At 66.5% G+C, this 112,594-nt stretch carries 108 protein-coding genes, 1 tRNA gene and 1 riboswitch (2 of these 110 only partly in view); of the genes, 54 read left to right on the top strand and 55 right to left on the bottom strand.

Annotated elements, in window-relative coordinates; translation table 11 throughout:
• The 5 genes from OXS31_RS12520 to OXS31_RS12500 form a co-directional block, all read right to left on the bottom strand.
• Window positions 1–481 carry the 5' end (the start) of an EAL domain-containing protein gene (locus tag OXS31_RS12520; RefSeq protein WP_027598890.1) on the bottom strand. The gene continues 1,253 nt to the left of window position 1, outside the view, so only the first 481 of its 1,734 coding nucleotides appear in the window; its start codon is at window positions 479–481; its stop codon lies beyond the left edge, outside the window.
• 169 nt (window positions 482–650) lie between these two features.
• Entirely contained in the window at window positions 651–1,361 is a 711-nt protein-coding gene (gene trmB / locus OXS31_RS12515) for a tRNA (guanosine(46)-N7)-methyltransferase TrmB (protein WP_027598891.1), read from the bottom strand.
• 68 nt (window positions 1,362–1,429) lie between these two features.
• A complete protein-coding gene (locus tag OXS31_RS12510) occupies window positions 1,430–2,212 on the bottom strand; it encodes a thiazole synthase (protein WP_007161654.1) in 783 nt (260 codons plus the stop codon).
• A 19-nt stretch (window positions 2,213–2,231) separates the two neighbouring features.
• The gene (gene thiS, locus OXS31_RS12505; protein WP_108582373.1) at window positions 2,232–2,432 is read right to left on the bottom strand and encodes a sulfur carrier protein ThiS; all 201 of its coding nucleotides are present in this window, start codon (window positions 2,430–2,432) and stop codon (window positions 2,232–2,234) included.
• 93 nt (window positions 2,433–2,525) lie between these two features.
• A complete protein-coding gene (locus OXS31_RS12500; protein WP_058791484.1) occupies window positions 2,526–2,903 on the bottom strand; it encodes a DUF423 domain-containing protein in 378 nt (125 codons plus the stop codon).
• A gap of 68 nt (window positions 2,904–2,971) precedes the next feature.
• Here OXS31_RS12500 and mtgA point away from each other — a divergent pair, with 68 nt between their 5' ends.
• Together mtgA and OXS31_RS12490 are read left to right on the top strand one after the other, a co-directional pair.
• Window positions 2,972–3,673 (top strand): monofunctional biosynthetic peptidoglycan transglycosylase, encoded by a 702-nt coding sequence (gene mtgA, locus OXS31_RS12495; RefSeq protein ID WP_007161651.1) that lies wholly within the window; start codon window positions 2,972–2,974, stop codon window positions 3,671–3,673.
• Window positions 3,670–4,119: a GNAT family N-acetyltransferase gene (locus tag OXS31_RS12490; protein WP_267399266.1), complete on the top strand. Its 450-nt coding sequence runs from the start codon at window positions 3,670–3,672 to the stop codon at window positions 4,117–4,119. Before mtgA ends, OXS31_RS12490 begins: the two co-directional genes overlap by 4 nt.
• Before the next feature lie 174 nt (window positions 4,120–4,293).
• Here OXS31_RS12490 and rpoH read toward each other — a convergent pair whose 3' ends face one another.
• The 4 genes from rpoH to ftsY all read right to left on the bottom strand — a co-directional run bounded on the left by rpoH (window position 4,294) and on the right by ftsY (window position 8,442).
• Window positions 4,294–5,148: an RNA polymerase sigma factor RpoH gene (gene rpoH / locus OXS31_RS12485; RefSeq protein WP_007161649.1), complete on the bottom strand. Its 855-nt coding sequence runs from the start codon at window positions 5,146–5,148 to the stop codon at window positions 4,294–4,296.
• 161 nt (window positions 5,149–5,309) lie between these two features.
• On the bottom strand, window positions 5,310–6,320 hold the full coding sequence (ftsX, locus tag OXS31_RS12480) for a permease-like cell division protein FtsX (RefSeq protein ID WP_007161648.1): 1,011 nt from the start codon (window positions 6,318–6,320) through the stop codon (window positions 5,310–5,312).
• A complete protein-coding gene (gene ftsE / locus OXS31_RS12475) occupies window positions 6,317–6,991 on the bottom strand; it encodes a cell division ATP-binding protein FtsE (protein ID WP_007161647.1) in 675 nt (224 codons plus the stop codon). Before ftsE ends, ftsX begins: the two co-directional genes overlap by 4 nt.
• Window positions 6,988–8,442, bottom strand: coding sequence for a signal recognition particle-docking protein FtsY (gene ftsY, locus OXS31_RS12470; RefSeq protein WP_144947551.1), 1,455 nt, complete (start codon window positions 8,440–8,442; stop codon window positions 6,988–6,990). Before ftsY ends, ftsE begins: the two co-directional genes overlap by 4 nt.
• A 202-nt stretch (window positions 8,443–8,644) precedes the next feature.
• Between ftsY and OXS31_RS12465 the strand changes: the two genes are divergently transcribed.
• From OXS31_RS12465 to OXS31_RS12440, 6 genes are all read left to right on the top strand, one after another.
• Window positions 8,645–10,012 carry a pitrilysin family protein gene (locus OXS31_RS12465; protein ID WP_027602918.1) on the top strand — a complete coding sequence of 456 codons (1,368 nt, stop codon included), beginning with the start codon at window positions 8,645–8,647 and terminating at the stop codon, window positions 10,010–10,012.
• Complete coding sequence (locus OXS31_RS12460) at window positions 10,009–11,448, top strand: pitrilysin family protein (protein ID WP_267399263.1); 1,440 nt, start codon at window positions 10,009–10,011, stop codon at window positions 11,446–11,448. Before OXS31_RS12465 ends, OXS31_RS12460 begins: the two co-directional genes overlap by 4 nt.
• A 1-nt stretch (window position 11,449) precedes the next feature.
• On the top strand, window positions 11,450–12,019 hold the full coding sequence (gene rsmD, locus OXS31_RS12455) for a 16S rRNA (guanine(966)-N(2))-methyltransferase RsmD (protein WP_027602916.1): 570 nt from the start codon (window positions 11,450–11,452) through the stop codon (window positions 12,017–12,019).
• Complete coding sequence (locus tag OXS31_RS12450) at window positions 12,016–13,020, top strand: hydrolase (RefSeq protein ID WP_267399262.1); 1,005 nt, start codon at window positions 12,016–12,018, stop codon at window positions 13,018–13,020. Before rsmD ends, OXS31_RS12450 begins: the two co-directional genes overlap by 4 nt.
• Window positions 13,021–13,119: 99 nt before the next feature.
• Window positions 13,120–13,605, top strand: coding sequence for a pantetheine-phosphate adenylyltransferase (coaD, locus tag OXS31_RS12445; protein WP_007161641.1), 486 nt, complete (start codon window positions 13,120–13,122; stop codon window positions 13,603–13,605).
• 99 nt (window positions 13,606–13,704) lie between these two features.
• Entirely contained in the window at window positions 13,705–13,956 is a 252-nt protein-coding gene (locus OXS31_RS12440; RefSeq protein WP_007161640.1) for a YfhL family 4Fe-4S dicluster ferredoxin, read from the top strand.
• Window positions 13,957–13,979: 23 nt separating this feature from the next.
• Here the strand turns inward: OXS31_RS12440 and OXS31_RS12435 are convergent, their stop codons facing one another.
• The 19 genes from OXS31_RS12435 to OXS31_RS12345 form a co-directional block, all read right to left on the bottom strand.
• Window positions 13,980–14,336, bottom strand: a complete 357-nt coding sequence (locus tag OXS31_RS12435) for a hypothetical protein (RefSeq protein ID WP_027598899.1) — start codon at window positions 14,334–14,336, stop codon at window positions 13,980–13,982.
• Window positions 14,337–14,421: 85 nt separating this feature from the next.
• A complete protein-coding gene (lgt, locus tag OXS31_RS12430; protein WP_017641011.1) occupies window positions 14,422–15,234 on the bottom strand; it encodes a prolipoprotein diacylglyceryl transferase in 813 nt (270 codons plus the stop codon).
• 19 nt (window positions 15,235–15,253) lie between these two features.
• A complete protein-coding gene (locus OXS31_RS12425; RefSeq protein WP_267399555.1) occupies window positions 15,254–16,036 on the bottom strand; it encodes a sulfite exporter TauE/SafE family protein in 783 nt (260 codons plus the stop codon).
• 76 nt (window positions 16,037–16,112) lie between these two features.
• The gene (gene ptsP, locus OXS31_RS12420) at window positions 16,113–18,392 is read right to left on the bottom strand and encodes a phosphoenolpyruvate--protein phosphotransferase (RefSeq protein ID WP_007161636.1); all 2,280 of its coding nucleotides are present in this window, start codon (window positions 18,390–18,392) and stop codon (window positions 16,113–16,115) included.
• A 111-nt stretch (window positions 18,393–18,503) separates the two neighbouring features.
• Entirely contained in the window at window positions 18,504–18,977 is a 474-nt protein-coding gene (locus tag OXS31_RS12415) for an RNA pyrophosphohydrolase (RefSeq protein WP_007161635.1), read from the bottom strand.
• Between the two features lie 191 nt (window positions 18,978–19,168).
• Complete coding sequence (locus tag OXS31_RS12410) at window positions 19,169–20,692, bottom strand: MFS transporter (protein ID WP_145250411.1); 1,524 nt, start codon at window positions 20,690–20,692, stop codon at window positions 19,169–19,171.
• Between the two features lie 110 nt (window positions 20,693–20,802).
• On the bottom strand, window positions 20,803–21,816 hold the full coding sequence (locus OXS31_RS12405; protein WP_074584075.1) for an Ldh family oxidoreductase: 1,014 nt from the start codon (window positions 21,814–21,816) through the stop codon (window positions 20,803–20,805).
• A 92-nt stretch (window positions 21,817–21,908) separates the two neighbouring features.
• Window positions 21,909–22,976: a uroporphyrinogen decarboxylase gene (hemE, locus tag OXS31_RS12400; protein ID WP_027598904.1), complete on the bottom strand. Its 1,068-nt coding sequence runs from the start codon at window positions 22,974–22,976 to the stop codon at window positions 21,909–21,911.
• A 96-nt stretch (window positions 22,977–23,072) separates the two neighbouring features.
• On the bottom strand, window positions 23,073–23,513 hold the full coding sequence (cynS, locus tag OXS31_RS12395) for a cyanase (RefSeq protein WP_267399240.1): 441 nt from the start codon (window positions 23,511–23,513) through the stop codon (window positions 23,073–23,075).
• Window positions 23,514–23,702: 189 nt separating this feature from the next.
• Window positions 23,703–25,121: an FAD-dependent oxidoreductase gene (locus tag OXS31_RS12390; protein ID WP_027598906.1), complete on the bottom strand. Its 1,419-nt coding sequence runs from the start codon at window positions 25,119–25,121 to the stop codon at window positions 23,703–23,705.
• Window positions 25,122–25,212: 91 nt separating this feature from the next.
• Window positions 25,213–29,661, bottom strand: a complete 4,449-nt coding sequence (gene gltB / locus OXS31_RS12385) for a glutamate synthase large subunit (protein WP_267399238.1) — start codon at window positions 29,659–29,661, stop codon at window positions 25,213–25,215.
• Window positions 29,662–29,877: 216 nt separating this feature from the next.
• The gene (locus OXS31_RS12380) at window positions 29,878–31,476 is read right to left on the bottom strand and encodes an AAA family ATPase (protein ID WP_267399236.1); all 1,599 of its coding nucleotides are present in this window, start codon (window positions 31,474–31,476) and stop codon (window positions 29,878–29,880) included.
• An 18-nt stretch (window positions 31,477–31,494) separates the two neighbouring features.
• A complete protein-coding gene (gene aroB / locus OXS31_RS12375) occupies window positions 31,495–32,589 on the bottom strand; it encodes a 3-dehydroquinate synthase (RefSeq protein ID WP_007161628.1) in 1,095 nt (364 codons plus the stop codon).
• 52 nt (window positions 32,590–32,641) lie between these two features.
• Window positions 32,642–33,160, bottom strand: a complete 519-nt coding sequence (gene aroK / locus OXS31_RS12370) for a shikimate kinase AroK (RefSeq protein ID WP_144956244.1) — start codon at window positions 33,158–33,160, stop codon at window positions 32,642–32,644.
• 5 nt (window positions 33,161–33,165) lie between these two features.
• Window positions 33,166–35,415 (bottom strand): type IV pilus secretin PilQ, encoded by a 2,250-nt coding sequence (gene pilQ, locus OXS31_RS12365; RefSeq protein WP_144956247.1) that lies wholly within the window; start codon window positions 35,413–35,415, stop codon window positions 33,166–33,168.
• Entirely contained in the window at window positions 35,416–35,934 is a 519-nt protein-coding gene (locus OXS31_RS12360; protein WP_027602907.1) for a pilus assembly protein PilP, read from the bottom strand.
• Window positions 35,931–36,584, bottom strand: a complete 654-nt coding sequence (pilO, locus tag OXS31_RS12355) for a type 4a pilus biogenesis protein PilO (RefSeq protein ID WP_027602906.1) — start codon at window positions 36,582–36,584, stop codon at window positions 35,931–35,933. The genes OXS31_RS12360 and pilO overlap by 4 nt, the downstream gene beginning before the upstream one ends.
• Window positions 36,581–37,171 carry a PilN domain-containing protein gene (locus OXS31_RS12350; protein WP_108582365.1) on the bottom strand — a complete coding sequence of 197 codons (591 nt, stop codon included), beginning with the start codon at window positions 37,169–37,171 and terminating at the stop codon, window positions 36,581–36,583. The genes pilO and OXS31_RS12350 overlap by 4 nt, the downstream gene beginning before the upstream one ends.
• Window positions 37,172–38,236 (bottom strand): pilus assembly protein PilM, encoded by a 1,065-nt coding sequence (locus tag OXS31_RS12345; RefSeq protein WP_027598915.1) that lies wholly within the window; start codon window positions 38,234–38,236, stop codon window positions 37,172–37,174.
• Between the two features lie 167 nt (window positions 38,237–38,403).
• Here OXS31_RS12345 and OXS31_RS12340 point away from each other — a divergent pair, with 167 nt between their 5' ends.
• Window positions 38,404–40,824: a penicillin-binding protein 1A gene (locus OXS31_RS12340; RefSeq protein ID WP_144956250.1), complete on the top strand. Its 2,421-nt coding sequence runs from the start codon at window positions 38,404–38,406 to the stop codon at window positions 40,822–40,824.
• 53 nt (window positions 40,825–40,877) lie between these two features.
• Here the strand turns inward: OXS31_RS12340 and OXS31_RS12335 are convergent, their stop codons facing one another.
• From OXS31_RS12335 to rpmE, 3 genes are all read right to left on the bottom strand, one after another.
• Window positions 40,878–42,146 (bottom strand): malic enzyme-like NAD(P)-binding protein, encoded by a 1,269-nt coding sequence (locus tag OXS31_RS12335; RefSeq protein ID WP_027598917.1) that lies wholly within the window; start codon window positions 42,144–42,146, stop codon window positions 40,878–40,880.
• A gap of 112 nt (window positions 42,147–42,258) precedes the next feature.
• The gene (locus OXS31_RS12330; protein ID WP_260984966.1) at window positions 42,259–43,083 is read right to left on the bottom strand and encodes a thermonuclease family protein; all 825 of its coding nucleotides are present in this window, start codon (window positions 43,081–43,083) and stop codon (window positions 42,259–42,261) included.
• Window positions 43,083–43,298, bottom strand: a complete 216-nt coding sequence (gene rpmE, locus OXS31_RS12325; RefSeq protein ID WP_007161618.1) for a 50S ribosomal protein L31 — start codon at window positions 43,296–43,298, stop codon at window positions 43,083–43,085. Before rpmE ends, OXS31_RS12330 begins: the two co-directional genes overlap by 1 nt.
• A 157-nt stretch (window positions 43,299–43,455) precedes the next feature.
• Here rpmE and OXS31_RS12320 point away from each other — a divergent pair, with 157 nt between their 5' ends.
• The 6 genes from OXS31_RS12320 (at window position 43,456) to OXS31_RS12295 (ending at window position 50,802) form a co-directional block, all read left to right on the top strand.
• Window positions 43,456–45,669, top strand: a complete 2,214-nt coding sequence (locus OXS31_RS12320; protein ID WP_044341962.1) for a primosomal protein N' — start codon at window positions 43,456–43,458, stop codon at window positions 45,667–45,669.
• 96 nt (window positions 45,670–45,765) lie between these two features.
• Window positions 45,766–47,523 (top strand): arginine--tRNA ligase, encoded by a 1,758-nt coding sequence (gene argS / locus OXS31_RS12315; protein WP_267399221.1) that lies wholly within the window; start codon window positions 45,766–45,768, stop codon window positions 47,521–47,523.
• A gap of 18 nt (window positions 47,524–47,541) precedes the next feature.
• Complete coding sequence (locus tag OXS31_RS12310; protein ID WP_007161615.1) at window positions 47,542–48,282, top strand: SPOR domain-containing protein; 741 nt, start codon at window positions 47,542–47,544, stop codon at window positions 48,280–48,282.
• A 101-nt stretch (window positions 48,283–48,383) separates the two neighbouring features.
• Window positions 48,384–48,917 (top strand): ATP-dependent protease subunit HslV, encoded by a 534-nt coding sequence (gene hslV / locus OXS31_RS12305; protein WP_007161614.1) that lies wholly within the window; start codon window positions 48,384–48,386, stop codon window positions 48,915–48,917.
• 19 nt (window positions 48,918–48,936) lie between these two features.
• Window positions 48,937–50,286, top strand: a complete 1,350-nt coding sequence (gene hslU, locus OXS31_RS12300; RefSeq protein WP_007161613.1) for an ATP-dependent protease ATPase subunit HslU — start codon at window positions 48,937–48,939, stop codon at window positions 50,284–50,286.
• Between the two features lie 144 nt (window positions 50,287–50,430).
• On the top strand, window positions 50,431–50,802 hold the full coding sequence (locus OXS31_RS12295) for a DUF971 domain-containing protein (RefSeq protein WP_144956255.1): 372 nt from the start codon (window positions 50,431–50,433) through the stop codon (window positions 50,800–50,802).
• Window positions 50,803–50,808: 6 nt separating this feature from the next.
• On the opposite strand, the gene OXS31_RS12290 is transcribed toward OXS31_RS12295, so the two are convergent.
• Complete coding sequence (locus tag OXS31_RS12290; protein ID WP_027598922.1) at window positions 50,809–51,087, bottom strand: polyhydroxyalkanoic acid system family protein; 279 nt, start codon at window positions 51,085–51,087, stop codon at window positions 50,809–50,811.
• 150 nt (window positions 51,088–51,237) lie between these two features.
• Between OXS31_RS12290 and ubiE the strand changes: the two genes are divergently transcribed.
• The 9 genes from ubiE (at window position 51,238) to OXS31_RS12245 (ending at window position 57,261) form a co-directional block, all read left to right on the top strand.
• Window positions 51,238–52,008: a bifunctional demethylmenaquinone methyltransferase/2-methoxy-6-polyprenyl-1,4-benzoquinol methylase UbiE gene (gene ubiE, locus OXS31_RS12285; RefSeq protein ID WP_007161610.1), complete on the top strand. Its 771-nt coding sequence runs from the start codon at window positions 51,238–51,240 to the stop codon at window positions 52,006–52,008.
• A complete protein-coding gene (locus tag OXS31_RS12280) occupies window positions 52,008–52,643 on the top strand; it encodes an SCP2 sterol-binding domain-containing protein (protein ID WP_007161609.1) in 636 nt (211 codons plus the stop codon). Before ubiE ends, OXS31_RS12280 begins: the two co-directional genes overlap by 1 nt.
• Window positions 52,640–54,238: a ubiquinone biosynthesis regulatory protein kinase UbiB gene (gene ubiB, locus OXS31_RS12275; protein WP_007161608.1), complete on the top strand. Its 1,599-nt coding sequence runs from the start codon at window positions 52,640–52,642 to the stop codon at window positions 54,236–54,238. The genes OXS31_RS12280 and ubiB overlap by 4 nt, the downstream gene beginning before the upstream one ends.
• A gap of 135 nt (window positions 54,239–54,373) precedes the next feature.
• Window positions 54,374–54,775, top strand: coding sequence for a phosphoribosyl-AMP cyclohydrolase (hisI, locus tag OXS31_RS12270; protein ID WP_007161607.1), 402 nt, complete (start codon window positions 54,374–54,376; stop codon window positions 54,773–54,775).
• Window positions 54,768–55,100: a phosphoribosyl-ATP diphosphatase gene (locus OXS31_RS12265; protein WP_007161606.1), complete on the top strand. Its 333-nt coding sequence runs from the start codon at window positions 54,768–54,770 to the stop codon at window positions 55,098–55,100. The genes hisI and OXS31_RS12265 overlap by 8 nt, the downstream gene beginning before the upstream one ends.
• A 27-nt stretch (window positions 55,101–55,127) precedes the next feature.
• Window positions 55,128–55,394: a twin-arginine translocase TatA/TatE family subunit gene (locus OXS31_RS12260; RefSeq protein WP_007161605.1), complete on the top strand. Its 267-nt coding sequence runs from the start codon at window positions 55,128–55,130 to the stop codon at window positions 55,392–55,394.
• 9 nt (window positions 55,395–55,403) lie between these two features.
• A complete protein-coding gene (gene tatB / locus OXS31_RS12255) occupies window positions 55,404–55,760 on the top strand; it encodes a Sec-independent protein translocase protein TatB (RefSeq protein WP_007161604.1) in 357 nt (118 codons plus the stop codon).
• Complete coding sequence (gene tatC / locus OXS31_RS12250; protein ID WP_007161603.1) at window positions 55,757–56,554, top strand: twin-arginine translocase subunit TatC; 798 nt, start codon at window positions 55,757–55,759, stop codon at window positions 56,552–56,554. The genes tatB and tatC overlap by 4 nt, the downstream gene beginning before the upstream one ends.
• Entirely contained in the window at window positions 56,551–57,261 is a 711-nt protein-coding gene (locus tag OXS31_RS12245; protein ID WP_267399220.1) for a 16S rRNA (uracil(1498)-N(3))-methyltransferase, read from the top strand. Before tatC ends, OXS31_RS12245 begins: the two co-directional genes overlap by 4 nt.
• Window positions 57,262–57,346: 85 nt before the next feature.
• On the opposite strand, the gene mdoH is transcribed toward OXS31_RS12245, so the two are convergent.
• The 4 genes from mdoH to pip all read right to left on the bottom strand — a co-directional run bounded on the left by mdoH (window position 57,347) and on the right by pip (window position 63,070).
• The gene (gene mdoH, locus OXS31_RS12240; protein WP_027602896.1) at window positions 57,347–59,944 is read right to left on the bottom strand and encodes a glucans biosynthesis glucosyltransferase MdoH; all 2,598 of its coding nucleotides are present in this window, start codon (window positions 59,942–59,944) and stop codon (window positions 57,347–57,349) included.
• Window positions 59,937–61,454 carry a glucan biosynthesis protein G gene (locus OXS31_RS12235; RefSeq protein ID WP_026083843.1) on the bottom strand — a complete coding sequence of 506 codons (1,518 nt, stop codon included), beginning with the start codon at window positions 61,452–61,454 and terminating at the stop codon, window positions 59,937–59,939. The genes mdoH and OXS31_RS12235 overlap by 8 nt, the downstream gene beginning before the upstream one ends.
• Window positions 61,455–61,670: 216 nt before the next feature.
• Window positions 61,671–62,108: a D-aminoacyl-tRNA deacylase gene (dtd, locus tag OXS31_RS12230; protein WP_027602894.1), complete on the bottom strand. Its 438-nt coding sequence runs from the start codon at window positions 62,106–62,108 to the stop codon at window positions 61,671–61,673.
• Window positions 62,105–63,070, bottom strand: coding sequence for a prolyl aminopeptidase (pip, locus tag OXS31_RS12225; protein WP_027598930.1), 966 nt, complete (start codon window positions 63,068–63,070; stop codon window positions 62,105–62,107). Before pip ends, dtd begins: the two co-directional genes overlap by 4 nt.
• 132 nt (window positions 63,071–63,202) lie before the next feature.
• Between pip and OXS31_RS12220 the strand changes: the two genes are divergently transcribed.
• On the top strand, window positions 63,203–64,006 hold the full coding sequence (locus tag OXS31_RS12220) for a hypothetical protein (RefSeq protein WP_144956261.1): 804 nt from the start codon (window positions 63,203–63,205) through the stop codon (window positions 64,004–64,006).
• 17 nt (window positions 64,007–64,023) lie between these two features.
• On the opposite strand, the gene OXS31_RS12215 is transcribed toward OXS31_RS12220, so the two are convergent.
• From OXS31_RS12215 to OXS31_RS12185, 7 genes are all read right to left on the bottom strand, one after another.
• Window positions 64,024–64,518 carry a YbhB/YbcL family Raf kinase inhibitor-like protein gene (locus OXS31_RS12215; RefSeq protein ID WP_027602891.1) on the bottom strand — a complete coding sequence of 165 codons (495 nt, stop codon included), beginning with the start codon at window positions 64,516–64,518 and terminating at the stop codon, window positions 64,024–64,026.
• A gap of 16 nt (window positions 64,519–64,534) precedes the next feature.
• A complete protein-coding gene (locus tag OXS31_RS12210; protein ID WP_007161595.1) occupies window positions 64,535–65,098 on the bottom strand; it encodes a lipocalin family protein in 564 nt (187 codons plus the stop codon).
• Window positions 65,095–65,349, bottom strand: coding sequence for a hypothetical protein (locus tag OXS31_RS12205; RefSeq protein WP_007161594.1), 255 nt, complete (start codon window positions 65,347–65,349; stop codon window positions 65,095–65,097). The genes OXS31_RS12210 and OXS31_RS12205 overlap by 4 nt, the downstream gene beginning before the upstream one ends.
• Window positions 65,350–65,413: 64 nt before the next feature.
• On the bottom strand, window positions 65,414–67,327 hold the full coding sequence (gene speA / locus OXS31_RS12200) for an arginine decarboxylase (RefSeq protein WP_144956264.1): 1,914 nt from the start codon (window positions 67,325–67,327) through the stop codon (window positions 65,414–65,416).
• Window positions 67,328–67,413: 86 nt separating this feature from the next.
• Complete coding sequence (locus OXS31_RS12195) at window positions 67,414–67,758, bottom strand: translation initiation factor Sui1 (protein ID WP_144956267.1); 345 nt, start codon at window positions 67,756–67,758, stop codon at window positions 67,414–67,416.
• A gap of 143 nt (window positions 67,759–67,901) precedes the next feature.
• Window positions 67,902–68,453 (bottom strand): NUDIX hydrolase, encoded by a 552-nt coding sequence (locus OXS31_RS12190; RefSeq protein WP_144956270.1) that lies wholly within the window; start codon window positions 68,451–68,453, stop codon window positions 67,902–67,904.
• On the bottom strand, window positions 68,453–69,469 hold the full coding sequence (locus OXS31_RS12185) for a DUF2333 family protein (protein WP_007161590.1): 1,017 nt from the start codon (window positions 69,467–69,469) through the stop codon (window positions 68,453–68,455). The genes OXS31_RS12190 and OXS31_RS12185 overlap by 1 nt, the downstream gene beginning before the upstream one ends.
• Before the next feature lie 268 nt (window positions 69,470–69,737).
• On the opposite strand from OXS31_RS12185, the gene OXS31_RS12180 reads away from it, so the two are divergent.
• The 12 genes from OXS31_RS12180 (at window position 69,738) to OXS31_RS12125 (ending at window position 85,501) form a co-directional block, all read left to right on the top strand.
• Entirely contained in the window at window positions 69,738–71,357 is a 1,620-nt protein-coding gene (locus OXS31_RS12180; protein WP_017641054.1) for a PleD family two-component system response regulator, read from the top strand.
• A gap of 51 nt (window positions 71,358–71,408) precedes the next feature.
• Window positions 71,409–73,163: a protein-disulfide reductase DsbD gene (dsbD, locus tag OXS31_RS12175; RefSeq protein WP_144956273.1), complete on the top strand. Its 1,755-nt coding sequence runs from the start codon at window positions 71,409–71,411 to the stop codon at window positions 73,161–73,163.
• A gap of 116 nt (window positions 73,164–73,279) precedes the next feature.
• Entirely contained in the window at window positions 73,280–73,726 is a 447-nt protein-coding gene (aroQ, locus tag OXS31_RS12170) for a type II 3-dehydroquinate dehydratase (RefSeq protein WP_007161587.1), read from the top strand.
• A 53-nt stretch (window positions 73,727–73,779) separates the two neighbouring features.
• Window positions 73,780–74,247, top strand: coding sequence for an acetyl-CoA carboxylase biotin carboxyl carrier protein (accB, locus tag OXS31_RS12165; RefSeq protein ID WP_007161586.1), 468 nt, complete (start codon window positions 73,780–73,782; stop codon window positions 74,245–74,247).
• 16 nt (window positions 74,248–74,263) lie between these two features.
• Window positions 74,264–75,610, top strand: coding sequence for an acetyl-CoA carboxylase biotin carboxylase subunit (accC, locus tag OXS31_RS12160; RefSeq protein WP_027598936.1), 1,347 nt, complete (start codon window positions 74,264–74,266; stop codon window positions 75,608–75,610).
• Window positions 75,611–75,704: 94 nt separating this feature from the next.
• Window positions 75,705–76,580, top strand: a complete 876-nt coding sequence (gene prmA, locus OXS31_RS12155; RefSeq protein ID WP_027598937.1) for a 50S ribosomal protein L11 methyltransferase — start codon at window positions 75,705–75,707, stop codon at window positions 76,578–76,580.
• Between the two features lie 108 nt (window positions 76,581–76,688).
• Window positions 76,689–78,137, top strand: a complete 1,449-nt coding sequence (locus OXS31_RS12150; RefSeq protein WP_144956276.1) for a DUF3426 domain-containing protein — start codon at window positions 76,689–76,691, stop codon at window positions 78,135–78,137.
• Window positions 78,138–78,292: 155 nt separating this feature from the next.
• Window positions 78,293–79,285 (top strand): tRNA dihydrouridine synthase DusB, encoded by a 993-nt coding sequence (dusB, locus tag OXS31_RS12145; protein WP_027598939.1) that lies wholly within the window; start codon window positions 78,293–78,295, stop codon window positions 79,283–79,285.
• Entirely contained in the window at window positions 79,282–79,599 is a 318-nt protein-coding gene (gene fis, locus OXS31_RS12140) for a DNA-binding transcriptional regulator Fis (protein WP_026083845.1), read from the top strand. The genes dusB and fis overlap by 4 nt, the downstream gene beginning before the upstream one ends.
• 66 nt (window positions 79,600–79,665) lie before the next feature.
• Window positions 79,666–81,258, top strand: a complete 1,593-nt coding sequence (purH, locus tag OXS31_RS12135) for a bifunctional phosphoribosylaminoimidazolecarboxamide formyltransferase/IMP cyclohydrolase (RefSeq protein ID WP_027598940.1) — start codon at window positions 79,666–79,668, stop codon at window positions 81,256–81,258.
• 90 nt (window positions 81,259–81,348) lie between these two features.
• Window positions 81,349–82,632 (top strand): phosphoribosylamine--glycine ligase, encoded by a 1,284-nt coding sequence (purD, locus tag OXS31_RS12130; RefSeq protein WP_042136596.1) that lies wholly within the window; start codon window positions 81,349–81,351, stop codon window positions 82,630–82,632.
• Window positions 82,633–82,726: 94 nt separating this feature from the next.
• Window positions 82,727–85,501, top strand: a complete 2,775-nt coding sequence (locus OXS31_RS12125) for a response regulator (protein ID WP_027602883.1) — start codon at window positions 82,727–82,729, stop codon at window positions 85,499–85,501.
• Here OXS31_RS12125 and OXS31_RS12120 read toward each other — a convergent pair.
• Window positions 85,485–85,880, bottom strand: coding sequence for a hotdog domain-containing protein (locus tag OXS31_RS12120; RefSeq protein WP_007161577.1), 396 nt, complete (start codon window positions 85,878–85,880; stop codon window positions 85,485–85,487). The genes OXS31_RS12125 and OXS31_RS12120 overlap by 17 nt on opposite strands.
• Before the next feature lie 151 nt (window positions 85,881–86,031).
• Window positions 86,032–86,174, top strand: a riboswitch (S-adenosyl-L-homocysteine riboswitch).
• A 22-nt stretch (window positions 86,175–86,196) separates the two neighbouring features.
• Between OXS31_RS12120 and ahcY the strand changes: the two genes are divergently transcribed.
• The 3 genes from ahcY to OXS31_RS12105 all read left to right on the top strand — a co-directional run bounded on the left by ahcY (window position 86,197) and on the right by OXS31_RS12105 (window position 90,546).
• Window positions 86,197–87,603, top strand: a complete 1,407-nt coding sequence (gene ahcY, locus OXS31_RS12115; RefSeq protein ID WP_007161576.1) for an adenosylhomocysteinase — start codon at window positions 86,197–86,199, stop codon at window positions 87,601–87,603.
• Window positions 87,603–88,487, top strand: a complete 885-nt coding sequence (gene metF / locus OXS31_RS12110) for a methylenetetrahydrofolate reductase [NAD(P)H] (protein ID WP_223855405.1) — start codon at window positions 87,603–87,605, stop codon at window positions 88,485–88,487. Before ahcY ends, metF begins: the two co-directional genes overlap by 1 nt.
• Before the next feature lie 184 nt (window positions 88,488–88,671).
• Window positions 88,672–90,546: a DEAD/DEAH box helicase gene (locus OXS31_RS12105; protein ID WP_267399172.1), complete on the top strand. Its 1,875-nt coding sequence runs from the start codon at window positions 88,672–88,674 to the stop codon at window positions 90,544–90,546.
• An 83-nt stretch (window positions 90,547–90,629) separates the two neighbouring features.
• Here OXS31_RS12105 and OXS31_RS12100 read toward each other — a convergent pair whose 3' ends face one another.
• The 3 genes from OXS31_RS12100 to OXS31_RS12090 all read right to left on the bottom strand — a co-directional run bounded on the left by OXS31_RS12100 (window position 90,630) and on the right by OXS31_RS12090 (window position 92,055).
• Window positions 90,630–90,917, bottom strand: a complete 288-nt coding sequence (locus OXS31_RS12100; protein WP_007161573.1) for a PA4642 family protein — start codon at window positions 90,915–90,917, stop codon at window positions 90,630–90,632.
• Between the two features lie 116 nt (window positions 90,918–91,033).
• A complete protein-coding gene (locus OXS31_RS12095; protein WP_042136589.1) occupies window positions 91,034–91,504 on the bottom strand; it encodes a WbuC family cupin fold metalloprotein in 471 nt (156 codons plus the stop codon).
• A complete protein-coding gene (locus OXS31_RS12090; RefSeq protein ID WP_027602880.1) occupies window positions 91,501–92,055 on the bottom strand; it encodes a hypoxanthine-guanine phosphoribosyltransferase in 555 nt (184 codons plus the stop codon). Before OXS31_RS12090 ends, OXS31_RS12095 begins: the two co-directional genes overlap by 4 nt.
• Window positions 92,056–92,310: 255 nt before the next feature.
• Here OXS31_RS12090 and upp point away from each other — a divergent pair, with 255 nt between their 5' ends.
• A complete protein-coding gene (gene upp, locus OXS31_RS12085; protein ID WP_027598946.1) occupies window positions 92,311–92,949 on the top strand; it encodes a uracil phosphoribosyltransferase in 639 nt (212 codons plus the stop codon).
• On the top strand, window positions 92,946–94,217 hold the full coding sequence (locus tag OXS31_RS12080; RefSeq protein WP_027598947.1) for a uracil-xanthine permease family protein: 1,272 nt from the start codon (window positions 92,946–92,948) through the stop codon (window positions 94,215–94,217). Before upp ends, OXS31_RS12080 begins: the two co-directional genes overlap by 4 nt.
• 22 nt (window positions 94,218–94,239) lie before the next feature.
• On the opposite strand, the gene OXS31_RS12075 is transcribed toward OXS31_RS12080, so the two are convergent.
• Window positions 94,240–95,295 carry a ferrochelatase gene (locus OXS31_RS12075; protein WP_027598948.1) on the bottom strand — a complete coding sequence of 352 codons (1,056 nt, stop codon included), beginning with the start codon at window positions 95,293–95,295 and terminating at the stop codon, window positions 94,240–94,242.
• Window positions 95,292–96,200 (bottom strand): TIGR01777 family oxidoreductase, encoded by a 909-nt coding sequence (locus OXS31_RS12070; protein ID WP_027602877.1) that lies wholly within the window; start codon window positions 96,198–96,200, stop codon window positions 95,292–95,294. The genes OXS31_RS12075 and OXS31_RS12070 overlap by 4 nt, the downstream gene beginning before the upstream one ends.
• A 65-nt stretch (window positions 96,201–96,265) precedes the next feature.
• Between OXS31_RS12070 and OXS31_RS12065 the strand changes: the two genes are divergently transcribed.
• The 4 genes from OXS31_RS12065 to OXS31_RS12050 all read left to right on the top strand — a co-directional run bounded on the left by OXS31_RS12065 (window position 96,266) and on the right by OXS31_RS12050 (window position 100,812).
• Entirely contained in the window at window positions 96,266–97,363 is a 1,098-nt protein-coding gene (locus OXS31_RS12065) for an NAD(P)/FAD-dependent oxidoreductase (RefSeq protein WP_077173138.1), read from the top strand.
• A 125-nt stretch (window positions 97,364–97,488) separates the two neighbouring features.
• Window positions 97,489–98,460: a DUF523 and DUF1722 domain-containing protein gene (locus tag OXS31_RS12060; protein WP_267399165.1), complete on the top strand. Its 972-nt coding sequence runs from the start codon at window positions 97,489–97,491 to the stop codon at window positions 98,458–98,460.
• 10 nt (window positions 98,461–98,470) lie between these two features.
• Entirely contained in the window at window positions 98,471–99,394 is a 924-nt protein-coding gene (locus OXS31_RS12055; protein ID WP_267399163.1) for a MerR family transcriptional regulator, read from the top strand.
• The gene (locus OXS31_RS12050) at window positions 99,391–100,812 is read left to right on the top strand and encodes a deoxyribodipyrimidine photo-lyase (RefSeq protein ID WP_077173139.1); all 1,422 of its coding nucleotides are present in this window, start codon (window positions 99,391–99,393) and stop codon (window positions 100,810–100,812) included. The genes OXS31_RS12055 and OXS31_RS12050 overlap by 4 nt, the downstream gene beginning before the upstream one ends.
• A gap of 28 nt (window positions 100,813–100,840) precedes the next feature.
• Here OXS31_RS12050 and OXS31_RS12045 read toward each other — a convergent pair whose 3' ends face one another.
• From OXS31_RS12045 to hemA, 6 genes are all read right to left on the bottom strand, one after another.
• Window positions 100,841–101,365, bottom strand: a complete 525-nt coding sequence (locus OXS31_RS12045; RefSeq protein ID WP_027598954.1) for an acyloxyacyl hydrolase — start codon at window positions 101,363–101,365, stop codon at window positions 100,841–100,843.
• A gap of 152 nt (window positions 101,366–101,517) precedes the next feature.
• On the bottom strand, window positions 101,518–102,309 hold the full coding sequence (gene murI, locus OXS31_RS12040) for a glutamate racemase (protein ID WP_169854723.1): 792 nt from the start codon (window positions 102,307–102,309) through the stop codon (window positions 101,518–101,520).
• Complete coding sequence (locus OXS31_RS12035) at window positions 102,302–103,057, bottom strand: molybdopterin-synthase adenylyltransferase MoeB (RefSeq protein WP_042136577.1); 756 nt, start codon at window positions 103,055–103,057, stop codon at window positions 102,302–102,304. The genes murI and OXS31_RS12035 overlap by 8 nt, the downstream gene beginning before the upstream one ends.
• Window positions 103,051–103,881 carry a peptide chain release factor N(5)-glutamine methyltransferase gene (prmC, locus tag OXS31_RS12030; protein WP_027602870.1) on the bottom strand — a complete coding sequence of 277 codons (831 nt, stop codon included), beginning with the start codon at window positions 103,879–103,881 and terminating at the stop codon, window positions 103,051–103,053. The genes OXS31_RS12035 and prmC overlap by 7 nt, the downstream gene beginning before the upstream one ends.
• A 3-nt stretch (window positions 103,882–103,884) precedes the next feature.
• Window positions 103,885–104,967 carry a peptide chain release factor 1 gene (prfA, locus tag OXS31_RS12025; RefSeq protein ID WP_007161558.1) on the bottom strand — a complete coding sequence of 361 codons (1,083 nt, stop codon included), beginning with the start codon at window positions 104,965–104,967 and terminating at the stop codon, window positions 103,885–103,887.
• Window positions 104,964–106,232, bottom strand: coding sequence for a glutamyl-tRNA reductase (hemA, locus tag OXS31_RS12020; RefSeq protein WP_007161557.1), 1,269 nt, complete (start codon window positions 106,230–106,232; stop codon window positions 104,964–104,966). Before hemA ends, prfA begins: the two co-directional genes overlap by 4 nt.
• Before the next feature lie 245 nt (window positions 106,233–106,477).
• Between hemA and OXS31_RS12015 the strand changes: the two genes are divergently transcribed.
• From OXS31_RS12015 to ychF, 8 genes are all read left to right on the top strand, one after another.
• Window positions 106,478–108,202, top strand: a complete 1,725-nt coding sequence (locus tag OXS31_RS12015; RefSeq protein WP_027602869.1) for a tetratricopeptide repeat protein — start codon at window positions 106,478–106,480, stop codon at window positions 108,200–108,202.
• Entirely contained in the window at window positions 108,199–108,819 is a 621-nt protein-coding gene (gene lolB, locus OXS31_RS12010) for a lipoprotein insertase outer membrane protein LolB (protein ID WP_058792729.1), read from the top strand. The genes OXS31_RS12015 and lolB overlap by 4 nt, the downstream gene beginning before the upstream one ends.
• Window positions 108,816–109,676, top strand: a complete 861-nt coding sequence (ispE, locus tag OXS31_RS12005) for a 4-(cytidine 5'-diphospho)-2-C-methyl-D-erythritol kinase (protein ID WP_267399145.1) — start codon at window positions 108,816–108,818, stop codon at window positions 109,674–109,676. The genes lolB and ispE overlap by 4 nt, the downstream gene beginning before the upstream one ends.
• A 25-nt stretch (window positions 109,677–109,701) precedes the next feature.
• Window positions 109,702–109,776, top strand: a tRNA-Gln gene (locus OXS31_RS12000).
• A gap of 41 nt (window positions 109,777–109,817) precedes the next feature.
• Complete coding sequence (locus OXS31_RS11995; protein ID WP_007161553.1) at window positions 109,818–110,759, top strand: ribose-phosphate pyrophosphokinase; 942 nt, start codon at window positions 109,818–109,820, stop codon at window positions 110,757–110,759.
• Window positions 110,760–110,880: 121 nt separating this feature from the next.
• On the top strand, window positions 110,881–111,504 hold the full coding sequence (locus tag OXS31_RS11990; RefSeq protein WP_027602867.1) for a 50S ribosomal protein L25/general stress protein Ctc: 624 nt from the start codon (window positions 110,881–110,883) through the stop codon (window positions 111,502–111,504).
• Between the two features lie 34 nt (window positions 111,505–111,538).
• Window positions 111,539–112,123 (top strand): aminoacyl-tRNA hydrolase, encoded by a 585-nt coding sequence (gene pth, locus OXS31_RS11985; RefSeq protein WP_267399141.1) that lies wholly within the window; start codon window positions 111,539–111,541, stop codon window positions 112,121–112,123.
• Between the two features lie 42 nt (window positions 112,124–112,165).
• Window positions 112,166–112,594, top strand: partial view of a redox-regulated ATPase YchF gene (gene ychF / locus OXS31_RS11980; RefSeq protein WP_007161550.1) — the start only. The gene runs 672 nt beyond the window's last position; only the first 429 of its 1,101 coding nucleotides appear in the window; the start codon lies at window positions 112,166–112,168; its stop codon lies beyond the right edge, outside the window.

Raw genomic sequence — 112,594 nt, 5'->3', positions numbered from 1 at the left:
TCAGGGCATCGCTCAGGGCCATGCGTTCCAGGGCCTGCTCGGCGCGCTTGCGCTCGGTGATGTCCCTCAGGCTGGCGACCACATAGCCTTCGCGATCCGCCTCGCCGGCGAAGCGACTCAGGCTGATCTCCACCGGCGTGACGCGCTTGGCGGAGACGTGGAACTGGGCTTCGCACAGGGCATAGCCGTCGCGCTCGAAGGTGCGGATAGCCGCCTCGGGCAACTTGATGTAGTGCGACAGGTACTGGCCGCTGACACTGCGCTCCGCGCTGAGCATCAGGGCGCGCAGGGCGTCATTGGCTTCGATGATCTGACCGCTTTCGGTCAGCACGGCCATGGCGTCGCGGCAGAGGGCGAAGGCCGAGGCGATGAGGTGCAGCGAGCGTTCGGTGCGCTGCCGGGCGCTGCGTTCGACTTCGAGCCAACGCCGTACGGCGTGCAATTCGGCCGCCGGCGAGTCGGGGCGTACCAGGTCCGTCATCGGATCCGGCCTGCACGAAGGGCGGCGCGGAGCCGATTGGCTTTCTCGGGAAGGGCTGACATCCAGATGTCTCTGTGAATTCGACTGCAACCGCCATCACAGCAGGGCAATTGGCCATCATGCCAATTGCCCTTCGGCAGCTCAAGCTCGATTCGTCAGCGATACACGGTCAGCTCTGGCGTTCGAACTTGAGATCCCAGACCCCATGCCCCAGGCGTTCGCCACGGCGCTCGAACTTGGTGATGGGTCTTTCCTCGGGGCGCGGCACATAGCCCGAGGCGTCGCCGAGATTACGGTAACCCGGGGCGGCGTTCATGATCTCGAGCATGTGTTCGGCATAGGCCTGCCAATCGGTGGCCATGTGCAGCACCCCGCCGACCTTGAGCTTCTGCCTGACCAGCTCGGCGAAGGCCGGCTGGACGATCCGCCGCTTGTGGTGGCGGCTCTTGTGCCAGGGATCGGGAAAGAACAGCAGCACCCGGTCCAGGCTGGCATCGGCCACGCACTGGCGCAGCACCTCCAGGGCATCGCAGCTGTAGACCCGCAGATTGGTCAGTCCCTGGGTCATGGCACCGTTGAGCAGCGCGCCCACGCCCGGGCGATGCACCTCGACGCCGATGAAATCCTGCTCCGGCGCGGCGGCGGCCATTTCCAGCGTGGAATGGCCCATGCCGAAGCCGATCTCGAAGGTGCGCGGCGCCTGGCGCCCGAACACCTGGTCGAAATCCCGCAGGCCGTCGGTCAGCTCCAGACCGAAGCGCGGCCAACCCTGGTCGAGACCGCGTTGCTGGCCTTCGGTCATGCGGCCGGCGCGCATCACGAAGCTCTTGATGGTGCGCCGGGGGCGGTCGGGGGTCTGGTCGTCTTGATGATCGGTCATGGCGTTATCGATAGTGGGAAAAAGAGACGCCCGGCAGAGGCCGGGCGCGTGACGGAGGGCGCCAGGTCCTAGTTGACCAGGCCATCCAGCGGCGAGGACGCCGTGGCATAGAGCTTGCGCGGCATGCGTCCGGCCAGATAGGCCAGGCGACCGGCGACGATGGCGTGCTTCATGGCTTCGGCCATCAGCACCGGCTCGCGGGCATGGGCGATGGCGCTGTTCATCAGCACCGCTTCGCAGCCCAGCTCCATGGCGATGGTGGCGTCGGAGGCGGTACCCACCCCGGCATCCACCAGCACCGGCACCTTGGCCTCTTCGAGGATGATGCGCAGGTTGTAGGGATTGCAGATGCCCAGACCCGAGCCGATCAGACCGGCCAGCGGCATGACCGCGATGCAGCCGATGGCTTCCAGCTGGCGGGCGACGATGGGGTCGTCGCTGGTGTAGACCATGACGTCGAAGCCGTCGGCGACCAGGGTTTCGGCGGCCTTGAGGGTCTCGATGACATTGGGGAACAGGGTCTTCTGGTCGGCCAGGACTTCCAGCTTGACCAGGTTGTGGCCGTCGAGCAGCTCGCGCGCCAGACGGCAGGTGCGCACCGCTTCCACCGCGTCATAGCAGCCGGCGGTGTTGGGCAGGATGGTGTAGCGCTCGGGCGAGATCACGTCGAGCAGATTGGGCTCGCCGGGCGTCTGGCCGATGTTGGTGCGGCGCACCGCCACGGTGACGATCTCGGCGCCGGAGGCCTCGATGGCCACGCGGGTCTCTTCGAGGTCACGATACTTGCCGGTACCGACCAGCAGGCGCGAGGCATAGGTACGCCCGGCCAGGGTGAAGGGAGTGTCTTTCATCTGGATTCCTCTTTCGCGGCTAGCCGCCGCCGATGGCGTGGACCACTTCCAGCCGGTCGCCGTCCGCCAGGGCGGTGGTGGCGTGCTGGCTGCGCGGCACGATGTCGAGGTTGCGTTCCACCGCCACTCGCCGTCCGGTCAGGTCGAGACGCACGAGCAGGTCGGCGACGGTGGCACCGTCCGGCAATTCAAGGAATTCGCCGTTCAACAGGATCTGCATGGCAAAGGCATCGTCACGGGGTGAGCCGGCATTCTACGCCGGTCGGGCGTTCATTGCAGCGGCGCCGGGCCGGGAACGACGGCCAGTGCGCGCTCAGAGGCTGCTCAGGCGCCAGGCGAGGATGGCCAGGCAGGCCCAGCCGGCGAGAAAGCACAGGCCGCCGAAGGGAGTGATGATGCCCAGCCGCGAGAAGCCGGTCAGCGTCAGCAGATAGAGACTGCCGGAAAACAGCAGGATGCCGGCGATGAAGAAGCCACCGGCCCAGGCCACCAGGCGCCCCTGGAAGTGCAGCGACAGCAGGGCGACGCCAAACAGCGCCAGGGCGTGGATGAGCTGATAGAGCACGCCGGTCTGGAACACCGCGAGGTAGTCGGCGGTGAGCCGGCCCTTGAGTCCGTGGGCGGCGAAGGCGCCGAGTCCGACACCGGTGAAGCCGGCCAGGGCCGCGAACAGCAGGAAGAGACGCAACATGGGTTTTACCGGGCGATGGGAGAGAAGCGCTGGTTATAATGGCCCGCTAACCGCCAAAGACCAAGCCGATGCTGCTCACCCTCCTCCGCCGTCTCCTGCGTATCGCCCTCTGGTTCGCCGCCCTCAGCGCCGCCCTGGTGCTGATCCTGCGCTGGGTCCCGCCGCCGGGCAGCATGCTGATGGTGGAGCGCAAGGTCGAATCCTGGATCGACGGCAAGCCCATCGATCTACAGCGCGACTGGCGGCCCTGGAAGGAACTGCCGGACGATCTCAAGATGGCGGTGATCGCCGGTGAAGACCAGCACTTCGCCGAGCACTGGGGCTTCGACATGGCGGCGATCCGCCAGGCCTTCAGCCACAATGAAGCCGGCGGCTCCCTGCGCGGCGCCAGTACCATCAGCCAGCAGACCGCCAAGAATCTCTTTCTCTGGAGCGGCCGCAGCTATCTGCGCAAGGCCTTCGAAGCCTGGTTCACCGTGCTGCTGGAAACCTTCTGGTCCAAGCAGCGCATTCTCGAGGTCTATCTCAACAGCGTGGAATGGGACGACGGCGTGTTCGGCGCCGAGGCCGCGGCCCGCCACCATTTCGGCATAGGTGCGCCCTATCTCTCCGACCGCCAGGCCAGCCTGCTGGCCGCGGTACTGCCCAATCCTCGCGAATGGAGCCCGAGCCGCCCCAGCGCCTACGTCGCCGAACGCGCCGCCTGGATCCGCCAGCAGGAACGCCAGCTGGGCGGCAGCGACTACCTGCGGCGAATGACCGGGCAATGAACCAGGGGCAAATTCAGCAGGGATCGCCGGCGGATTTCGACCGCCTGCTAGAGGTCTGGGAAGAGGCGGTCCGGGCAACTCATGATTTTCTCGATGAAGCGGACATCGATCCGTTGCGCCGCCTGGTTCGCGACTACGCGCTGCCGGCAGTGGACTTGCGGGTCTACCGCGATGGCCAGGGCGTCATCCAAGGCTTCGCCGGTACCGACGGCGACCGCCTGGAGATGTTGTTCGTGTCCAACGCGGTCCGGGGCACCGGTATAGGGCGGCAATTGGTGGAGCAGGTCATCATTGAGCGGGGCATCCGCCACGTCGACGTCAACGAGCAAAATCCCCAGGCCCTGGGATTCTATCGGCACCTTGGTTTCGAGCAGGTGGGCCGCTCTCCACTGGACGGCCAGGGCCGGCCCTTTCCGCTGTTGCACCTGCGCCTGGCTGAGGCCTAGCAAGGCAAGCGCTGAATCCCCTCCTCGACCCGGGCTCCCGGAGCTGGAGCGTTCGCGGCTCGAGAATGCTGTGAAATTTGCCGCCCTGGCAGACACTCGGGCAGCATTCTTGGGATCACGACCATAAAAAAACCGCGCCCTGGCTGGGGCGCGGCTTTTCGAGCCCAAACCGGATCAGGCGGCGATGTTGCCCTTGAGCTTGTTCATCGCGTTCTTCTCCAGCTGACGGATACGTTCCGCCGAGACGTTGTACTTGGCCGCCAGCTCATGCAGCGTCGCCTTTTCCTCGGCCAGCCAGCGCTGGTAGAGGATGTCGCGGCTGCGGTCGTCCAGGCGCTCCAGGGCCTCGTGCAGATTGGCAGTGGAGCTGTCGGTCCAGTCGGCTTCCTCCAGCTGACGCGCCGGATCGTAACGGCTGTCTTCCAGGTACTGGGCCGGCGACTGATAGGCCGCGTCGTCATCGGCATCGCTGGCCGGGTCGAAGGCCATGTCATGGCCGGTCAGACGGCTTTCCATCTCGCGCACTTCCCGGGGCTCGACGCCCAGAGTTTCGGCCACACGATGGACCTCGTCGTTGTTCAGCCAGGCCAGCCGCTTCTTCTGGCTGCGCAGGTTGAAGAACAGCTTGCGCTGCGCCTTGGTGGTGGCGACCTTGACGATCCGCCAGTTGCGCAGGATGAATTCGTGGATTTCGGCCTTGATCCAGTGCACGGCAAAGGATACCAGGCGTACGCCCATTTCAGGATTGAAGCGCTTCACGGCCTTCATCAGGCCGACGTTGCCTTCCTGGATCAGGTCGGCCTGGGCCAGACCATAGCCGGAATAGCTCTTGGCGATATGCACCACGAAACGCAGATGCGCGAGCACCAACTGCCGGGCGGCCTCGACGTCTTCCTTGTAGAAGAGGCGCTCGGCCAGTTCACGCTCCCGCTCCGGAGTGAGCAGCGGAATGCTGTTCACCGAATGCACATAGGCTTCCAGGCTGGCGCCGGGAACCAATGTAGGAACAGGTTGCAACGAAGTGGTCATGCGAATCCTCCGATTCACTAAGCACTGGGCAGTCTAACACTGATTTTTTGGACAGCGCCAGACTAGCCGAGGTTCCCTTAACCCCAGCTGAAAACTACCGTGAAAGCCGTGTGCCATCAGGGGTTTAGACCGTTTCCGGAGGTTTCGGAAACGGCCGTTCGTCAGCGCGGGGCGAGTTCGCGCAAATGACGGGCAACCGCCAGCCAGGCGCCGATGTAGCCGAGCAGCACCGCACCGATCAGCAGCTGCAGCCCGTCCTCGAGGGCGACGCTGCCCAGGGCGAAATCGCTGCCGTAGAGGCCGGCCAGATCCAGCACCGCGGCGTTCAGCCAGTTCAGGCCGAACACCAGCAGGGCCCAGGCGGCGATGCCGGCGCCCAGGCCGAACAGCGCGCCCATGTAGAGGAAGGGCCGGCGCACGTAGCCGTCGGTACCGCCCACCAGCTTGACCACCTCGATCTCGGTGCGGCGATTCTCGATGGCCAGGCGGATGGTATTGCCAATCACCAGCAGCAGGGCAATCACCAGCACCACGGTCAGGCCGAAGACGAAGCGCTCGCCGAGCTTGAGGATGGCGGTGAGGCGCTCGACCCACTGCATGTCCAGCTGCACCTGCTGCACGCCGTTCATCTCGGCCAGCTGGCTGCGCAGCATGTCGAGGCGACTCTTGTCGATTTCCTTGGGGGTCACGGCGATGACGCCGGGCAGCGGATTCTGCGGCAATTCGCGCAGCGCCTCACCGAGGCCGGCATCCTGTTGCAATTCCTTCAGGGCGTCGTCCGGGCTGATCCAGCGTGCCTCGGCCACATCAGGCAGGACCTTGATCTGGCTCATCAGCACCTCGGCCTGGTCCTGACCGGTGCGCAGGTCGAGGAACACCGAGATCTGCGCCGCGCGCTGCCAGGAGCCGCCCAGGCGCTCGACGTTCTTCAGCAGCAGCGACACGCCCATGGGCAGCGCCAGGGCAATGCCCATCACCAGGCAGGTGAGGAAGGTGCCTATGGGTTGCTGCACCATGCGCCTGAGGCTGTCCCTCAGACCGGTGCGGTGGGCCTCGAGGTAGGCATGCAGCGGGCTGCGCCAGTCGCTCTTGGGTTTCTTCGGGGCCTGGCGCTGCGGACGCTGGGGCTTGCCGCCCTGTTCCTGGCCACGGGGCAGTTCGGTGGCGCTCATGGCTGGCTCTCCTCTTCGTCGCCGATCAGGCGGCCGCGCTGCAGGGTCAGCATGCGATGGTGCAGCCGGGCGATGAGGGCATGGTCGTGACTGGCGATCAGCACCGTGGTGCCGAGGCTGTTGATGTCCTCGAAGACGCCCATGATCTCCGAGGCCAGGCGCGGATCGAGGTTGCCGGTGGGTTCGTCGGCGAGCAGCAGGGCCGGCCGATGCACCACGGCGCGGGCGATGCCGACCCGCTGCTGCTGGCCGGTGGAGAGCTCGGCCGGATAGTCGTCGAGCTTGTCCTTGAGGCTGACCCGCTCCAGGGCCGCGGCCACGCGCTTGGCGATCTCGGGCTTGGACAGGCCGAGGATCTGCAGCGGCAGGGCGACGTTGTCGAACACGGTGCGGTCATAGAGCAGCTGGTGGTTCTGGAAGACCACGCCGATCTGCCGGCGCAGGAAGGGAATCTGCGCATTGGTGATGCGCGAGATGTCCTGGCCGGCCAGGGTCAGCTTGCCGCCGGTGGGCCTTTCCATGGCCAGGATCAGCCGCATCAGGGTGCTCTTGCCGGCGCCGGAATGCCCGGTGACGAAGAGGATCTCGCCGCGTTCGGCACGGAAGCTCAGTTCCTGCAGGCCGACGTGACCGTTGGGATAGCGCTTGGAGACGCGGTCGAACTGGATCATGAGACGCCCCGCTCCGCGAACAGGGCCTGGACGAAGGGCCGCGCTTCGAAGGGCCGCAGGTCGTCGATACTCTCGCCGACGCCGACATAGCGGATCGGCAGGGCGCTCTGCTTGGCCAGGGCGAAGATCACCCCGCCCTTGGCGGTGCCGTCGAGCTTGGTCAGCGCCAGGCCGGTCAGGGGCACGGCGTTGTGGAATTGCTTGGCCTGGTTGAGGGCGTTCTGGCCGGTACCGGCGTCCAGCACCAGCAGGGTCTCGTGGGGCGCCGCCTCGTCCAGCTTGCCGATCACCCGGCGCACCTTGCGCAGCTCCTCCATGAGGTTGTCCTTGGTGTGCAGCCGGCCGGCAGTGTCGGCGATCAGCACATCGATGCCGCGGGCCTTGGCCGCCTGGACGGCGTCGAAGATCACCGAGGCGGAATCGGCGCCGGTGTGCTGGGCGATCACCGGGATGCGGTTGCGCTCGCCCCAGACCTGCAGCTGCTCGACCGCTGCGGCACGGAAGGTGTCGCCGGCCGCCAGCATGACCTTCTTGCCTTCGTTCTGCAGCCGCTTGGCCAGCTTGCCGATGGTGGTGGTCTTGCCGGCGCCGTTCACGCCGACAACCAGGATGACATAGGGCTTGTGCGAGGTATCGATCACCAGGGGCTGTTCCACCGGCAGCAGCATCTCGGTGAGCTCCTGCTGCAGCGCCTGATAGAGCGCCTCGCTGTCGGCCAGCTGCTTGCGCGCCACCTTCTGGGTCAGGTTGCGCATGATGACGCCGGTGGCCTCGACGCCGACGTCGGCGGTCAGCAGGCGGGTCTCCAGCTCTTCGAGCAGGTCGTCGTCGATGGCCTTCTTGCCGAGGAACAGACTGGCCATACCTTCGCCGAGACTGGCGCTGGTCTTGGACAGGCCCTGGCGCAGGCGGGCGAAGAAGCCCAGCTTGGCCGGTTCGGCCGGGGTGGCGGCGACAGCGGGTGGAGCGGGTTCGGGTTCGGGTTCGGGCGCAACCACCTCGGGCTCAGGACGGACCGGGGCGACGGGCGCAACGGGTACGACCGGGGCGGGAGCAGGCTCAGGCACCGGCATAACCGGAGGCAGCGGCGCGACCGGCGCAGCCACTGGCTCGGGCTCCGGCTCGGGCGCCCTAGCCGGCTCGACCTCGACCGGAGGCACGATGGGATCGGCCACCAGCGGCTCGACCAGCGCCGTGAGCGCCACCGGCGACGGCGCCTCCTCTTCGGCGACCGGCACCGGGGTCAGCGAGGGAATCGCCTCCGGCGGTTCGGGCACCGGCTCCGGGTGCTGCACCGGCTCGCTGGCCAGCGGCTCGGGCAGGCGCTCCTCGGCTTCAGGCGCGGGGGCTTCGGCAGGCGTCTCTACGGGTTCGGCAGTCTTCTTGCGGAACCAGCCGAACAGGCCTTTCTTCTCCGTGGCGGGAGACTTCTTGTCGTCGGATCCAAACATGCGGGGCTCTGTATCGAACGGACGAACCGGCTGCGGGAGCTCCGCCAGGCGGGGCTCGACCGTCAGGCATGGCCGTCGGGAAAAGGGATGCGTATCCTAGCAGCCTGCCGGGCGGAAGACCTCCCCGTCGGCGAAAAACGCGCGACCGTCCCCAGGACGCAGCCGCTTCGTCCCCTACCGCGCTACAAGGCCTGCTCTCGCGATGCCCGCCTCCCGCTCCCGTCGGACCGCCCTGGTCGTCCTGCTCAGCCTGCTTCCCGCCTTCGCCCTGGCCACGGCCACGGCCAGCCGGCAGAACACCGAGGAATTCACCCTCGACAACGGCCTCAAGCTGGTGGTCCGCGAAGATCACCGGGCGCCGGTCGCCGTGGTGCAACTCTGGTACCGCGTGGGTTCGAGCCTTGAGGCGCCCGGGGCGACCGGCCTGTCCCATGCCTTGGAACACCTGATGTTCAAGGGCAGCCGCAAGCTCGGTGCCGGCGAGGCCTCGCACCTGCTGCGCGACCTGGGCGCCGAGGAAAACGCCTTCACCACCGACGACTACACCGTCTATTACCAGCTGCTCGCCCGCGATCGCCTGCCCGTGGCCCTGGAGCTGGAAGCCGATCGCATGCAGCACCTGCGCCTGGAACCGGACGAAGTCAGCCGCGAGCTGGAAGTCATCAAGGAAGAACGCCGGCTGCGCACCGATGACCGGCCCGAGGCGCTGTCCTTCGAGCGCTTTAAGGCCGCCGCCTACCCGGCCAGCGGCTACCGCAACCCCACCATCGGCTGGCCCCAGGATCTGCAGCGCCTCGGTGTGGACGACCTGCGTCGCTGGTACCAGACCTGGTACGCACCCAACAACGCCACCCTGGTGGTGGTCGGCGATGTCGAACCCCAGGCAATCCGCGCCGAGGTGCAGCGCTGGTTCGGCGGCATTCCCCGCAGCGACCTGCCCGCGCCGCGGCGGCCGCTGGAACTGCCGGCGCCGGGCGAGCGGCGCCTGGCCCTGCAGGCCCGCGAACTGCCCAGCCTGCTGATGGGCTTCAACGTGCCCAGCCTGGCCACCGCTGCCCAGCCGCGCGATGCCTATGCGCTGCAACTGCTGGCCGCCCTGCTCAGCGGCGGTTCGGGGGCGCGCCTGCCCAGCCGTCTCGAACGCGGCGCGGAAGTGGCCAGCAGCGTGCGCGCCGCCTATGGCGCCTACACCCGTGGTGACAGCCTCTTCCTGCTCAGCGGCACCCCCAACACCCCGCGCGGCAAGACCCTCGATCAGCTGGAAGCGGCCTTCTGGGCGCAACTGGAGCTGCTCAAGCGCGAGCCGCCCAGCACCGAGGAACTGGCCCGGGTCCGCGCCCTGCTGGTGGCCGGGCTGGTCTATGGCCGCGACTCCATCACCGCCCAGGCCAGCAGCATCGGCCAGCTGGAAAGCGTCGGCCTCGGCTGGCGCCAGGGGGATCGGCTGCTCGACGAACTGGGCCGGGTCACCCCCGACGACCTGCGCCGGGTGGCCCGCACCTACTTCACCCGCGAGCGCCTGACCCTGGCCCAGCTCGAGCCCGCAGCCACCGCGGAGAATCGTCCATGAAGCCGCTGCTCTGGCTGTCGCTGTGCCTGCTCGCGGGCTGCCAGTCCCCTACCCCGGTCGGCGATCTGGCGCGCGCCTATCCGGCCGTGGACAGTCTCAAGACGCTCAAGGACGCGCCGCCCCTGGGGCGCCAGCTGGACATCCAGCGCTGGCGCACCGCCGAGGGCGCCCAGGTGCTGTTCGTGCCGGCGCCGGAATTGCCGATGTTTGACGTGCGCCTGATCTTTGCCGCCGGCAGCAGCCAGGATGGCGCCACCCCGGGCCTGGCCATGCTGACCAACGGCCTGCTCAACGAAGGTACCCCGGGACGCGATGCCGGCGCCATCGCCGATGGCTTCGAGCGCCTGGGCGCCGACTTCAGCAACGGCGCCTATCGTGACCAGGCGGTGGCCGGCCTGCGCACCCTCGCCGATCCGGCCCACAGCGAACCGGCCCTGGCGCTGCTGGCCGACGTGGTAGGTCGCCCGACCTTTCCCGCCGAGGCCATCCAGCGCATCCGCGACCAGCTGCTGACGCTGATCGCCGCCAGCCGTCGCGAACCGGCGAACCTGGCGGGTGAGGCGCTGCAGGAACGCCTCTACGGCGACCATCCCTATGCCCATTCGCCACGGGGCACGGCCGCTGGCCTGGCCCGCCTGGACGCGGCCAGCCTCCGGGCCTTCCATGCCCGCGCCTATGCCGCCGGCAATGCCGTGATCGCCCTTACCGGCGATCTGGATCGGACCCGCGCCGAGCAGATCGCCGCCCAGCTGTCGCGCGCCCTGCCCCGCGGTCCGGCCCTGCCGCCGCTGCCCGTGCCGGCTCCCGCCGCGCCGGCGCGGGTGCAACTGGAGGTCCCGGCCCAGCAGACCCGCCTGCTACTCGGTCAGCTCGGCATCACCCGCCGCGATCCCGACTATGCCGCCCTCTTCGTCGGCAACCAGATCCTCGGCGGTGGCGGTTTCGGCAGTCGACTGATGACCGAATTGCGCGAACGCCGCGGTCTCACCTACGGCGTCAGCTCGGGCTTCACCCCCATGTGTCAGCCGGGTCCCTTCACCATCGGCCTGCAGACCCGCGCCGAACTGGGCGATGCCACCCTGGCGCTGGTCCGCGACCTGCTGCGCGACTACCTGGCCCAGGGTCCCACCCAGGCCGAACTGGACCGCGCCAAGCGACAGATCGAAGGCAGCTTCCCGCTGGCCAACGCCAGCAACGGCGCCATCGTCGCCCAGCTGGGCAACATCGGTTTCTACGACCTGCCCAGCAGCTACCTGGACGACTTCCTCCAGCAGGTCCGCCGCCTGACGGTGGAACAGGTGCATGCGGCCCTGCAGCGCCACCTCGATCCCGAGCGCTTCGTCGTGGTCAGCGCCGGCCCGCGGGTCGCCCAGCAGCCGCTGCCGCCCCCCCGCCCTCTTCCCAACTTGCCGCCCAGCGGCGTTCCGGAGCACTAGCATGGCCCAGAAGACCGCCAACCAACTGCGCATCATCGGTGGCGACTGGCGCAGCCGGCGCTTCGTCTTTCCCGATGCCCTGGGCCTGAGGCCCACCCCGGACCGGGTCCGCGAGACCCTATTCAACTGGCTGGCCGCCGTCACCCCAGGCGCGCGGGTGCTGGACCCCTTCGCCGGCAGCGGCGCGCTGCTGCTGGAAGCCCTCTCCCGCGGCGCCGGCCAGGCGCTGGCCTTCGACCTCAATGCCCAGGCCGCCACTGCCCTGCGCGGCCATCTGCAGACCCTGGGCTGTGCCCAGGCCGAGGTGCGCCAGACCGACGCCCTGCAGGCCCTGGTTAAGCCGGCGGAAGCGCCCTTCGACCTGGTGTTTCTCGATCCGCCCTTTGGCAAAAACCTGCTGGAACCGGCCTGCGCGGCCCTGGAAGCCCAGGGCTGGCTGGCTGCGGACGCCTGGATCTACACCGAGAGCGAGACCCAGCCCTCGCGCCTGACGCTGCCCGCGACCTGGCAACTGCACCGCGAGAAGAAGACCGGCAACGTCCACTACGCCCTCTGGCACCGCCAGGCGTGACCAGCACGCCCTTCAAGCCGGCGCGCTGGCTGCCCGGCCCGCACCTGCAGACCCTCTGGGGCTCACTGTGGCGCCGCCTGCCGCCCATCACCCGGCCGCGGGAACGACTGTGGCTGGAGGACGGCGACTTCCTCGATCTGGACTCGTACAACGCCGAGGATCCGCGGGCACCACTGGTGCTGATCGCCCACGGCCTGACCGGCAGCTCCGGCTCCCACTATGTGCTCGGCCTGCAATTCGCCCTGGCCGCCCGCGGCTGGGCCAGCGTCGGCCTCAACTGGCGCGGCTGCTCCGGCGAACCCAACCGCCTGCCACGTGGCTATCACTCCGGCGTCAGCGAAGACCTGGCCGCGGTGGTGCGCCACCTGCAAACCAGTCGTCCGGACGCGCCACTGTATGGCGTGGGCTTTTCCTTGGGCGGTAACGTGCTGCTCAAGTACCTGGGCGAGCGGGGCGAGCACAGCGGCCTGCAGGCGGCCGCTGCGGTCTCGGTACCCTTTCGCCTGGACCTCTGCGCCGATCGCATCGGCATCGGCTTCTCGCGCATCTATCAGCGGCACTTCATCCGCGAACTGGCGCGCTATGTGCGCGACAAGCAGGCGCTGTTCGACCGCGACCTTCACCCCGAACAGCACGAGATCCTCGCGCGCCTGGGGCCGCCCGAGGGACTCAAGACCTTCTGGGACTTCGACGATCGCTACACCGCGCCCCTGCACGGCTTTCGCGATGCCCGGGACTACTACCGCCAGGCCTCCAGCCGCTACTACCTGGGGGGTATCCGCATCCCCACGCTGCTGATCCAGGCCGAGGACGACCCCTTCATCGGCACCGACGCCCTGCCCGCCCGCGCCGAACTGGCGCCCGACACCCTGTTCGAGCGCCTGCCCCATGGCGGCCATGTCGGCTTCGTCGGCGGCCCCTTCCACGATCCGGACTACTACCTGGAAAGACGCATCCCCGACTGGCTGGTCAGCCAGCGGGCAGCGCCATCCGGCCGATAAACGCCCACGGGTCGGCGATCCCGGCGGCTGTCGCCTTGGCCTCACTCCGCCCCTGAGCTACCATCCAAGCCCCAACAGCTTCGCCCCCAGGACAGCGTCATGAACCGAGTGCTATACCCCGGCACCTTCGACCCCATCACCAAGGGCCATGGCGACCTGGTGGAGCGCGCCTCGCGGCTGTTCGACGAAGTCGTGGTGGCGGTGGCGGCCAGCCCCAAGAAGAATCCGCTGTTTCCGCTGGAGCGCCGGGTCGAGCTGGCCAAGGCGGTGACCGCGCACCTGCCCAATGTCGAGGTGATCGGCTTCAGCTGCCTGCTGGCCACCCTGGTGGAGCAGCAGAAGGCGACCATCATCCTGCGCGGCCTGCGCGCGGTGTCGGATTTCGAATTCGAATTCCAGCTGGCCAACATGAACCGGGTGCTGGCGCCCCAGGCGGAAAGCATGTTCCTGACCCCGTCGGAACACTACTCCTACCTGTCTTCCACCCTGGTGCGGGAGATCGCGGCGCTCGGCGGCGACGTGACCAAGTTCGTCCATCCCACCGTGCATCAGGCGCTGCTGGAGCGTTTTGCCCCGGCCAGTTGATTAACCCCAAGGACTGTCGGGTGCAGCCGGCGCGCGGATGGGGCAAAATGCGCGCCTGACTTTTGGATCGCTGCGCGTTCGCGCAGCGTGGAGCCGACGATGTCCCTCATCATTACCGACGATTGCATCAACTGCGACGTGTGCGAGCCCGAGTGCCCGAACGGCGCCATCTCCCAGGGTGCGGAGATCTACGTGATCGATCCGAACTTGTGCACCGAGTGCGTGGGCCACTACGACGAACCCCAGTGCCAGCAGGTCTGCCCGGTGGACTGCATCCCCCTCGACGAGAACCATGTCGAGACCAAGGAGCAGCTGCACGACAAGTATCTGAAGATCAGCGGCCAGGCCTGAGCGGCCAGGCCCGGCGCCAGGGCCTATTCGGTACGCCCGTACCCGCTCTGGGTACAGCCCAGGCAGCGCACGAAGGCCGCCTTGCCCGGCTCGACCACCAGCGCCTTGCCGGCCTTGCCGATGTTACCGCCGGCGGCGGTGAACGGCAGACTGACCACGAAAGCCCCCGCACCGATCACGGTCGCGGCGATCAGCAGCGGCCGCGCGATCAGCAGGTCGCCGATCATGGAAAAGGCAGCGGGTGCCTGGGCTTCACCGAACGCCTGGTCGGCGGTCTGATATTCGGTGACTTCACCCTGAGCCTGCTGCGCCTGCGCCGGCAAGACCTGCATCGTCAGGGCCAGCGCCAGCACGGCAGCCAGGCTACGGAACGGATTCATACGGCTGATCCCTTGCGCGGTTGTGATGGTGGTCCCTGAACTATAACAGCCCGCCCGCACTTGTCATGCGGGCGGGCCTCAGACGTCATTCGGCTCGGACGACCGGCTGCGGCGCGCGGCGATGGGCATAGACCATCAGCGCGATGCCGCCGAGCACCATGGGCACGCAGAGCACCTGCCCCATGGTCAGCCAGCCCCAGGCCAGATAGCCGAGCTGGGCGTCGGGCACCCGCACGAATTCGACGATGAAGCGGAAGATGCCGTAGCAGAGCACGAACAGGCCGGACACGGCCATGGTCGGCCGCGGCTTGCGCGAGTAGAGCCAGAGGATCACGAACAGCGCCACCCCTTCCAGGGCGAACTGATAGAGCTGCGAGGGATGGCGCGGCAGCTGGGCCGGATCGCTGTAGGGCGGAAAGATCATCGCCCAGGGCACGTCGGTGGGCTTGCCCCAGAGTTCGGCGTTGATGAAGTTGCCGATGCGGCCGGCACCGAGACCGATGGGGACCAGCGGCGCAATGAAGTCCATCAGTTCGAAGAAGCCCTTGTTGTGGCGCTTGCCGAACCACCAGACCGCCAGGATCACCCCGAGCAGGCCGCCGTGGAAGGACATGCCGCCCTTCCAGACCTCGAAGATCAGCGTTGGATTGGCGATGTATTCCGCCAGGTTGTAGAACAGCACGTAGCCGAGTCGCCCGCCGGCGATGACCCCCAGCGCCACCCAGAACACCAGATCGGACAGGGTCTCGCTGGTCCAGCGCGGATCGAAGCGATTGAGTCGCCGCTTGGCCAGCCACCAGGCGCCACCGATCCCCACCAGGTACATGAGGCCGTACCAGTGGATCTTCAGCGGCCCCAGCGACAGGGCCACCGGGTCTATTTGCGGATACGGCAGCATGGTGCCTCCTTGAAAGGGATCAGAGTAAGAAGTTGAGACCGACGCCGAACAGCAACAGGGCAAACAGGCGCTTGAGCAGCCGGGGCGACAGGCGATGGGCCAGCCGCGCACCGAAACGGGCCGAGAACATGCTGGTCAGGGCGATACCCAGCAAGGCCGGCAGATAGACATAGCCCAGACTCCAGGCGGGCAGGCCCGGCTCCTGCCAGCCGACCAGGATAAAGGACAGCGCCCCGGACAGGGCGATGGGCAGGCCGCAGGCCGCCGAGGTGGCCACCGCCTGCTGCATGCTCAGGCTGCGCCAGATCAGGAAGGGTACGGTGAGCGAGCCGCCGCCGATGCCGAAGATGGCCGAGGCCCAGCCGATCACCACCCCGGCCACCGTCAGCGCCGGCTTGCCGGGTTCGCCGGCCTGGGCCCTGGGGCGCAGGTCCAGCGCCAGCTGGATGGCGATGAGGATGGCGAAGGTGCCGATGATCTTCTGCAGCAGCGGGCCGTGGATGGCGGCGGCGGTCAGGGCGCCCAGGGCGCTGCCGAAAACGATGCCCAGGGCCATCCAGGCGAACAGCCGCCAGCGCACGGCGCCGAGTCGGTGGTGGGCCCAGACGGAATTGAGCGAGGTGAAGACGATGGTGGCCAGCGAGGTACCCACCGCCAGGTGGGTGAGGATGTCCGGATCGAGGCCCTGGGCGGTAAAGCTGTAGACCAGCACCGGCACGATGATCAGGCCGCCGCCGACCCCGAACAGACCGGCCAGCAGCCCGGCGCAGACGCCGAGCACCAGGAAGAGCAAGAGATCCATCATCACCTCGGGCGCAGGAGGCGGCATGGTACGCCGCTGCCTGCCCGGCGGGAAGCGGCCTTCCCGCCGGGCACGCTCAGCTCTGGACGCTGGCAGCCGGGTTGATCACCCGACCCAGTCCGAGATTGCGCAAGGCCAGATGCAGGGCGCTGTGGATGACCTGGGGGTTGTCGATCTGGCGCATCTGCTGCACCAGCTCGCGGGCCTTTTCCAGGGTGACCTGGCGCAGCAGCCACTTCACCTTGGGCAGGTTGGTGGCGTTCATCGACAGGGTGTCGAAGCCCATGCCCATGAGCAGTACCGCCGCCGCCGGATCCCCGGCCATCTCGCCGCAGATGCTCACCGGCACCCCTTCGGCGTGGGCGCCATCGACCACCTGTTGCAGCGCCTGCAGCACCGCCGGGTGGAAGTAGTCGTAGAGATCGGCCACCCGCGGGTTGTTGCGATCCACCGCCAGCAGGTACTGGGTCAGGTCGTTGGAGCCCACCGAGATGAAGTCCACCTGGCGCGCCAGGTCGCGGGCTTGGTAGACCGCCGAGGGTACCTCGACCATGACACCCACCGGCGGCATGGGAATGTCGACGCCTTCGTCCCGCACCTCGCACCAGGCGCGGTGCAGGAGATGCTGGGACTCCTCCACCTCGTGCACGCCGGAAATCATCGGCAGCATGATGCGCAGGTTGTTCAGGCCTTCGCTGGCCTTGAGCATGGCGCGGGTCTGCACCAGGAAGATTTCCGGATGATCCAGGGTGACGCGGATGCCGCGCCAGCCCAGGAAGGGGTTGTCTTCCTTGATCGGGAAATAGGACAGCGCCTTGTCGCCACCGACGTCCAGGGTGCGCATGGTCACCGGTGCCGGATGGAAGGCGGCCAGTTGCTCGCGATAGATGGAGAGCTGTTCCTTCTCGCTGGGAAAGCGCTCGTTGACCATGAAGGGCACTTCGGTGCGATACAGACCGACCCCTTCGGCGCCGCGCTGCTGGGCGCGGGCCACATCGGCCATCAGGCCGGTGTTGACCCACAGCGGCATGCGGTGACCATCGAGGGTCTCGCAGGGCAGGCTGCGCAGGGCGTCTAGGCCCTGGGTCAGCTGGCGCTCCTCCTCCACCACGTCGCCATACTGCTTGATCAGCGTCGGCGACGGATTGGTGAAGATCTCGCCGTGGTAGCCGTCGACGATGAGGTCGATGCCGTCCACCTTGGAATACGGCAGGTCCACCGCGCCCATCACGGTCGGCACGCCCATGGCGCGTGCCAGGATGGCGACGTGGGAGTTGCCCGAGCCGAGTACCGAGATCAGGCCGACCAGGCGCCCCTCGGGCACCTCGCCGAGCATGGCCGGCGAGAGCTCCTCGCTGACCAGAATGGTGTTTTCCGGATAGATCAGGCAGGCCTGGTGGGCCTGCTGCAGATAGGCCAGCAAGCGGCGCCCGAGGTCACGCACGTCGGCGGCGCGCTCGCGCAGATAGGCGTCGTCCATGAGTTCGAAGCGCTGGACGTGCTCCATCACCACCTGGCGCAGGGCGCCCTGGGCCCACTGGCCGCTCTTGATGATGGTGGTCACCTCGTTACCGAGGGCGGCGTCGTCGAGCATCATCAGGTAGACGTCGAACAGCGCCTGCTCTTCCTTGCGCAGCTGGGTGGACAGCCGCTTGGATAGCGCCTTCATGTCCGCCCGCACGCCTTCGAGCGCCGAGCGGAACAGTTGCAGCTCGGCGTCGATGTCGGTCACGGTCTTGTCCGGGACCACCTCCAGATCGGCGGGCGGCAGGACCACCACCGCCTTGCCGACGCCGACCCCGGGCGAACCGGGGATGCCGACGAAACGGGCCTCCTGGATGCCGCGGCCCTGCCGGTCCAGACCACGGATGGTCCCGGTGGCCTCGGCATGGGCGATCACCCCGGCGAGCTGGGCGCTCATGGTGACCAGGAAGGCTTCCTCGCCTTCGTCGAACTGACGGCGTTCCTTCTGCTGCACCACCAGCACGCCCATGACCCGGCGGTGGTGGATGATGGGTGCACCGAGGAAAGACGCATAGCGCTCCTCACCGGTCTCGGCAAAATAGCGAAAGCGCGGGTGGCTGGCGGCGTCTTCGAGATTGAGCGGCTCTTCACGGGTGCCGACCAGGCCGACCAGGCCCTCGTTGGGGGCCATGCTGACCCGGCCGATGGACCTCTTGTTGAGGCCTTCGGTGGCCATGAGCACGAAACGGTTGGTGTCGGGATCCAGCAGATAGACGGAGCAGACCTGCGACTGCATGGCCGCGCGGACACGTTGCACGATGATGGACAGTGCCGACCCCAGATCCTTGGCGGCATTGACCTCCTGGACGATCTTGCGCAGAACTGCAAGCATCTAGCGCCTCCGCAGCCGACGTCCGGCGGAGCCGCCGGCGTGCATCACGTGTCGTTCATCCTGCATGACCACAGCTTCTCCTCACCTCTTTCGCACCGGCCGAACCGGTAATCAGGCCAGCAAGCGGGGTGCCAACTCCTTGAGCGCCCGCCGATAGACCTCTCGCTTGAAGGTCACCACCTGGCCCAGCGGATACCAGTAGCTTACCCAGCGCCAGCCATCGAATTCCGGCTTGCCGGTCACATCCATCCGCACCCGCTGCTCTTCCGCGGTCAGCCGCAGCAGAAACCACTTCTGCTTCTGGCCGATGCACAGCGGACGGCTGTGGGTACGCACCATGCGCTGCGGCAGACGGTAGCGCAACCAGCCCCGGGTACAGGCCAGGATACGGACGTCATCGGGGCTCAGCCCCACTTCTTCGTTCAGCTCCCGGTACAGCGCCTCTTCGGGCGTTTCCCGGTCGTCTATCCCACCCTGGGGGAACTGCCAGGCATCCTGATTGATGCGGCGAGCCCACAGTACCTGGCCGGCATCGTTGGCGAGAATGATGCCGACATTGGGGCGAAAACCATCAGCGTCGATCACGGCTGCCACCCTTGAAAAATGTCGTTGCCCGCATTGTTCCACAAAGCCCGACAGCCCAGCAATGCAAGCTCCGGACCGACTGGGGCGCGGCCGACCGGCGCAGGCGTCCGGCACCTGCCGCCGCCTGCAAAAGCCCGCATTATGGTGGTCGCTAGCTGAACGTCGGCTTAAGGGCCGGCAAACGTCGCGCCCTAGCGAAAATGCCGTTGCACGGCCATGTAGAGGGCCAGCGCCAGACCGATCCAGCCGACCAGCCAGAAATAGTCGAGATAGCCCAGCACCTGGCTCTGGCGGGTGACCAGACTGGAGATCTGCGCCAGGGCGCTGTCGGCACCGGTGGCCAGCCGATAACGCTCGCCATAGGCCTGGTAGGTCTGGGCATAGGGAGTGACCGCGGCGCTGAGCACCGAGGCATGGAAGGCGTCGCGCCACTGCAGGAAGACGTTGGACAGCACGATGCCCATGGGCATGACCAGTTGCTGGGTCATGTTCTTGATCTGGTAGGCCTGGCTGAAATAGGCCGGCTCGACGCGCATGAAGGTGTACATGATGATCACCGCGAAGGTGCCGATCAGGTAGGTGCCATGCATCATCAGCCCAGGCACCAGCTGCTGGTAGAGGGGCACGTCGGCGTGCTGCCGCACCATCCAGAAGCCGTAGCCGGCCAGCAGCAGGTAACCCGCTACCAGGTACTTGCGAAAGCCGCCCCAGGGAAAGCGCTCGCGCAACCGCACCGAGGTGATCATCAGCAGCGGCGCCAGGCCGCACAGCCAGCCCAGCGCCATGACCCCCCCGGCGGTATAGACCGGCAGTTGCAGGCCGTTGACCACGTACTGGGGGATGATGAAGTTGTAGGCGCCGAGCAGGAAGTAGTTGAGCATCATGAACAGCATGCCGGCGAGAAAGCCCGGGGTAATGGCGTGCTTGAAGTCCAGGGTCGGCCGCGCCAGGCCGCGCTCGTAGTAGACATAGAGTCCGAGGATGACCGCTCCCACCAGCAGTTCCACGGCCAGCCACGGACCATCGCTGAAGAAGTCGAAGGCCAGGCGCTGGGTGGTGGTGGTCAGCAGCAGACTGCCCACCGTCAGCAGCACCATGGACAGCAGCGACGGCGCCCCGGAATTCTGCAGCGGATGGGAGCGCCGCGGCAGCGACAGCCAGACGCAGACGGCCACCAGCGCGCAGGCCAGCGCCGGCACCATGAAGATGGCGCGCCACTGGTGACCTTCCAGCAGCTCCGCGGTGGTGAAGGAGGCCAGCGCCCCACCCAGGGGCACGCCCGAGGCGAAGGCGCGAATCCCGGTCGGCAGCTGGGGGCCGGAAAAATACATCTGCACCAGCACCCGCGCCCCGGCAAAGAAGGTGGCGGCACCGGCGCCCATCAGCGCCCGCCCGACGATGAAGGTCGGCAGATCGGTAGCCACCAGGCAGCACACCTGGCCGACCAGGTGGATGCCGACGGCGGCGAAGATCAGGTTGCGATAGCCCAGGCGCTGGGCGAACCACTGGTGCGGGGCGCTGGTGACGATGACCGCGGCGCTGTAGCAGGCGGTGGCCAGGGTGTAGCTGCGCTGGTCGATACCCAGGCCGCCATAGACATAGCGGTTGGCCAGGGCGATGGAAAGATTGTCGAGAAAGTACACCAGCACCATCAGGGTGATGCTCAGCAGCAACAGGCCGCGATGATGGGGGCGATCGGTGTCGTCGGCGTACATGAAGACCCAGGCTGGCACTAAGGGGGCCAGTCGTGGACCCTGCGTCCGGGGCGGGGTTCAGAGACTGCGTTGGCGCAGCCTCTTCGAAGTGATGCGGATCGCGTCCTGGCTCAGCCGGGCAGCAGCGCCCGGACGTCGGCCAGAAGTTCGTCGGGCACCTCCAACCAGCCACGGGTGGTATTGCGTTCTCGTGCCTGGTAACGACGCTGCGACGGCAGGCGGGCGCCCTGGGCTTCGATGCCGGCGAACAGCTGCTCGGCGCGCTGCTGGTAGTCGGCTACCGCGGCGCCGAGAAAGCGCTGGGGATCGAAGGCCAGGATGAGTTCGCCGTGATAGGGCAGCCCGCCGGCACCGGCGTCGACCGCGGAAGACTCCGGACTGGTGAGATCGCCGATCAGCGGACCGGCGAGCAATTCGATCATGGCCGACAGCGCCGAGCCCTTGTGACCGCCAAAGGTGAGCATGGCGCCCTCCTCCAGCACGGTGCGGGCATCGTTGCTGGGCGCGCCCTCGGCATCCACTCCCCAGCCCTCGGGCAGGGCCTTGCCTGCGCGACGATGCAATTCGATTTCGCCGCGGGCCACGGCGCTGGTGGCGAAATCGAAGACGAAGGGCGGACCCTCGGGCCGCGGCCAGCCGAAGGCCAGGGGATTGGTACCGAACAGCGGGCGACGACCACCGGCCGGGGCGACATAGGCCTGGGTCGGATTGCAGGCCAGGGCCACCAGGCCCCTGGCGGTAAGGGCTTCCATCTCCACCCAGAGCGCCGAGAAGTGCACGCAGTTGTTGATCGCCAGGGCTGCCAGGCCACAGTTGCGCGCCTTGGCGTCGAGCAGGGGCAGCCCCGTCTCGAAGGCCAGCGGGGAGAAGCCGCCATCCGCATCGACCCGGACGATGGCCGGAGCCACGTCCTCTACCGTCGGCTCGGCATCGGGCACCACCTTGCCGGCCTTGAGCGTCTTGACGATGCCCAGCAGCCGATAGATGCCGTGGGAGGCGCAGTCGTCACGCTGGCCGGCGACCATCATGGCGGCGATGGCCGCGCCCTGCGGCTGACTGAAACCTTGGGCCGCGAGCACCTCTTCGGCCAGGTGCTGCAGGTCTTCCGGGGTCATCTGGGCCATGGCGGCGCTCCGTTGGGAAAACCCCGACTATGCCGCAACCGGCCACGACCCGCTCGCTCGACTTGGGATCGGTCGTGCCGATCCCGGCACACTCAGCCCTGGTGATAGCGCCCCGACAACTCGTGCACGGCCTCGATGAAGGCACCGGCATGGGCCGGATCCACCTCGGGGGTGATGCCGTGGCCGAGGTTGAAGACGTGGCCGCTGCCCTGGCCATAGCTTTCCAGGATGCGCCCCACCTCGGCGCGGATGGCCGCCGGCTTGGCGTAGAGCACGCTGGGGTCCATGTTGCCCTGCAGGGCGACCTTGCTGCCGACCCGCCGACGGGCTTCACCGAGGTCGCAGGTCCAGTCCAGGCCCAGGGCCTCGGCGCCGCTGTCGGCCAGGCTTTCCAGCCAGAGACCGCCATTCTTGGTGAAGAGGATCACCGGCACCCGGCGTCCTTCATGCTCGCGGATCAGCCCGGCGACGATCTTGCGCATGTAGGCCAGGGAAAATTCCTGGTAGGCCGCGGCGGACAGGTTGCCTCCCCAGGTATCGAAGATCTGTACCGCCTGGGCGCCGGCGCGGATCTGGCCGTTGAGGTAGGCGGTGACCGCCTGGGCCAGCTTGTCCAGCAGCAGGTGCAGGGCCTCGGGGGTGTCGTAGAGCATGGCCTTAGCCTTGCGGAAATCCTTGCTGGAGCCGCCTTCGATCATGTAGGTGGCCAGGGTCCAGGGGCTGCCGGAAAAGCCGATCAGGGGTACCCGCCCGTCCAGCGCCGTGCGGATGGTGCGCACGGCGTCCATGACGTAGCCCAGGTCGGATTCGGCATCGGGTATCGGCAGCGCCTCGATGTCGGCCGGGGTGTCGATCACCTTGCGAAAGCGCGGACCCTCGCCGGTCTCGAAGTAGAGGCCCTGCCCCATGGCGTCGGGGATGGTGAGGATGTCGGAAAAGAGGATGGCGGCATCCAGCGGATAGCGCTCCAGCGGCTGCAGGGTCACCTCGCAGGCGAATTGCGGGTTCTTGCACAGACTCATGAAGTCCCCGGCACGCGCCCGGCTGGCGCGGTACTCGGGCAGATAGCGTCCGGCCTGGCGCATCATCCACACCGGGGTGACATCCACCGGCTGCTTGAGCAGGGCACGCAGGAAACGGTCGTTCTTCAGGGCAGTCATGGCGACATCCGGCAGCAAAAGTGCCGGCATTGTCGCAAAGCGGCTGGCAAAAGGCACGGCACCGGGACGTGCCTTTTGTCTATCGCACCGATCGGCTTACCAGCTCTTGTAAGGCAGGAACTTGCCGTTGAGCACGATCTCCACCCGGTCGCCCTTGGGATCGGCCACCCGCGAGATGTCCATGCTGAAGTCGATGGCACTCATGATGCCGTCACCGAACTCTTCATGGATCAGGGTTTTGATGGTATCGCCGTAGACATTGATCATCTCGTAAAAACGATAGATCAGCGGATCGGTCGGCACGGCCTTGTCCCACTGCTTGTGCGGACAGGCTTGCAAGGCCAGGGACACCTCGCTCGGCAATTCCAGCACCTGGCACAGGCGTTCCGCCACCGCCGGCGCCATGCTGTTCATGCCCAGGCAGGCAGAGGTGGTCCAGACCGGCGACATTTCCAGGCTGGCGGCGATCGCCACCCAGCTCAGGCCCAGGCGCTGCTTGGCGGCGAGAATGGCGGCGGTCATTTCGGGCTTGTTCATGGCAGTACCTCGCAGGAGAGAACCGGGATCTTTGCAGACCCTGTGCCAGACGCAGAAAGCGCCCTGGCACGGCCTCCGCAGCGCCCTACCCGCCTCTCGCTGCACCAGAAAGCAGCCCTGTCACCGCATGGCGCCCAAGAAAAAGCCGACCGGCTCAGCGCCGGTCGGCTCTTGTCCAGCCGTCGGGTATTAGACGCCCAGGTAGTCGAGGATACCCTCGGCGGCGTTGCGACCTTCGAAGATGGCGGTCACCACCAGGTCGGAGCCGCGCACCATGTCGCCACCGGCAAAGATCTTCGGGTTGCTGGTCTGGTGCTTGAACTCGTGCAGCCCCGGCGCGACCACGCGGCCCTGGCTGTCGAGGTCGATGCCGAATTGCTCGAACCAGGGCGCCGGGCTCGGCCGGAAACCGAAGGCGATGACCACCGCATCGGCCGGCAGGATCTCTTCGGAACCGGGGATCGGCTCGGGACTGCGACGACCGCGGGCATCGGGCTCGCCCAGACGGGTCTCCACCACCTTGACGCCTTCCACCCGGTCTTCGCCGATGATGGCGATGGGCTGGCGGTTGAAGAGGAACTTCACGCCCTCTTCCTTGGCGTTCTTCACTTCCTTGCGCGAGCCCGGCATGTTGGCGGCGTCGCGGCGGTAGGCGCAGGTCACGCTCTTGGCGCCCTGGCGAATGGAGGTGCGGTTGCAGTCCATGGCGGTGTCACCACCCCCCAGGACCACCACGCGCTTGCCCTTCATGTCGACGAAGTCGGCCGCATCCTTTTCGAAGCCCAGGTTGCGATTGACGTTGGCCACCAGAAAATCCAGGGCATCGTGCACGCCGGGCAGGTCTTCGCCGGGGAAGCCGCCCTTCATGTAGGTGTAGGTGCCCATGCCCAGGAAGACCGCATCGAATTCCTCGAGCAGTTGGTCCATGGTCACGTCCTTGCCCACCTCGGTGTTGAGGCGGAATTCCACGCCCATCCCGCCGAAGACCTCGCGACGGCGGCTGAGCACGGTCTTTTCCAGCTTGAACTCGGGAATGCCGAAGGTCAGCAGACCGCCGATCTCGGGGTGCTTGTCGAACACCACCGGGGTCACGCCATTGCGCACCAGGATGTCGGCACAACCCAGGCCGGCCGGACCGGCACCGATGACGGCGACGCGCTTGCCGGTCGGCTTGACCTTGGACATGTCCGGGCGCCAGCCCATGGCGAAGGCGGTGTCGGTGATGTACTTCTCCACCGAACCGATGGTCACCGCGCCGAAGCCGTCGTTGAGGGTACAGGCACCCTCGCAGAGGCGATCCTGCGGGCAGACCCGGCCACAGACCTCGGGCAGGGTGTTGGTCTGGTGCGACAGCTCCGCCGCCGCCAGGATGTTGCCTTCGGATACCAGCTTGAGCCAGTTGGGAATGAAGTTGTGCACCGGGCACTTCCATTCGCAATAGGGGTTGCCGCAACCCAGGCAGCGGTGCGCCTGCTCGGCAGCCTGCTGCGGCTTGAAGGGATCGTGGATCTCGACGAATTCCTTCTTGCGCTGGCGCAGCAGCTTCTTCTTCGGATCCTTGCGACCGACCTCGATGAACTGGAAGTCGTTGTTCAGACGTTCAGCCATTTCCAAACCTCTTGAAGCGACGCCCTTTTCTGCCGGGCGCCACGAGCTATCACGGTGAAACCGGCGCCCTGGGGAGCCGGCATCGAAGTCGTTATTCCGGACGGGCGCGGGTGCTGACCAGCAGCGACGCCAGGCTTGCGGCCTTGGGCTTCACCAGCCAGAACTTGCGCAGGTAGTCGTCCAGGTTTTCATGGAGATGGCTGCCCCAGGCACTGCCGGTCTCGCGCACGTATTCGGCCAGCACCCCTTCCAGGTGGCTGCGATAGGCTTCCATGGCTTCGCTGTTGATGCGCTGGATTTCCACCAGCTCGTGGTTGACCCGGTCATAGAAGCCGTTATCCAGGTCCAGCACATAGGCGAAGCCGCCGGTCATGCCCGAGCCGAAGTTGTAGCCGGTCTTGCCCAGGACGCAGACGAAGCCGCCGGTCATGTATTCGCAGCAGTGGTCGCCGGTGCCTTCCACCACGGTGTGGGCCCCGGAGTTGCGCACCCCGAAGCGCTCACCGGCGGTGCCGGCGGCGAACAGCTTGCCACCGGTGGCGCCATAGAGGCAGGTGTTGCCGATGATGGCCGATTCCTGGCTCTTGAAGCCCGCGCCCTGCGGCGGGGTGATGACCAGCTTGCCGCCGGTCATGCCCTTGCCCACGTAGTCGTTGGCGTCGCCTTCCAGATACAGATGCAGGCCGCCGGCGTTCCAGACGCCGAAGCTCTGGCCGGCGGTGCCCTTGAAGCGGAAGGTCAGCGGCGCCTTGACCATGCCCTGGTTGCCGTGGCGTCGGGCGATCTCGCCGGAGACCCGGGCGCCGATGGAGCGGTCGCAGTTGCCGATGCTCAGGCTGAACTCACCGCCTTCGAGCTTTTCGATCCCTGGCAGCGACAGACGCACCATTTCCTCGGCCAGCAGACCCTGGTCGAACGGCGGGTTCTTTTCCACCTGGCAGTATTGCGGCTTCTCGGCCGGAATGTGATCGCTTCCCAGCAGCGGGGTGAGATCCAGGTGCTGCTGCTTGGCGGTCTCGCCCGGCAGGATTTCCAGCAGGTCGGTACGGCCGATCAGCTCGCCCAGGCTGCGCACGCCCAGCCTGGCCAGCCACTCGCGGGTTTCCTCGGCGATGAAGGTGAAGAAATTCATCACCATCTCCACCGTGCCGATGAAGTGTTCCTTGCGCAGCCGGTCGTTCTGGGTGGCGACGCCGGTAGCGCAGTTGTTCAGGTGGCAGATACGCAGGTACTTGCAGCCCAGAGCGATCATCGGCGCGGTGCCGAAGCCGAAGCTCTCGGCGCCGAGGATGGCCGCCTTGATCACGTCCAGACCGGTCTTCAGGCCGCCGTCGGTCTGCACCCGCACCTTGCCGCGCAGGTCGTTGCCCCTCAGGGTCTGGTGCGCCTCGGCCAGGCCCAGCTCCCAGGGCGAGCCGGCGTACTTGATGGAGGTCACCGGCGAAGCGCCGGTACCGCCGTCGTAGCCGGAGATGGTGATAAGGTCGGCATAGGCCTTGGCCACACCGGCGGCCACCGTACCCACCCCGGGCTCGGACACCAGCTTGACCGACACCAGCGCCTTGGGGTTGACCTGCTTGAGGTCGAAGATCAGCTGCGACAGGTCTTCGATGGAATAGATGTCGTGGTGCGGCGGCGGCGAGATCAGGGTCACGCCGGGCACCGCATAGCGCAGCTTGGCGATCAGGCCGTTGACCTTGCCGCCCGGCAGCTGGCCGCCCTCGCCCGGCTTGGCGCCCTGCGCCACCTTGATCTGCAAGACCTCGGCGTTGACCAGGTACTCGGGGGTGACGCCGAAGCGGCCGGTGGCCACCTGCTTGATCTTGGAGCTCTTGATGGTGCCGTAGCGCGCCGGATCCTCGCCACCCTCGCCGGAGTTGGAGCGCCCGCCCAGGCGGTTCATGGCCTCGGCCAGGGCCTCGTGGGCCTCCGGCGACAGGGCGCCCAGGGAGATGCCGGCGGCGTCGAAGCGGGTGAAGATGTTGGCCAGCGGCTCGACCTCTTCCAGGGCCAGGGGCTGGTCGCTGGTCTTGACCTTGAGCAGGTCGCGGATCATGGCGACCGGACGCTGGTCCACCAGCGCGGTGTATTCGCGGAACTTGGCGTAGTCGCCCTGTTGCACGGCGGCCTGCAACAGATTGACCACGTCCGGGTTGTAGGCGTGGTACTCGCCGCCATAGACGAACTTGAGCAGGCCACCCGGATGGATCGGCTTGCGGTTGTTCCAGGCTTCGCCGGCCAGCAGCTTCTGCTCGGCTTCCAGGTCGACGAAGCGCGCACCCTTGATGCGGCTGGTGACGCCGGGGAAGCAGAGGTCGGTGACCTCGTCCGCCAGGCCCACGGCCTCGAACAGCTGGGCGCCGCGATAGGAGGCGACGGTGGAGATGCCCATCTTGGAGATCACCTTGAGCAGGCCCTTGGTGATGCCCTTGCGGTAGTACTTGAACACCTCGTAGAGATCGCCCAGCACCTCGCCGGTGCGGATCAGATCGCCCAGCACCTCGTAGGCCAGGAACGGATAGACCGCGGTCGCACCAAAGCCCAGCAGCACGGCGAAGTGGTGCGGATCGCGGGCGGTTGCGGTCTCCACCAGGATGTTGCTGCTGGTGCGCAGGCCCAGGTTGACCAGGTGGTGGTGCACGGCGCCGGTGGCCAGCACCGCGTGTACCGGCAGCTTGCCCGGCTCGATGTGGCGGTCGGTCAGCACCAGCAATACCTTGCCGGCGCGCACGGCCTCCTCGGCCTGCTCGACGATGTTGCGCAGCGCCGCCTCGAGGCCCATGGACTCGGGGTAGTTGAGGTCGATCTTGACATGCTCGAAGCCGGGCTTGGGCATGTTGAGAATGGTCCGCCACTTGGCCGGCGAGACCACCGGGCTGCTCAGGATGGCGCGATCGGCGTGCTCGGCGGTTTCCTCGAAGACGTTGCGCTCGGCGCCCAGGCAGGTCTCCAGGGACATGACGATGGACTCGCGCAGCGGGTCGATCGGCGGGTTGGTGACCTGGGCGAATTGCTGGCGGAAATAGTCGTAGGGCGAACGGATGCGCCGCGACAGCACCGCCATCGGGGTATCGTCGCCCATCGAGCCCACGGCTTCCTGGCCCTGCTCGCCCAGCGGGCGCAAGACCTGGTCACGCTCCTCGAAGGTGACCTGGAACATCTTCATGTACTGGCGCAGCTGATCCTGGTCGTAGAAGGCCGAACCGTGATCGTTGTCGTCCAGGGTCGCCTGGATACGCATGGCGTTCTTGCGCAGCCACTGCTTGTAGGGATGGCGCGCCTTGAGGCGATTGTCGATGTCGTCGGTCTGCAGCACCTCGCCGGTCTCGGTGTCCACGGCAAGGATCTGGCCCGGGCCGACCCGGCCCTTGGCGATGACGTCGTCGGGCTGGTAGTTCCAGACGCCGACTTCCGAAGCCAGGGTGATGTAGCCGTTCTTGGTGGTCACCCAGCGCGCCGGGCGCAGGCCGTTGCGGTCGAGCAGGCAGACCGCGTAGCGGCCTTCGGTCAGCACCACGCCGGCCGGACCGTCCCAAGGCTCCATGTGCATGGAGTTGAATTCATAGAATGCACGCAGATCGGCGTCCATGGTCTCGACGTTCTGCCAGGCCGGCGGAATGATCATGCGCACGGCGCGGAACAGGTCCATGCCGCCGGTCACCAGCAGCTCCAGCATGTTGTCCATGCTGGAGGAATCGGAGCCGACGCGGTTGACCAGCGGACCGAGCTGGTCGAGGTGGGGGATCAGTTCGTTGACGAACTTGGTCCGCCGCGCCTGGGCCCAGTTGCGGTTGCCGGTGATGGTATTAATCTCGCCGTTGTGGGCGAGGTAGCGGAAGGGCTGCGCCAGCGGCCACTTCGGCAGGGTGTTGGTGGAAAAGCGCTGGTGGAACACACAGATGGCGGTCGTCAGGCGCGGATCGCCGAGGTCCGGATAGAAGGCGGCGAGATCCGCCGGCATCATCAGGCCCTTGTAGACGATGACCCGCGACGACAGGCTGCAGATGTAGTGCTCGGCGTCCTCGGCATTGCGCACCGAGGAGCGGCGGCGCGCGGAGAACAACTTGACCCCGAACTGCTGGTCGTCGAGACCCGGACCGGCGACGAATACCTGCTCGATGCGCGGCAGGCGGGCCAGGGCCAGTTCGCCCAGCACCGAGGTGTCGATGGGCACCTTGCGCCAGCCGACCAGGGTCAGGCCGGCGGCCTCGATCTCCAGGTTCATGTTGGCGCGGGCCTGTTCGGCGCGGGCCTCGTCCTGGTTGAAGAACACCACGCCCGCGGCGTACTGCTCGGGCAACTCGGCGCCGAATTGCTCCTGGGCGATGGCGCGCAGGAAGGCGTCCGGCTTCTGCATGAGCAGACCGCAACCGTCACCGGTCTTGCCGTCCGCGTTGATACCGCCCCGGTGGGTCATGCAGGTCAGGGCTTCGATGGCCGTTTCCAGCAGGTCGTGGCTGGGCTCGCCCTGCATATGGGCGATCAGGCCGAAGCCGCAGTTGTCCTTGAAGCTATCGGGATTGAACAGGCCTGCTTTCATAGCGCTCTCACCGGCAATCAGGTTATTGCGAAGGCATCACAAAACGGTCCGCTTATTTGAACTTTTTTCGGACAGTCAAAGGCTGACCAGTGTAGCGAAAAAATCGCTTACGACAAACACTGATGACACCTGATGAAAATTCGATGACGCAAAACAGAAAGCCCCGGCGTCACTCTCGTGATAGCGCCGGGGCTTTCTTTTCGTGCCAGGCAAGAATCAGCGACTGGTGGCGATGTCCTGCTGGATGCTGGCGAAGGTCCGCGGCCAGGGCTTGCTGGCCTGTACCTTGGCCGGCAGCTGCTTGACCGCCGCCTCCGCCGCCGCCCGATTGGCGAAGTTGCCGTAGGTCACCACATAGAGCGCCTTGCCCTGGTAGCTCTTCTTGAAATAACGGAAGTTGCCACTGTCGGCCTGGGCGGCGATGAAGTCCTGCGCCGCCTTCTCGGTGCTGGTGCCCACCACCTGCAAGGCGTACTTGCTGCCCGCCTGACTGCCGTACCAGCCCGCCGCAGCGCCACCGGTGTGCGCAGGGGCGGCAGCCGGGGCCGGCTTGGCCGGTGCCGGCGCGGGGGTCGGCGCAGGTGCGGTATGCCGGGGCGCCGGAGCGGCCACTGCCGGCGCGCTGGGCGCCGGCGTGCGTGCCGGCGTCCGGCTGGGCAGTTCGTCCTCGTCACTGATGGGCGGGGCGTCGGTGGTCACGGTGGGCGGTACGCCACCCGCACCCATGTCGTTGCCGGCAGCGGTACCAGCCTGACGCCCACCAGCCGCTTCCGCCAGGGGTTCGCGGATGACCGGCTGCGACTCGCCCACCAGCGGCAGGGGTAGCGGCTTGGAAGAGCCATCGAACTGGATGGGCGCCCCCTGGGCGTCCTTGCCGGCGGACGCGGTGTTCTGGCCGCCCATGGGCAGGTCCTGCCCGGCCGTGCCGGTCGCCTGGGTTTCGCTCTTGCCGCCCTTGAGCGACAGCGCCGCAGCGCCGACTGCCAGCACCACCACCCCGAGAATGACCAGATGCTTGCGCGGCAGCGCCGCCAGCAGATTGCGCGAGCCCTTCGCCGGAGCGGCGGCCTTCTTGCGCCGGGCAGTCATGCCGGCCACCAGGACATCCCGGGCTTCTTCGTTGAGCCGACCGGGCCAGCCACCGGAGCGCTGGTGAATGGTCGCGAGTTGCTCGTCGGTAAAGATCTCCAGCCCCTGACCGGCACCTTCCAGGCGCTGGGCGAGATACTCCTCGGCCTCGCTTTCGCTGTAGGGCAGCAATTCGATGGCGTGATAGCGCTCTTCGCCCTGGGCGATGTCCTCCAGGCGCATCACCACTTCCGCCTCGCCGAACAGGAAGACGTGCAGACGCTCCTTTTCGCCGCCACCGGCCAGTTCCAGCAGGGCTTCCAGGGCGGGGGTGGCCAGCGCCTCGGCGTCATCCACCAGGATGTAGACCTCCTGCCCCGCCAGGCGCACTTCCGCCGCCTGCGCGAGAATGGCCGCCGGCGTCTGGCTGTCGGCGCCCACGCCCTTGGCGACCTGGGCCAGCACGGTACGGGCGTCGCCGCCGTTCTGCGCGGAAATCACCACGCAGTGCACGGCTTCCTTCTTGGTGCTGGCCGCCAGCGCCTGGCGCAGCAGCGTCTTGCCGCTGCCCTCGGGACCGCTGACCACCAGCAACAACTGGCTGTAGCGGGCCAGGTGATGCAACTGACCCAGCACCGGCTTGCGCTGCGCCGGAAAGAATTTGAAACCGGGAACGCGGGCGGCGAACGGGTCGTGAGTGAACTGATAGTGACCGAGGAAGGCTTCGTCGGCGTGCAGATTGGACATGGGACTCTCTTGTTCTCCTTACTGGGCGGTCAGCGCTTGGTAATCGGTACGCAGCGTCTGCTCGAGAATGTCGCGGGCGAAGTCGGCGGTCACCACGGCCTGGCCCAGGTCACTGAGCAGTACCAGCCGGAGTTGTCCATCCAGGACCTTCTTGTCCACCGCCATGAGGCGTTCGAAATCGGCCGGCTGCATGTCGGCCGGCGGTACCACGGGAAGCCCGGCCCGGACCAGCAGGCGCAGGGCGCGGTCGCGCTGGGCGGCCGTGAGCCAGCCCAGCAGCAGGGACATCTGCAGCGCCATGACCATGCCGGCGGAAACCGCTTCGCCGTGCAGCCAGACGCCATAGCCCTGGTGGGTCTCGATGGCGTGGCCGAAGGTATGCCCCAGGTTGAGGATCGCCCGCAGGCCCGACTCGCGCTCGTCGCTGCCGACCACCTGGGCCTTGGCCGCGCAGGAGCGCTCGATGGCTTCGGTGAGTGCCTGCTGGTCCAGCGCCAAGAGCGCCTCGACATGCTCCTCGAGCCAGCCGAGGAAGGGCTCGTCGCAGATCAGGCCGTACTTGATGACCTCGGCCAGACCCGCCGACAGCTCCCGCGCCGGCAGGGTCGCCAGGCTGGCGGTGTCGATGACCACGGCCTTGGGCTGGTAGAAGGCGCCGATCATGTTCTTGCCCAGCGGGTGGTTGATGCCGGTCTTGCCGCCCACCGAGGAATCGACCTGGGACAGCAGCGTGGTCGGCACCTGGATGAAGTCCACCCCGCGCTGATAGCAGGCCGCGGCGAACCCGCCCATGTCGCCGACCACCCCGCCACCGAGGGCGATGAGGGTGGTCTTGCGATCATGGCGATCCTGCAGCAGACCGTCGAAGATCAGCTGCAGCGTTTCCCAGTTCTTGTGCGCCTCGCCATCGGGCAGCACGATCGAGCTGACCTGGCGATCGCCCAGGGTGCGCAGCAGGCGCTCCAGATAGAGCGGCGCGATGGTTTCGTTGGTGACGATCGCCACCTTGCGCCCGGCGAGATGGGGCAGGAAGCATTCCGGCTGATCCAGAAGGCCCTGGCCGATGTAGATCGGGTAGCTGCGCTCACCGAGCTCGACGTGAAGAGTCCGCATGCCGTCACCTTGATTCAAAGGGCGCCTAGCATAGCGCAGAACGCCTGCGGCTTTAATGCGGTGCCAGGGCTTTCAGACGGTCGAGTATCTGCAGCACGACCAGCCGGGGCGGCCGCTCGTCGGTCTCGATGATGATGTCGGCGATTTCGCGGTACAGCGGATCGCGCATGGCCATGAGAGTGCGCAGCACCGCCGCGGGATCGGCGGTCTGCAGGAGCGGGCGATTGCGATCGCGGGAGGTGCGCTCGATCTGCTGCTCGATGGAGGCATGCAGATAGATGACCCGCCCACCGCGCTTGAGCGCCTGGCGATTGTCCTCACGCAGCACGGCGCCACCGCCGGTGGCCATCACCAGGCCGTTTTCCGCGCACAGCTCGGCGATCGCCGAGCGTTCGCGCTCGCGAAAGCCCTGCTCGCCTTCCACATCGAAGATCCAGGGGATGTCGGCACCGGTACGTTCTTCGATTACCTTGTCGGAATCCTTGAACGGCAGCCGCAATTCCTTCGCCAGGAGCCGGCCGATGGTGCTCTTGCCCGAGCCCATCGGTCCTACGAGAAACAGATTACGCACTTATGTCATCGACCAACCGCTATCGCCTGGTTGTTCATGATACGCGGCGTGAGGAAGATCAGCAGCTCGACTTTGCTGTCGGTGACCGAATCCCGGCGGAACAGTCGGCCGACATAGGGAATGTCGCCCAGCATCGGCACCTTGGTGGTGGACTTGGTCTGGGTGTTGGAGAACACCCCGCCCAGTACGATGGTCTCGCCATCGCTCACCAGTACCTTGGCATTGACCTCGTTCTTGCTGATCGGCGGCACGCCGTTGAGGGCGTTCTGGTAGTCAGGGGCATCCTTGTTGACCTTGACCTCCATGATGATGCGGTTGTCCGGGGTGATCTGCGGCGTGACCTCCAGCGACAGGGCGGCCTGCTTGAAGCTGGTGCTGGTGGCACCGCTGGAACTGGCCTCCTGGTAGGGGATCTCGGTACCGCGCAGGATCTTGGCGGTCTCCTTGTCCGAGGTCACCACCTTGGGCTGGGAGATGATCTCGCCATTGCCGCTGGACTGCAGGGCGGACAGCTGCAGGTCGAGCATCTGGCCACCGGCCATGAAGCCGATGCCGATACCCGAGGTGCTGCCGGAAACGCCCATGTCAACGAAGGGCGTGGGCGCCACGCCACTGGCGGAGGTGAAGCTGCCGACCCTGCTGCTCCCCGGCAGGTAGACCTGACCGGTGGTGCTGTCCACGGTCGTCGCGCCGTCCTTGCCATAGACCGAGAAATTGCCGTGGCTGCTATTACCGCCCCAGCGCACGCCCAGCTGCTTGCTGTAGTCGACGTTGGCCTCTACCAGCCGCGCCTCGATCATCACCTGGCGGACCGGGATGTCCAGCTGGGAGACGATGCGCCGGAGTTCGTCCAGACGATTCTGCGTCTGGTAGGCGATGATGCTGTTGGTGCGCTCGTCCACCGAGATGGAACCACGCTCGTCGGCGGTCTTGTCGGCACTGGTCACCGACTGGAACAGCTTGGCGATGTCGGCGGCCTTGGCGTAGTTGACCTGGATCAGGTCACGACGCAAGGGGGCCAGTTGCTGGATCTGCTTCTGGGACTCCAGCTCCTGACGTTCGCGGGCGGCGATCTCGTCGGCCGGGGCCACCAGCAGCACGTTGCCGATCTGGCGCTTGTCGAGGCCCTTGGTCTTGAGGATCAGATCCAGCGCCTGGTCCCAGGGCACGTTCTGCAGGCGCAGGGTGATGTTGCCCTGCACGGTGTCGCTCGCCACCAGGTTGAGATTGGTGAAGTCGGCGATCAGCTGCAGCACCGAGCGGACATCGATGTCCTGGAAGTTCAGCGACAGCTTCTCGCCGGTATAGGTGAAGCGATCGGCTGCGCGCTTTTCCTTTTCCTCGGTGGTGAGCGGCTTGACGCTCAGGGTCAGACGGTTGTTGGTCTGGTAGGCCAGGTAGTCGTAGGTACCGGTCGGCTCGATGACGATGGACGCCCCGCCGCTGTCAGCGGAGGCGTTGACGAACTGCACCGGGGTGGCGAAATCCTTGACGTCCAGCCGTACCCGCAGCTCTTCAGGCAGCTGGGTACCGGCAAAGGTCAGGCGAATCTTGCCGCCCTGCTCCTGGATGTCCGGATTGATGCCGGTCTCGCTCAGGTCGATGACCACGTTGCCCTCGCCCTGGGGCCCACGCTGGAAATCGATATGGCGGATCGCCTTGCCGCGCAATTGCGGCCGCGGCGCGGTCATGGCCGCCACGGTAGAGGTGGCCTGGGTCGGCGGCAGCGGCGTGCGGGCGATCGCGCCGGGCAAGGGAGCGGACGACGGCGCGGTCACGGTGGTCGGCGCAGCGGCGCGCGGCAGGTTGGGCGTTAGGTTGGCCTGGGCGCTGGCCGTCTGGCGACCGGCGGTGCCCCCGATGGTGACGAACAGGTTGCGACCGTCGGCCCGGGTGTCGTAGCTGGCCAGATTGGTGAGGTTGATGATCAGGCGGGTGCGGTTGCCTGCCTCGACCACCGTCACGCTGCGGGCATTGCCATTGCCCAGCTCACGGCTCTTGGTACCGAGCTTGTTGGCGACGCCGGGCAGGTCCAGGGCGATGCGCGCCGGCTGCTCGATGGTGTAGCCCTTGGGCACCGGCACCGGCTGATCGAAGGTCAGCTTGAGTTCGATGCGATCCCCGGGCAGGGAGGCGACGTTCAAGGCCTGCAGATCGGCCGCCAGAGCCTGACCGGCCAGGCTGCTCAGCAGCAGGGCCAGGCCCAGCCCCAGTCGTCCCGCGATAGTAGTGTTCACAGTGCTCGCCCTGCCCATTTAAGTCTTTTCCTTCAAGGTGATGGTGCGCGGCCGTTCCAGCCAGCCACCCTCGCCATCCGGGACGATTTCGATCACGTCGATCTCGCCATCGGTAATCTTGGTGATGCGTCCGTCATTGCGACCCAGGTAGTCGCCCACCTTGACGCGATGCACGCCCCCGGCGCCGTTGACCAGCGCATAGCGGCCACTGGCATTGGCCAGGATGCCGACCATGCTGAAGGTCTCGATGTTGAAGCCTTCGAGAAACTGCTTGGGCCGATTCACGTCCGGCTTGATGTTGCCGGTTCCACGCTGGCGCACCGTGGGATCGATGCGTACCGGTGCCTGGAAGGGACTGCGCAGGGCCGAAGCTGCATAGGTGAAGGGTTCGTAGGCGCGAAACTGCGGCAGCGGCTCGATGGAACCACGCGGCTTGGCGCGGGTTTCGTCCATGAAGGCCTGCAGATCGCTGGTATCGCTGGAACCGCAGCCGACCAGCACGCCGGTCAGCAGGCATAACAACAGGGGCGTCCTCATTTGCCGAGCCCCTTGTCGTTGTAGCGATAGGTCTTGGCCAGGACATTCATGCGCAACTTGCCGCCGCCTCCAGAGACCGTGCCGCCGCCATTGGCGTTTCTGTCGTCCACCGGCTTGAGGTCGAAGTCGTGCAGGGTGACGATGCGCGGCAGGCTGGACACGCTGCTGACGAAAGTCGCCAAGTCATGATAGCTGCCCACCACGGTGATCTGGATCGGCAACTCGACATAGAACTGCTGGGTGACCTCGGGCAGCAGCTTGATCTGCTCGAACTCCAGGCCACTGCCAAGACCGGTGCGGGTGATGTCTTCCAGCAGCGCCGGCACCTCGGTATCGCCGGGCAGTTGCCGCAGCAGGGCACCGAAGGACTCCTCCATCTCCACCATCTGCTGCTTGTAGGCATCCAGATTGGCCGCCTGGAAGGCCTTGCTGGCGTATTGCTGCTTGAGGGTCTCTTCCTGGTTGCGCTGGCTGTCCAGCTGGGCCTGCATGTCGCTGAGGTGGAATTGATAACCGAGCAGCAGCACCACCAGCACGATCAGCAGGCAGGCGATGACCTTGACCGGCTTGGGCCAGGAACCGAGGTTCTCCAGGCTGAGCTCGTTGATGTCGACCTTGCGCAGGCTGGCCAGGGAATCGGCGAGACTCATGGTTTGCCTCCCTGGGCGAGCGGGGCCGGCGCAGCGGGAGCGCCGGGCTGGGTCTGCTTGACGGTGAGCTGGAAGGTATTGGCCTGGTCCACCGCACCCGCGGTGGTGGCCTTCACCTCGATCAGCGTAGGCGAGGCGAACCAGTCCGAGGCATCCAGGTTACGCATCAGGTTGGAGACCCGGTTGTTGGATTCCGCCTCGCCGCTGATCGACAGGGTGTCACCCTGCATCTTCAGCTCGCGGAAATACACGCCGTCCGGCAGCGTCCGCACCAGTTGATCGAATACGTGACCGATGACCGGGCGGTTGCCCTGCAGGTCCTGGATGATCTTCATCCGCGCCAGCAGTTGCTGACGACGGGTCTTGAGTTCGCTGATCTCCTTGATGCGCACGTCCAGCTGAGCGATGTTCTGCTGGATGAAGGCATTGCGCGCCTCCTGGCGGGCGATCTCGCCGGACAGGTACTGGTCGCCGAGAAACACGGCGCCACAGGAGAGCACGAAGATGCCACCCAGGATCACCAGGAACTGCTTACGCCTTTCTTCGCGCAGCTGCTCCCGCCAGGGCAAGAGGTTGATGCGGGCCATCTAGTCGAAACTCCTCATGGCCAGGCCGCAGGCGATCATCAGCGCCGGGGCGTCACCCGCCAGGGCCGCCGCGTTGACCTTGTTGCTGACGGTCATGTCGGCGAAGGGATTGGCCAGGACCGTGGGGGTGCCGATTTTCTGCTGGATCAAACGGTCGAGTCCGGAAATTGACGCGGTTCCTCCAGCAAGCAAGATGTAGTCCACATCATTGTATTGCCCGGCGGCGAAAAAGAACTGCAGCGAACGCGCCACCTGTTGCACCACCGCCTCGCGGAAGGGCGTCAGCACCTCGCTCTGGTAGTCGTCCGGCAGCCCGCCCTGCTTCTTGGCCAGACCGGCCTCTTCCACCGACAGGCCATAGCGACGCTGGATCTCTTCGGTGAGCTGGCGACCGCCAAACAGCTGTTCGCGGGTGTAGATGGTCTTGCCGTTGTGCAGCACGCTCAGGGTGGTCATGGTGGCGCCGATGTCGACCACCGCCACGGTCAGGTCGTCGACGTGGCCACCGAGCTGATTGGCCAGCAACTGGTAGGCGCGCTCCAGGGCATAGGCCTCGACGTCGACCACCTTGGCCGAGACGCCGGCCAGCGCCAGGGCCGCTTCGCGGACCTCGACGTTTTCCTTCCGGCAGGCGGCCAGCAGCACCTCGACGCGCTCGGCGTTGCGCGGCGACGGCCCCTGCACCTCGAAATCGATGGCGACCTCGTCCAGCGGATAGGGAATGTACTGGTCGGCTTCCAGCTTGATCTGGTTTTCCAGCTCGTCGTCGGTCAGACCGGCGTCCATCTCGATGGTCTTGGCGATCACCGCCGAGCCCGAGACGGCCACGGCGGCGCTGCGCGCGGAGGTGCGCGCCTTGACCAGCACCCGGCCGATGGCCAGGCCCACGCCTTCGAGTTCGGCGATGTTCTTCTCGACCACGGCATTGGCCGGCAGGGGTTCGACCGCATAGGCCTCCACCCGATAGCGCCCGCCTGCACGGCTCAACTCGATGAGTTTCACGGATGTCGAACTGACGTCGATACCCAGCAGCGTATTCGCCTTCTTTCTGAATAGCCCTAGCACATCAGTTCCCTATGAGCGACGGTGGTCTTCCGCGGACGGGCATTAGATAACAGACTTGACACCCGAGCAAATAGCGGCCAACCGCCAAACGCGCCTATAATGGCGACGCCGTGTAGGCTGACCCTCACCTGTCGCCCTTTCCTTCTTTCCATTCGAAAAGTCTCTTGATGCGTGTTCTGAAATTTTTCTGGTGGTCGTTGGTCGCCCTGGTCTGCAGCCTTTTGCTGGGTCTCAGCGGTGCCTTCCTCTACCTCAGCCCCAGCCTGCCCTCCATCGACGCCCTGCGAAACGTGCAACTGCAGATCCCTCTGCGGGTGTACAGCGCGGACGGCAAACTCATCGCCGAATTCGGTGAAATGCGCCGCTCGCCGCTGCGGTTCAACGAGATACCTCCCGATTTCATCCATGCCCTGCTCTCCGCCGAGGATGACAACTTCGCCAATCACTATGGCGTGGATGTGAAAAGCCTGGCGCGAGCGGTGAGCCAGCTGGTCAAGACCGGACACATCCAGACCGGCGGCAGCACCATCACCATGCAGGTCGCCAAGAACTACTTCCTGACCAGCGAACGCAGCTTCTCGCGCAAATTCACCGAGATCCTCCTGGCGCTGCAAATCGAGCGCCAACTGACCAAGGACGAGATCCTCGAGCTCTACGTCAACAAGATCTACCTGGGCAACCGCGCCTACGGCATCGAGGCCGCCGCCCAGGTCTACTATGGCAAATCCATCAAGGACCTGACCGTTGCCCAGATGGCGATGATCGCCGGTCTGCCCAAGGCGCCGTCGCGTTACAACCCGGTCGCTAATCCTGAGCGTAGCCTGGAAAGACGCAATTGGATTCTCGAACGCATGTTCAAGCTCGGTTATATCGATCAGGCGGCCTACCAGGCCGGCATCGCCGAGCCGCTCGAGGCCTATCACCACGTCGCCATTCCCGAGCTCAACGCCCCCTACATCGCCGAGATGGCGCGGGCGGAAATGGTCGGCCGCTATGGCGGTGACGCCTATACCGATGGCTACCAGGTCTATACCACCATCGACAGCCGGCTGCAGACGGACGCCTTCGAGGCCGTGCGCGACGGCCTGACCGACTACGACCGCCGCCATGGCTACCGCGGGCCCGAGGCCCAGTGGCCCAACCGCAGCCGGGCCGAGTGGACCGCACTGATCCAGAAGCAGCGCATCGTCGGCGGCCAGGATCCGGCCATCGTCACCCAGGTGGAAAAGAGCAGCATCCTGGTCCTGACCCGCGAGGGCAAGGAAGAGGCAGTCTCCTGGGATTCGATGAAGTGGGCCCGCCCCTACCTCAGCGCCAACAGCCTGGGACCGCGGCCGAACGGTCCGGCCGACGTGGTCAAGGTCGGCGACCTGATCCGGGTGCAGCGCCAGGACGATGGCAGCCTGAAGTTCTCGCAGATCCCCAAGGCGCAGAGCGCCCTGGTCTCCCTCGACCCCCAGGATGGCGCCATCCGCGCCCTGATCGGCGGTTTCTCCTTCGAGCAGAGCAACTACAACCGCGCGACCCAGGCCCGCCGCCAGCCCGGCTCCAGCTTCAAGCCGTTCATCTATAGCGCGGCCCTGGAAAAGGGCTTCACCGCCGCCAGCCTGGTCAACGATGCGCCCATCGTCTTCATGGACGAGAATCCCGACGAAGCCTGGCGACCAAAGAACGACAACAACACCTTCCTCGGCCCCATCCGCCTGCGCGAGGCGCTGTATCGCTCGCGCAACCTGGTGTCCATCCGGGTGCTGCAGGCCATCGGCATCGACTATGCGCTGGACTACGTCAGTCGCTTCGGCTTCGAGCGCGACCAGTTGCCGCGCAACCTGTCCCTCGCTCTCGGCACTCCGGGCCTGACGCCGCTGGAAGTCGCCACCGGCTGGTCGGTGTTCGCCAACGAGGGTTACAAGGTGACCCCCTACGTGGTCGATCACGTGACCGATCGCGACGGCAAGGTGGTCTATCGCACTGCCGCGCCGCGGGTGCCCCAGCAGGTGCAGGCCAAGGCCGCACCGGGCGTCGAGGTCACGCCGGCGGCCGACACCGCCGCGGCCGATCCGGCCAATCCGCCGCCGGTGTTCGCGCCCCAGGTCATCGACCCGCGCAATGCCTTCATCATGAACAGCATGCTGCAGGACGTGATCAAGCGCGGCACCGGGCGCAAGGCGCTGGAACTGGGTCGCAACGACCTGGCCGGCAAGACCGGTACCACCAACGAATCCAAGGACACCTGGTTCTCCGGCTACAACGGCGACTACGTGACCACGGTCTGGGCCGGCTTCGATCAGCCCGAGACCCTGGGTCGCCAGGAATTCGGTGGCACCGTGGCCCTGCCGATCTGGATGAGCTACATGGGCGCGGCGCTCAAGGACAAGCCGCCGCATCAGCTCAAGGAACCGGAAGGCATCGTTTCCATCCGCGTCGATCCGACCACCGGTCGCGCCGCGCCGCCCGGCACGCCCAACGCCTACTTCGAGCTGTTCAAGAGCGAGGACACCCCGCCGAGCCTGGACGAGCTGCCGCCTGGCATGGCGCCCGGCACGCCGCTGCCCTCCAGCGAAACCGTGCCCATGGACATCTTCTGATCTCCAGCCAATAAAAAACCCCGCCGCGGCGGGGTTTTTTATTGCTTCGGGCCTTACTTGGCGAAGACGTCATCCACCGACTTCAGCGGATAGTTCGCCGGATAGGGCAGCGTGGCCACGCCGGTCTCGATGGCGGCCTTGGCCACGGCATCGGATACCAGGGTGATCAGGCGCGCATCCATCGGCTTGGGAATGATGTACTCGCGGCCGAAGCTCAGGCTGTCGACCTTGTAGGCTTCGCAGACTTCCTTGGGCACCGGCAGCTTGGCCAGGTCACGCAGGGCCAGGGCGGCGGCGATCTTCATCTCTTCGTTGATGACCCGGGCGCGGACGTCCAGGGCACCGCGGAAGATGAAGGGGAAGCCGAGGACGTTGTTGACCTGGTTCGGGTAGTCGGAACGACCGGTGGCCATGATCACGTCGTCGCGGGTGGCGTGGGCCAGCTCGGGGGTGATTTCCGGATCCGGGTTGGAGCAGGCGAAGACGATGGGGTTGGCCGCCATGCGCTTGAGGCCTTCGGCCGACAGCAGATTCGGGCCGGACAGACCGACGAAGACGTCGGCACCCTCGAGGGCATCGTCCAGGGTGCGCTTGCTGGTCTCGGTGGCGAAGGCCGCCTTGTACTGGTTCAGGTCGTTGCGGCCGCTGTGGACCACGCCCTGACGGTCGATCATGTAGATGTTCTCGACCTTGGCGCCCATGCTGGCCAGGAGGCGCATGCAGGAGATGGCGGCGGCACCGGCACCCAGGCAGACGATCTTGGCGTCTTCCAGGCGCTTGCCGGCGATTTCCAGGGCGTTGAGCATGCCGGCGGCGGTGACGATGGCGGTGCCGTGCTGGTCATCGTGGAACACCGGGATGTCGCACTGCTCGATCAGGGCGCGCTCGATCTCGAAGCACTCGGGCGCCTTGATGTCTTCCAGGTTGATGCCACCGAAGGTGATGGAGATGCGCTTGACGGTGTCGATGAAGGCCTGGGGGCTCTCGGCGTCCACCTCGATGTCGAAGACGTCCACACCGGCGAAGCGCTTGAACAGCACACCCTTGCCTTCCATCACCGGCTTGGAGGCCAGCGGGCCGAGGTTGCCCAGGCCGAGGATGGCGGTACCGTCGGAGATCACGGCGACCAGGTTGCCCTTGCCGGTGTAGCGGTAGGCCAGTTCGGGATCGCGACCGATCTCGCGGACCGGTTCGGCGACGCCGGGGCTGTAGGCCAGGGACAGGTCGCGGGCGGTCGCGGTGGGCTTGGTCAGCTCGACGCTGAGTTTGCCGGGGCGCGGCTGGGCGTGGTATTCGAGGGCAGCGGTTTTGAGATCAGACATTATTGGTATATCCGCGTGGTGTGGGTCTTGGGTCGGGCGAGAATACGCAAAGACTCAAGGTGCCACAAGCAATCGGCCATATGCCTGAAATCAATCGCAATACGACTTTCGGCTAAAACGATTCAACCTGCAAACCCAGCATGTGCGGATCGCTCAAGGTCATCTGCCAGCGGGCGCGCCCCGCTTCCTGGCGCCGGCTGCGATCGGAAATCCAGCCCCGCGCCTCGAGCTGGCGGCCGATCCATTGATGCAGCGGCACGCCGTCGAAGGCCTCGACGAAGCGCTCGGGGACATTGACCACCAGATCGCCTTCGAACTGCAGCCAGAGGCCGCCGCGATTGCGTTCGACGTCCAGCAGACGCCCCTGCACCACGGCGAAACCGCCTTCCGCGATCCGGGTGGCGGGGGTCGGCTCCTGCTTCCAGACCCCGAGACGCGCCCGGCGCGCCTGGCTTTGCGCGGCGGCCTGACAATCGGCCAGCCGGATATTGGGCGCGATGGCGACGGCATAGCCGAGACCCTCGACGATCAACCGGACTTCAAGATTGTCGCCCTCGCGATCATAGAGATGTGCCAGGGTGCGGCCGTAATGGTCGGTCGCCTCGCTACCCGGCACCAGCCGCAGGCGCTCGTCGCTGGCCTCGACCAGTTCCTGCAGGCGCCGGCGCGCCGCCTCGGCATAGGGCTGGGCGGTACCGCCGGACTTGCCCAGCTCGGGCGCATTGACGCCGATCAGCCGGACCGAGCGGCCGTCTACCAGGCGCAGGGTATCGCCATCCACCACCTGCCGGACCACCACCTCCTGGCCACCAGGCAGCAGCGGGCACGCCGCCGCCAGGGCCGCGGGCGCGCCGGTCAGGCCAGAAACGAAAAAGGCGCCCCAGAGGGACGCCTTCTTCAGTGTCGAACCATGCGGAGATGGTCGACGGCAGCGCATTACTTGCTGCTGCCGAACACGCCGAAGCGCTGCTTGAAACGGTCGATACGGCCGCCAGCGTCCAGGACCTTCTGCTTGCCGGTGTAGAACGGGTGGCATTCGGAGCAGACGTCCAGGTGAATGTTCTTGCTCAGGGTCGAGCGGGTCTTGATGACGTTGCCGCAGCTGCAGGTGGCTTCGATGGCATCGTACTGCGGATGGATATCAGCTTTCATGGGGCTATCCTCGGGGTCTAGCTGTGCCGCCACCCGGCGCCATTGCCGGATACCGCACAGATTTGGGCTGCAAATCATACCAGAGCAGCTAAGAGGTGCAAGCAGCCCCCACACCGCCCGTCTGCTACCATCGGGCTTTCCTCCTGCGAGCCCTGCCGTGCCCCTGATCCTGCGCCTGGCGCTGCCCTCCCCGCTGCGCCGCCTGTTCGACTATCTGCCGCCCAAGGGAGCGGTCGAGGAGCAGTTGCGCCCGGGCGTGCGGCTGCGGGTGCCCTTTGGCCGCCGCGAGGTGATCGGGGTCCTGATCGAGGTCGCCCAGGAGACCGAGGTGCCGCCGGACAAGCTGCGCAAGGCGCTGCAGTTGCTCGACGAGCGTCCGCCGCTGCCAAGTGCGCTGTTCGAACTCTGCCAGTGGTCCGCCCAGTACTATCAGCACAGCCTCGGCGACACCCTGAGCTGGGCACTTCCTGCCCTTTTGCGTCAGGGAGAACCGGCGGAGCGACGGCTGCAGCGCTTCTGGATCGCCCAACCCGAAGCCCGCCCTGAAGATCCGCGCCTGGCCCGGGCGCCGCGCCAGCGCGAGGCGCTCAAGACCCTGCGCCAGCATCCCCATGGCGTGCTGCACGAATTGCTCGGCCAGCTCGGCCTGGTCAAGGACAGCCTCGACCTCCTGCAGGCCAAGGGCCTGGTCAAGGTGGAGACCCGCTATCACCAGCCGCATCGGCACCAGGGTGCCTGGCTCGCCCAGGCCGAGCTGCCGCTCAACGGCGAGCAGCGCCTGGCCTACGAAGCGGTCCGCGCCGGCAGCGGCTTCCACTGCTATCTGCTGGAAGGGGTGACCGGCAGCGGCAAGACCGAGGTCTATCTGCAGCTGATCCGCGCCACCCTGGAAGCGGGACGTCAGGCCCTGCTGCTGATCCCCGAGATCAACCTGGGACCCCAGACCCTGGGTCGCTTCGAACAGCGCTTCAATGCGCGCATCGCCCTGCTGCATTCGGCGCTGACCGATCGCGAGCGCATGGACATCTGGCTGGCCGCCCGCGATGGCGAACTGGACATCGTGGTGGGCACCCGCTCGGCGCTGTTCACCCCGCTCAAGCACCCCGGGCTGATCATCGTCGACGAAGAACACGACGCCTCCTATAAACAGCAGGAAGGCCTGAGGTACCACGCCCGCGACCTGGCGGTGGTCCGCGCGCGCTTCGAGAATCTGCCGGTGGTGCTGGGTTCGGCCACACCCTCGCTGGAAAGCCTGCACAACGCCGAGCAGGGCCGTTACGCCCATCTGCGTCTGTCGCTCCGCGCCGGTGGCGCCCAGCCGCCGCGCTTCGAGCGCCTGGACGTGCGCAGTCGCCCCCTGGACAGCGGCCTGTCCCAACCGCTGCTCAAGGCCATGGGCGCGACCCTGGAACGCGGCCAGCAGGTGCTGGTGTTCCTCAATCGCCGCGGCTTCGCCCCTACCCTGCTCTGCCACGATTGCGGCTGGCTGGCCCAGTGCCCGCGCTGCGATGCCCGCATGACCTATCACCGCGGCTCCGGCGAGTTGCGCTGCCACCATTGCGATCAGCGCCAGACGCCCCCGCGCCACTGCCCCTCCTGCGGCAAGCTCGACCTGCGTCCGGTGGGTGCCGGCACCGAACGCGCCGAGGAACGCCTGCAGCTGCTGTTCCCGGACGTCCCGGTGCTGCGCATCGACCGCGACACCACGGCGCGCAAGGACGCCCTGGGCAAGCTGCTGAGAACCATCCACAGCGGCGCGCCCTGCATCCTGGTCGGCACCCAGATGCTCGCCAAGGGCCACCACTTTCCCAAGGTGACCCTGGTCGCCGTGCTGGACGCCGACAGCGGGCTGTTTTCCGCCGACTTCCGCGCCAGCGAGCGCATGGCCCAGCAGATCGTCCAGGTGGCCGGCCGCGCCGGGCGCGCCGAGGAACCGGGCCAGGTGCTGATCCAGACCCATCTGGCCGATCATCCGCTCATGGTGCAGCTGGCCGAGGAAGGCTATCCAGCCTTTGCCCGCCAGGCCCTGCAGGAGCGCCGCGCCGCCGGCCTGCCGCCCTTCGCCTATCTGGCGCTGCTGCGTGCCGATGCCCATCGCCAGGATCAGGTGGAGAATTTTCTCGAGGCGGCCTATCACGTCGCCGAGGGCCTGGCGGTCAATCTCGCCCTGCCCCAGGTGGAGTTGCTTGGTCCGGTACCGGCGCCAATGGAAAGACGCGCCGGTCGCCATCGGGCCCAGTTGCTGCTGCAGAGCAGCAGTCGCGCGCCCCTGCACCGGCTGCTGGGCATCTGGGTCGTCCAGCTGGAAAGCCTGCCCGAAGCCCGCCAGGTGCGCTGGTCGCTGGATGTGGATCCCATCGATCTCTTCTAGTGGCATAGGCTTACCATTGGCAAGGCCGGGCTCGCCACGGATAATGCCGGGTTTTCATCGCAGTGCGCGCTCGGCGCACGCCGAAGGCCAAAGACCATGAAAGACAGCATCCGCCAGCTCATCCAGCACGCCCTCGACCGCCTGATCGCCGACGGCACCCTGCCGGCCGACGTGGCCCCGGCCATCCAGGTCGAGAACACCAAGGACAAGAGCCACGGCGATTTCGCCAGCAACGTCGCCCTGCTGCTGTCCAAACCGGCTCGGGCCAAGCCCCGTGACCTGGCCGAGAAGCTGCTGGCCGCCCTGCCCGCCGATCCGGCGGTGAGCAAGGTGGAGATCGCCGGCCCCGGCTTTCTCAACTTCTTCCAGAATCATGCGCAACTGGCCGCGCGGCTGGATGCGGCCTTCGCCGATCCGCACCTGGGCGTGCCCAGCCACGAGCCGCGTCAGCGCGTGGTGGTGGACCTCTCCTCGCCGAACCTGGCCAAGGAGATGCACGTCGGTCACCTGAGATCCACCATCATTGGTGATGCCGTGGCGCGGGTGCTGGAATTCCTCGGCGACGAGGTGATCCGCCAGAACCACGTGGGTGACTGGGGTACCCAGTTCGGCATGCTGCTGGCCTACATGGAAGAGCAGCCCCAGGCCGCCGAAGGCGAGCTGGCCGATCTCGAGGTGTTCTATCGCGCCGCCAAGGGCCGCTTCGACGCCTCGCCGGAATTCGCCGCTCGCGCCCGCGAACTGGTGGTGGCGCTGCAGGCGGGTGATGCCCACTGCCTGCGGCTCTGGGAGCGATTCAATGCCGTCTCCCTGTCCCACTGCCAGGAGGTCTACGATCGCCTCAACGTCAAGCTGACCCCGGCCGACGTCAAGGGCGAGAGCGCCTACAACGACGATCTGGCGCAAGTGGTGGCCGATCTGGACGCCGCCGGTTTGCTCACCGAGAGCGACGGCGCCCGCTGCGTCTTCCTCGACGAATTCAAGAACGCCGAGGGCAATCCGCTGCCGGTGATCGTGCAGAAGGCCGGCGGTGGCTATCTCTATTCCACCACCGACCTGGCCGCCATGCGCTATCGCAGCCGCCAGCTGCACGCCGATCGCGCGCTCTACTTCGTCGATCAGCGCCAGGCCCTGCACTTCCAGATGGCCTTCGAGGTGGCGCGCCGCGCCGGTTTCGTCGATGCGGCCATGGACCTCGAGCACATGGGCTTCGGCACCATGAACGGCGCCGACGGCCGTCCGTTCAAGACCCGCGACGGTGGCACCGTCAAGCTGGTCGACCTGCTCGACGAAGCCGAGGAACGTGCCTACCAGTTGGTCAAGGAGCGCAATGCCGGTCGCGCCGAGCGTGGCGAAGCGCCCTTCAGCGAGGACGAATTGCGCCACATCGGCCGCGTGGTGGGCATCGCCTCGGTCAAGTACGCCGACCTGTCCAAGCACCGTACCAGCGACTACAGCTTCAACTTCGAACAGATGCTCAGCTTCGAGGGCAACACCGCGCCCTATCTGCTGTATGCCTACACCCGCGTCGCCAGCGTGCTGCGCAAGGCCGAGCAGAACGACCCCGCCGGCAGCATCCGCCTGGACGCGCCCCAGGAGCAGGACCTCGGCGGGCGTCTGGCGCAATTCGGCGAGATCCTCGCCAGCGTTGCCGACAAGGGCACCCCGCACCTGCTGTGCAGCTACCTCTATGACCTGGCCGGCCTGTTCTCCAGCTTCTACGAGAATTGCCCGATCCTGACCGCCGAGGACGCCCCCCTGCGCCAGAGCCGCCTGCGGCTGGCCGCCCTGACCGGGCGCACCCTCAAGCAGGGTCTGGAACTGCTCGGTCTGCACACCCTGGAACGCATGTAAGAGACGGATCACCGCCTGATGGCCACCAAGAAAGCCCCACCCAAGCGCGGCGCCAGTCGCAACACCTCGGCTCCCAAGAAACAGCCCCTGCCCGGCTGGGTCTGGCTCGCGTCGGGTCTGGCCATCGGGGCCTTCGTGGTGTTCCTGATGAAGCTCGAACCGGGCAACAAGGCGGTGCAGCGCGCCAAGCCGGAAGAGGGTCGCCCGGCCGCCGCGGCGGGCAACGGCAAGCCAGCCGCGACCGCCGCCGGCAAGACCGAGGGCACGCCGCCCACGCCGATCAAGCCCAAGTACGATTTCTATACCCTGCTGCCGGAATCCGAGGTGATCGTGCCGCCGGATGCCGTGCCGCGCAATCCGGCCGCCAAGCCGGCCACCCCGGCCAAGCCGGATGCCGCCGCGACCCCGGCGCAACCCGGCCAGGCGGCCACGGCGACACCGGCCACGCCCGCGACCACACCGGGCCAGCCGGCCGCCACGCCGCCCAAGGAAGCCACCACCAAGGCCCAGCCGCCGGTGACGCTGTTCTTCCTCCAGGCCGGGTCCTTCCGCACCCAGGCCGATGCCGACCGGGTCCGCGCCCAGATCATCATGCTTGGCCAGGACGTGCGGGTGGAGTCGGGCAAGGTCAAGGACGACACCTGGTACCGGGTACTGGTCGGTCCCTACAGCGATCGCGACCAGCTGACCCAGGCGCAGAAACAGCTCGCCGGCAGCGGCTTCAAGAATCTGTTGCTGCAACAGCGACGCGGTCACTGATCGGAGCAATCCCTCGCCGCGGCGCTTGAAGGGCGTCGCGGCCATCCCCATATCTCCGCGTAACCGGGGCTGACTGCCCCAAGCAACGCGGAGAGATTCCCTTGACCACCATCGTTTCTGTACGCCGCAACGGCAAGGTCGTGATCGGCGGCGACGGCCAGGTTTCCCTGGGCAATACCGTCATGAAAGGCAACGCCAAGAAAGTCCGGCGGCTGTACCGGGGCGAGGTGCTGGCCGGTTTCGCCGGCGGTACCGCCGACGCCTTTACCCTCTTCGAGCGCTTCGAGGCGCAACTCGAGAAGCACCAGGGCCACCTGGTCCGGGCCGCCGTCGAGCTGGCCAAGGACTGGCGCACCGACCGCGCCCTGCGCCGCCTGGAAGCCATGCTGGCGGTCGCCAACAAGGACGCTTCCCTGATCATCACCGGCAATGGCGACGTGGTGGAGCCCGAGGAAGGCCTGATCGCCATGGGTTCCGGTGGCGCCTATGCCCAGGCCGCCGCCCGCGCCCTGCTCATGCACACCGACCTGGGTGCGCGCGAGATCGCCGAGACCGCCCTGAATATCGCCGGTGACATCTGCGTGTTCACCAACCGCAACCTGACCATCGAGGAGCTGGACGCGCCCCAGGCGTGATCCGGTTTAGAGACTGCCCATGTCCATGACCCCCCGCGAGATCGTCCACGAACTCAATCGCCACATCATCGGCCAGGACGACGCCAAGCGCGCCGTGGCCATCGCCCTGCGCAACCGCTGGCGGCGCATGCAGCTGCCGGTCGAGCTGCGCCCCGAGGTCACGCCCAAGAACATCCTGATGATCGGCCCGACGGGTGTGGGCAAGACCGAAATCGCCCGCCGTCTGGCCAAGCTGGCCAATGCGCCCTTCCTCAAGGTGGAAGCCACCAAGTTCACCGAGGTCGGCTATGTCGGCCGCGACGTCGAGTCCATCATCCGTGACCTCGCCGATGCCGCGGTGAAGATGCTGCGCGAGCAGGAGATGGTGCGTAACCGCCATCGCGCCGAAGACGCCGCCGAAGAGCGCATCCTCGATGCCCTGCTGCCGCCGGCGCGTCCCTCGGTAGGCTTCAGCAACGAACCCCAGCCGGCGTCGACCGATAGCAACACCCGCCAGCTGTTCCGCAAGCGCCTGCGTGAAGGCCAGCTGGACGACAAGGAAATCGACATCGAGGTGGCCGATGCCCCTGCCGGCGTCGAGATCATGACCCCGCCCGGCATGGAGGAGATGACCAGCCAGCTGCAGAATCTCTTCGCCGGCATGCACAAGGGCAAGACCAAGCAGCGCAAGCTCAAGGTCAAGGAAGCGCTCAAGCTGGTGCGTGACGAGGAAGCCGCCCGCCTGGTCAACGAAGAAGAACTCAAGGGCCGCGCCCTGGAAGCCGTCGAGCAGCACGGCATCGTCTTCATCGACGAGATCGACAAGGTCGCCAAGCGCGGCAACACCAGCGGCGCCGACGTCTCCCGCGAAGGCGTGCAGCGCGACCTGCTGCCGCTGATCGAGGGCTGCACCGTCAACACCAAGCTGGGCATGGTCAAGACCGATCACATCCTGTTCATCGCCTCGGGTGCCTTCCACCTGTCCAAGCCCAGCGATCTGGTGCCGGAACTGCAGGGCCGCCTGCCGATCCGCGTCGAACTCAAGGCGCTGACCCCGCAGGACTTCGAGCGCATCCTCACCGAGCCGCACGCCTCGCTCACCGAGCAGTATCGCGAGCTGCTCAAGACCGAGGGGCTGCACGTGGACTTCGCCGCCGACGGCATCACCCGCATCGCCGAGATCGCCTGGCAGGTCAACGAGAAGACCGAGAACATCGGTGCCCGGCGCCTGCACACCCTGCTGGAGCGCCTGCTCGAAGAGGTGTCCTTCAGCGCCGCCGACCTCGCCGGCCAGCAGAATGGCGAGCCCATCGTCATCGACGCGGCCTATGTGAACGGCCACCTGGGCGAACTGGCCCAGGACGAAGACCTGTCGCGCTATATACTGTAACGGTAGGTTTGGTGCATTCGTGATCACGGCCATCGGCCGCTCCTACAGGAGACATCGAACCCTGTAGGAGCGGCCGCATCGGCGGACCGCCATGGCCGCGATGGCCTGAGGCAAAGACTGCAAAACCGCTCAGAGAACCTCACCATGCGTACTCCCACCGCCATCCAGCTCCACAAGGCTTCGAAGACCCTCAGCGTCAGCTATGGCGCGGAAACCTTCGAGCTGCCCGCCGAATTCCTGCGCGTGCATTCGCCCTCGGCCGAGGTTCAGGGACACGGCAATCCGGTATTGCAGTGGGGCAAGCAGCGGGTCGGCATCAGCGCCGTCGAACCGGCCGGGCGCTATGCCATCAAGCTCACCTTCGACGACGGCCACGACAGCGGCCTGTTCAGCTGGGACTATCTCTATGAACTGGGCAGTCGCCGCGACGCACTCTGGGCCGACTACCTGGAACAACTGGCCCGCGCCGGCAAGACGCGGGACCCGCATGTCAGCGCGGTCAAGCTGATGCTCTGAGCGGACTCAGGCCGCCAGGGCCTTGTCCAGCTTGCGCTCGATTTCCTTCTCAATCTGGCCACTGAGCATCGAGAACATCATGCCCAGGGTCGCCAGCACCCGCACCCGGTCCTCACCGACCTCGATCCGCCCATCCACACCGCTGCGCGTGAACTTCAGGGTATCGCCTTCCCAGGCGCAGGCCACCCCATAGTCGCGCGTGAGTTTTTCCGCCAGCTGGTCGGTCTTTTGGCGAACGCTTTCCAGGCCGAGCGAATGGCTGCGTTCGATGGTGATCTGGGACATCGGGGAACTCCGGATAAGGGGCCCTGACTATAGCGAGGGCCCGGCACCTCGCCAATCGCGAGAACCGAGCGGTCAGCCAGGTTTTAGCCAGGCAAGCCGGGCGATCCCCCTGCTAGAATGCCCTCTTGTCCCTGTCCCAGGTGTAGCCCCATGAGCGATCCGCGCAAAGGCCCCGAGGCCGAATCCCAGACCCACTTCGGCTACCAGAGCGTTCCGGAGAGCCAGAAGGCTTACAAGGTCGCGGAAGTCTTCCATTCGGTCGCGGCCAAGTACGATGTGATGAACGACCTGATGTCGGCGGGCATCCACCGGCTGTGGAAGAGATTCACCATCGAACTCTCCGGCGTGCGCCGCGGCAACCGGGTGCTGGACATCGCCGGCGGTACCGGCGACCTGACCAAGCAGTTCGCCCGCCTGGTCGGCCCCACCGGCGAGGTGGTCCTGGCCGACATCAACGATTCCATGCTCAGGGTCGGACGCGACCGCCTGCTCGACGAAGGCGTCGCCAGCAACGTGCGCTTCGTCCAGGCCGATGCCGAGAAGCTGCCCTTCCCCGACAACCACTTCGACTGCATCACCATCGCCTTCGGTCTGCGCAACGTCACCCACAAGGACCAGGCGCTGGCCTCCATGCTGCGCGTGCTCAAGCCCGGTGGCCGGCTGCTGGTGCTGGAATTCTCCAAGCCCACCAATCCGCTGGTGTCCAAGGCCTATGACGCCTACTCCTTCGGCTTCCTGCCGCTGATGGGCAAGCTGGTGGCCGGTGACGCCGACAGCTATCGCTACCTGGCCGAATCCATCCGCATGCACCCCGACCAGCAGACCCTCAAGGCCATGATGGAAGAAACCGGCTTCGCCCGGGTGACCTTCCACAACATGACCGGCGGCGTGGTCGCCCTGCACCGCGGCATCAAGCCCTGATGGCCCTCGTCACCCAGGCGTTGCTGGCCGCGCTGGAGCGTGGCCTGAATCCGCTGCTGGCGCTGGATCCGGTGGCGCTGCCGCGACTGGCCGGCCTGACCGGCCGGGTGATCGCGGTCCAGACCCGGCAACCGGCGCTGCGCCTCTACATCCTGCCCGCGGGTGACGGCCTGCACTTCGCCGCCCATCACGAGGGCGACATCGACTGCACCCTGAGCGCCCCGGCGACGCGCCTGGCCGAGCTGGCCCTGGCCCGCGACAAGCAGCGGGTGCTGCACCAGCCGGACGTCCGCCTGGAAGGCGACAGCACCCTGCTGATCGAGCTGTCCGACATCCTGCAGAAGCTGGAGCTGGACTGGCAGCACGAGGTGAGTCGCTGGCTCGGCCCGCTGCCTGCGGCCTTGCTCGGCGATCTGGCCCGGCGTGGCCAGGCGCTTGGCGAACAGAGTCGTGACAGTCTGCAGCTGACGCTGTCCAACTGGCTGAACGAGGAGAGTCGTCAGCTGGTCGGCCGCCTGGAAGGCGAGGCCCGCTTCGCCGAGATCGATGCCCTGCGCCTGGACGTGGATCGTCTCGACGCCCGTCTCGCCCGCCTGGGCGCCGCCCGCAACGCCAGGGATAACCCCGACGAATGAAGCTGTTCGCTGCCCTCAACCGCCTGTTGCGGATCTTCTTCGTGGTGATCCGCTATCGGCTGGACGACATCGTCTACGCTCTGCCGCTGCCCTGGTACCTGCGCGCCACCCGCTATGTGCTGCCCTGGCGCTGGCTGCCGCGGCCGAGCAAGACCCTGCCGCGCGGCGCCCGCTTGCGCCTGGCGCTGGAAGGCCTGGGCCCGGTGTTCGTCAAGTTCGGCCAGATCCTCTCCACCCGCCGCGACCTCATGCCCGAGGATATCGCCGACGAACTGATGTTCCTGCAGGACAAGGTCCCGCCTTTCCCACCGGAAAAGGCCGTGGCGCTCATCGAGTCGCAACTCGGCGTCCCCATCAAGCAGGCCTTCGCCCGTTTCGACCACCAGCCGCTGGCCTCGGCCTCGGTGGCCCAGGTGCATGCCGCCCAGCTGCGCACCGGCGAAGAGGTGGTGGTCAAGGTGGTACGGCCCGGCCTGAAGGGCATCATCAGCCAGGACATCGCCTGGCTGTTCCTGCTGGCGCGCATGGCCGAGCGGCTGTCCGCGGAAGCCCGCCGCCTGCACCCGATGGACGTGGTCAGCGACTACGAGAAGACCATCTACGACGAACTGGACCTCCTGCGCGAAGCCGCCAACTCCAGCCAACTCAGACGCAATTTCGACGGCTCCGAGCGCCTCTATGTGCCCCAGGTGTACTGGGACTGGTGCCGCGAGCGGGTGCTGGTCATGGAGCGCATCTACGGCATCCCGGTGACCGACCTGGCCGCGCTGCGCGACCAGGGCACCGACTTCAAGCTGCTGGCCGAGCGCGGCGTGGAGATCTTCTTCACCCAGGTGTTCCGCGACAGCTTCTTCCATGCCGACATGCACCCGGGCAACATCTTCGTCAGCACCGCCAAGCCCTGGGATCCGCTCTATATCGCGGTGGACTGCGGCATCATCGGCAGTCTGACCCCCGAGGACCAGGACTACCTGGCGCGCAACCTCTGGGCCTTCTTCCAGCGCGACTACCGCAAGGTCGCCCAGCTGCACATCGACTCCGGCTGGGTGCCGGCCAACACCCAGGTCAACGAACTGGAAGCGGCCATCCGCACCGTCTGCGAACCCATCTTCGAGAAGCCGCTCAAGGACATCTCCTTCGGCCAGCTGCTGCTGCGGCTGTTCCAGGTGGCACGCCGCTTCAACATGGAAATCCAGCCGCAGCTGGTGCTGCTGCAGAAGACCCTGCTCAACATCGAAGGCCTGGGCCGCCAGCTCTATCCGGACCTAGACCTCTGGTCCACCGCCAAGCCCTATCTGGAAAAGTGGATGCGCAAGCGGCTGAGTCCGCCCCAGGTCGCCCGCAACATCCAGCAGCAACTGGAGCAGATCCCGCATCTGGCGCAGATGGCCCGCGACACCCTGGAACGCATCACTCAGCCCCACCGCAAGGACCCGCCCAATCCCTGGGGGGATCGCCGCGACGACTGGATCGTGCGCGTCATAGGCGCGGTGCTGCTGGTGGGCGCCGCCCAGCTGGGTCTCGAACCCCAGCCCCATGCCTGGCCGGCCTGGGCCATGCTGGTCGGCGGCCTGGTTCTGGTGATCAGGCGCTGAACTCCTTAAGCTGTAACCGTCCTGTCATTTTTATCGGGCGAAATACACGCCCTCAGCCACTGGTGCCCTGCCGCTGTATTCGAGCCGCGTCTTGTGCGAGGCTGGTACCCTAAATTCGTAGTACTGAACAGACCGATGAGCGACTGGTTAGACGAGATCCACTGGAACAGCGATGGCCTGGTACCGGCCATCGCCCAGGACCCCACCTCGGGGCGCATCCTGATGATGGCCTGGATGAACCGCGAATCCCTGGCCCTGACCGCTGCCGAAGGCCGTGCCGTCTACTGGTCGCGTTCGCGCAACCGGCTGTGGCGCAAGGGCGAGGAATCCGGGCACGTGCAGCGCGTCATCGAGCTGCGCCTGGATTGCGATGCCGACGTGGTGGTGCTGCAGGTGGAACAGCTCGGTGGCATCGCCTGCCATACCGGCCGGGAAAGCTGCTTCTATCGCGTGTTGCGCGAGGGCCAGTGGGAGACCGTCGATCCGGTGGTCAAGGACCCCAGCGCCATCTATGCCGGAGGGCACGGCCATGACTGACACCCTCGCGCGCCTGGCGCAGGTGCTGGAAGAACGCAAGCAGGCCGCCCCGGACTCCTCCTATGTGGCCAGCCTCTACCACAAGGGTCTGAACAAGATCCTGGAAAAGGTCGGCGAAGAAAGCGTCGAGACCATTCTCGCCGCCAAGGACGCCGCCATCAGCCAGCAATACGACGACGTCATCTACGAGACCGCCGACCTCTGGTTCCACAGCCTGATCATGCTCTCGGCCCTGGGCCAGCATCCCCAGGCCGTGCTGGACGAGCTGGATCGTCGTTTCGGCCTCTCCGGGCACGCCGAAAAGGCCGCCCGCACTCAATCCTGACCCCAAGCTTCGCAACGAGGAAAGACCATGGGTATCTTCGACTGGAAACACTGGATCGTCATCCTGCTCGTCGTGGTGATCGTCTTTGGCACCAAACGCCTGAAGCATCTGGGCTCCGACGTGGGCGAGGCCATCAAGGGCTTCCGCAAGGCCATGCACACCGACGAGGACGACAAGGCCGAACAGCCGGCGCCCACCGCCAGCACGGCCAACCCGAATGCGCCCCTGAATCGTCCCCAGACCTTCGATGCCGAGCACCGCAAGGTCGAAGAGCCGGTGGTGCGCAAGGACTAAGGCCCCGCCATGTTCGGAATCAGCTTTCCCGAAATGATGCTGGTGGGGTTCGTCGCCCTGCTGGTGCTGGGCCCGGAACGCCTGCCCGGTGCCGCGCGCACCGCGGGTCTGTGGATCGGTCGCCTGAGGCGCAGCTTCAACAGCATCCGCCAGGAAGTGGAGCGCGAGATCGGCGCTGACGAAATTCGCCAGCAGCTGCGCAACGAGCATATCCTGTCCATGGAACAGCGCGACAACCGGCCCAAGCCTGCCGCCTCCACCCCGGAAGCTCAGACCCCACCGGCCGCCGTTGCTCCGCCCATGCCCCAGGACGTGGTTGCCGAACGCCCGCAGGATCCGCCCCAGACGCCGCCAAGAGCACCATGAGCGACAAGCCTTCCGAACACGATGACCAGGAAATGCCCCTGGTCTCGCACCTCACCGAATTGCGCACCCGCATCCTCCGATGCGTGCTGGCGACCTTTCTGATCTTTCTCGGGCTGTTCTACTTCGCCCAGAAGATCTATGCCTTCGCCTCTGAGCCGATCCGCCGCGTCCTTCCCGAGGGCGCGACCATGATCTCCACGGACGTCACCTCGCCGTTCCTCGCGCCCTTCAAGCTGACGCTGGTGGTGTCGCTGTTCATCGCCATGCCGGTGATCCTGCACCAGGTCTGGGGGTTCGTCGCGCCCGGGCTCTATCGTCACGAGAAGAAGGTCGCCATCCCGCTGCTGATCTCCAGCATCGTGCTGTTCTACGCCGGCATGGCCTTCGCCTACTTCCTGGTGTTCCCGATCATCTTCCACTTCTTCAGCAGCATCACGCCGGAAGGCGCCATGATGATGCCGGATCTGAACGCCTACCTGGATTTCATCCTGACGCTGTTCTTCGCCTTTGGCGTCGCCTTCGAGATTCCGGTGGCCACCGTGCTGCTGATCTGGATCGGCGTGGTCGACGTGGCCTACCTGAAGAAGATCCGCCCCTACGTCATCATCGGCTGTTTCGTGGTCGGCATGATCCTGACCCCGCCGGACGTCTTCTCCCAGACCATGCTGGCCGTGCCCATGTGGCTGCTGTTCGAGATCGGCCTGCTATTTGGCCGCTTCGTGCAGAAGCGCGAGCGCCCGCTGGCCGACGAAGACGCCGCCCCCGAAGCCCAGCCGCCCGCCGAACGTCCGTGAATCTGATCCTGCTCGAAGCGGCCGACTTCACGGCCGCTGACCGGGTCGTGCTGCGCGATCCGCGCCGTCTCGCCCATCTGCGCGAGGTCCACCAGGCGGCCGCCGGCGACCGGATGCGCGTCGGCCTGCTGGATGGTCTGATGGGTTCTGGCCAGATCGAGTCCCTCGACGCCGGCCAGGCCTGCCTGACCGTCACCCTCGACCAGCCACCGCCGGCCAAGCTGCCGCTCACCCTGCTGCTGGCCCTGCCCCGTCCCAAGATGCTGCGCCGGGTACTGCAGACGGTGTCCGCCATGGGCGTCGCGCGCCTGGTGCTACTGAACAGCTACCGGGTGGAAAAGAGCTTCTGGCAGACCCCGTTCCTCGAGCCCGCGGCCATCGAGGAGCAATTGCGCCTGGGACTGGAGCAGGCCCGGGACACGGTGCTGCCGGAGGTGCTGATCGAAAAGCGATTCAAGCCCTTCGTCGAGGATCGCCTGCCCGCGCTCGTCGTCGGCACCCGCGGCCTGGTCGGTCATCCGGGCAACTACCCGGCCTGCCCTCGCGCCCTCAGCGAGCCCGTGACGCTGGCGATCGGTCCCGAGGGTGGCTGGATACCCTATGAGGTCGAAAGGCTGCAGGAAGCGGGTCTGGCGCCCGTACAGCTCGGTGAGCGCATCCTGCGCGTCGAGAACGCCGTACCCGCCCTCCTCGCCCGCCTGTTCTAGCCCGCCTGTCTTAGTCCGATCAGGGACAAGAAAAAGCCCCGGCGTCTCGCGACACCGGGGCTTTTTCAATGCGCGGAGCGCCTCCTCAGGAGGCGGGCCGCGGGGTCAGGCTGGCCGGACTGGCTGCGGCATCCGCGGCCGAGTCGCTGTGGGAGCGCGGCCGCAGGGTAGCGTAGGCTTCCCGCCAATTGCGGTGCTCTTCGGCCTTCCAGACCTGCAGGTGCAGTTGCGCCATGCCGTCCGGGTCGCTGAGCAGACGCCACTGGTCGTCGCCCTTGGTCTTCTCGGGACCGGCGGCCAGGACCCGGGCCACCCGCTCTTCGCGCAGCCGGCGTGCCGGCTCCACCACCTTGCCGTGGCGACCGCGGGCCATGCCGATGGCCAGGGCATTGAGCACCGGATCGACGGTGGCGCGCAGGAAGCCCCTGGTCAGGGCGTTGCGGTTGTTCAGGTGCAGGTACTCGTCGGTCGCCACCAGCTCGCGCGGCGGTGCGTACTCTTCCGGGATCAGGAACAGGTGATGGCGGCGACTGCCCAGACCCAGGTTGGTCCGGCTGGAAATCACCGACACCGGTGCCGACAGGATCAGCGACACCACGATGGGCGACAGCCACCAGAGGAAGCGCGGATCCAGCCAGGCCACGCCGGCGGTCCAGATCAGACCGAGCAGCATCTGCGAACCATGGCGGCGGAAGGCTTCGCTCCAGGGCGTGTCGTTGTCGTCCCGCTGGGGCGAATTCCACTGCACCGACCAGCCCAGGAAGGCGGCGGTCACGAACACCGTGTGGAACAGCATCCGCACCGGTGCCAGCAGCACCGAGAAGAGCATCTCCAGCATCATGGAAAGGAACAGCCGCAGGCCGCCACCGAATTCCTTGGCACCCTTGGCGATGATCAGCACCACGCTGAGCAGCTTGGGCAGGAACAGCAGGATCAGGGTGGTGGAGAACAGCGCGATGGCCTGCTCCGGATGCCACTGGGGCCAGACCGGGAACAGCTGGCGGGGCTGGAAGAAGTACTGGGGCTCCAGCAGCTTGTGGATCGCCAAGAGCGCCGTGGACAGCACCAGGAAGAGGAACCACAGCGGCGCCGACAGGTAGGACATCACCCCGGTGAGGAACACCGCGCGGTGTACCGGGTGCATGCCCTTGACCAGGAACAGCCGGAAGTTCATCAGGTTGCCATGGCACCAGCGACGGTCACGCTTGAGTTCGTCCAGCAGGTTGGGCGGCAGTTCTTCGTAGCTGCCCGGCAGGTCGTAGGCGATCCACACGCCCCAGCCGGAACGCCGCATCAGCGCCGCTTCGACAAAGTCGTGAGAGAGAATCGCACCGGCGAACGAACCCGTGCCCGGCAGCGGTGCCAGGGCGCAGTGGTCGATGAACGGCTTGACCCGGATGATGGCGTTGTGGCCCCAGTAGTGGGATTCACCCAGCTGCCAGAAGTGCAGGCCGGCGGTGAACAGCGGTCCGTACACGCGGGTGGCGAACTGCTGCAGGCGTGCATACAGGGTGTCCATGCCGGACGCCTTGGGCGCGGTCTGGATGATGCCGGCACGCGGATTGGCTTCCATCAGCCGGACCAGGCTGGCCAGGCATTCGCCGCTCATGACGCTGTCGGCGTCGAGCACCACCATGTACTTGTACTGGCTGCCCCAGCGACGGCAGAAGTCGTCGATGTTGCCGCTCTTGCGCTTCACCCGACGACGACGACGGCGATAGAAGATGTGGCCGAAGCCACCGACCTCGCGGCACAGCTCCAGCCAGGCCTTTTCTTCGGCCACGCATTTGTCCGGATCGTTGCTGTCGCTGAGGATGAAGAAGTCGAAGTGCTCCAGCTCGCCGCTGGCGCGGACCGACTCGTAGGTAGCGCGCAGACCGGCGAAGACCCTTGGCACGTCTTCGTTGGCGATGGGCATCACCAGGGCGGTACGCGACTGGGGATCGATCGGCTCGGTGCCGGTGGAACTGGCCGAGATGCTGTACTTGTCGCGGCCGCTGAGCAGTTGCCAGAAGCCCATCAGGGCGGTCCAGAAACCGGCGGACACCCAGCAGAACAGCAGGGCGAAGAGCAGCAGGATGCTGGTCTGCACCACATAGGGCAGTACCTGGCGGATGGACTCGCCCCAGCCCTGACGGTAGACCTCGCCGAGATCGACCAGCGCCCAGCCCTGATAGGGCAGCACGGCCTTCATGTACCAAGTGGCGATGCCGGTCTGCACCAGCATCAGGATCAGCAGGATGAAGCGCCGGAAGGAACCGACCTTGCGCCAGTGCGCATGGGCATCGGCTTCGGGATCGGGTTGCCAGCGGCTGTGATCCTTGCGGCCGAGCAGCCGCTTCCAGCTCCGCGCCACGGGATTGGTGCGCCAGGGATCGGGCACCATCATGGAGCGGGTCATGGGCGGGGTGGCCTTGATGAAGACGCGACCCTGGGCATCGCTGCCCAGCAGCTCGCCATCCTCCAAGGTATCGTCCCAACCGGCGGCCAGACGCGCTTCGGTGGAGGCGATCACCGCCTCGGCACCCTGGGCGCCTTCGCCGCGGGCACCGGCCAGTTGCCGGTGCAGCGACTCGACGTCCGCCGTCTGGTCCAGCACCTGCCGTTGCCCGGCGGGCAACGGCAGGTGTTCGAGGTAGTCGCCAGCAGCGGCGACCGAGGTATCGCGGGTGGTGTTATTCATTGGCAGGTAGCTGGTAAGTCCAGGTTTCGCTGAGCGGTTTGTCACCCTGGGCGAGGTTGGCGCGCATTTCCACCGGCTTGGTCTGATCCTTGACCTTGAGTCTCAAGGTCAGGCGATAGCCCTTGGTAACCGGGTTATAGCGCACAGAGTTCTCGACCAGTTCACCGTTGGCATCCAGGCTGACCTGGGAGCCGACCTGCGAATCCTCGGGCAGGTCATCGAGGTTCGGACCTTCGAAGTCGATGATGTAGGCCAGGCTGCCATCGGTCTGGCGCACCAGGTTGGACTGGCGCACGTCACCGGTGGACAGACGGGTCTGGGAGACCCAGGCCAAGTCCTTGGTGTGCAGGTTGGGTTCGTCGGTGGTGAAGTGCAGGCGATAGCTGACATCGATCGGCTGGCCCTTCTCCGGCAGGGTGTCCGGCGTCCAGAAGGCTACGATGTTGTCGTTGGTCTCGTCCGGGGTGGGGATTTCCACCAGCTCGACGTGACCCTTGCCCCAGTCGCCCTTGGGCTCTACCCAGCCGCTGGGACGCTTGTCGTAGCGCTCGTCCAGGTCCTGGTACTTGTAGAACTCGTGGCCACGCTGCAGCAGACCGAAACCGCGCGGATTCTCGATGGTGTAAGTGCTGACCGACAGGCGGCGCGGGTTGTTCAGCGGACGCCACAGCCACTCGCCGTTGCCGGCATGGATGGCCAGACCGTTGGAGTCGTGCAGTGCCGGACGATAGTTGACCTGGGCGCTCGGCTGGTTGGGGCCGAACAGGTACATGCTGGTCAACGGCGCGATGCCCAGCTTGTTGACGTTGTCGCGCAGGAACACCTTGGCTTCGACGTCGACGGTGCTGTCCTTGCCGGGAGTCAGCACGAAGCGATAGGCACCGGTGGCGCGCGGCGAATCGAGCAGCGCATAGATCACCAGGTTGCGGCGATCCGACTGGGGCTGTTCGACCCAGAATTCGGTGAAGCGCGGAAATTCCTCGCCGGACGGCAGCGCGGTGTCGATGGCCAGGCCACGGGCGGACAGGCCATAGACCTGGTTCTTGCCGATCACGCGGAAATAGCTGGCGCCGAGCATGGTCATCAGCTCGTCATGCTTGTCCGCCTTGTTCAGCGGATAGAGCACCTTGAATCCGGCGAAGCCGAGATCCTTGAGCTGGGCCTGGTCGACCTGCAGGTTGCCGAAGTTGAACATCGAGGGATCGTATTTGATCTCTTCGACATTGTTGGCGGTGACCTCGTTGATCTTCACCGGCACGCTGTAGTGCATGCCCTCGTGATAGAAATTCAGGCGGAAGGGCGTCTTGGCATCCTTCCAGTAGGCCTTGTCCTGATTGAAGGTGATCTGCTGATAGTCGGCATACTTCATGCCGCTGAAGGATGCGGGCAGGTTGCTCTTGGGCGCGACGAATTTCTGGCCGGAGAGTTCTTTGGCCTTGGCGGCCACGTCGTCCAGGCTGAAGGCCAGGGCCTGGGCACTGAACAGACCCAGAGCGACGGAGAGCCCGATCAGGGCGAAGCCCTGCTTGCCCGGCTTAACTTTGGAATGAGATAACACGCAGCCTCCTAAATCAGCGTACGAATACGTTTGGCGACGGGTGGTCGCGAAACGGATAGGCAGAGGTCCGACTCCCGCAGGGGTCAATGATTCCCCAGTTGGACGACCGTTCAAACTCGAACTGCGCAATCATAGACACTTGGCAGGGCGCTGTAAGGGGCGCCCTCACTAAATCGACAATAAAAATGTCACTGGTCCGTCGTTGACCAGGGAAACCTGCATGTCGGCGCCGAAACGACCGGTCTGGACCTCGGGATGAAGGTCGCGGGCGAGGCCTACCAGATGGTTGAACAGCCGCTCGCCCTGGGCCGGTGGCGCGGCGCTGGAAAAGCTCGGCCGGCGGCCGCTGCGGGTATCGGCGGCCAGGGTGAACTGGGAGACCAGCAGCAAGCCGCCGCCGACGTCCTGCAGGGACAGATTCATGCGCTGCTCGCCGTCGGCGAACACCCGGTACTCCAGCAGTCGCTTGAGCATGCGGCTGCAGGCGGCCTCGTCATCCGCCGGCTCGATACCGACCAGGACCAGCAGGCCCGCGCCTATGGCGCCGACCGTATGGCCCTCAACCTCGACGCTGGCGCGGCTGACCCTTTGCAGCAGCGCCTTCACTCGGCCTCCTGGGGCAGATCGAGCAGCTGGCGGGCGATCTGGTCGGTCGCCCGCACCAGGGCGTCGCAGATACCGGGCTCGCTGGCCGCATGACCGGCGTCGCGGATGATCTGCAATTCGCTGCCTGGCCAGGCGTGGTGCAGGGCCCAGGCATTGTCCAGCGGGCAGACCATGTCGTAGCGGCCGTGCACGATCACCGCCGGGATATGGGCGATCCGGGGCATGTCGCGCAGGAGCTGGTCGGGTTCGAGGAAGGCATCGTTGATGAAGTAGTGGCACTCGATGCGGGCGATGGCCAGGGCGTGCTCGCTGAATTTCTCCAGCACGTCGGGATTGGGCCTCAGGGTCACCGTACGCCCCTCCCAGCAGGACCAGGCGCGCGCGGCGGACATCTGTGCCAGTTCGTCCGGACCGGTCAGGCGGCGATAGTAGGCCTGGATGAGGTTGCCGCGCTCTTCCTCGGCGATGGGGTGCAGATAGTCCTGCCAGAAATCGGGAAACAGCCGGCTCGCGCCTTCCTGGTAGAACCACTGCAGATCCACCGGGCGGCAGAGAAAGATGCCGCGCAGGACCATGGCCTTGACCCGCTCGGGATGGCGCTGGGCATAGGCCAGCGCCAGGGTCGACCCCCAGGAGCCACCGAACAGCACCCATTGCTCGATGCCCAGGTGTTCGCGCAGGCGCTCGATGTCCTCGACCAGGTGCCAGGTGGTGTTGTTCTCCAGGCTGGCATAGGGCGTGGAGCGACCGCAGCCGCGCTGATCGAAGGTGACGATGCGGTAGAGATTGGGATCGAAGAAGCGCCGGCTCAGGCGATCGCATCCGGAGCCGGGTCCGCCATGGATGAACAGCACCGGCAGACCATCCGGCGAGCCGCTCTCATCGACATAGAGCACATGGGGCGCTTCGACGGCCAGCTCGTGGCGGGCGTAAGGCTTGATTTCCGGATACAGATTCAGCATGTCGCGCTCCGCGGGGCAGGGTCGGCCCCTTCATCATAGACCTGCACCTTACCGGGTTTCCACGCTACCCGGGCTTGCTTCGCGTCCAGTGGCACCCGCACCATCGACGGCCAGTCGCCAGAGGAGATCGCCATGTCCCATGCCAAGCTGCAGTTGCTGCTGATCGATCCGCAAAACGATTTCTGCGACCTGCCGGGTGCGGCCCTGCCGGTGCCCGGTGCGGTGGCCGGGCTGCAGCGCGTCGCGGCCCTGATCGAGCGCCTGGGTGCCCGCCTCAGCGGGGTGCAGGTGACCCTGGACTCCCATCAACCGCTGCACATCGCCCATCCGCACAGCTGGCAGGATGCCCAGGGCCAGCCACCGGCGCCCTTTACCCAGATCGGTGCGGACGAGGTGGCCAGCGGTCGCTGGCAGACCCGTGATCCAGCCGAACGTGCCCGGGCGCTGGCCTATGTGCAGGCGCTGGAAGCCGGGGGTCGCTATCGCCTGGTGATCTGGCCGGAGCACTGCCTGGTGGGCGGCTGGGGCCATGGGGTGCAACAGGATGTCCATCAGGCGCTCAATGCCTGGGGCCGGCAGCAGGGACGCCTGGTGGATTTCATCGCCAAGGGCGGCAATCCCCATACCGAACATTATTCGGCGCTGCGCGCCGAGGTCCCGGATCCGGCGGACCCGGGCACCGCGGTGGATGCTGGCCTGATCGCCCGCCTCCAGGCGGCCGATACCCTGTTGATCGCCGGCGAGGCGCTTTCGCACTGCGTGGCCAGCACCGTTCGCGATCTGCTGGAATGCTGGCCGCGGGAGAGGCGCCAGGACCTGGTGCTGCTGACCGACTGCAGTCATTCGGTGCCGGGCTTCGAAGCCCAGGGCGACGCCTTCCTCGCCGAGATGCGCGCCGCCGGCATCCGCCTGGCGACCTCGACGGAGGTGCTCTAGCCCGTCCGTCCGCGGCCCTACTTGATCTCGTAGAGACCGGTGTAGGTCGCCGAAGCCAGCTGATTGAGGTGGATCATGAAGCGACCGACCGCATTGGTCGCGTCCGCCGGCACCGGCAGCTGATCGACCTTGAGCGCATGCAGCTGGAAGATGTAGCGGTGCGGCTTGTCACCCTTGGGCGGCGCCGCGCCGCCGAAGCCGCGGGTGCCATAGTCGTTGATCAGCTGCAGGGCGCCCGCCGGCAGACCCGAGCCATCGGCGCGGCCGGCGTCTTCCGCCAGGCCCTGGGTACCGACCGGGATGTTGACCACCACCCAGTGCCAGAACCCGCTGCCGGTGGGGGCGTCCGGATCGTAGACGGTCAGCGCCAGGCTCTTGGTATCCGCCGGCAGATCGGACCACTGCAGCGCGGGCGAGATGTTGTCGCCGTGGGCACCGAAGTCGGCCACGTCGAATTCGTGGCGCTTGGGCATGAAGGCGTTGTCGGAAAAGGCATCGGTCCAGAGTTTCACGGGGAGCTCCTGTGGCCTAGGGCATGTGGGCGTCGGTCTCGCGCCAGACCAGACGATTGAGGTTGTAGCCCTTCTCGCGGGCGATGCGCAGCAGCTTTTCGCTCTGCGCCGCGGAAATGTCGGGCTTGCGCGCCAGCAACCAGAGGTACTTGCGATCCGGACTGCCGACCAGGGCGGTCTTGTAGTCGTCGTCGACATAGAGGATCCAGTAGGGTCCCTTGGCGACGTTGGGCAGGACACCGCTGAACCAGGTATCGAAGCGCACTTCCAGGCGATCGGTCACGCCCGGCTTGATGGGGGTGGCGGTGCCGGTGGCTTCCTCCACCTTGCCGTCCAGGGTACGGCAGCGGTTGAACACGGCGACCGAGCCGTCGGCCATGACGTGATAGTTGGCTTCGGACTGGGCGCACTTGCGCTGGAAGAACATCGGCAGCCGCGCCACCTCGTACCAGTGTCCCTGGTAGCGCTGCAGGTCGACATTGCCCGCGGTGAGCGGCGGGACTTCGCGCGGGCCGCTGGCGCAGGCCGCGAGCAGTCCGGCGGCACCCGCCAGCAGTAGCAGTTTGGTAGAGGTTTTCATCGCAGACCCTGCCCGGCGAACATCGCCACCTTATCGTTGAGATACTGCACGCTGATGAAGGAGCCGCGATCGCCCCAGGTACAGGTGGTGACGCCCAGGGCACCCGCGCATTCCGTGGGTGCACCCAGGATCTGCTCCACCTCGGCCTTGGTCTGGCCGGCCTTGAGCCGGGAATAGTTTTCCTGATTGACCTTGCCGCAGCCGGCCAGCATCAGACTGCCCACCAGCAACAGCGCCAAGCGCCCTTTCATACCTCTGCTCCTCCATCCTGACGGCAAGGCTATAGAGCCCGCCCGGCCGCCAGGGTTCGCTTCGTCAGCTGGCGAGATAGGAGGAACGGGTCAGGCCCAGGCGCATGGCGTCGAGGAACTGGGTGCGCTCGCGCGCGGTGAGGCGCGCACTGGCGACCTTGTCGCGGTAGTAGGTCATCAGCTCCTCGGGCGAGAGGTGCACGTACCTGAGCATGTCCTCGATGGTGTCGTGGGTCTCGATGCCCCCGTGGCGCACACTGCCGTCGGCGTCCTGGTAGACGTTCACCGAATCGGTGTCGCCGAACAGATTGTGCATGTCGCCGAGGATCTCCTGATAGGCGCCCACCAGGAACACCGCCAGCAGATAGTCTTCGCCCTCGCGCACCTCGTGCACCGGCAGGCTGGTCTCGATGCTCTGCTCGTCGACGTACTGCTTGATCTTGCCGTCGGAGTCGCAGGTCAGGTCCTGCAGCACGGCGCGGCGCACCGGCTCCTCGTCCAGGCGGGTCAGGGGCACGATGGGCAGGATCTGGTCGATGGCCCAGGTGTCGGGCAGGCTCTGGAACACCGAGAAGTTGCAGATGTACTTGTCGGCCAGCTTGTCGTTGAGTTCGTCGAGCACCTGGCGGTGGGAGCGCTGGCGCGCCTTGAGCTGGTTGTAGAGGCGGCGGCAGATGGCGAAGTAGCACTGCTCGGCCAGGGCCTTGTCGCTCAGGCTCAGGGTGCCGGCGGCGTACTGGGCGGCGGCTTCGCTGACGTACTGGGTGGCGCGCCAGTAGGTCTCGGTGACCATCTCCGGATCGGTGTCGCCGAGCAGTTCGGCCAGCCACTGCACCACCTCGGCCTTGCCTTCGAAGCGCTCGCTGGCCGGCACGCTGTCGTTGTGGCGCTCGACGTCGGTGACCTGCATCACCAGCATGGCATGATGGGCGGTCATGGCCCGGCCACTTTCCGAGAAGATGTTCGGATGCGGCAACTCCTGCTGGTCGCAGAATTCCTTGAGCATGCCGACCACGGTACCGGCGTAGTCGTCCATGTCGTAGTTGATCGAGCTGGCGTTGCGCGAGTGGGTGCCGTCGTAGTCGACGCCCAGACCGCCACCGACGTCGATGTGGTCCAGCGGCAGACCCAGGGCGCGCAGCTCGGCGTAGTAGCGGATGGCTTCGCGGAAGCCCTGGCGGTAGTCGGCCAGGTTGGCGATCTGCGAGCCCATGTGGAAGTGCAGCAGGCGCACGCCCTGCTCCAGGCCGGCGGCGCGGAAGCGCTCGATCACCGACAGCAGCTGGGCGGCGGAGAGACCGAACTTGGACTTCTCGCCACCGGTGTCGGCCCACTTGCTCGACGCCAGGGACGACAGCCGCACGCGCAGGCCGACCTGGGGCGTGACCTTGAGCTCGGCCGCCTCCTCGATCACCAGCGGGACCTCGGATTCCTTCTCGATGACGATGAAGACGCTGTGGCCCAGCTTCTGGCCCATCAGCGCCAGGCGGATGAATTCGCGGTCCTTGTAGCCGTTGCAGACGATGGTGCCACCCTTGGGCGCCAGCGCCAGCACCGCCATCAGCTCCGGCTTGGAACCGGCTTCCAGGCCGATGGAGACGTCACGGGTGGCGATGATGTTTTCCACCACCGCTTCCTGCTGGTTGACCTTGATCGGATAGAGGGCGGTGTAGCGGCCCTGATAGTCGAGGCGCTCGATGTTGCGATCGAAGGCACCGGTCAGGTGGCGCACCTGGCCCTGGAGGATGTCGGGGAAACGCACCAGCAGCGGCAGCGACAGCCCCGCTTCGCGCAGCTGGCCGACCAGCACATGGAGGTCGATCGGCTGGCCGTCCGGGCCGTGGGGGCGGACTTCGACGTTGCCGGCGTCGCTGATGGCGAAGTAGCCGGCACCCCAGTGGCGAATACCATAGACGCTGCGGCTGTCCGCCACGGTCCACTGGCTGCCGTCATCTTTGCGCGTGCGTCGTGGGGACATTCGCGGGAATCTCCTGTAGGGAATCTTGCTTTGGATGGACCGCCGCCAGGGGCGGTAAGTTGTACGCGGAGGCTGGAAGGCCTGGCCTAGCCGCCCGATCTCTTGGTCTTGAAGCCGCGTTTTTCGAGTTCGCCGAGCAACAGGTCGACATGATCGCCCTGGATCTCGATGACGCCATCCTTGAGCGCCCCGCCGGTACCGCAGCGGCGCTTGAGCACGCTGGCCAGGTCCTTGAGCTCCTCCTCGCCCAGGGGCACGCCGCTGACCGTGGTCACCGTCTTGCCGCCACGGCCCTTGGTCTCGCGGCGCACCCGGGCGATGCCGTCGCCCGCCGGAGCCGGCGCCTGAGGTTCTTCCGGGCGAATGCGGCCGACGTCGGTGGAGTACACCAGACGGCTGAGATCCGACAGCGACGAGGTTTTCTTGCTCAAAGGACGGTCCTCCCAGTCGGGTTCAGGCGCCGGGCGCCTGGAGGAAGCCTTGGACGCAGCGCCGGCCGGCACGGGCCGCGCTGGTCCGGGGCCGCGCAATGTAGCAGCATCGTCCGCGGATGCTAAGGCGCGAATGCGAGAAATTAAGGCAGGGATGCGACATCCGCGCGGCTGAGCATCAGCTGGAGGGCTTCCAGCGAATCCGGGCAATAGGGTCGCTGACGCGCGTCTTCGAGGATGGCCGTCGGGGCCAGGAAGCGCGCCTCCAACACCTCTTCCGGTTGCAGCCGCAACGGACCGTTCCAGCGCGCGCTGAACACGCCGCCCCAGAGGCGATTGCCCGGCTCCTCGAAATAGAAGGTGCCATGGGCGCGCAGGGGCACGCCGCTGACGCCCAGTTCCTCGGCCAGCTCGCGAGCGGCCGACTCCCCATAGCTCTCGCCCGGTGCCACCATGCCGCCGGCGGCGACGTCCCAGTAGCCCGGGTAGAGCGCCTTGCTCAGGGTGCGCCGGTGCACGCAGAGTTCGCCGGCATCATTGAACAGGAGGATGAAGGTGCAGCGACCGATCAGGCCGCGGGCACGCAGTTCCGCCCGCGGCAATTCACCCTGGATGCGGTCGTCGCGATCGACCCAGACCACCCGTTCCCGGTCGGAGGCGGCGCGATGCGCCGCTTCGCGAGCGTCTGGCGTCATCAGCCCTGTTCCAGCAACTGGCGCAGGTCGATGATGGCGGCGTTGGCGCGGGAGATGTAGTTGGCGATCACCAGCGAATGGTTGGCCAGAATGCCGAAGCCGCTGCCGTTGAGGATCATCGGACTCCAGACCGGCTGCTGCGCCGCTTCCAGTTCGCGGATGATCTCGCGCACGTTCACCGTGGCGTTCTTCTTCGCCAGGGTATCGGCGAAGTCGACCTCGATGGCGCGCAGGATGTGCGACAGCGCCCAGGCCTGACCGCGGGCCTCGTAGAAGACATTGTCGATCTGCAGCCAGGGCGTCTCGACGCGCTGCTCGTGCACCTCCGGCACCTGGCCGGCGGGGATGTCCTGGTTCGGCCGCACCTCGGCGTCCAGGCGAACCCGACCGACGCTGGCGGACAGCCGCTGGGACAGCGAACCCAGGCGGGTCTCGACATCACCCAGCCAGTTGCGCAGGTTGTCCGAACGCGAATAGAAGTAGGCGGTGGGCTGGCCCTGGGCATTCTGGCCACCCAGGCGCGCCAGGTAGCGGTCCAGGGAGGCGATGCCGGCGCGGTATTCCGATTCCGACGAGGGCATGGCCCAGCTGTGGTTGTCGAAATTGAAGCGCGGCTCGGCCTGGGCCAGGTCGACGTCCTCGGTGGACTGCGACTGGGAACGGGCGAAGTCCTTGCGCAGGGCGCGCGCCAGGTCGCGGGTCTGCACCAGCACGCCGTATTCCCAGGACGGCATGTCGTCGAGCCAGAGGCCCGGCGGGAAGATGTCGTTGGAGAGATAGCCACCCGGCTTGTCCAGCAGGGTACCGGCCACCTGCTTGAGGGTCTCGACCGTGGTGTAGCCAAGCACCAGCTTGCGCCCGCTGGCCGCGGCCGCCTCCTGGGCATGCTGTTGCACCGGGAAGAAATCCGGTTCGCGACTCCAGTACCAGCCTATCGCCAGGGTGACCAGCAGGTAGAGCGCGACCAGCACTGCCACCAGCCGGAGCCATCCCGACCTCAAGTTCCACTCCCGCATGGGCAATTCCTTGCAATGTTTTCAAAGGTGTTGGCGCTTGGACCCCTGCCCGCCGCGCCGGTTGCGCAGCCTTGGCGGCCGGCGCGGGCGCCAGGCACCCGGGCAGCCGCTTCCGAGACTAGGGTAACAGGCGACGGACGCTACTCCAGAAGCGACCGACAGTGTCCATGCGAGCGGCATAGCCGCCGCTAACCAGGGTACCGCCTCTCCCCTGCCTGCCAGCAATTGGTAGCATAGGGCCACCACCTCAAGAATGACGGAACAATTCGTGAGCGAACCAGATGATCCGAGCCGGGACCGCCTCAAGCTGCACTTCGCGCAACGGGTCATCCACCAGTCGCGCCAGGTGCTGGAGATCTGGCAACGGCTGCAACGAGACGAGTGGACGGCCGGCAGCCTGGTCGAGCTGACCGACGCCAACGCACGCCTGCTGCAATACGCCAAGCGCTTCGAGCAGCAGGGCCATGCCGAGCTCGCCGAGGCCATTGGCGCCTCCCTGGCCCAGGTCGCCGCCAATCGCGGCCGTCTCAACAGCCAGGCCATCACCGAACTCAGCCTGGCCATGCAGAGCCTGTCGCGCACCGGACTGCGCCAGGGTGACCAGCTGGAAACCACCAGCCTGCCGCCGCTGCGCAAGCCGATCTACATCGCCCTGCTCGACACCGAGCGTGCCGAGCGCCTGGCGCAGCAGATGGAATACTTCGGCGTCACCATCCAGATCATCCACGGCGCCGACGACTTCCGCGCGATGATGGACAGCCGTCACCCGGCGGTCATCGTCATGGACGTGGACTTCGGCGGCGCGGGTGCCGGCATCCAGCTGGCGCTGGAGGCCCAGACCGGTCTGGAGCGCAAGCTGCCGGTGCTGTTCTACAGCCACCAGGAAGCCGACACCCCCTTTCGCCTGGCCGCGGTGCGCGCCGGCGGCCAGGAGTTCTACACCGGCACCCTGGATTCGGCGCGGCTGCTGGAAAAGATCGAGACCCTCACCCGCACCGTCTACTACGATCCGATCCGCGCCCTGGTGGTGGACGACTCCCGCGCCCAGGCCATGGCCACGGAGATGGCGCTCAACAGCGCCGGCATCGTCACCCGCACCCTGATGCAACCCGGCGCGGTGATGGCGCACCTGGCCGAATTCGTGCCCGACCTGATCATCCTCGACATGTACATGCCCGAGTGCACCGGCACCGAGCTGGCCAAGGTCATCCGCCAGCACGAGCGCTATGTCAGCGTGCCCATCATCTACCTGTCGGCCGAGGACGACCTCGACAAGCAGCTGGACGCCATGAGCGAGGGCGGCGACGACTTCCTCACCAAGCCGATCAAGCCGCGCCACCTGATCGCCACGGTGCGTACCCGCGCGGCCCGGGCGCGCAGCCTGCAGGCGCGCATCGTCCAGGACAGCCTCACCGGCCTGTACAACCACACCCACACCCTGCAGCTGCTGGAAGACGCCTGCTTCCGCGCCCGGCGCAGCCAGCGGCCGATCACCTTCGCCATGCTGGACATCGACCACTTCAAGCAGGTCAACGACCACTACGGCCATCCCATGGGCGATCGGGTGATCAAGAGCCTGGCGCTGTTCCTCAAGCAGCGCCTGCGCAAGTCCGACCACATCGGCCGTTATGGCGGTGAGGAATTCGCCATCGTGCTGCCCGACACCGACCTGGCCACCGCCACCCGCCTGATCGACGAGATCCGCCAGCGCTTCGCCGAGATCCACTATCCGGCGCCGCCTAAGGAACTCAGCTGCACCTTCAGCGCCGGCGTGGCGCAGCTGCAGCCCGGCCAGGAGATGCCCGCGCTGGCCAAACAGGCGGACGAAGCCCTCTATGCCGCCAAGCACGCCGGGCGCAATTGCGTACGCCAGTACGGCCAGGACTGACCAGCCAGATGCCTCTGCTATGATCGGCCGCTGCCGATCGCCGAGAAGCCCATGCGTGTCCTGCTGTTCCTGCTCACCCTGCTGCTGACCCTGCCCGCCACCGCCGGCCTGTTCGATGCGCCGCGCCCGAGCGCCGCGCTGGGCCTGGACGGTCAGCGCCCCAGTCAGCCATTCCTGCCGGTGGATCAGGCCTTTCGCCTGGAGCAGCGCCGCGACGCCGAGGGCCGTCCCCAGCTGCGCTTCACCATCGCCGAGGGCTACTACCTCTATCGGCAACGCTTCGCCTTCGACGCCGACCCCGGCCTGCTCACCGCGCCGGTAGCCCTGCCGCCCGGCGAGCCCAAGCACGATGAATGGTTCGGCGACGTCCAGGTCTATCACGCCGGCGTCGACATCCCCCTGCCCCTGGGGCCCGACCGCGGCGGCCAGATCAAGGTGACCTACCAGGGCTGCGCCGATCGCGGCCTCTGCTATCCGCCGGAAACCCGCACCCTGGACATCGCCGGCCCTGCGCTTGCGACCCCGGCGGCCACCGTGCCCGTCCCCGCTCAGCTCGACTGGCACAGGATCCTGCTGGCCTTTCTCGCCGGACTCGGGCTGACCTTCACCCCCTGCGTCCTGCCGATGCTGCCCATCGTCTCGGCGGTGGTTCTGGCCGGCAAGGCGCGCCCCGGACGTGGCCTGCTGCTGGCGCTGGCCTACGTGGTGCCCATGGCCCTGAGCTTCGCCGCCCTGGGCGCACTCATGGGCGTCTTTGGCGCCAGTCTCAATCTGCAGGCGCAATTGCAGTCGGCCTGGGTGCTGATTCCCTTCGCCGCGCTATTCGCGCTGTTCGCCCTGGCCATGTTCGGTCTCTTCGAACTGCGCCTGCCGGCGGTCCTGCGCGAGCGCCTGGAGCAGCTGGCCAGTGGCACCCGCGGCGGCTCCCTGGGCGGCGCGGCCACCCTGGGCGTGCTCTCCAGCCTGATCGTCTCGCCCTGCGTCTCGGCGCCCCTGGCGGGCCTGCTGCTCTATATCAGCAGCACCGCCGACTGGCTCGGCGGCGGACTGGCGCTGTTCGCCCTGGGCCTGGGCATGGGTACCCCACTGATCCTTATCGCCGCCGGTGGCGGCGCCCTGCTGCCACGCAGCGGCGCCTGGCTGGTGGGCATGCGCAATGCTTTCGGCGTCCTGTTGCTGGCGGTAGCCCTGTGGCTGCTCGAACGGCTGCTGCCGGGGCCGCTGGCGCTGGCCGCCTGGGGCCTGCTGGCGGCCGGCGTCGGGCTGTTTCTCGGCGCTCTGGAATTCGTACCCAAGCCACCCCGTCAGCGGCTGCTGCAACTGGCCGGCCTGACCCTGGTGGTCTATGGCGCGGCCGCCGGCATCGGCGCCCTGCGCGGGGCCAGCGATCCCCTGCGACCGCTGGGCGACGCCGCGGCGCCCGCCGTGGCCGGCCGCGCGGACGTCATGCACAGCCTCAGCGATCCGGCGGCCCTGGCCAGCCGTCTCGGCCAGGGGCGACCGGTGCTGGTGGACGTCTATGCCGACTGGTGCATCAGTTGCAAGCTGATCGAGCGCGAGGTGTTCGGCAATCCCGAGGTCCAGGCGCGTTTGCGCGACTTCACGCTGATCCGCTTCGATATGACGCAAAGCACCCGGGAACAGCGGCAGTGGCTGGAACGGCAGGGACTGTTCGGTCCGCCAGCGATCCTGTTCTATGCCGGCAGTGGCCAGGAGCAGACCCAGGCGCGCATCGTCGGCGAAATCGACGCCGCGGGTTTTCTCGCCCGACTCGGTGAAGCAAAAAGGCTTATCGCCAGCGATTAAAAGAATTTCGCCCAACGTGCGGGCATTTCCGGCAAACGTCTAGCGACTGGACAGTCACCTCCGGTTGCGGCATAGTCCGCGGCCAATCTGGTTGCGAAATCGCGAGGCAAGTGGCTATGGCGCATCTGCTGGTACTGCACGGGCCCAACCTGAATCTCCTGGGCACCCGCGAGCCGGGCGTCTACGGGGCCACCACCCTGGCCCAGATCAACGCCGATCTCGAAGCCCGCGCCACTGCGGCGGGGCATCGCCTGCAATACCTGCAAAGCAACGCCGAGCACCTGCTGATCGAACGCATCCATGCCGCGCGTGACGAAGGGGTGGATTTCATCCTCATCAATCCGGCTGCCTTCACCCATACCAGTGTCGCCCTACGTGACGCCTTGCTCGCGGTGAGCATCCCATTCATCGAAGTGCACCTGTCGAACGTGCACAAGCGCGAGGCCTTCCGCCACCATTCCTATTTTTCCGACGTGGCGGTCGGTGTCATCTGCGGGCTCGGTGCCAGTGGCTATCGCCTGGCCCTGGAAGCCGCCTGTGAACAGCTCGCCGCCCGCGGCTGAGCGCGACTCAATATCCAGAACATCACCAGAACCCGAGGGGAGAGCCAACGCCAATGGACATCCGTAAAGTCAAGAAACTGATCGAGCTGCTGGAAGAGTCCGGTATCGACGAGCTGGAAATCCGCGAAGGCGAAGAATCCGTCCGCATCAGCCGCAACACCGGCCGCGGCCAGGGCATGCAGACCGTCTACGCCGCTGCCCCCGCTCCGGTCGCCGCCCCGGCCCCGGCTGCCGCGCCGGCCGCTGCCGCTGCACCCGCCAGCGAAGCCGCCGCGCCGCAACTGACCGGTAACGTGGCGCGCTCGCCCATGGTCGGCACCTTCTACCGCGCCTCCTCGCCCACCACCCCGGCCTTCGTCGAAGTCGGCCAGCAGGTGAAGAAAGGCGACATCCTGTGCATCGTCGAAGCCATGAAGATGATGAACCACATCGAAGCCGAAGCCAGCGGCACCATCGGCCAGGTGCTGGTCGAGAACGGTCAGCCCGTCGAATTCGACCAGCCGCTGTTCACCATTGTCTAAGCCCGTGGAGCCCACGATGCTGGAAAAAGTCCTGATCGCCAACCGCGGGGAAATCGCCCTGCGCGTGGTGCGTGCCTGCAAGGAGCTGGGCATCAAGACGGTGGCGGTTCATTCCACCGCCGACCGCGAACTGATGCATCTGTCCCTCGCCGACGAATCGGTGTGCATCGGCCCGGCCCCCTCGCCCCAGTCCTACCTGAACATCCCGGCCATCATCAGTGCCGCGGAAGTCACCGGCGCCACCGCCATCCACCCCGGCTACGGCTTTCTCGCCGAGAACGCCGACTTCGCCGAGCAGGTGGAGCAGTCCGGATTCGCCTTCGTCGGCCCCACCGCCGACGTGATTCGCCTGATGGGCGACAAGGTGTCCGCCAAGAACGCCATGAAGCAGGCCGGTGTCCCCACCGTGCCGGGCTCCGACGGCGCCCTGCCGGATGACGAGGCCGAGTGCCTGCGCATCGGCCGCGAAGTCGGCTATCCGGTGATCATCAAGGCCGCCGGTGGCGGTGGTGGTCGCGGCATGCGCGTGGTCGAGGACGAGGCCGAGCTGATCAAGTCGATCAAGCTGACCCAGACCGAAGCCGGCGCCGCCTTTGGCAACTCCATGGTCTACATGGAGAAATTCCTCGGCAATCCGCGTCACGTGGAAGTCCAGGTGCTCTCCGATGGCCAGGGCAACGCCGTGCACCTCTATGACCGCGACTGCTCGCTGCAGCGCCGTCACCAGAAGGTCATCGAGGAGGCGCCTGCGCCCCAGATCGACGAGAAGGCCCGCGAAGAAGTCCTGGCACGCTGCGTCAAGGCCTGCATCGACATCGGCTACCGCGGCGCCGGCACCTTCGAGTTCCTCTACGAAGACGGTCGCTTCTACTTCATCGAGATGAACACTCGCGTGCAGGTGGAGCATCCGGTGACCGAGATGATCACTGGCGTCGACATCGTCAAGGAGATGCTCAGCATCGCCGCGGGCAACCCGCTGTCGATCAAGCAGGAAGACATCAAGATCACCGGTCACGCCATCGAGTGCCGGATCAACGCCGAAGATCCCAAGACCTTCATGCCCTCTCCGGGCCTGGTCAAGCACTACCATGCACCGGGCGGCAACGGCGTGCGGGTGGATTCGCACCTGTACAGCGGCTACAAGGTTCCGCCGAACTACGATTCGCTGATCGCCAAGCTGATCACCTGGGGCAAGACCCGCGACGAGGCCATGGCCCGGATGCGCAACGCTCTGGACGAGCTGATCGTCGACGGCATCAAGACCAATGCCGATCTGCACCGGATGCTGACCCGCGACCAGGCCTTCGGCCAGGGCGGCGTGAACATCCACTACCTGGAGAAGAAGCTCGGCCTGCGCCACTGAGTGCATGACGAGCTCTGATTCAGCGAACGGGCTGCCCTCGGGCAGCCCGTTTTCATTTACCCTCCCCGCTTTGACCCGATTCAGGTAGCCCACCATGTCCTGGCTGCAAGTCCGCCTCGCCCTCACCCCCGCCCAGGCGGAAACCTACGAAGACCTCATGCTCGAACTGGGCGCCGTCTCGGTGACCTTCATGGACGCCGAGGACCAGCCGATCTTCGAGCCGGATCTCGGCACCACCCCGCTGTGGTCCCAGACCCACCTGCTGGCGCTGTTCGAAGGCGATACCGACGCCGCCGCCCTGGAGCAGCGCGTGCAGCTCCTGGCCAACGGCCTCGTCTACGAGGTGGAGCGTCTGGAAGACCAGGAATGGGAACGCAGCTGGATGGACAACTTCCAGCCCATGCGTTTCGGCCAGCGACTGTGGATCGTGCCCAGCTGGCACGAGGCCCCGGAACCCGAAGCGGTCAATCTGCTGCTGGATCCGGGCCTGGCCTTTGGCACCGGCACCCACCCCACCACCTCGCTGTGCCTGCAGTGGCTGGACGGCGAACCGGTCCAGGGCCTGCAGGTGCTGGATTTCGGCTGCGGCTCGGGCATCCTCGCCATCGCTGCCCTGCTGCTGGGCGCCGAGCACGCCGTGGGCACCGACATCGACGTCCAGGCCCTGGAAGCCTCGCGGGAGAATGCCAACCGCAACGGCATCGACCCGGCACGCTTTCCGCTGTACCTGCCCGCCGATCTGCCAGGCGAGCCGGCCGACGTGGTGGTGGCCAACATCCTCGCCGGTCCGCTGGTCGGCCTGGCCGAGCAGATCACCCGCCTGACCCGCATCGGCGGTCGCCTGGCCCTTTCCGGCATCCTCGCCGAGCAGGCCGAGGACGTGCGCGCCGCCTATGCCGGCTGCTTCGACCTGGAACCCACCGCCACCCTGGACGGCTGGGTACGCATCAGCGGCACCCGTCGTCGCTGACCTGCGCACCGCCACCGGTCCGCTCACCCGGCGGCCCGGTGGAGGCCCTTCTTTCGCCAGGGCCTTCGGGTACACTAGCGCGCTTCACTCCCTGGCTGTCGCCTCGCCATGACCGAATCCCTCGTCGCCCAGTGTCCGCATTGCCATACCCGCTTCCGCGTCACCCAGGAACACCTGGCTGCCGCGGACGGCGACGTACGCTGTGGCGTCTGCCTGGAAGTGTTCAACGCCAGCAACCAGGCCGCGCCCCTGACGGCGCCGCAGCCCATGCCCGTGCCACCCGCGCCCGTGGCCGAACCGGCGCCGACGCCCAGTGAAGCGGCCTGGCCCCATGACGAACTGGACCTGAGCCACCTGGAGCTGGACGCCGAGGTCGCCCGCCTGGGCGCCCTGGAAGAACAGCGCCGCGCGCCGATCGCGCCGGCAGCCCCGCCCGCGGAGGCAACGCCTCCTGCCGTGGCCGCACCGCGGGAAGAACCGGCACCGGCCCAGGGCCTGGCAGCCCATCGCCCCCAGGACGACGAAGACCCCTTCGAACTGCCGTCGCTCGGCGCCGCCTCCGCCGAGCGCGAACCCGAGCCGGAATCCCTGCGCCTGCCGGCCGAACCCGAGGTCGAGTTCGAGCCGCAGCCCGCCCCCTTGCCGCTTCCCGCCGCCGAGCCGGAACCGGAGCCCGAGCCTGAGTCCGCCGTGGAGGCCCGGCCGGAGCCGGCCATCGCTCCCGTGCCGACGGCAGCACCGGTGGCACCGCTCGCGGCCACGCGCGCCCCGCTCAAGCCCGCCCCGGCCACGCCGCCCGCGCCCCTCACCACCGCGCCCCCGCGTGAACGCCAGGAGCCGGCACTCGGGCGGGTCGAAGCCGACGACGACGAACGCGCCGAACCCGGCCTGGGTCGGCTCGACGACTGGCAGGAGCCCGTTGCCGAACCCCTCAGCGCCGCGCGCGACGGCGACGACGAGCCGCTGCCGGCCAAGGCCACGACCGCCCTGCGCAGCGAACCGGAATGGCAGGACGATCCCCTGCTGGACCTGCACGACGATCCGCTGCAGCTGGACAGCCAACCACGGCGCCCGCAATGGGGTCGCCGCCTGCTGTGGATCCTGCTCTGCCTGCTGGCGCTGCTCGGCCTGGCCGGCCAGTACGTCTATTACCACTTCGACGAACTGGCGCGGCAGGACAGCTATCGCCCGCTGTTCGTCCAGGCCTGCGCCAGCCTGGGCTGCAAGGTGCCATCCAAGGTCGATGTCCAGCAGATCCGCAGCAGCAACCTGGTGGTGCGCAGCCATCCGCAATTTTCCGGGGCCCTGCGCGTCGATGCCATCCTCTACAACCGGGCGCCCTTCTCGCAGCCCTTTCCGCTGCTGGAATTGCGCTTCGCCGACCTCAACGGCCAGTTGCTCGCCAGCCGCCGTTTCAAGCCCGGCGAGTACCTGAACGGCGAGCTCAAGGGCCAGGACGAGATGCCGCCGCAGACGCCGATCCACATCGCCCTGGACATTCTCGACCCCGGTCCGCGCGCGGTGAACTACAGCCTGAGCTTCTTCTCGCCGGAGTAGCGCCAGGGCGAATTGCTCATAAACTAGCCAACTCGCGCTTTATCCGGAGGCGGCGAGCGGGTATCATTCCCAACCCTTTTCAAGCACAGCAGCCCCTGTCCGCGGCCGGTTTCCGGCGCAGGCGGAACAGGCGCCTATTCGCCAGGGAAAAAGATATGTCGATGGTACGCATCGGCCCTTATACCTTGCCCAATCCGCTGATTCTCGCGCCCATGGCCGGGGTGACCGACCTGCCCTTCCGGCGCCTGTGCCTGGCACTCGGCGCCGGCATGGCCGTGTCGGAAATGGTGACCAGTGACGTGCGGCTCTATGACAGCCGCAAGTCGCGGCTGCGCCTGATCCACGCCAGCGAGCAGGAACCGCGCTCGGTGCAGATCGCCGGCGGCGATCCGGCGATGCTGGCCGAAGCGGCCCAGCGCAATGTCGAACTGGGTGCCCAGATCATCGACATCAACATGGGCTGCCCGGCGAAAAAGGTCTGCAACAAGGCCGCCGGCTCCGCGCTGATGAAGGACGAGGTCCTGGTGGCCGAGATCCTCGCCGCCGTGGTGGCCGCGGTGGACGTGCCGGTGACCCTGAAGATCCGCACCGGCTGGAATCCCGAGAATCGCAACGGCCTGCGCATCGCGCAGCTGGCCGAAGCCGCCGGCATCCAGGCGCTGGCCGTGCACGGCCGCACCCGTGACGACAGGTTCCTGGGCGCCGCCGAGTACGACACCATCGCCGCGATCAAGCAGGCGGTCGGTATCCCGGTGTTCGCCAATGGCGACATCGACAGCCCGGAAAAGGCCCGGCGCGTGCTCGAGCACACCGGCTGCGACGGCCTGCTGATCGGCCGCGCCGCCCAGGGCCGCCCCTGGATCTTCCGCGAGATCGCCCACTACCTGGCGACCGGCGAGCACCTGGCGGCGCCGAGCGATGCCGAGGTGGAGGCCATCCTGCTGGAGCACCTCGACGCCCTGCATGCCTTCTATGGCCCGGAAATGGGCGTGCGCATCGCCCGCAAGCACGTCGGCTGGTACCTGGCCGACCGGCCGGGCGCCGCGGAATCGCGCGCCCAGTTCAACCGACTGCAAGATACCCAAGCCCAGCACGCCAGCATTCGCGCGTTCTTCGCGCAGCCCCCGATCGGGAAGCAGGTGGCATGAATTCGATGACCGAGACTTTGACTGGAACAGCGCCCGTGAGTGACAACGGCGACCTCAAGCAGCACCTGACCGCTCCCCTGCAGGAGGGCCAGACGCTGCGCGACAGCGTGGAAAAGGCGCTGCGCAACTATTTCGCCCACCTCGATGGGCAGCCGGTGACCGACGTCTACAACATGGTGCTCTGCGAAGTGGAAGCACCCCTGCTCGAAAGCGTGATGAATTACGTCAAGGGCAACCAGACCAAGGCATCGGAGATGCTCGGGCTCAATCGCGGCACCCTGCGCAAGAAGCTCAAGCAATACGACCTGCTCTGATCCGCCTCATCGCCGGCGGCCCAGGGGGCTTGACCGGCGGTCTCTCTCCTCCTGATGGACATGACCATGACCGACCAGACCTCTCGCCTCCCCGTCCGCCGTGCGCTGATCAGCGTGTCCGACAAGACGGGCGTCGTCGACTTCGCCCGTGAACTCGCGGCCATCGGCGTGGAAATCCTGTCCACCGGCGGGACCTACAAGCTGCTGCGCGACGAAGGCATCCCCGCTGTGGAAGTCGCCGACTACACCGGCTTCCCGGAAATGATGGACGGCCGCGTCAAGACCCTGCATCCGAAGATCCACGGCGGCATCCTCGGCCGCCGCGGCATCGACCACGAGGTAATGAGCGAGCACGGCATCCGCCCGATCGACCTGGTCGCGGTCAATCTCTACCCCTTCGCCGCCACCGTGGCCAAGCCCGGCTGCAGCCTGGCCGACGCCATCGAGAACATCGACATCGGCGGTCCGACCATGGTCCGCAGCGCGGCCAAGAACCACAAGGACGTCGCCATCGTGGTCAATGCCAGCGACTACGCGTCCATCCTTGACGACCTCAAGGCCGGCGGCCTGACCTATGCCCAGCGCTTCGACCTGGCGCTCAAGGCCTTCGAGCACACCGCCGCCTACGACGGCATGATCGCCAACTACCTGGGCAGCATCGACCAGCAGGCCGAGACCCTGTCCACCGAAGGCCGCGCCGCCTTCCCGCGTACCTTCAGCGCCCAGTTCATCAAGGCGCAGGACATGAGATACGGCGAGAACCCGCACCAGCAGGCGGCCTTCTATGTCGAGCACGCCAGCGAGGCCTGCGTGGCCACCGCCACCCAGCTGCAGGGCAAGGAACTGTCCTTCAACAACGTCGCCGACACCGACGCCGCCCTGGAAACCGTCAAGAGCTACGAGGAGCCGGCCTGCGTCATCGTCAAGCACGCCAACCCCTGCGGCGTGGCCGTGGCCGGCGACATCCGCCAGGCCTATGAACTGGCCTATGCCACCGACAGCGAGTCGGCCTTCGGCGGCATCATCGCCTTCAACCGCGAACTGGACGCCGAGACCGCCCGCGCCATCGTCGAACGCCAGTTCGTCGAGGTGATCATCGCCCCGCGCGTCAGCGCCGAGGCCCGCGACGTCGTCGCGGCCAAGGCCAACGTCCGCCTGCTGGAATGCGGCGAGTGGCCCGCCGAGCGCAAGCCCGGCCTGGACCTCAAGCGCGTCAATGGCGGTCTGCTGGTGCAGAGCCGCGATATCGCCATGATCACCGCCGCCGACCTCAAGGTGGTGACCCAGCGCGCCCCCAGCGAGCAGGAACTGCAGGACCTGATCTTCGCCTGGAAGGTGGCCAAGTTCGTCAAGTCCAACGCCATCGTCTACGCCAAGGGCCAGCAGACCGTAGGTATCGGCGCCGGCCAGATGAGTCGCGTCAACTCGGCGCGCATCGCCGCCATCAAGGCCGAGCACGCCGGCCTGGCCGTGGCCGGCGCGGTCATGGCCTCGGACGCCTTCTTCCCCTTCCGTGACGGCATCGACAACGCCGCGGCCAACGGCATCACCGCGGTGATCCAGCCGGGCGGCTCCATGCGCGACGCCGAGGTCATCGCCGCCGCCGACGAAGCCGGCATCGCCATGGTCTTTACCGGCATGCGCCACTTCCGCCACTAAGGACCCGTCACGGCGAGGCCGCACGCGCCTCGCCGTCGCTCCAATTCAAAGTGCGGACGCCACCCTGCGGCCGCCCGAGAGGAACACTGCATGAACGTACTCATCATCGGCAGCGGCGGTCGCGAACACGCCCTGGCCTGGAAGGTCGCCCAGGACACCCGGGTCACCAAGGTCTATGTGGCCCCGGGCAACGCCGGCACCGCCACCGAAGCCAAGTGCGAGAACGTCGCCCTCGACGTCCTGGCCCTGGAACAACTGGCCGACTTCGCCGCCGCCAACGTCGAGCTGACCATCGTCGGCCCCGAGGCGCCGCTGGTGGCCGGGGTGGTCGACCTGTTCCGCAGCCGCGGCCTGCCCTGCTTCGGCCCCACTGCCGGTGCGGCCCAGCTGGAAGGCTCCAAGGCCTTCACCAAGGATTTCCTGGCGCGCCACCAGATCCCCACCGCCGCCTACGCCAACTTCACCGAGGTGGAGCCGGCCCTGGCCTATCTGCGCGAGCAGGGTGCGCCGATCGTGATCAAGGCCGACGGCCTGGCCGCCGGCAAGGGCGTGATCGTCGCCATGACTCTCGCCGAAGCCGAGGACGCAGTGCGTGACATGCTTTCCGGCAATGCCTTCGGCGACGCCGGTGCCCGCGTGGTGATCGAGGAATTCCTCGACGGCGAGGAAGCCAGCTTCATCGTCATGGTCGATGGCAAGAACGTCCTGCCGATGGCCACCAGCCAGGATCACAAGCGCGTCGGCGACGGCGACAGCGGTCCCAACACCGGCGGCATGGGCGCCTATTCCCCGGCGCCGGTGGTGACCCCCGAGGTCCACGAGCGGGTCATGCGCGAGATCATCGAGCCCACCGTGGCCGGCATGGCCAGCGAAGGCAATGTCTACACCGGCTTCCTCTATGCCGGCCTGATGATCGACCAGAGCGGTGCGCCCAAGGTCATCGAATTCAACTGCCGATTCGGCGATCCCGAGACCCAGCCGGTGATGCTGCGCCTGCAGTCCAGCCTGGTGCTGCTGGTGGAGGCCGCCCTGGCCGAGGCGCTCGACAAGATCGAAGCCTGCTGGGATCCGCGTCCGAGCCTGGGCATCGTCCTGGCCGCCGGCGGCTATCCGGGCGACTACGCCAAGGGTGACGCCATCGCCGGTCTCGAAGCCGCCGCGGCGCTGCCGGGCAAGGTGTTCCACGCCGGCACCAGCCTGCGCGATGGTCAGGTCGTCACGGCCGGCGGTCGGGTGCTGTGCGCCACGGCCCTGGGCGAAACGGTCTCCGCCGCCCAGCAGAACGCCTATGCGCTGGCCCAGGAAATCTCTTGGAAGGGCTGCTTCTACCGCAGCGACATCGGCTACCGCGCCATCGCCCGCGAGCGACAGTGAAGCTCGCCTAAGGGATCAGCCTGTTACACTGTTACGTCAACAGACGTGACGGGCTGATCTATACTCGACGTCCGCATTTGCGAAGGGAACTCTCGTGCACCGGCTCTGGATCGCCATAGGCTTTGTGGTCAGCTGGCTGCTGTTGCTGCTGGTGGCCAATTCCGTGCAGGCCGAGAATTCGCCGGATGCGGGCTGGGCGCAATACGAGGACGCCACCGGCGAATTCTCGCTCGACGACGTCCGTGACCGGCTGTCCGCCTTCAAGCCGCTGACCACCGCCCGCGCCCACCGCCCCGCCGGCCCCGGGGCGCTCTGGCTGCACACCCGCATCCAGCCCGACACCCAGCAGCGCCTGCTGCGCATCATTTCGCCCAATGTCGGCTATCTGGACTTCTTCGCCTATCGCGACGACCAGTTGCTCAGCGAGATCCGCGATGGCCTGTCGCGGCCGCTGCTCAATCCGCAGCAACTCAGTCGCGACTTCGTCTTTCCGATTCCGCAGAGCGACCAGCCGCTCGACCTCTTCCTGAGATTCGAATCGCCCCAGCCGATGCGGATCGCCCTGACCCTGAGCAGCAGTGCCGAAGCAGAGGTCACCCATCGGCTGGTGATGTTCGGCGTGCTGCTCGGCTGCCTGGCCATGCTGGCGCTGTACAACGGCGCCCAGCTGCTCTATCACCGCAGTCGCGCCACCAGCGCCCTCACCCTGCTGCTGGTGATGCTGGTCTGCGTGGCCCTGAACATTTTCGGGCTGAGCAAGTTCTTTCTGGGCGGCTTCAAGGGCCAGACGCCGCTGCTGACCGATCTGTCGGTGCTGGCCTGCAGCGCCGCCGGGCTGAATTTCGTGGGGGCCTTCTTTGGCTGGCGGCGACTGCCGCTGTGGATCCGCCGCACGCTCAGGGGCCTGCTGGCGCTGGTCGCCCTGGCCGCCGTGGTACGCATCGCCGCCGGCGAGTTCTATATCGGCGACTGGCTCATGGCGGTCAATGGTCTGGCGCTGTTCGCCTGCCTGAGCATCGCCCTTGAGCGCTGGCACCAGGGCGCCCGCTATGCGCGGCTGCTGGTGGTGAGCTGCGCCCTGCTGGCCCTGGCCGGGCTGATCGCCTTGCCGATCCTGGCCGGTTACGCCAATCCGCCGGTGTGGATGGGCCGCGGCCTGATCGCCAGCTGCATGTTCAGCGGCATCCTGCTCACCCTGGCCCTGGAGGAGCGCCGTCGCTATCTGCGCGAAGAGCATTTCACCCGTACCCGTGACAGAGCGGCCAACCATGCGGAGCTCAAGGGCAAGGCCGAATTCCTTTCGCGCATCAGCCACGAGATCCGCACGCCCATGAACGGCGTGCTAGGCATGACCGAGTTGCTACAGGGCACGGCGCTGTCGGCCAAGCAGCGGGACTATGTGCAGACCATCCACAGCGCCGGTGCCGAACTGCTCAACCTGATCAACGAGATCATCGACATCACCCGTCTGGAAAGTGGCCAGATCGAACTGGAAGAGGTCACCTTCGACCTCAATGCCCTGCTCGACGACTGCCTGGACATCTTCCGGCCGCGCGCCGAGGAGCACCGGGTCGAACTGCTCAGCTTCATCCAGCCCCAGGTGCCCCGCCGTTTCATCGGCGATCCGACCCGCCTGCGCCAGATCCTGCTCAACCTGCTGGAAAACGCCTTCCAGCGCACCGAGGAAGGCGAGATCCTCCTGGTGATCTCCCTGGAAGAGGCCACCGGCCAGCCGCCACGCCTGCGCATCTCGGTGCAGGACAGCGGCACCCCGCTGGATGCGGCCCTGAGTCGCCAGCTGCTGTCCACCCACCTCGACCGCCGCGACTTCCTCGCCAGCGACACCGACAGCCTGGATTTCGGCCTGATCATCGCCCGCCAACTGGTGCTGCTGATGCAGGGCGACTTCGGCATCCAGAACAACGCCGAGGGCGGTTCCAGCTTCTGGATCAGCCTGCCCATCCCGGCCCAGGCGCTGGTGCTGTCGCGCGGCGACAGCGACTATCCGCTGCAGGACGTACGGGTGCTGGTGGTCGACGACAACGAGCTCTGCCGCAAGGTCCTGCAGCAGCAGTGCAGCGCCTGGGGCATGCAGGCGGTCACCGCCGCGTCCGGACGCGAAGCCCTGGCCCTGCTGCGCACCCAGTCGCACCTGCGGGAATACTTCGACGTGGTGCTGCTCGACCAGCAGATGCCGGGCATGACCGGCATGCAGCTGGCCGCGCGCATCAACGAAGACGAGAATCTCAACCACGACCTGCTGCTGATCATGCTCACCGGCCTGAGCAATGCGCCGAGCAAGGTCATCGCCCGCAACGCCGGCATCAAGCGGGTGCTGGCCAAGCCGGTGGCCGGCTATACCCTCAGGGCGACCCTGGCGGACGAGCTGTCGCGCCGCGGCCAGCGGGTCAGCGAACCCGAGCCCGAAGAACAGCCCAGCGGCATCCCCAGCGATTTCCGCGTGCTGGTGGCCGAGGACAACAGCATCTCGGTCAAGGTGATCCGCGGTATGCTGAAGAAGCTCGGCGTCGAACCCGACACCGTGAGCAACGGCCTGGAAGCCTTCGAAAAGCTCCAGCAGAACACCTACGACCTGATCCTGATGGATTGCGAGATGCCGCTGCTGGACGGCTTCGGCGCCACCCGCCGGCTACGCGCCTGGGAACAGCAGAATCATAGGTCGCGCACCCCGGTGGTGGCCCTCACCGCCCACATCCTCGCCGAGCACAAGGATCGCGCCCAGGAGGCCGGCATGGACGGCCACATGGGCAAGCCGATCGAACTCTCGCAGTTGCGCGAACTGCTGCTCTACTGGGCCGAGCGACGGCGGCTGGACGTAACCCGCGCGGGGCTCAAGGCGACTCCTTGAACCTGTCCTTGACGTAGGTGATCTCGGTCTTGCCGTGCGGCACCGGATTGCCTTCCTCGTCGAGATTGACGAAGACGATCTTGTCGATGGTGAGGATGCTCTTGCGGGTGATCTTGTTGCGCACCTCGCATCTGAGGGTGATGGAGGTACGTCCGAACTCGGTGGCGGTGATGCCCAGTTCGATGATGTCGCCCTGGCGCGAGGCGCTGATGAAGTTGATCTCTGAGATGTACTTGGTCACCACCTTGGGATTTTCCAGCTGCACGATGGCGTAGATCGCCGCCTCCTCGTCGATCCACTTGAGCAGACTGCCGCCGAACAGGGTGCCATTGGCATTGAGGTCTTCGGGTTTCACCCACTTGCGGGTATGGAAGTTCATCAGGGCTCCTTGAATTCCCGGGGTCTTGAGGCATCAGATCAGGGTGCGCGCGGTAGATTCCGGTCGACATGAGGCAGAGCGCCACCCTTTGGGTTTATCGCGATCCTCGTTATACTGCCCGCGCATCGCGGCCACCAGGCCGCCCCGCCTTCCGTTCGAGGGGCGCTGCAGCACGCTGCGTTATCCCATCCTAGCCGACCCGCCGCTGGCGCGGGACCCTCGGCGGGCATGACGCCAGACGTTGTCAGGCTCGAGCGGAGCGTTATCAGAACGCATCAACGGCGCCCATTCGCACCTAACGAATGGAGACTCTTCAATGAGCGCTGTCCTCACGCCTGCCGCTTTCAACGATTTCAAGGTCGCCGACATCTCCCTGGCCGACTGGGGTCGTCGCGAAGTCATCATCGCCGAATCGGAAATGCCCGCCCTCATGGGTCTGAGACGCAAGTACGCCGGCGAGCAACCCCTGGCTGGCGCCAAGATCCTCGGCTGCATCCACATGACCATCCAGACCGCCGTGCTCATCGAGACCCTGGTGGCCCTGGGCGCCGAAGTGCGCTGGTCGAGCTGCAACATCTTCTCCACCCAGGACCAGGCCGCGGCCGCCATCGCCGCCGCCGGCATCCCGGTGTTCGCCTGGAAGGGCGAGACCGAAGCCGAATACGAGTGGTGCATCGAGCAGACCATCCTCAAGGATGGCCAGCCCTGGGACGCCAACATGGTGCTCGACGACGGCGGTGATCTGACCCAGATCCTGCACGACAAGTACCCCCAGGTGCTGGAGCGCGTGCACGGCATCACCGAAGAGACCACCACCGGCGTGCACCGCCTGCTGGACATGCTCAAGGACGGCACCCTCAAGGTCCCGGCGATCAACGTCAACGACTCGGTCACCAAGAGCAAGAACGACAACAAGTACGGCTGCCGCCACAGCCTCAACGACGCCATCAAGCGCGCCACCGACCACCTGCTGTCCGGCAAGCAGGCGCTGGTGATCGGCTACGGCGACGTGGGCAAGGGCTCGGCCGCCTCGCTGCGTCAGGAAGGCATGATCGTCAAGGTCTCGGAAGTCGATCCGATCTGCGCCATGCAGGCCTGCATGGACGGCTACGAGCTGGTCTCGCCCTATGTCGACGGCCTCAACGACGGCACCGAAGCCTCCGTGGATCGCGCCCTGCTGGGCAAGATCGACCTGATCGTCACCACCACCGGCAACGTCAACGTCTGTGACGCCAACATGCTCAAGGCCCTGAAGAAGCGCGCCCTGGTGTGCAACATCGGCCACTTCGACAACGAGATCGACACCGCCTTCATGCGCCAGCACTGGGGCTGGGAAGAGGTGAAGCCGCAGGTGCACAAGATCCACCGCACCGGCCTGACCGTGGATCCGGCCAACGACGACTACCTGATCCTGCTGGCCGAAGGCCGCCTGGTGAACCTGGGCAACGCCACCGGTCACCCCAGCCGCATCATGGACGGCTCCTTCGCCAACCAGGTGCTGGCGCAGATCCACCTGTACCAGGAGAAGTTCGCCGATTTGCCGGTCGCCGAGAAGACCGCCAACGTCACCGTCATGGTCCTGCCCAAGAAGCTCGACGAGGAAGTGGCGCTGGAAATGGTGAAGGGCTTCGGTGGCGTGGTGACCCGCCTGACCGAGGCTCAGGCCAAGTACATCGGCGTGACCCAGGAAGGCCCCTTCAAGCCCGACAGCTACCGCTACTGATGGCCAGCCCCGCCCGCCAGGGCGGGGCCGCTCACGAGAGAGACGCCGTGAAACCCAGTCTGAGTTTCGAATTCTTTCCCTGCAAGACCGAAGCGGGCCACGAGAAGCTGATCGCCACCGCGCGGCAGCTGGCGAGTCATGGGCCGGAGTTCTTTTCCTGCACCTACGGCGCTGGCGGCTCCACCCGCGACGGCACCTATCGTACCGTGCGCCAGCTCAACGACGAGGTCGGGGTACCCACCGCGCCGCACCTGTCCTGCGTCGGCGACAGCAAGGCCAAGTTGCGCGAGCTGCTGCAGCAGTACCGGGAAGCCGGCATCAACCGCATCGTCGCCCTGCGTGGCGACCTGCCGTCCGGCATGGGCCTGTCCGGTGGTGGCGAATTGCGTTATGCCAGCGATCTGGTCGCCTTCATCCGCGAGGAAACCGGCGATCACTTCCATATCGAGGTCGCCGCCTATCCGGAAACCCATCCGCAGGCGCGCAGCTTTACGGACGACGTGCGCAATTTCGTGTACAAGATGCAGGCCGGTGCTGACCGCGCGGTCACCCAGTACTTCTTCAACGCCGACTGCTACTTCCATTTTGTGGAACGTGTCCGCAAACTGGGAGTCGAAGCCCCAGTGATCCCTGGCATCATGCCGATCACCAACTACAGCAAGTTGGCGCGCTTCTCCGATGCCTGTGGCGCTGAACTGCCACGCTGGCTGCGGAAGCAACTGGAAGCCTACGGTGACGACACCCAGAGCATCCAGGCCTTTGGCGAAGAAGTCATGACCGCCCTCTGCGAGCGACTGCTCGAAGGCGGGGCACCCGGTGTGCACTTCTACACCCTGAACCAAGCGGAGCCGTGTATCGCCATCTGGCGAAACCTCGGTTTTTGAAGTCGGCCACGCGAACTGGCGGCGACTTCACCCAATCGTGATTACCGCTACCGGTCATCGCCCGACTCTTCATCCAGCGCAGGATGACGAGGGCGGGCGAGACGTCCGAAACCTTTCGGACGTCAACCGGAAGCGCAACCGCGCCCCCACGTCGGCGGGACGCCGACAGAGACAGGAACCCCGCATGTCCTTCATTTCCCTCGGTCTCTCCGAGGCCCTTGCCCGCGCCGTGGAAGACGCTGGCTACACGAATCCCACTCCTGTTCAGCAACGCGCCATTCCGGCCGTCCTGCAGGGTCGCGATCTGATGGTGGCTGCCCAGACCGGCACCGGCAAGACCGGTGGCTTCGCGCTGCCGGTGCTCGAGCGCCTGTTTCCCAATGGTCATCCCGATGGCCGCCAGTACGTGGCCAGGCAGCCGCGCGTACTGGTCCTGACGCCGACCCGCGAACTGGCGGCCCAGGTCCACGACAGCTTCAAGGTCTATGCCCGTGACCTGCCCATGCGCAGCGCCTGCGTCTTCGGCGGCGTCGGCCTCAAGCCGCAGGTCACCGCCCTGGCCAAGGGCGTCGACGTGCTCGTCGCCTGCCCGGGGCGTCTGCTGGACCTCGCCGGTCAGCAGAGCGTCGATCTGTCCGCCGTCGAGATCCTGGTGCTGGACGAAGCCGACCGCATGCTCGACATGGGCTTCATCCACGACGTCAAGAAGGTCCTGGCCCGTCTGCCGGCCCGCCGCCAGAACCTGCTGTTCTCGGCCACCTTCTCCAAGGACATCACCGACCTCGCCGGCAAGTTGCTGCAGGATCCCGAGCGGATCGAGGTCACCCCGCCGAACACCACCGTCGAGCGCATCGAACAGCGGCTGTTCCGCATCCCCGCCAATCAGAAGCGCGCCCTGCTCGCCCACCTGATCACCCTGGGTGCCTGGGAACAGGTGCTGGTGTTCACCCGCACCAAGCACGGCGCCAACCGCCTGGCCGAGTACCTGAACAAGCATGGCCTGCCGGCCGCGCCGATCCATGGCAACAAGAGCCAGAACGCCCGCACCAAGGCCCTGGCCGACTTCAAGAGCAACGAGGTTCGCGTCCTCGTCGCCACCGACATCGCCGCCCGCGGCCTGGACATCGACCAGTTGCCCCACGTGGTCAACTTCGAGCTGCCCAATGTCGAGGAAGACTATGTCCACCGCATCGGCCGTACCGGTCGGGCCGGGCGTAGCGGCGAAGCCATCTCCCTGGTTTCGCCCGACGAAGAGAAGCTGCTCAAGGCCATCGAGCGCCTGACCAAGCAGAGCATCCCCGATGGCGACATGCAGGGCTTCGATCCGCAGTCCGTGCCGCCGGAGCAGCCGGAAGTGCGCGCCCCGCGCGAGCCGCGTGGCAAGCCGCAGCAGAATCGCCAGAAGAAGGCTGACAAGCCGGCGCGCAGCGAAGGCAAAGGCCAGAATCAGGGCCAGGGCAAGGCCGCCAGTGGCGAGCAGTCCGGTGCCCAGCCCCAGGGCGAGCGCAAGGGCCGTACCCGCAATCGTCGCGACCGCCGTGATCGCGACGACGCCGGTCAGGCCAATGCGCAACCCGGCCAGGCCGCGGCCCAGCAGCCGCGCAATCGCGATCCGGAAGAGTTCCTGGACGACGATTACGACAACTTCGGCAACAGCGTCGACTACGTCAGCCCCTACCAGGGCAAGGGTCGCAACGGCCAGCGCCGTGGCAACGGCGGCAACGGTGCCCGTCCGGCAGCCGCGAACAGCAATGGTCAACAGCCCCGTCAGGGTCAAGGCCAGGGCGCTGCCCGCACCCAACGTGGCCAGCAACAGCAGCAGCCCGGCAAGCGCCGTGGCCAGAATGGCCAGCCCCGCGCCGCCCGCCCCTACGAGGCCGCACCCAGCGAGCCGCGTGCCTATGCCCAGGAAGAGCGGGCATCGAGCAAGCCGCAACCGAAGATCGTGCACAAGCCGTCGCGTGCCGACCGCCTGCCTACCCTGGAGCAGCTGGAAGACCTGCCGAGCCGGCCGCGCAGCGAGAAGCCCGCGCTGCTGACCCGCAACCGCGAAGCCTGATGAAGTGCGGGCCGCTCAGGCGGCCCAAACTCCAGGCAAAAAGAAACCCCGCCTTGGCGGGGTTTCTTTTTGCCTGCGGCAGATCAGGCGTGCGCGGCGCGCAGGGCGTCGATATAGGGCTCGGCCTGACGATGGCTGCGGATCAGCTCGATGAAGTCTTCACCCTGATCGTTACGGGCATCCAGATCGTAGCCGGCCTCGACGAAGAAGCCGACGAAGCGCTCGAAATCGTCCGGACGCAGACCGCGATAGGCCTTGACCAGCTTGTGCAGAGACGCGGGGGTATCGTCCGCCGGCTCGACCGCGAGAAACAGCTTGATCTGCTCGTCGCTGATCTCTTCACCGATGACCTGCTTTTTATCCTTGCGCATCCTTTGGCTACCTGTGCTGGGGGATTCTTTGGAGAAAAGAGGACCGATTCTAACCCCGCCCCTCGCCTGCCCGCCAGTGACAAAGCCAGGGCAATACCGCGACCCCGATCAAAAGTTCAATCGAATTGAGCGCGCATCCAGCGGCGATAGCGCTCGGCATCGGCGGCGCCTTCCAGCGGTGCCCAGCCTGGTCGCTCACCCTCGCCCAGAGGCACGAAGGGCCCGGCCTTGCATTCGAAGAACAGGCAGTCGCCCTCCAGGGCAACCAGCGCATGGTAGTGCCCGGGGGCGAGATCGACGCCCGGGCAACCGGCGCGCTGGGACAACTCGCGGCGCAGCAGCACCTGCCCTTCTTCGCTGAAGGTCAACAGCCCGAGTCGGCCCTGCAGCACCAGCAGACTCTCGGACTTGTGCGGATCCAGGTGGCGATGGGGCGGGATGTAGCTGTCCTCGCACATGCCCACCACCAGGCGGTGGCAGGGCTCGTCCATGGCGTGCAGGTTGTGATGGGCACGGCGGCGCGGACTGGCCGCCGCCTGCCGGAGCAGATCGGCGAACAGCGCCTGATCGAACAGCCGGGCGGTCACAGTCCCTTCACGGCGTAGATGCCGGGCGCATTGCGCCAGTAGCCCTTGTAGTCCATGCCGTAGCCGAAGATGTAGCGGTCGATGCAGGGCAGGCCGACATAGGTGGCTTGCAGGCCCTTGACCTTGCGGTCGTGGGTCTTGTCGATCAGCACCGCGGTATGGACCTCGCGGGCGCCGGCATGGCGGCAGAAGTCGATGATGGCCTTGAGGGTGTGGCCCTCGTCGAAGATGTCGTCGACGATCAGGACGTCGCGATCGATGAAGGACACCTCGGGCTTGGCCTTCCAGAACAGCTCGCCGCCAGTGGTCTCGTTGCGATAGCGGGTGGCGTGCAGATAGGACATTTCCAGCGGGAAATTCAGCCGGGTGGCCAGCTTGCCGGTCAGGATCAGGCCGCCATTCATGACGCAGAAGACCACTGGATTGCGCTCGGCGAGATCGGCGGTGATGGCCGCGGCGATCCGGTCGATGGCCGCTTCGACCTGGGCTTCGTCATACAGGCAATCGGCTTCCTGCATGACCTGGCGGATGTGGGCGAGATCGGCGGACATGGGGCTTCTCCGGGGGACGGGGCGCCTGCGGGGTGGTTGGCGCGGATAAAAGGCGGCAAAGGTACAGAAACCGCGGACCGATCTCAAGCGCCGCCAGGCGGCTACTATTGTCGCAGGGTACTGCCCACCTCGAGCCGGATGCTTTAATGTACCGCGGTTTTTTTGTGCGCCTGCCCTTCCTGCGGCAGGCCTTCGGGCCGCCGGTCGTACCGAAACCGCCCTCGATCCGCTGCCCTACCGTCTCTGGAGAATCCCATGCCCGTCCACGAAATCCGCCACCCGCTCATCCGCCACAAGCTCGGTCTGATGCGGCGCGCCGACATCAGCACCAAGAACTTCCGCGAACTGGCCCAGGAAGTCGGTGCCCTGCTGACCTACGAGGCGACCAAGGACCTGCCGGTGGAAGAGGTGGACATCGAGGGCTGGTGCGGCACCGTCAAGGTGGAAAAGATCTCCGGCAAGAAGGTCACCGTGGTGCCCATCCTGCGCGCCGGCATCGGCATGCTCGACGGCGTGCTCAGCCTGATCCCCAGCGCCCGGGTCAGCGTGGTGGGCCTCGCCCGCAACGAATCCACCCTGCAGGCCCACACCTACTTGGAAAAGCTGGTGGGTGAACTGGACCAGCGCCTGGCCATGATCATCGATCCCATGCTGGCCACCGGCGGCTCCCTGATCGCCACCATCGATCTGCTGAAGAAGGCCGGGGCCAAGGAAATCCGCGCCCTGGTGCTGGTCGCGGCGCCCGAGGGCATCGCCGCGGTCGAGCAAGCCCATCCGGACGTGCGCCTCTACACCGCCTCCATCGACGAGCGCCTCAACGAGCATGGCTACATCCTGCCGGGCCTGGGCGATGCCGGTGACAAGATCTTCGGCACCAAGCAGAAGGACGCCTGAGCGTGACCGCGCGGGAACCGCTCTGGCGGGAGATCCTGGTCGGCGCCCAGATGCTCTTCGTGGCCTTTGGCGCCTTGGTGCTGATGCCGCTGATCACCGGCATGGACCCCAATGTGGCCCTCTTCACCGCAGGCTTCGGCACCCTGCTGTTCCATCTGGTCACCGGCCGTCAGGTCCCGGTGTTCCTGGCATCGAGCTTTGCCTTCATCGCCCCGATCATCGCCGCCAAGGCCGAATTCGGCCTGCCGGCGGTGCTGGGCGGCGTGGTGGCGGCCGGCTTCGTCTACACCTTCCTGGGGCTGGCGGTGAAGCTGCGTGGCGTGGGCTTCATCGACCGCCTGCTGCCGCCGGTGGTGATCGCCCCGGTGATCATTTCCATCGGCCTGGGCCTATCACCGGTGGCGGCCAACATGGCCATGGGCAAGGCCGGTGACGGCAGCGCCCAGCTGGTGCCCTATGCCACGGCGATGATGATCTCCATGCCGGCGCTGGTCACCACCCTGCTGGTGGCCATCTACGGCAAGGGCATGTTCCGCCTGGTGCCCATCCTCGCCGGGGTCTTCGTCGGCTACGCGCTGGCCTTCGTCTTCGGCATCGTCCATACCGAGGGCATCGGCGCTGCGCCCTGGCTGGCGATCCCGGCCTTCGTCGCACCGGAATTCCACTGGGGCGCCATCCTGTTCATGGTCCCGGTGGCCCTAGCGCCGGCCATCGAGCATGTCGGCGGGGTGATAGCGGTGGGCGGGGTGACCGGCAAGAACTACCTCAAGCAACCCGGTCTGCACCGCACCCTGCTGGGTGACGGCCTGGCCACCTCCTCCGCCGGCCTGTTCGGCGGACCGCCCAACACCACCTACGCCGAGGTGACCGGCGCGGTGATGCTGACCAAGAACCACAATCCGCGGGTCATGCTGTGGGCGGCGGGCTTCGCCATGGTACTGGCTTTCGTCGGCAAGTTCGGCGCGGCGCTGCAGACCATCCCGGTGCCGGTCATGGGCGGCATTCTCTGCCTGCTGTTCGGCTCCATCGCGGTGGTGGGGCTGAACATCCTGATCCGCCATCAGGTGGATCTGTCCGAGGCGCGCAACCTGGTGATCGTCTCGGTGACCCTGGTGTTCGGCATCGGCGGCATCGTCTTCGGCAACGGCGAGATCGGCCTCAAGGGCATCTCCCTCTGCGGCCTGATCGCCATCGGCCTCAACCTGGTCCTGCCCGGGCACAACGCCTGGAAGAAGGACGCCGAGCCGCCTGAGCGTCCGCTGCTCTGACGGCACCCCTCCAGATGCCGGCCTAGGCCGGCATCTTGGGTTGCTCGATGGGCTGCGGCGGCAGCTCCGCCACCTCTTCGCACAGTTCCACCAGCGCCTGCGCCCAGGCCGGGTTGTCGTTGACGCAGGGGATCAGCACCAGCTCCCGGCCACCGGCTTCGATGAACTGCTCGCGCCCGCGATCGCCGATCTCTTCCAGTGTCTCGATGCAGTCGGCGACAAAGGCCGGGCACATCACCAGCAGGCGCTTCACGCCGGCCTTGGCCAGCTCGTCCAGCCGCGCCTCGGTGTAGGGCTCGATCCACTTGTCCTTGCCCAGCCGTGACTGGAAGGACACCGACCACTTGCCATCGGGAATGCCCAGGCGCCGGGCCACCAGCTCGGCGGTGCGCTGGCACTGGCTGCGATAGCAGACGGCCAGGGCCTTGGCGCTGACCTTGCTGCTGTCGGGCGCGCGCAGGTCGTGGCTGCGATCCTTGACCAGCTTGCGGATGTGCCGCTCGGGCAGGCCGTGGAAGGACAGCAACAGGTGGTCGTAGGGCTCCTCGAGATAGGGCTCGACGCTGGCCGCCAGCGCCGCCTGGTATTCCGGACGGTCGTAGAAGGGCGGCAGGATCTTCAGCGTCAGCGGCAGCTGGTGGGCCTCGATCACCCGCCGTGCCTCGACGATGGCGGTGGTGGTGGTGCTGTCGGCGAACTGCGGATAGAGCGGCGCATAGGTCACTTCGCGGATGCCCTGGCTGGCCAGGCGCTTGAGCACCGATTCCACCGAGGGCTCGCCGTATCTCATGCACAACTCCACCGGACCGTGGCGCCAGAGGGGCCGCACGGCCTCTTGCAGGCGGCGGCTGAGCACGATCAGCGGCGAGCCGTCGTCCCACCAGATCGACTCATAGGCCTCGGCCGAGGCGGCGGGTCGCTTGATCAGCACCAGGGACACCAGCAGACGGCGCAGCGGCCAGGGCAGATCGACCACATAGGGGTCCATCAGGAACTGGTTCAGATAGCGCTTCACGTCGGGGACGTGGGGCGAATCGGGCGAACCCAGGTTGGCGAGCAGCAGAGCGTTGGTAGTCATCGTGAATCCTTGGCAGCGAGCAGGTCGGCCAAGGCCGCGTCCAGCTCGGGATAGCGAAAGACATACCCGGCCGCGAGCAGGCGCTCGGGTCGGGCGCGCTGACCACCCAGCAGGAGGATGGACAGCTCTCCCATCAGGCGCAGGGCGAAGGCGGGAATCAGCAATCGCGCCGGGCGCCGCAAGGCCCGCCCCAGCGCTTCGGTGAACTCGCGGTTGCGGACCGGCTGGGGGGCACAGAGATTATAGGGACCCTGGGCGTCGCTTCGGTTGAGAAGAAAATCGATGGCCCCGATTTGATCCTGTAAATGAATCCAGGGCATCCATTGGCGTCCATTGCCCAGGCGCGCGCCCAGGCCGAAGCGGAAGGGCGGCAGTAGGCGCAGCAGAAAGCCGTCGTCGGCGGCCAGTACCAGGCCGGTGCGCAGGTTGACCACGCGGATGCCCAGTTGCTCGGCCTCGTTGGCGATCTGCTCCCAGGCCAGGCACAGCTCGCCAGCGAAGTCGGGGCCGGCCAGGCTGTCGGCCTCGCTCACCGGTTTTTCGCCGCTGTCGCCATAGAAGCCGGTGGCCGAGCCGGAGAGCAGGACCGCGGGTTTCTGCGGGCGCCCGCGCAGCCACTCGATCAGGCGCTCGGTGGTGCCGATGCGGCTCTGCCAGAGTTCGGCCTTGCGACTGCGGGTCCAGGGCTTGTCGGCGATGGGCGCGCCGGCCAGGTTGACCACCGCGTCCAGGTGTTCGTCGCCCAGCGCGTCCAGCTGGGCGATACCGCGCACGCCGGGTCCGCATTCGCGCGTCACCCGCGCCGGGTCGCGGCTGAGCACGGTGAGCTGGTGCCCGGCAGCTGCCCATTGGCGGCACAGCGCGCGGCCGATCAATCCGGTGCCACCTGTCAGCAGGATATGCATGTCGTCACTTCCTTCTCGTATTGCCCTGCCGCCCGTATGCATCTGAACGAAGGGAAGAGGATTGTTTGGTATGGTCGTGGGTCGAAAGATCCAGAACGGTTGCCAGTCGTAGCCGTAGAGCCCTTGCGCGCGCAAACGTTCGACAAGGGCGAATCGTCAGACAAGCGAGGTCCATCATGACTGCCCCCATCGCCATCGTTGGCGCAGGAATAGCCGGACTTGCCGCGGCCCAGACGCTGATTCGCGCCGGGCAGCAGGTCCAGATCTTCGACAAGAGCCGCGGCAGCGGCGGCCGCATGGCCAGCAAGCGCAGCGAAGCCGGTGCCCTGGACCTGGGCGCCCAGTATTTCACCGCCCGCGACCGGCGCTTCATCGACGCCCTCAACGAATGGCGGCGAGCCGGTTGCGCGGCCGAATGGAATCCGGTGCTCTACCAGTATCGCGACGGGCGCCTGAGTCCCTCCCAGGACGAGCAGCCGCGCTGGGTCGGGGTGCCGCGCATGAGCGCCATCACCCGCCACCTGCTGGCCGATCTGCCGGTCACCTTCGACTGCCGCATCACCGAGGTCTTTCGCGGCGCCCAGCACTGGCACCTGCTGGACGCCAGCGGCGAGACCCACGGCCCCTTCGCCCAGGTCGTCATCGCCATGCCGGCGCCCCAGGCCACCGCCCTGCTCTCCAGCGTGCCCAAGCTGGCGGCCACCGTGGCCGGCGTCAGCATGGAACCGACCTGGTCGGTGGCCCTGGCCTTCGCCACGCCCCTGCAGACCCCGGTGGAAGGCTGCTTCGTGCAGGGCAGCGAACTGGACTGGCTGGCGCGCAATCGCTGCAAGCCCGGGCGCGACACCACCCTGGACACCTGGGTGCTACACGCCACCAGCGCCTGGAGCAAGGCGCACATCGATGCCTCCAAGGACGCGGTGATCGAACGTCTGCACGGCGCCTTCGCCGAGCTGATCGGCTGTCCGCTGCCGGCGCCGGCCTTTACCCTGGCCCATCGCTGGCTCTATGCACGCCCCGCGCAACCTCACCAGTGGGGCGCCCTGGCCGACCCCGACATGGGCGTCTTCGTCTGTGGCGACTGGTGCTCCAGCGGGCGGGTGGAAGGGGCCTGGTTGAGTGGTCATGAGGCTGCGCAGCAGCTCCTGAGCAGTCTGGATTAAGCGACGAAGCGCACGCCGTCTGTAACCTGCGGCGAATCTTTTGCCGCAGCCCCCTGTCGAAAGTTGCACCAAACTTGTACAAACAGGAAAACCTTGTACAAGAAAATACACGACAGGGGATCTCCATGCTTGCCAACTCCTCCTCCAGCCTGCCCCGCCCGCGCCTGGGCATCAGTGCCTGCCTGCTGGGTGACGAAGTCCGCTATAACGGTGGACACAAGGAATCCCGGCTCTGCAGCCAGACCTTCGCCGAGCACTTCGACTTCGTCCGGGTCTGCCCGGAAATGGCCATCGGCCTCGGCACGCCCCGCGAACCCATCCGCCTGGTGGGCGACTCCCAGGCGCCGCGCGCGGTGGGCACCGTCGACCCCAGCCTGGACGTGACCGCCGCCCTGATCCGCTACGGGGAAAAGATGGCGGGCGAGCTCACCGACCTGTCCGGCTTCATCTTCATGCAGAAATCGCCTTCCTGTGGCATGGAAAGGGTCAAGGTCTATCACGCCAATGGCCAGGGCAGCGAAACCGACGGTCGCGGCCTGTTCGCCGCCGCCATCATGCGTCTACGACCGGACTTGCCGGTGGAAGAAGCCGGGCGCCTGAATGATCCGGTGCTGCGGGAAAACTTCGTCACCCGCGTCTTCGCCCACGCTCATTGGCTGCAGCTCATGCAACAAGGCCTGACGGCACGTGCCCTGCTGTCCTATCATTCGCGCTACAAGTACCAACTCATGGCCCATGATGCCCACCGGGCCCGGGCGCTTGGTCAGTTGGTCGGCAGCATCGGCCAGCGCAATCTGGACGAGCTGGGACAGGAGTATTTCAGTGGCCTGATGGCTGCACTGAAAAAGTGCGCTACCCGTGGTACTCACTGCAATGTGCTCTATCATCTATTCGGTTATCTGCGTCGGGTCCTGAGCGACAGCGAGAAGCAGGAAATGCAACAGCTCATCGAGCAGTACCACGAGGGCGTCGTTCCTCTGGTCGTGCCCCTAACGCTGCTCAAGCACCACTTCCGCCAGCATCCGGATCGTTATGTGAACGAGCAGGCCTATCTCCAACCGCACCCCGAACGCCTGAGTCTGCGAAATGCCATCTAGCGCCTCTCCCTTGCCTTCGTCGTCCAACGCCGAAGAGCAGGACTACCAGTCCGCTCTCCATGAGGGCTGGCTGCCCATCCGGGAAATCGCCCGGCGCACCGGCGTGAACGCCGTGACGTTGAGGGCCTGGGAGCGGCGCTATGGCTTGCTGGTGCCCAAGCGCACCCCCAAGGGCCATCGGCTGTACAGCGAGGCCCATGTGGTCCGGGTGCAGCAGATCCTCGCCTGGATCGCCCGCGGCGTGGCGGTCAGCCAAGTCAAGGGACTGCTCGACGAACAGCGGCCCGCCGCGGTACCTAGCGACACGCCCTGGCAGGGCATCCATCAGGAGATGATGGACGCCATCGGCCGGCTGGCCTCGCGCGCCCTGGACGAAGCCTACAATCGCGCCGCCTCGCTCTATCCCCCGCGGGTGCTGCTGGACCAGTTGCTCTGGCCGCTGCTGCGGGAACTGGAGCGCCTGAGCCAGGCCACCGACGATGGCCGCTTGCAACAGGTGTTCTTCCAGTCCTGGCTGCGCAGCAAGCTGGGCGCGCGGATCTACCACAGCCAGCACAGCTTGAGAGGCGCCCCCTTGGTGCTGCTCAATCTTGACGACACGCCGATTAACGTGTCCCTGTGGCTCTGCGCCTGGGTGATCAGCGCCGCCGAGTGCCCGGTCGAGATCGTGGAATGGGCGGTCCCCGCGGGCAATCTGGATCGCCTGGTCGAGCAGCTGGAGCCCCGCGCGCTGGTGCTCTGCCGTGACAGTCGACCCGACAGCGAGCTGCGCCGCCAGCTGCAGACCTTCGCCAACCGCCATGCCCGCCCCTGCCTGACCCTGGGCGCTCTGGGCGAGTCCCTCACCGCCGACGCCGCACCGGCGCGCAGCCCGGGGGAGGCCTTCGATCGCCTGCAGAGTGCCGGCCTCCTGCGCCAGGAACCCCATGCATGAGTCAGCTCGTCTGGTTTCGTACCGACCTGCGCACCCTCGATCATCCCGCTCTCCACGCCGCCGCCGAACAGGGTCCGGTGGTGGCCGTCTTCCTGCTGAGTCCTGCCCAGTGGCAGGAGCATGACGAGGCGGCGGTCAAGGTCGATTTCTGGCTGCGCAATCTCGCCGAACTGGGCAAGACGCTCGGTTCTCTCGGTATCCCCTTGCTGGTGCGTAGCGCCGAGCGCTGGAAACAGGCGCCCCAGGTACTGCTTGAGCTGGCCAGGGAACTGGACCTCGAACACCTGCACTTCAATGACGAATACGGGGTCAACGAAGCCGCGCGCGACGACGCCGTGGCTGAAGCCTTCGAAGCGGCGGGGCTGACGGCCCATCGCTATCTGGACCAGACGCTGTTCGCGCCGGGTACGGTGCTGACCAAGAGCGGCGGCTATTTCAAGGTCTTCGGCCAGTTCAGGAAGACCTGCCTGGCACGCCTGGAAACCGGTCTGCCGACGCCCCTGCCCGCTCCCGGCAAGCAGAAGAAAAGTCTGGTCCAGGCGGATGACCTGCCCACCTCGGTCGCCGGCTTTGCGGCCATCTCGCCCGAGGTGCAACAGCTGTGGCCGGCCGGTGAAGAGGCCGGCCTGCAGCGTCTGCAGGCCTTTATCCAGGACGACCTGGAGGACTATCACCAGGCGCGGGACATTCCCTCCACACCCGGTACCAGCCAGTTGTCCGCCTACCTCAACGCCGGCGTGCTGACGCCCCGGCAGTGCCTGCAGGCGGCGGTCCGCGCCAATGACGGCCTGCTCAGCGGTGGCAAGCAGGGGGCGGCCACCTGGATCACCGAGTTGCTCTGGCGCGAATTCTATCGCCACGTACTGGTGGGCTATCCCTGGGTTTCGCGGCACCAGCCGTTCAACCGGGACCTGGCCGCCCTGCCCTGGCGCGACGACCGCGAAGGCCTCGACGCCTGGCAGCAGGGGCGCACCGGGATTCCCATCATCGATGCCGCCATGCGCCAGCTCCTGCAGACCGGCTGGATGCACAACCGCATGCGCATGCTGACCGCCATGTTTCTCTGCAAGAATCTGCTGATCGACTGGCGTGAAGGTGAACGCTGGTTCATGCAGCACCTCATCGACGGCGACCTGGCCTCCAACAACGGCGGCTGGCAGTGGAGCGCCTCCACCGGTACCGATTCGGTGCCCTATTTCCGGGTGTTCAATCCCCATACCCAGGCGCTCAAGATCGATGCCCGGGGCGATTATGTGCGCACCTGGATACCGGAGCTGGCCGACCTCAAGGGCAAGGCCGTGCACACCCCCGGGGGCCGCTACCTGACGCCGCTGGTGGACCTGGGCGAGAGTCGCCAGCGCGCCCTGGCCGCCTACCGCGGCATGGCGCGCAAGACGGAAACGAAAAAGCCGGACTAGGTCCGGCTTTTTTCATAGCAGCCCTGGATCAGAGGGTATGGCTGTAGAACAGCGCATAGGACTCGATGCCATCGTTGGGCTGCTTGATGCCGGCGTTGGAATAGTGGGTCGCGCGGATGCCGACGCGCTGGGTGTCGCCGAACTTCAGGCCCAGGCCGATGCGGTCTTCGAAGTTGAAGGCCGAACCCAGGTCCTGTTCGCCGACCTTGGTGCTGGAGAAGACCGAGACGCCGATACCGGCCTCGACAAAGGGCTTCACCTGGCCCTGGCCGAATTCGTAGACGAACACCGGGGCGAAGGACAGCGAATGCTGGTCGGAAGAATGGCCGTTGTCACCTTCCCAGTAGGTGTAGCCCGCATCCCAGTAACCGGTCAGGCGGCCGGTAGAGCTCTGCCACCAGCTCTTGTCCCAGTTCCAGCCGGCACCGATGCGGTACGTCATGCCGCTCTGGCTGGTGGCGCCGACCGCCCCGGTGATTTCCACAGCCTGTGCCGCTGCCACGCCACCCAGCGAAAGCGCGGCGGCTACTGCGAGGGAAAGCAATTTGTTCATGAGAGTGCCCTTATGGATGTTTCTAGTTTTTACGAACCGCCAGCATTGACCCCTAAGTCGTGAAGGTGTTCACAGGCTGGGACATTTTTACCTACAAGGTCGGATGCTAGTCGCTGGACAGGCATTTGGCGAGCAAAACCCGGGCAGAAAAGTCAGACGAACGCCTTTACCTCGGCACCTGCCGGCCAGAGTTGCGGCAGTACCGCCTCCAGGTCGGCGGGCTCGCCGGACGTCCAGATCCGCGTCGGGCCGGCGGGTTCACGGGCCAGGCGCGCGTCCCGCGCCAGCAGACTCTGCAGGCGTCGGGCCACGGCGGCGCCGGTGTCCACCAGGATGATTTCTGGCGGCACCAGTTCGGCCAGCAAGGGGCGCAGGAAGGGGTAGTGGGTGCACCCCAGGATCAGGGTGTCGCACTCTGCCGTCAGCAGCGGCTCGAGAAAACCCTGCAGCAGGCGCCGGGTCTCGGGGCCGTGCAGATCGCCGCGCTCGACCTGCTCCACCAGTCCCGGGCAGGGCTGGGTCACGACCTGGACGCCCAGGGCGAATCGGTCCAGCAAGGCCGCGAACTTGGCGCTCTGCAGCGTGCCCGTGGTCGCCAGCACCCCGACCCGGCCATTGCGGGTGGCGGCGGCCGCCGGCTTCACCGCCGGCTCCATGCCGACGATGGGCCAGCGGGGATAGCGTTCGCGCAGATCGGCCACCGCCGCCACGGTGGCGGTGTTGCAGGCCACCACCAGGGCCTTGGCACCCTGGGCGTGCAGCCGCGCCGCGATCAGCTGGCAGCGCTCGCGGATGAAGGCGGGGGTCTTTTCCCCATAGGGGATATGGCCGCAGTCGGCGATGTAATGCAGGGTTTCCGCTGGCAACAGCTGGCGGATCTCCGCCAGCACCGACAGGCCGCCGACGCCCGAGTCGAAGACCCCGACCGGCGCCTCGTCAGCCATGGCGGGCGCCGCACACCGGGCACCCCGGATCGCGCCGGACGCGCAATTCGCGGAAGCGACTGCCCGCGGCATCCACCAGCAACAGTCGTCCCACCAGCGGCTCGCCGAAGCCGGCCAGCAACTTGAGCGCTTCCAGTGCCTGTAGACTGCCCACCAGGCCCACCACCGGACCAAGCACCCCGGCTTCGCTGCAACTGAGTTCGGCTTCGCTGCCCTCGCCATAGAGGCAGTGGTAGCAGGGACTGTCGGCGCGACGCGGATCGAAGACGCTGAGCTGGCCTTCCAGGCGAATGGCCGCGCCACTCACCAGCGGCCGCCCGGTGGCGACGCAGGCGGCGTTCACGGCCGCGCGGGTGGTGAAGTTGTCCGAGCAGTCCAGCACCAGGTCCACCGCGGCGATGCGCGCCGCCAGGCTGTCGGCGTCCAGCGCCTCGCGCAGCGGCACCAGGCGTACCTCCGGATTGAGCGCCGCCAGGCGTTGCAGGGCGGAATCCACCTTGCCCTGGCCGATGCGGCTCTCGTCATGCAGCACCTGGCGCTGCAGGTTGCTCAGGTCCACCTGGTCGAAGTCGGCCAGGTGCAATTCGCCGACGCCGGCGGCAGCCAGGTAGAGCGCCACCGGCGACCCCAGACCGCCGAGGCCGACGATGAGCACTCTGGCGTCCTTCAGTCGCAATTGTCCGGCGATATCCACCTGGGCCAGCAGGATCTGCCGGCTGTAGCGCAGCAGTTCGCCGTCGCTCAGCATGGCCAGCGGCCTCCGCTGATGCGCGCGTGACCACCCAGGTCCTGGCGACTCTCGACCTCGATGAAGCCCTGGCGCACCAGCAGTTCGCGTACCGCGGCGGCCTGCTCGAAGCCGTGTTCCAGCCACAGCCAGCCACCCGGCTGCAGGTGCGCGGGCGCCGCCGCGATCAGCTCACGGATATCGTCCAGTCCATCGGTGCCGGCTACCAGGGCGCTGCGCGGCTCGAAGCGCACATCGCCTTCGTCGAGATGGCGATCGCTGCCGGCGATATAGGGCGGATTGCTGACGATCAGCTCGAAACGCTGTCCGGCGAGGGCGGCGAACCAGTGACTCTGCTGGAAGCCGACGTTGCCCAGCCGCAGGCGCTGGGCGTTGCGTTGCGCCAGCTCCACTGCGGCCGGGATGCGATCCACGCCGCTGACCTGCCAGCGCGGTCGTTCATGGGCCAGGGCCAGGGCGATGGCGCCGGTACCGGTGCCCAGATCCAGCACCCGCACCTCGTCGGCCAGGGGCAGCGCCAGGGCGGTTTCCACCAGCACCTCGGTGTCGGGACGCGGGATCAGGGTGTCGGGGCTGACCTCCAGGTCCAGCGACCAGAAGCCCTGCTGGCCGAGGATATAGGCCACCGGCTCGCCCTGCCGGCGGCGCTCGAGATCGGCCTGGAACCGTGCCAGGGCCTCGCGCGGCACCAGCTTTTCCGGCCAGGTGCGCAGGTAGCTGCGTGGCTTGTCCAGGGCGGCCGCCAGCAGCAATTCCACGTCGAGGCGGGCGCTGGGCGAATCCGGCAACTGGCTTTCGCGCACCAGGGCGCCGATGGTGGCCATGGCTCAGTCTCCCAGGGCCGCCAGCTGGTCGGCCTGGTATTCCTGCAGCAGCGGGTCGATGACCTGCTGGACGTCGCCGTTGACCACCTCGCCGAGGGAATAGAGGGTCAGGTTGATGCGGTGATCGGTCACCCGCCCCTGGGGGAAGTTGTAGGTGCGGATGCGCTCGGAGCGGTCACCCGACCCCACCAGCAGCCGGCGGGTGTCGGACATTTCCTTGTGCGCCGCCGCGTCCTGCTGGTCGTTGAGCTTGGCCGACAGCCAGGCCATGGCCTTGGCGCGGTTCTTGTGCTGGGAGCGTTCTTCCTGGCACTCCACCACGATGCCGGTGGGCAGGTGGGTGATGCGCACCGCGGAGTCGGTCTTGTTGACGTGCTGACCGCCCGCGCCGGAGGAGCGATAGGTGTCGACGCGCAGATCGGCCGGATTGATCTCGATGGCCTGCTGCTCGTCAGGCTCGGGCAGCACCGCCACGGTACAGGCCGAGGTATGGATGCGGCCCTGGGATTCGGTTTCCGGCACCCGCTGCACCCGGTGCGCGCCGGACTCGAACTTGAGCTTGGCGTAGACGTTGTCGCCCTCGACCCGGGCGATGACCTCCTTGAAGCCGCCGTGCTCGCCCTCGTTTTCCGAGAGCACTTCCAGTCGCCAGCCCTGGCGTTCGGCATAGCGCGAATACATGCGGAACAGATCGCCGGCAAAGATCGCCGCCTCGTCGCCACCGGTACCGGCGCGGATTTCCAGGAAGACGTTGCGGCCGTCATTGGGATCGCGCGGCAGCATCATGCGCTGCAACTCGTCTTCCAGTTCCTGCAGGCGCGCCTTGGCAGTGCCGACCTCTTCCTCGGCCATCTCGCGCAGATCCGGATCGCTGTCCTTGAGTAGCGCCTGGGCGCCCTCCAGGTCGGCCTGCACCTTGCGGTATTCGGTGAACGCCTGGCTGACCGGCTCGAGTTCAGCGTATTCCTTGGAATAGGCGCGGAACTGGGTCTGGTCGCTGATGACTTCGGCGTCGCCCAACAGCGCGGTCAGCTCCTCGAAGCGGTCCTGCAGACCGTCGAGCTTGTGCAACAGAGAGGTCTTCATGTCTTGTCCAAACCCTCGTCGAGGGCGAAGAGTTCCTGAGCCAGGGTCAGCGCGTCGACGCGTCCCTCGGCGGATAGTTTCTTGAGCTGCACGCTCGGTGCGTGCATCAGCTTGTTGGTGAGGCTGCGCGCCAGGGCGGCCAGGGCTTCCTGGGGATCGGCGCCATTGGCCAGCTGGCGCTGGGCGCGAGCCAGTTCGTCGTCGCGGATCTGCTCGCCCTGCTGGCGATAGGCGCGGACCACGTCCACCGCGGCGCGCTCGCGCAGCCGCTGCATGAAGTCGTCGACCCCGGCCAGCACCAGCTTCTCGGCGGCCTGGGCCGCGCCCTGGCGACTCTTGAGATTTTCCGCCACCACCTCGTGCAGGTCGTCCACCGTATAGAGGTAGACGTCTTCCAGCTCGCTCACCTCCGGCTCGATGTCGCGCGGCACGGCGATGTCGACCATGAAGATGGGCTTGTGCCGACGCTGCTTGAGCGCCCGTTCCACCGCGCCCTTGCCGAGGATGGGCAACTGGCTGGCAGTGGAACTGATGACGATGTCGCTGTTGACCAGTTCGTCGGGAATGTCGGCCAGGAGCACGGTATGGGCGCCGAATTCCTCGGCCAGGTGGCTGGCGCGCTCCAGGGTGCGGTTGGCGACGACGATGCGGCGCACGCCCTGTTCGTGCAGATGGCGGGCGACCAGCGTGATGGTCTCGCCGGCGCCGATCAGCAACGCCTGACTGCGGCTGAGGTCGCTGAAGATCTGCTTGGCCAGGCTGACCGCGGCAAAGGCCACCGACACCGGGTTCTCGCCGATCGCCGTGTCGGTGCGCACCGCCTTGGCGGTATTGAAGGTGGCCTGGAACAGGCGGCCCAGCAGCGGCCCCACGGTGCCGGCCTCGCGGGCCACGGCATAGGCCGACTTGAGCTGGCCGAGGATCTGCGGCTCGCCCAGCACCATGGAGTCCAGCCCGGCGGCCACCCGCATCATGTGCCGTACCGCGGCTTCGTCCTGGTGCAGATAGATGCTGGCGCGCAGGTCTTCCAGGGGCACCCGGTGGTACTGGGCGAGCCAGGCCAGCACGGCGTCCGCCAGACTGGGCTCCAGTTCCAGGTAGAGTTCGCTGCGATTGCAGGTGGAAAGAATCGCCGCTTCGCGACTGTGGGTGGCCTGCTCCAGCTGGCGCAGGGCCTCGACCGTCTGCTCCGGAGTGAAAGCCACGCGTTCGCGCACCTCAACCGAGGCGGTCTTGTGATTGATGCCGAGCGCGAGAAAGGCCATGGACGCAAGCAGTCGAACGGATTGGGAAAGCCGAACATTGTCCTACGCGCGGGCGGTGGCGACAACCAGCAGCGACGAGACGTCGGACAATCGCCGTCATAGCCTGGGCGAATGAATCTTGCCGGGCAAAAGGCGTCAACAGCCTCGACCACCGCACTTCTCGGCCCGCCGCTCCGCATGTGCGACGCGGCCACGGCGACTCTTGTGGCATGATGGACCGACTGTAAAAAGGCCGCCCTGACCCTATGACCAGATACCTCGCGCTGCTGACGACCGCCCTGCTGCTCGCCGGCTGCCAGAACCTCGGCCGGCAGCCGACGCCCGCCGCCGCCATCCCGCCGCCCACCGCCAAGACCAGCACGCCGCAACCGGCCGGCTCCTTTCGCGAAGACACCCTCTATGACCTGCTGGTCGGCGAGCTGGCCGGTCAGCGCAACCGTTTCGACATCGCCCTGACCAACTATGTCGAGCAGGCCAAGTCGACCCAGGACCCGGGGGTGGCCGAGCGCGCCTTCCGCATCGCCGAATACCTGGGCGCCGATACCCCGGCGCTGGAAACCGCGCAGATCTGGGCGCGCAACGCCCCCGACAACCTGGATGCCCAGCGCGCCGCCGCCATCATGCTGGCCCGCGCCGGGCGCTACGACGAATCCATGGCCTATATGGAGCGCGTGCTCCAGGGCCAGGGCGACACCCACTTCGATTTCCTCGCCCTGTCCGCGGCGGAAACCGACGAGACCACCCGCGCCGGGCTGCTCAAGAGTTTCGATCGACTGCTGGCCAAGTATCCGCGCAACGGCCAGCTGCTGTTTGGCAAGGCGTTGCTCTTGCAGCAGGACGGTCGCGCCGACGAGGCGCTGAAACTGCTGGAGCGCAATCCGGCGGCCAAGCGCGAAGTCGCCCCGCTGCTGCTGCGCGCGCGCCTGCTGCAGAGCCAGGACCGCAGCGCCGAGGCCCTGCCGCTGCTCGAAGCCGGCATCCGCCAGCACCCGGAAGACCGCCGCCTGCGCCTGGCCCATGCCCGGCTGCTGGTGGAGCTGGATCGCCTGGACCAGGCCAAGCGCGAATTCGCCGAGCTGGTCACCCAGTTCCCGGACGACGACGACCTGAGATTCTCCCTGGCGCTGGTCTGCCTGGAAGCCCAGGCCTGGCGCGAAGCCCAGATCTATCTCAAGGAACTGCTCGAGCGCGGCAGCCATGTGGACGCCGCGCACCTCAACCTGGGGCGCAGCTACGAAGAACTCGACCAGCCCGAACAGGCGCTGGCCGAATACGCCCAGGTCGGACCGGGCACCGACTACCTGGCCGCCCAGCAGCGCCAGGCGGAAATCCTGCTGGGCAGTGGGCGCATCGCCGAGGCCCGTCAGCGCCTGGCCGACGCCCGCAAGCGCCAGAGCGAATACGCCGTGCCGCTCTATCTGCTGGAAGTCGAAGGCCTGGCCAGTGCCGACCAGACCGCCCTCGCCGACCAGACCGTGCAGCAGGCCCTGCAGCAGTATCCCAACGACCTGAATCTGCTCTATGTCCGCTCCATGCTGGCGGAAAAGCGCGGTGATCTCGGTCAGCTGGAAGCCGATCTGCGCTATATCATCGCCCACGACCCCGACAACGCCATGGCGCTCAACGCCCTCGGCTACACCCTGGCCGATCGCACCCCGCGACTGGCCGAGGCGCGCCAGCTGATCGACAAGGCACACCAGCTGAGTCCGGACGATCCGGCGATCCTCGACAGCATGGGCTGGATCCGCTATCGCCAGGGCCAGCTGGCCGACGCCGAACGCTATCTGCGCCAGGCCTACGAACGCTTCCCCGATGCCGAGGTGGCGGCCCACCTGGGCGAGGTGCTCTGGGCCCAGGGCAAGCGCAGCGAAGCGCGCAAGGTCTGGCGCGTGGGCCTCGACGCCGACGCCGATGACGCCATCCTGCGCAGTACCCTCAAACGCCTGACTGGAAGCGAAACCCTCCGATGATCCGCCTGCGTACCCTCTTCACCCTGTTCCTGCTCGCCCTGCTGGCCGGTTGCGCCAGCACCTCTCGCCAGGAGGCCGTGGAAGGCCAGGGCAACGCCGCCCAGTGGCAGGCCCATAAAAAACGTATTGCCGCCCTCGACGGTTGGCAGATCGACGGCAAGGTCGGCATCCGCGCGCCGCGCGATTCCGGCAGCGGCACTCTGTTCTGGCTGCAACGCCAGGACTACTACGACATCCGTCTGGCCGGCCCCCTGGGGCGCGGCGCCACCCGCCTCACCGGGCGTCCGGGCGCCGTCACCCTCGACGTCTCCGGCCAGGGCAGCTACCAGGCCGACTCCCCCGAGGCCCTGCTGGAACAGCAACTCGGCTGGCGCCTGCCGGTCTCGCACCTGCTCTGGTGGGTGCGCGGCCTGCCGGCCCCGGACAGCCGCAGCCAGCTGACCCTGGACGCCGACAGCCACCTGGCGCGCCTGGTGCAGGACGGCTGGACCGTGGAATACACCCGCTACACCGAGCAGAACGGCTACACCCTGCCCGAGCGCCTCAAGCTCACCGGCAAGGACCTGGAAGTCATCCTGGTGGTGAAGACCTGGCAGCCGCGCGAGCTGGGCAAATGACCCCGGCGCCCGCCTTCACCCTGCCGGCGCCGGCCAAGCTCAATCTGTTCCTGCACATCCTCGGCCGCCGCGCGGACGGCTATCACGAACTGCAGACGCTGTTTCAGTTTCTCGACTGGGGCGACGATCTGGGCTTTGCCGGACGCGACGACGGCGAATTGCAGCTGCACGACGGCCTGCCGGGCGTCGCCCCCGAGCAGAATCTCATCCTGCGCGCCGCCCGGTTGCTGCAGCAGGAAAGCGGTACCCGGCAAGGCGCCGGTCTCTGGCTGACCAAGCGGCTGCCCATGGGCGGCGGCATCGGCGGAGGCAGTTCGGATGCCGCCACCACCCTGCTCGGCCTGAATCACCTCTGGGGCCTGGGCGCCAGCCTCGACGACCTGGCGGCCCTGGGACTGCGCCTGGGCGCCGACGTACCGGTGTTCGTCCGCGGCCAGGCCGCCTTCGCCGAGGGCGTGGGCGAAAAGCTCACCCCGGTCGCACCGCCGGAACCCTGGTATCTCGTGGCCGTGCCGCAAGTCTCTGTAAGTACAGCAGAAATTTTTTCGGATCCGCTGTTGACACGGGACACTCCCGCCATTAAAGTTTGCGCCGTTCTCAAGTGGTCAGGTCGAAACGACTGCCAGAGTACGGTCGAAAGGCGTTACCCAGAAATTCGTAACGCTTTGATCTTGCTAAACAAATTTGTTTCAGCTAGATTAACCGGCACTGGAGGTTGCATATTTGGAAGCTTTCCAAATAAGACCGAAGCTGATACAGTAGCAAGCCAGCTACCAGCATCACTTCCAGGCTTCGTAGCCAAAGGCAGCAACACTTCCATGTTGCACCGGGCGCTAGCAAGTCTGACCAGAGAATGAGTACAGCTAGTACTCTGCAAGATACAGGGGCGTCGCCAAGCGGTAAGGCAGCAGGTTTTGATCCTGCCATGCGTTGGTTCGAATCCAGCCGCCCCTGCCATTTTCCTTCCAAGACCCACCTCAAGCCGCAGGAACTGCAGCGTGTCCAAGATGATGGTCTTCACGGGGAACGCCAACCCCGATCTGGCACGGCGCATCGTGCGCCAGCTGCACATCCCTCTCGGTGACGTCTCCGTCGGAAAATTCTCCGATGGCGAGATCAGCGTCGAAATCAACGAGAACGTTCGGGGCAAGGATGTCTTCATCATCCAGCCCACCTGCGAGCCGACCAACGACAACCTGATGGAACTGGTGGTGATGGCCGACGCCTTCCGCCGCTCCTCGGCCACTCGTATCACCGCAGTCATCCCCTATTTCGGCTATGCGCGCCAGGATCGCCGTCCGCGTTCCGCGCGCGTCGCCATCACCGCCAAGGTCGTGGCCGACATGCTGACCGTGGTGGGCATCAATCGGGTGCTCACCGTCGATCTGCACGCCGACCAGATCCAGGGTTTCTTCGATATTCCCGTGGACAACATCTACGGCTCCCCCGCCCTGGTGGATGACATCGAAGACCAGCGTTTCGAAAATCTGATGATCGTCTCCCCGGACATCGGCGGCGTGGTGCGTGCGCGTGCCGTGGCCAAGAGCCTGGGTGTGGACCTGGCGATCATCGACAAGCGTCGTCCCAAGGCCAACCAGTCGGAAGTGATGCACATCATCGGTGACATCCAGGACCGCACCTGCGTGCTGGTCGACGACATGGTCGATACCGCCGGCACCCTGTGCCACGCGGCCAAGGCCCTGAAGGAACACGGCGCCGCCAAGGTCCTGGCCTACTGCACCCACCCGGTGCTGTCGGGACGGGCCATCGAGAACATCGACAACTCCGTGCTGGACGAGCTGGTGGTGACCAACACCATTCCGCTGTCCGCCGCGGCCCAGGCCTGCAGCCGTATCCGCCAACTGGACATCGCGCCGGTGGTGGCCGAGGCGGTACGCCGGATCAGTAACGAAGAATCCATCAGCGCGATGTTCCGTTAAGGAACAGCCGCTCTGGAAGCGCCCCGGAAGGCCGTGACGGTCTACCGGGGCTTTTTAGTCGGTAGGCCGTAGAACTGGTCGCAAGTCTCGGTCTGCCGATTCCTTATCCTGGAGATTCACAATGGTTGATTTCACTCTGAATGCCGAAGTGCGTTCCGACCTGGGGAAAGGTGCGAGCCGCCGCCTGCGTCGTAATGCCGGTAACGTTCCCGCCGTGATCTACGGTGGCGACAAGGCTCCGACTTCCATCACCCTGGTCGGCAAAGACCTGGCCAAGATGCTGGAAAGCGAAGCCGCTTTCGCCAGCGTCATCACTCTGAAGGTCGGTGGCAGCAACGAAAGCGTCCTGGTCAAGGCCCTGCAGCGTCATCCCTCCAAGGGCTACGTCATGCACGCTGACTTCCTGCGCGTCATCGCCGGCCAGAAGCTGACCGCCCACGTCCCCCTGCACTTCATGAACCAGGAAACCTCCGTGGGCGTGAAGCAGCAAGGTGGCGAGATCCTGCACACCATCAACGAAGTCGAAGTTTCCTGCCTGCCGAAAGACCTGCCGGAATTCATCGAAGTCGACATGGCCAAGGTCGAGCTGGACCAGATCGTTCACCTGAGCGACCTGAACGTCCCGGCTGGCGTCGAGCTGGTGTCCCTGGCCCACGGCAGCGATCTGCCGGTTGCCAGCATCCACATGCCGCGCATCCGTGAAGAAGCTGCTGACGGCGCTGCCGAAGAAGGCGCTGCCGAGTAAGTTCTCGCACGCCTGAAAGAGAAGGGCTCCTGACATGACTGCCGTCCAACTGATCGTCGGCCTGGGTAATCCGGGCCCCGAATACGACCAGACCCGGCACAATGCAGGGGCCCTTTTCGTTGAGCGGCTGGCAGCCGCCCAGGGCGCGAGCCTGGCTGTCGACCGCAAGTATCACGGCCTCGTGGGGCGTTTTCGCCACGCGGGCAACGATGTTCGTCTGCTCATCCCCACCACCTACATGAACCGCAGCGGCCAGGCCGTGGCGGCGCTCGCCGGCTTTTTCCGCATCCCGCCGGCGGCCATCCTGGTGGCCCATGACGAACTCGACCTGCCACCCGGCACCGCACGCCTCAAGACCGGCGGCGGCCACGGTGGGCACAACGGGCTGCGCGACATCATCGCCCAGCTCGGCAATCAGAACGGCTTCCAGCGCCTGCGCCTGGGCATCGGCCATCCGGGCCATGCCAGCCTGGTTTCCAACTTCGTGCTGGGCCGCGCACCGCGCAGCGAGCAGGACCTGCTCGACACCAGCATCGAGGCCGCCCTGGAGGTGGTAACGGCGCTGCTGGACGGCGACCTGACCCGCGCCATGCAACGCCTGCACAGCCGCAAGGCCTGACCTACCCTACCCTCTTCCTTTTCTTCCGCGAGGACACACACCATGGGATTCAATTGCGGCATCGTCGGCCTGCCCAACGTCGGCAAGTCCACCCTGTTCAATGCCCTGACCCAATCCGGTATCGCGGCGGAAAACTTCCCCTTCTGCACCATCGAGCCCAACAGCGGCATCGTGCCCATGCCCGATGCGCGACTGAACGCCCTGGCGGAGATCGTCAAACCCGAGCGGGTGATCCCCACCACCATGGAGTTCGTCGACATCGCCGGCCTGGTGGCGGGTGCCTCCAAGGGTGAAGGCCTGGGCAACAAGTTTCTCGCCAACATCCGCGAGACCGATGCCATCGCCCACGTGGTGCGCTGCTTCGAAGACGAGAACGTCATCCACGTGGCCAACTCGGTGGACCCCAAGCGGGACATCGAGGTGATCGACCTGGAGCTGATCTTCGCCGACCTCGACAGCTGCGAAAAGCAG

Origin of the sequence: Pseudomonas sp. GM_Psu_1 (assembly GCF_026544185.1) — a bacterium.
Lineage (GTDB): Bacteria > Pseudomonadota > Gammaproteobacteria > Pseudomonadales > Pseudomonadaceae > Chryseomonas > Chryseomonas oryzihabitans.
The sequence above is the reverse complement of the archived record's forward strand: the minus strand, read 5'-3'. Positions and strand labels throughout refer to the sequence as shown.

Bases quoted from the DNA above. Each gene is read 5' to 3' on its own strand.
- rsmD (WP_027602916.1), top strand. From the start codon at position 11,450: ATGGCCCAGAAGACCGCCAACCAACTGCGCATCATCGGTGGCGACTGG.
- speA (WP_144956264.1), bottom strand. From the start codon at position 67,327: ATGTCCCCACGACGCACGCGCAAAGATGACGGCAGCCAGTGGACCGTG.
- cynS (WP_267399240.1), bottom strand. From the start codon at position 23,513: ATGAACAAGCCCGAAATGACCGCCGCCATTCTCGCCGCCAAGCAGCGC.
- tatB (WP_007161604.1), top strand. From the start codon at position 55,404: ATGTTCGGAATCAGCTTTCCCGAAATGATGCTGGTGGGGTTCGTCGCC.
- OXS31_RS12265 (WP_007161606.1), top strand. From the start codon at position 54,768: ATGACTGACACCCTCGCGCGCCTGGCGCAGGTGCTGGAAGAACGCAAG.
- OXS31_RS12410 (WP_145250411.1), bottom strand. From the start codon at position 20,692: ATGTACGCCGACGACACCGATCGCCCCCATCATCGCGGCCTGTTGCTG.
- OXS31_RS12035 (WP_042136577.1), bottom strand. From the start codon at position 103,057: ATGCTGAGCGACGGCGAACTGCTGCGCTACAGCCGGCAGATCCTGCTG.
- OXS31_RS12060 (WP_267399165.1), top strand. From the start codon at position 97,489: ATGCTTGCCAACTCCTCCTCCAGCCTGCCCCGCCCGCGCCTGGGCATC.
- rpmE (WP_007161618.1), bottom strand. From the start codon at position 43,298: ATGAAAGCTGATATCCATCCGCAGTACGATGCCATCGAAGCCACCTGC.
- tatC (WP_007161603.1), top strand. From the start codon at position 55,757: ATGAGCGACAAGCCTTCCGAACACGATGACCAGGAAATGCCCCTGGTC.
- hemE (WP_027598904.1), bottom strand. From the start codon at position 22,976: ATGACTGCCCTGAAGAACGACCGTTTCCTGCGTGCCCTGCTCAAGCAG.
- OXS31_RS12500 (WP_058791484.1), bottom strand. From the start codon at position 2,903: ATGTTGCGTCTCTTCCTGCTGTTCGCGGCCCTGGCCGGCTTCACCGGT.
- OXS31_RS12185 (WP_007161590.1), bottom strand. From the start codon at position 69,469: ATGCGGGAGTGGAACTTGAGGTCGGGATGGCTCCGGCTGGTGGCAGTG.
- rpoH (WP_007161649.1), bottom strand. From the start codon at position 5,148: ATGACCACTTCGTTGCAACCTGTTCCTACATTGGTTCCCGGCGCCAGC.
- trmB (WP_027598891.1), bottom strand. From the start codon at position 1,361: ATGACCGATCATCAAGACGACCAGACCCCCGACCGCCCCCGGCGCACC.
- gltB (WP_267399238.1), bottom strand. From the start codon at position 29,661: ATGAAAGCAGGCCTGTTCAATCCCGATAGCTTCAAGGACAACTGCGGC.
- purH (WP_027598940.1), top strand. From the start codon at position 79,666: ATGACCGACCAGACCTCTCGCCTCCCCGTCCGCCGTGCGCTGATCAGC.
- pth (WP_267399141.1), top strand. From the start codon at position 111,539: ATGACTGCCGTCCAACTGATCGTCGGCCTGGGTAATCCGGGCCCCGAA.
- hisI (WP_007161607.1), top strand. From the start codon at position 54,374: ATGAGCGACTGGTTAGACGAGATCCACTGGAACAGCGATGGCCTGGTA.
- prfA (WP_007161558.1), bottom strand. From the start codon at position 104,967: ATGAAGACCTCTCTGTTGCACAAGCTCGACGGTCTGCAGGACCGCTTC.
- mtgA (WP_007161651.1), top strand. From the start codon at position 2,972: ATGCTGCTCACCCTCCTCCGCCGTCTCCTGCGTATCGCCCTCTGGTTC.
- prmC (WP_027602870.1), bottom strand. From the start codon at position 103,881: ATGGCCACCATCGGCGCCCTGGTGCGCGAAAGCCAGTTGCCGGATTCG.
- OXS31_RS12440 (WP_007161640.1), top strand. From the start codon at position 13,705: ATGTCCCTCATCATTACCGACGATTGCATCAACTGCGACGTGTGCGAG.
- OXS31_RS12290 (WP_027598922.1), bottom strand. From the start codon at position 51,087: ATGTCCCAGATCACCATCGAACGCAGCCATTCGCTCGGCCTGGAAAGC.
- OXS31_RS12360 (WP_027602907.1), bottom strand. From the start codon at position 35,934: ATGAGGACGCCCCTGTTGTTATGCCTGCTGACCGGCGTGCTGGTCGGC.
- ahcY (WP_007161576.1), top strand. From the start codon at position 86,197: ATGAGCGCTGTCCTCACGCCTGCCGCTTTCAACGATTTCAAGGTCGCC.
- OXS31_RS12210 (WP_007161595.1), bottom strand. From the start codon at position 65,098: ATGAAAACCTCTACCAAACTGCTACTGCTGGCGGGTGCCGCCGGACTG.
- OXS31_RS12380 (WP_267399236.1), bottom strand. From the start codon at position 31,476: ATGTCCAATCTGCACGCCGACGAAGCCTTCCTCGGTCACTATCAGTTC.
- accB (WP_007161586.1), top strand. From the start codon at position 73,780: ATGGACATCCGTAAAGTCAAGAAACTGATCGAGCTGCTGGAAGAGTCC.
- dusB (WP_027598939.1), top strand. From the start codon at position 78,293: ATGTCGATGGTACGCATCGGCCCTTATACCTTGCCCAATCCGCTGATT.
- prmA (WP_027598937.1), top strand. From the start codon at position 75,705: ATGTCCTGGCTGCAAGTCCGCCTCGCCCTCACCCCCGCCCAGGCGGAA.
- hemA (WP_007161557.1), bottom strand. From the start codon at position 106,232: ATGGCCTTTCTCGCGCTCGGCATCAATCACAAGACCGCCTCGGTTGAG.
- OXS31_RS12015 (WP_027602869.1), top strand. From the start codon at position 106,478: ATGACCAGATACCTCGCGCTGCTGACGACCGCCCTGCTGCTCGCCGGC.
- pip (WP_027598930.1), bottom strand. From the start codon at position 63,070: ATGCTGAATCTGTATCCGGAAATCAAGCCTTACGCCCGCCACGAGCTG.
- coaD (WP_007161641.1), top strand. From the start codon at position 13,120: ATGAACCGAGTGCTATACCCCGGCACCTTCGACCCCATCACCAAGGGC.
- OXS31_RS12220 (WP_144956261.1), top strand. From the start codon at position 63,203: ATGTCCCATGCCAAGCTGCAGTTGCTGCTGATCGATCCGCAAAACGAT.
- OXS31_RS12435 (WP_027598899.1), bottom strand. From the start codon at position 14,336: ATGAATCCGTTCCGTAGCCTGGCTGCCGTGCTGGCGCTGGCCCTGACG.
- lgt (WP_017641011.1), bottom strand. From the start codon at position 15,234: ATGCTGCCGTATCCGCAAATAGACCCGGTGGCCCTGTCGCTGGGGCCG.
- OXS31_RS12390 (WP_027598906.1), bottom strand. From the start codon at position 25,121: ATGGCTGAACGTCTGAACAACGACTTCCAGTTCATCGAGGTCGGTCGC.
- aroB (WP_007161628.1), bottom strand. From the start codon at position 32,589: ATGCGGACTCTTCACGTCGAGCTCGGTGAGCGCAGCTACCCGATCTAC.
- ftsY (WP_144947551.1), bottom strand. From the start codon at position 8,442: ATGTTTGGATCCGACGACAAGAAGTCTCCCGCCACGGAGAAGAAAGGC.
- OXS31_RS12070 (WP_027602877.1), bottom strand. From the start codon at position 96,200: ATGCATATCCTGCTGACAGGTGGCACCGGATTGATCGGCCGCGCGCTG.
- OXS31_RS12100 (WP_007161573.1), bottom strand. From the start codon at position 90,917: ATGCGCAAGGATAAAAAGCAGGTCATCGGTGAAGAGATCAGCGACGAG.
- OXS31_RS12350 (WP_108582365.1), bottom strand. From the start codon at position 37,171: ATGGCCCGCATCAACCTCTTGCCCTGGCGGGAGCAGCTGCGCGAAGAA.
- OXS31_RS12330 (WP_260984966.1), bottom strand. From the start codon at position 43,083: ATGCGCTGCCGTCGACCATCTCCGCATGGTTCGACACTGAAGAAGGCG.
- purD (WP_042136596.1), top strand. From the start codon at position 81,349: ATGAACGTACTCATCATCGGCAGCGGCGGTCGCGAACACGCCCTGGCC.
- OXS31_RS12120 (WP_007161577.1), bottom strand. From the start codon at position 85,880: ATGAACTTCCATACCCGCAAGTGGGTGAAACCCGAAGACCTCAATGCC.
- pilQ (WP_144956247.1), bottom strand. From the start codon at position 35,415: ATGGGCAGGGCGAGCACTGTGAACACTACTATCGCGGGACGACTGGGG.
- OXS31_RS12105 (WP_267399172.1), top strand. From the start codon at position 88,672: ATGTCCTTCATTTCCCTCGGTCTCTCCGAGGCCCTTGCCCGCGCCGTG.
- dsbD (WP_144956273.1), top strand. From the start codon at position 71,409: ATGCGTGTCCTGCTGTTCCTGCTCACCCTGCTGCTGACCCTGCCCGCC.
- OXS31_RS11990 (WP_027602867.1), top strand. From the start codon at position 110,881: ATGGTTGATTTCACTCTGAATGCCGAAGTGCGTTCCGACCTGGGGAAA.
- hslU (WP_007161613.1), top strand. From the start codon at position 48,937: ATGTCCATGACCCCCCGCGAGATCGTCCACGAACTCAATCGCCACATC.
- murI (WP_169854723.1), bottom strand. From the start codon at position 102,309: ATGGCTGACGAGGCGCCGGTCGGGGTCTTCGACTCGGGCGTCGGCGGC.
- OXS31_RS12425 (WP_267399555.1), bottom strand. From the start codon at position 16,036: ATGGATCTCTTGCTCTTCCTGGTGCTCGGCGTCTGCGCCGGGCTGCTG.
- OXS31_RS12205 (WP_007161594.1), bottom strand. From the start codon at position 65,349: ATGAAAGGGCGCTTGGCGCTGTTGCTGGTGGGCAGTCTGATGCTGGCC.
- OXS31_RS12295 (WP_144956255.1), top strand. From the start codon at position 50,431: ATGCGTACTCCCACCGCCATCCAGCTCCACAAGGCTTCGAAGACCCTC.
- OXS31_RS12510 (WP_007161654.1), bottom strand. From the start codon at position 2,212: ATGAAAGACACTCCCTTCACCCTGGCCGGGCGTACCTATGCCTCGCGC.
- OXS31_RS12260 (WP_007161605.1), top strand. From the start codon at position 55,128: ATGGGTATCTTCGACTGGAAACACTGGATCGTCATCCTGCTCGTCGTG.
- OXS31_RS12490 (WP_267399266.1), top strand. From the start codon at position 3,670: ATGAACCAGGGGCAAATTCAGCAGGGATCGCCGGCGGATTTCGACCGC.
- OXS31_RS12150 (WP_144956276.1), top strand. From the start codon at position 76,689: ATGACCGAATCCCTCGTCGCCCAGTGTCCGCATTGCCATACCCGCTTC.
- OXS31_RS12280 (WP_007161609.1), top strand. From the start codon at position 52,008: ATGGCCCTCGTCACCCAGGCGTTGCTGGCCGCGCTGGAGCGTGGCCTG.
- metF (WP_223855405.1), top strand. From the start codon at position 87,603: ATGGCCAGCCCCGCCCGCCAGGGCGGGGCCGCTCACGAGAGAGACGCC.
- OXS31_RS12340 (WP_144956250.1), top strand. From the start codon at position 38,404: ATGCGTGTTCTGAAATTTTTCTGGTGGTCGTTGGTCGCCCTGGTCTGC.
- OXS31_RS12405 (WP_074584075.1), bottom strand. From the start codon at position 21,816: ATGGCCCAGATGACCCCGGAAGACCTGCAGCACCTGGCCGAAGAGGTG.
- accC (WP_027598936.1), top strand. From the start codon at position 74,264: ATGCTGGAAAAAGTCCTGATCGCCAACCGCGGGGAAATCGCCCTGCGC.
- lolB (WP_058792729.1), top strand. From the start codon at position 108,199: ATGATCCGCCTGCGTACCCTCTTCACCCTGTTCCTGCTCGCCCTGCTG.
- pilO (WP_027602906.1), bottom strand. From the start codon at position 36,584: ATGAGTCTCGCCGATTCCCTGGCCAGCCTGCGCAAGGTCGACATCAAC.
- ptsP (WP_007161636.1), bottom strand. From the start codon at position 18,392: ATGCTTGCAGTTCTGCGCAAGATCGTCCAGGAGGTCAATGCCGCCAAG.
- OXS31_RS12075 (WP_027598948.1), bottom strand. From the start codon at position 95,295: ATGACTACCAACGCTCTGCTGCTCGCCAACCTGGGTTCGCCCGATTCG.
- thiS (WP_108582373.1), bottom strand. From the start codon at position 2,432: ATGCAGATCCTGTTGAACGGCGAATTCCTTGAATTGCCGGACGGTGCC.
- mdoH (WP_027602896.1), bottom strand. From the start codon at position 59,944: ATGAATAACACCACCCGCGATACCTCGGTCGCCGCTGCTGGCGACTAC.
- OXS31_RS12090 (WP_027602880.1), bottom strand. From the start codon at position 92,055: ATGTCCGCCGATCTCGCCCACATCCGCCAGGTCATGCAGGAAGCCGAT.
- upp (WP_027598946.1), top strand. From the start codon at position 92,311: ATGCCCGTCCACGAAATCCGCCACCCGCTCATCCGCCACAAGCTCGGT.
- ubiB (WP_007161608.1), top strand. From the start codon at position 52,640: ATGAAGCTGTTCGCTGCCCTCAACCGCCTGTTGCGGATCTTCTTCGTG.
- OXS31_RS12190 (WP_144956270.1), bottom strand. From the start codon at position 68,453: ATGACGCCAGACGCTCGCGAAGCGGCGCATCGCGCCGCCTCCGACCGG.
- ftsX (WP_007161648.1), bottom strand. From the start codon at position 6,320: ATGAGCGCCACCGAACTGCCCCGTGGCCAGGAACAGGGCGGCAAGCCC.
- OXS31_RS12465 (WP_027602918.1), top strand. From the start codon at position 8,645: ATGCCCGCCTCCCGCTCCCGTCGGACCGCCCTGGTCGTCCTGCTCAGC.
- ispE (WP_267399145.1), top strand. From the start codon at position 108,816: ATGACCCCGGCGCCCGCCTTCACCCTGCCGGCGCCGGCCAAGCTCAAT.
- OXS31_RS12050 (WP_077173139.1), top strand. From the start codon at position 99,391: ATGAGTCAGCTCGTCTGGTTTCGTACCGACCTGCGCACCCTCGATCAT.
- ftsE (WP_007161647.1), bottom strand. From the start codon at position 6,991: ATGATCCAGTTCGACCGCGTCTCCAAGCGCTATCCCAACGGTCACGTC.
- OXS31_RS12045 (WP_027598954.1), bottom strand. From the start codon at position 101,365: ATGAACAAATTGCTTTCCCTCGCAGTAGCCGCCGCGCTTTCGCTGGGT.
- fis (WP_026083845.1), top strand. From the start codon at position 79,282: ATGAATTCGATGACCGAGACTTTGACTGGAACAGCGCCCGTGAGTGAC.
- ubiE (WP_007161610.1), top strand. From the start codon at position 51,238: ATGAGCGATCCGCGCAAAGGCCCCGAGGCCGAATCCCAGACCCACTTC.
- argS (WP_267399221.1), top strand. From the start codon at position 45,766: ATGAAAGACAGCATCCGCCAGCTCATCCAGCACGCCCTCGACCGCCTG.
- OXS31_RS12310 (WP_007161615.1), top strand. From the start codon at position 47,542: ATGGCCACCAAGAAAGCCCCACCCAAGCGCGGCGCCAGTCGCAACACC.
- OXS31_RS12460 (WP_267399263.1), top strand. From the start codon at position 10,009: ATGAAGCCGCTGCTCTGGCTGTCGCTGTGCCTGCTCGCGGGCTGCCAG.
- OXS31_RS12335 (WP_027598917.1), bottom strand. From the start codon at position 42,146: ATGTCTGATCTCAAAACCGCTGCCCTCGAATACCACGCCCAGCCGCGC.
- aroQ (WP_007161587.1), top strand. From the start codon at position 73,280: ATGGCGCATCTGCTGGTACTGCACGGGCCCAACCTGAATCTCCTGGGC.